Annotated in this window: 99 protein-coding genes, 2 pseudogenes and 1 other annotated feature (1 of these 102 running past the window's edge); of the genes and pseudogenes, 64 read left to right on the top strand and 37 right to left on the bottom strand. The window is 44.8% G+C overall.

Features of this window, described 5'->3' with window-relative positions:
- Positions 1–339, bottom strand: the 5' portion of a protein-coding gene (locus L5L91_RS11015; RefSeq protein WP_263236520.1) for a chloride channel protein. Its footprint begins 1386 nt before the window's first position; 339 of the gene's 1725 nt are visible here — the first part of the coding sequence; it begins with the start codon at positions 337–339; the stop codon falls past the left edge of the window.
- Positions 340–413: 74 nt separating this feature from the next.
- Between L5L91_RS11015 and L5L91_RS11010 the strand changes: the two genes are divergently transcribed.
- A complete protein-coding gene (locus L5L91_RS11010; RefSeq protein WP_263236518.1) occupies positions 414–1217 on the top strand; it encodes a DUF6776 family protein in 804 nt (267 codons plus the stop codon).
- Complete coding sequence (erpA, locus tag L5L91_RS11005) at positions 1210–1560, top strand: iron-sulfur cluster insertion protein ErpA (protein ID WP_006080742.1); 351 nt, start codon at positions 1210–1212, stop codon at positions 1558–1560. The genes L5L91_RS11010 and erpA overlap by 8 nt, the downstream gene beginning before the upstream one ends.
- Positions 1561–1675: 115 nt before the next feature.
- Here the strand turns inward: erpA and L5L91_RS11000 are convergent, their stop codons facing one another.
- The 5 genes from L5L91_RS11000 to L5L91_RS10980 all read right to left on the bottom strand — a co-directional run bounded on the left by L5L91_RS11000 (position 1676) and on the right by L5L91_RS10980 (position 6352).
- Positions 1676–2125, bottom strand: a complete 450-nt coding sequence (locus L5L91_RS11000; protein WP_263236510.1) for a hypothetical protein — start codon at positions 2123–2125, stop codon at positions 1676–1678.
- A gap of 25 nt (positions 2126–2150) precedes the next feature.
- The gene (locus L5L91_RS10995; RefSeq protein ID WP_028760853.1) at positions 2151–2531 is read right to left on the bottom strand and encodes a DUF2750 domain-containing protein; all 381 of its coding nucleotides are present in this window, start codon (positions 2529–2531) and stop codon (positions 2151–2153) included.
- Positions 2532–2695: 164 nt separating this feature from the next.
- Complete coding sequence (aqpZ, locus tag L5L91_RS10990; RefSeq protein ID WP_263140527.1) at positions 2696–3391, bottom strand: aquaporin Z; 696 nt, start codon at positions 3389–3391, stop codon at positions 2696–2698.
- Positions 3392–3815: 424 nt separating this feature from the next.
- Positions 3816–4925 carry an anhydro-N-acetylmuramic acid kinase gene (locus tag L5L91_RS10985; RefSeq protein ID WP_263236505.1) on the bottom strand — a complete coding sequence of 370 codons (1110 nt, stop codon included), beginning with the start codon at positions 4923–4925 and terminating at the stop codon, positions 3816–3818.
- 20 nt (positions 4926–4945) lie between these two features.
- The gene (locus L5L91_RS10980) at positions 4946–6352 is read right to left on the bottom strand and encodes a peptidoglycan DD-metalloendopeptidase family protein (protein WP_263160841.1); all 1407 of its coding nucleotides are present in this window, start codon (positions 6350–6352) and stop codon (positions 4946–4948) included.
- A 126-nt stretch (positions 6353–6478) separates the two neighbouring features.
- Between L5L91_RS10980 and tyrS the strand changes: the two genes are divergently transcribed.
- On the top strand, positions 6479–7672 hold the full coding sequence (tyrS, locus tag L5L91_RS10975) for a tyrosine--tRNA ligase (RefSeq protein WP_263236503.1): 1194 nt from the start codon (positions 6479–6481) through the stop codon (positions 7670–7672).
- 99 nt (positions 7673–7771) lie between these two features.
- On the opposite strand, the gene L5L91_RS10970 is transcribed toward tyrS, so the two are convergent.
- The 8 genes from L5L91_RS10970 to gltB form a co-directional block, all read right to left on the bottom strand.
- Entirely contained in the window at positions 7772–8200 is a 429-nt protein-coding gene (locus L5L91_RS10970; protein ID WP_028760848.1) for a hypothetical protein, read from the bottom strand.
- A gap of 126 nt (positions 8201–8326) precedes the next feature.
- Positions 8327–8818 carry a nuclear transport factor 2 family protein gene (locus L5L91_RS10965; RefSeq protein WP_028760847.1) on the bottom strand — a complete coding sequence of 164 codons (492 nt, stop codon included), beginning with the start codon at positions 8816–8818 and terminating at the stop codon, positions 8327–8329.
- Between the two features lies 1 nt (position 8819).
- The gene (locus L5L91_RS10960) at positions 8820–9446 is read right to left on the bottom strand and encodes a trimeric intracellular cation channel family protein (RefSeq protein ID WP_105249873.1); all 627 of its coding nucleotides are present in this window, start codon (positions 9444–9446) and stop codon (positions 8820–8822) included.
- The gene (locus L5L91_RS10955) at positions 9443–9820 is read right to left on the bottom strand and encodes a DUF2721 domain-containing protein (protein ID WP_012088590.1); all 378 of its coding nucleotides are present in this window, start codon (positions 9818–9820) and stop codon (positions 9443–9445) included. The genes L5L91_RS10960 and L5L91_RS10955 overlap by 4 nt, the downstream gene beginning before the upstream one ends.
- Before the next feature lie 56 nt (positions 9821–9876).
- Positions 9877–10866 (bottom strand): cobalamin biosynthesis protein, encoded by a 990-nt coding sequence (locus L5L91_RS10950; protein WP_263236501.1) that lies wholly within the window; start codon positions 10864–10866, stop codon positions 9877–9879.
- 22 nt (positions 10867–10888) lie between these two features.
- Entirely contained in the window at positions 10889–11599 is a 711-nt protein-coding gene (locus L5L91_RS10945) for a 5'-methylthioadenosine/adenosylhomocysteine nucleosidase (RefSeq protein WP_173246143.1), read from the bottom strand.
- Between the two features lie 215 nt (positions 11600–11814).
- Positions 11815–13221 carry an FAD-dependent oxidoreductase gene (locus tag L5L91_RS10940; RefSeq protein ID WP_263184808.1) on the bottom strand — a complete coding sequence of 469 codons (1407 nt, stop codon included), beginning with the start codon at positions 13219–13221 and terminating at the stop codon, positions 11815–11817.
- A gap of 6 nt (positions 13222–13227) precedes the next feature.
- The gene (gene gltB, locus L5L91_RS10935) at positions 13228–17676 is read right to left on the bottom strand and encodes a glutamate synthase large subunit (RefSeq protein WP_263236499.1); all 4449 of its coding nucleotides are present in this window, start codon (positions 17674–17676) and stop codon (positions 13228–13230) included.
- 588 nt (positions 17677–18264) lie between these two features.
- Here gltB and L5L91_RS10930 point away from each other — a divergent pair.
- From L5L91_RS10930 to oxyR, 3 genes are all read left to right on the top strand, one after another.
- Positions 18265–19194, top strand: coding sequence for a TIGR01212 family radical SAM protein (locus tag L5L91_RS10930; RefSeq protein WP_263184806.1), 930 nt, complete (start codon positions 18265–18267; stop codon positions 19192–19194).
- A 204-nt stretch (positions 19195–19398) separates the two neighbouring features.
- Positions 19399–19764, top strand: a complete 366-nt coding sequence (locus L5L91_RS10925) for an Hpt domain-containing protein (protein ID WP_028760840.1) — start codon at positions 19399–19401, stop codon at positions 19762–19764.
- A gap of 282 nt (positions 19765–20046) precedes the next feature.
- Positions 20047–20958, top strand: a complete 912-nt coding sequence (oxyR, locus tag L5L91_RS10920) for a hydrogen peroxide-inducible genes transcriptional activator OxyR (protein WP_105249867.1) — start codon at positions 20047–20049, stop codon at positions 20956–20958.
- 55 nt (positions 20959–21013) lie between these two features.
- On the opposite strand, the gene L5L91_RS10915 is transcribed toward oxyR, so the two are convergent.
- Together L5L91_RS10915 and mutH are read right to left on the bottom strand one after the other, a co-directional pair.
- Positions 21014–22081: an adenylate/guanylate cyclase domain-containing protein gene (locus tag L5L91_RS10915; RefSeq protein ID WP_105249866.1), complete on the bottom strand. Its 1068-nt coding sequence runs from the start codon at positions 22079–22081 to the stop codon at positions 21014–21016.
- Positions 22082–22203: 122 nt separating this feature from the next.
- Positions 22204–22875 (bottom strand): DNA mismatch repair endonuclease MutH, encoded by a 672-nt coding sequence (gene mutH, locus L5L91_RS10910; RefSeq protein WP_263184805.1) that lies wholly within the window; start codon positions 22873–22875, stop codon positions 22204–22206.
- A gap of 690 nt (positions 22876–23565) precedes the next feature.
- Here mutH and rppH point away from each other — a divergent pair.
- From rppH to L5L91_RS10860, 10 genes are all read left to right on the top strand, one after another.
- A complete protein-coding gene (gene rppH, locus L5L91_RS10905) occupies positions 23566–24090 on the top strand; it encodes an RNA pyrophosphohydrolase (RefSeq protein ID WP_006080762.1) in 525 nt (174 codons plus the stop codon).
- 22 nt (positions 24091–24112) lie between these two features.
- Complete coding sequence (gene ptsP / locus L5L91_RS10900) at positions 24113–26347, top strand: phosphoenolpyruvate--protein phosphotransferase (protein ID WP_263191507.1); 2235 nt, start codon at positions 24113–24115, stop codon at positions 26345–26347.
- A 59-nt stretch (positions 26348–26406) separates the two neighbouring features.
- Positions 26407–27207, top strand: coding sequence for a sulfite exporter TauE/SafE family protein (locus L5L91_RS10895; protein WP_028760835.1), 801 nt, complete (start codon positions 26407–26409; stop codon positions 27205–27207).
- Between the two features lie 42 nt (positions 27208–27249).
- Positions 27250–28059 carry a prolipoprotein diacylglyceryl transferase gene (gene lgt, locus L5L91_RS10890; protein ID WP_263191504.1) on the top strand — a complete coding sequence of 270 codons (810 nt, stop codon included), beginning with the start codon at positions 27250–27252 and terminating at the stop codon, positions 28057–28059.
- Positions 28056–28850, top strand: a complete 795-nt coding sequence (gene thyA, locus L5L91_RS10885; protein ID WP_105249861.1) for a thymidylate synthase — start codon at positions 28056–28058, stop codon at positions 28848–28850. The genes lgt and thyA overlap by 4 nt, the downstream gene beginning before the upstream one ends.
- 117 nt (positions 28851–28967) lie before the next feature.
- Complete coding sequence (nhaA, locus tag L5L91_RS10880; RefSeq protein ID WP_028760832.1) at positions 28968–30137, top strand: Na+/H+ antiporter NhaA; 1170 nt, start codon at positions 28968–28970, stop codon at positions 30135–30137.
- Between the two features lie 2 nt (positions 30138–30139).
- Entirely contained in the window at positions 30140–30526 is a 387-nt protein-coding gene (locus L5L91_RS10875; RefSeq protein WP_212599984.1) for a hypothetical protein, read from the top strand.
- Between the two features lie 115 nt (positions 30527–30641).
- A complete protein-coding gene (gene nhaR / locus L5L91_RS10870; protein WP_028760830.1) occupies positions 30642–31550 on the top strand; it encodes a transcriptional activator NhaR in 909 nt (302 codons plus the stop codon).
- Between the two features lie 85 nt (positions 31551–31635).
- On the top strand, positions 31636–31884 hold the full coding sequence (locus L5L91_RS10865) for a succinate dehydrogenase assembly factor 2 (RefSeq protein ID WP_173246130.1): 249 nt from the start codon (positions 31636–31638) through the stop codon (positions 31882–31884).
- Positions 31865–32305: a protein YgfX gene (locus L5L91_RS10860; protein WP_105249859.1), complete on the top strand. Its 441-nt coding sequence runs from the start codon at positions 31865–31867 to the stop codon at positions 32303–32305. The genes L5L91_RS10865 and L5L91_RS10860 overlap by 20 nt, the downstream gene beginning before the upstream one ends.
- A 28-nt stretch (positions 32306–32333) precedes the next feature.
- Here L5L91_RS10860 and nadB read toward each other — a convergent pair whose 3' ends face one another.
- Positions 32334–33947 (bottom strand): L-aspartate oxidase, encoded by a 1614-nt coding sequence (gene nadB / locus L5L91_RS10855; protein ID WP_263160823.1) that lies wholly within the window; start codon positions 33945–33947, stop codon positions 32334–32336.
- 190 nt (positions 33948–34137) lie between these two features.
- On the opposite strand from nadB, the gene rpoE reads away from it, so the two are divergent.
- From rpoE to L5L91_RS10795, 12 genes are all read left to right on the top strand, one after another.
- Entirely contained in the window at positions 34138–34716 is a 579-nt protein-coding gene (gene rpoE / locus L5L91_RS10850; RefSeq protein ID WP_028760826.1) for an RNA polymerase sigma factor RpoE, read from the top strand.
- 41 nt (positions 34717–34757) lie between these two features.
- A complete protein-coding gene (locus tag L5L91_RS10845) occupies positions 34758–35384 on the top strand; it encodes a sigma-E factor negative regulatory protein (RefSeq protein ID WP_263160821.1) in 627 nt (208 codons plus the stop codon).
- A gap of 12 nt (positions 35385–35396) precedes the next feature.
- Positions 35397–36329 carry a MucB/RseB C-terminal domain-containing protein gene (locus L5L91_RS10840; protein ID WP_028760824.1) on the top strand — a complete coding sequence of 311 codons (933 nt, stop codon included), beginning with the start codon at positions 35397–35399 and terminating at the stop codon, positions 36327–36329.
- 10 nt (positions 36330–36339) lie between these two features.
- Positions 36340–36813 (top strand): SoxR reducing system RseC family protein, encoded by a 474-nt coding sequence (locus tag L5L91_RS10835; RefSeq protein ID WP_105249858.1) that lies wholly within the window; start codon positions 36340–36342, stop codon positions 36811–36813.
- Between the two features lie 166 nt (positions 36814–36979).
- Complete coding sequence (gene lepA, locus L5L91_RS10830; RefSeq protein WP_028760822.1) at positions 36980–38770, top strand: translation elongation factor 4; 1791 nt, start codon at positions 36980–36982, stop codon at positions 38768–38770.
- 183 nt (positions 38771–38953) lie between these two features.
- Entirely contained in the window at positions 38954–39871 is a 918-nt protein-coding gene (gene lepB / locus L5L91_RS10825) for a signal peptidase I (RefSeq protein WP_028760821.1), read from the top strand.
- Between the two features lies 1 nt (position 39872).
- Entirely contained in the window at positions 39873–40553 is a 681-nt protein-coding gene (gene rnc / locus L5L91_RS10820; RefSeq protein WP_012088603.1) for a ribonuclease III, read from the top strand.
- On the top strand, positions 40550–41566 hold the full coding sequence (era, locus tag L5L91_RS10815) for a GTPase Era (protein ID WP_028760819.1): 1017 nt from the start codon (positions 40550–40552) through the stop codon (positions 41564–41566). The genes rnc and era overlap by 4 nt, the downstream gene beginning before the upstream one ends.
- A gap of 28 nt (positions 41567–41594) precedes the next feature.
- Positions 41595–42305, top strand: a complete 711-nt coding sequence (recO, locus tag L5L91_RS10810) for a DNA repair protein RecO (RefSeq protein WP_263236498.1) — start codon at positions 41595–41597, stop codon at positions 42303–42305.
- A 70-nt stretch (positions 42306–42375) separates the two neighbouring features.
- A complete protein-coding gene (pdxJ, locus tag L5L91_RS10805; RefSeq protein ID WP_113940663.1) occupies positions 42376–43113 on the top strand; it encodes a pyridoxine 5'-phosphate synthase in 738 nt (245 codons plus the stop codon).
- Complete coding sequence (acpS, locus tag L5L91_RS10800; RefSeq protein ID WP_028760816.1) at positions 43113–43496, top strand: holo-ACP synthase; 384 nt, start codon at positions 43113–43115, stop codon at positions 43494–43496. Before pdxJ ends, acpS begins: the two co-directional genes overlap by 1 nt.
- Positions 43497–43704: 208 nt before the next feature.
- The gene (locus L5L91_RS10795; protein WP_105249854.1) at positions 43705–44229 is read left to right on the top strand and encodes a DUF962 domain-containing protein; all 525 of its coding nucleotides are present in this window, start codon (positions 43705–43707) and stop codon (positions 44227–44229) included.
- A gap of 130 nt (positions 44230–44359) precedes the next feature.
- On the opposite strand, the gene L5L91_RS10790 is transcribed toward L5L91_RS10795, so the two are convergent.
- Both L5L91_RS10790 and L5L91_RS10785 read right to left on the bottom strand, forming a co-directional pair.
- A complete protein-coding gene (locus tag L5L91_RS10790) occupies positions 44360–45634 on the bottom strand; it encodes an HlyC/CorC family transporter (RefSeq protein ID WP_113940661.1) in 1275 nt (424 codons plus the stop codon).
- 98 nt (positions 45635–45732) lie between these two features.
- The gene (locus L5L91_RS10785) at positions 45733–46521 is read right to left on the bottom strand and encodes an inner membrane protein YpjD (RefSeq protein WP_028760813.1); all 789 of its coding nucleotides are present in this window, start codon (positions 46519–46521) and stop codon (positions 45733–45735) included.
- A gap of 289 nt (positions 46522–46810) precedes the next feature.
- Here L5L91_RS10785 and ffh point away from each other — a divergent pair, with 289 nt between their 5' ends.
- From ffh to L5L91_RS10730, 11 genes are all read left to right on the top strand, one after another.
- A complete protein-coding gene (gene ffh, locus L5L91_RS10780) occupies positions 46811–48184 on the top strand; it encodes a signal recognition particle protein (RefSeq protein WP_006080787.1) in 1374 nt (457 codons plus the stop codon).
- Between the two features lie 217 nt (positions 48185–48401).
- The gene (gene rpsP, locus L5L91_RS10775; protein WP_006080788.1) at positions 48402–48653 is read left to right on the top strand and encodes a 30S ribosomal protein S16; all 252 of its coding nucleotides are present in this window, start codon (positions 48402–48404) and stop codon (positions 48651–48653) included.
- A gap of 20 nt (positions 48654–48673) precedes the next feature.
- Complete coding sequence (rimM, locus tag L5L91_RS10770) at positions 48674–49204, top strand: ribosome maturation factor RimM (protein WP_006080789.1); 531 nt, start codon at positions 48674–48676, stop codon at positions 49202–49204.
- Between the two features lie 15 nt (positions 49205–49219).
- Positions 49220–49966, top strand: a complete 747-nt coding sequence (trmD, locus tag L5L91_RS10765) for a tRNA (guanosine(37)-N1)-methyltransferase TrmD (protein WP_028760810.1) — start codon at positions 49220–49222, stop codon at positions 49964–49966.
- Positions 49967–50000: 34 nt separating this feature from the next.
- Positions 50001–50354, top strand: a complete 354-nt coding sequence (gene rplS, locus L5L91_RS10760; protein WP_006080791.1) for a 50S ribosomal protein L19 — start codon at positions 50001–50003, stop codon at positions 50352–50354.
- Positions 50355–50614: 260 nt separating this feature from the next.
- Positions 50615–51706, top strand: a complete 1092-nt coding sequence (locus L5L91_RS10755; protein WP_263160815.1) for a 3-deoxy-7-phosphoheptulonate synthase — start codon at positions 50615–50617, stop codon at positions 51704–51706.
- Between the two features lie 27 nt (positions 51707–51733).
- Entirely contained in the window at positions 51734–52873 is a 1140-nt protein-coding gene (tyrA, locus tag L5L91_RS10750) for a bifunctional chorismate mutase/prephenate dehydrogenase (protein ID WP_263160814.1), read from the top strand.
- Positions 52874–53089: 216 nt separating this feature from the next.
- Positions 53090–54754 (top strand): hydroxylamine reductase, encoded by a 1665-nt coding sequence (gene hcp / locus L5L91_RS10745; RefSeq protein ID WP_263236497.1) that lies wholly within the window; start codon positions 53090–53092, stop codon positions 54752–54754.
- Positions 54755–54828: 74 nt separating this feature from the next.
- Positions 54829–56004 carry a hybrid-cluster NAD(P)-dependent oxidoreductase gene (locus L5L91_RS10740; RefSeq protein WP_263236495.1) on the top strand — a complete coding sequence of 392 codons (1176 nt, stop codon included), beginning with the start codon at positions 54829–54831 and terminating at the stop codon, positions 56002–56004.
- Between the two features lie 156 nt (positions 56005–56160).
- Positions 56161–56496 (top strand): hypothetical protein, encoded by a 336-nt coding sequence (locus L5L91_RS10735; protein ID WP_105249849.1) that lies wholly within the window; start codon positions 56161–56163, stop codon positions 56494–56496.
- 43 nt (positions 56497–56539) lie between these two features.
- Positions 56540–57835 carry a cation:proton antiporter gene (locus tag L5L91_RS10730; protein ID WP_263236492.1) on the top strand — a complete coding sequence of 432 codons (1296 nt, stop codon included), beginning with the start codon at positions 56540–56542 and terminating at the stop codon, positions 57833–57835.
- A gap of 174 nt (positions 57836–58009) precedes the next feature.
- Here L5L91_RS10730 and L5L91_RS10725 read toward each other — a convergent pair whose 3' ends face one another.
- Positions 58010–60004: a chorismate mutase gene (locus tag L5L91_RS10725; protein ID WP_263236491.1), complete on the bottom strand. Its 1995-nt coding sequence runs from the start codon at positions 60002–60004 to the stop codon at positions 58010–58012.
- Between the two features lie 41 nt (positions 60005–60045).
- Positions 60046–60162 (bottom strand) — a sequence feature (Phe leader region).
- A 1664-nt stretch (positions 60163–61826) separates the two neighbouring features.
- Positions 61827–62183: a ribosome hibernation-promoting factor, HPF/YfiA family gene (hpf, locus tag L5L91_RS10720; protein WP_105249847.1), complete on the bottom strand. Its 357-nt coding sequence runs from the start codon at positions 62181–62183 to the stop codon at positions 61827–61829.
- Between the two features lie 299 nt (positions 62184–62482).
- On the opposite strand from hpf (L5L91_RS10720), the gene L5L91_RS10715 reads away from it, so the two are divergent.
- Positions 62483–63175, top strand: a complete 693-nt coding sequence (locus L5L91_RS10715) for a cytochrome b/b6 domain-containing protein (protein ID WP_113940655.1) — start codon at positions 62483–62485, stop codon at positions 63173–63175.
- Between the two features lie 72 nt (positions 63176–63247).
- On the opposite strand, the gene L5L91_RS10710 is transcribed toward L5L91_RS10715, so the two are convergent.
- The gene (locus L5L91_RS10710; protein ID WP_028760800.1) at positions 63248–63697 is read right to left on the bottom strand and encodes a c-type cytochrome; all 450 of its coding nucleotides are present in this window, start codon (positions 63695–63697) and stop codon (positions 63248–63250) included.
- 190 nt (positions 63698–63887) lie between these two features.
- Here L5L91_RS10710 and trpR point away from each other — a divergent pair, with 190 nt between their 5' ends.
- A complete protein-coding gene (trpR, locus tag L5L91_RS10705) occupies positions 63888–64163 on the top strand; it encodes a trp operon repressor (protein WP_028760799.1) in 276 nt (91 codons plus the stop codon).
- 64 nt (positions 64164–64227) lie between these two features.
- Here the strand turns inward: trpR and L5L91_RS10700 are convergent, their stop codons facing one another.
- Together L5L91_RS10700 and slyD are read right to left on the bottom strand one after the other, a co-directional pair.
- A complete protein-coding gene (locus L5L91_RS10700; protein WP_028760798.1) occupies positions 64228–64599 on the bottom strand; it encodes a hypothetical protein in 372 nt (123 codons plus the stop codon).
- A 236-nt stretch (positions 64600–64835) separates the two neighbouring features.
- A complete protein-coding gene (gene slyD, locus L5L91_RS10695; protein ID WP_263236486.1) occupies positions 64836–65492 on the bottom strand; it encodes a peptidylprolyl isomerase in 657 nt (218 codons plus the stop codon).
- Between the two features lie 641 nt (positions 65493–66133).
- On the opposite strand from slyD, the gene thrA reads away from it, so the two are divergent.
- From thrA to L5L91_RS10670, 5 genes are all read left to right on the top strand, one after another.
- Positions 66134–68602, top strand: a complete 2469-nt coding sequence (gene thrA, locus L5L91_RS10690) for a bifunctional aspartate kinase/homoserine dehydrogenase I (protein ID WP_263236483.1) — start codon at positions 66134–66136, stop codon at positions 68600–68602.
- Entirely contained in the window at positions 68599–69561 is a 963-nt protein-coding gene (gene thrB, locus L5L91_RS10685; protein WP_263236481.1) for a homoserine kinase, read from the top strand. Before thrA ends, thrB begins: the two co-directional genes overlap by 4 nt.
- A 70-nt stretch (positions 69562–69631) precedes the next feature.
- On the top strand, positions 69632–70915 hold the full coding sequence (gene thrC / locus L5L91_RS10680; protein ID WP_263236478.1) for a threonine synthase: 1284 nt from the start codon (positions 69632–69634) through the stop codon (positions 70913–70915).
- A gap of 222 nt (positions 70916–71137) precedes the next feature.
- Entirely contained in the window at positions 71138–71992 is an 855-nt protein-coding gene (locus tag L5L91_RS10675) for a substrate-binding periplasmic protein (RefSeq protein ID WP_014611046.1), read from the top strand.
- Between the two features lie 275 nt (positions 71993–72267).
- Entirely contained in the window at positions 72268–75552 is a 3285-nt protein-coding gene (locus tag L5L91_RS10670) for a S41 family peptidase (protein WP_263236476.1), read from the top strand.
- A 106-nt stretch (positions 75553–75658) separates the two neighbouring features.
- Here L5L91_RS10670 and L5L91_RS10665 read toward each other — a convergent pair whose 3' ends face one another.
- The 5 genes and pseudogenes from L5L91_RS10665 to L5L91_RS10645 all read right to left on the bottom strand — a co-directional run bounded on the left by L5L91_RS10665 (position 75659) and on the right by L5L91_RS10645 (position 79240).
- On the bottom strand, positions 75659–76099 hold the full coding sequence (locus L5L91_RS10665; protein ID WP_263236474.1) for a hypothetical protein: 441 nt from the start codon (positions 76097–76099) through the stop codon (positions 75659–75661).
- A gap of 223 nt (positions 76100–76322) precedes the next feature.
- Positions 76323–76759: pseudogene (locus L5L91_RS10660) on the bottom strand (OsmC family protein).
- 87 nt (positions 76760–76846) lie between these two features.
- Positions 76847–77197: a DUF3325 domain-containing protein gene (locus L5L91_RS10655; RefSeq protein ID WP_113940646.1), complete on the bottom strand. Its 351-nt coding sequence runs from the start codon at positions 77195–77197 to the stop codon at positions 76847–76849.
- Positions 77194–78864, bottom strand: coding sequence for a PepSY-associated TM helix domain-containing protein (locus L5L91_RS10650; RefSeq protein ID WP_263236473.1), 1671 nt, complete (start codon positions 78862–78864; stop codon positions 77194–77196). Before L5L91_RS10650 ends, L5L91_RS10655 begins: the two co-directional genes overlap by 4 nt.
- Before the next feature lies 1 nt (position 78865).
- Positions 78866–79240: a DUF3649 domain-containing protein gene (locus L5L91_RS10645; protein ID WP_212600001.1), complete on the bottom strand. Its 375-nt coding sequence runs from the start codon at positions 79238–79240 to the stop codon at positions 78866–78868.
- A 428-nt stretch (positions 79241–79668) separates the two neighbouring features.
- Here L5L91_RS10645 and L5L91_RS10640 point away from each other — a divergent pair, with 428 nt between their 5' ends.
- The gene (locus L5L91_RS10640) at positions 79669–81237 is read left to right on the top strand and encodes a methyl-accepting chemotaxis protein (RefSeq protein WP_105249832.1); all 1569 of its coding nucleotides are present in this window, start codon (positions 79669–79671) and stop codon (positions 81235–81237) included.
- A gap of 248 nt (positions 81238–81485) precedes the next feature.
- A complete protein-coding gene (gene hpf / locus L5L91_RS10635; RefSeq protein WP_028760784.1) occupies positions 81486–81842 on the top strand; it encodes a ribosome hibernation-promoting factor, HPF/YfiA family in 357 nt (118 codons plus the stop codon).
- 92 nt (positions 81843–81934) lie between these two features.
- On the opposite strand, the gene L5L91_RS10630 is transcribed toward hpf (L5L91_RS10635), so the two are convergent.
- Positions 81935–82585 (bottom strand): response regulator, encoded by a 651-nt coding sequence (locus tag L5L91_RS10630; protein WP_263236472.1) that lies wholly within the window; start codon positions 82583–82585, stop codon positions 81935–81937.
- Positions 82586–82615: 30 nt separating this feature from the next.
- A complete protein-coding gene (locus L5L91_RS10625; RefSeq protein WP_263236470.1) occupies positions 82616–83854 on the bottom strand; it encodes a sensor histidine kinase in 1239 nt (412 codons plus the stop codon).
- A 183-nt stretch (positions 83855–84037) separates the two neighbouring features.
- Here L5L91_RS10625 and L5L91_RS10620 point away from each other — a divergent pair, with 183 nt between their 5' ends.
- Both L5L91_RS10620 and L5L91_RS10615 read left to right on the top strand, forming a co-directional pair.
- A complete protein-coding gene (locus L5L91_RS10620) occupies positions 84038–84547 on the top strand; it encodes a DUF2141 domain-containing protein (protein ID WP_263236469.1) in 510 nt (169 codons plus the stop codon).
- A gap of 15 nt (positions 84548–84562) precedes the next feature.
- Positions 84563–86239, top strand: a complete 1677-nt coding sequence (locus L5L91_RS10615; RefSeq protein WP_263236467.1) for a carotenoid oxygenase family protein — start codon at positions 84563–84565, stop codon at positions 86237–86239.
- 65 nt (positions 86240–86304) lie between these two features.
- On the opposite strand, the gene L5L91_RS10610 is transcribed toward L5L91_RS10615, so the two are convergent.
- Positions 86305–87027: a YebC/PmpR family DNA-binding transcriptional regulator gene (locus L5L91_RS10610; protein ID WP_028760779.1), complete on the bottom strand. Its 723-nt coding sequence runs from the start codon at positions 87025–87027 to the stop codon at positions 86305–86307.
- A gap of 435 nt (positions 87028–87462) precedes the next feature.
- Here L5L91_RS10610 and L5L91_RS10605 point away from each other — a divergent pair, with 435 nt between their 5' ends.
- Complete coding sequence (locus L5L91_RS10605; protein ID WP_263140424.1) at positions 87463–89031, top strand: methyl-accepting chemotaxis protein; 1569 nt, start codon at positions 87463–87465, stop codon at positions 89029–89031.
- A gap of 332 nt (positions 89032–89363) precedes the next feature.
- Complete coding sequence (locus tag L5L91_RS10600) at positions 89364–89588, top strand: TIGR02922 family protein (protein ID WP_028760777.1); 225 nt, start codon at positions 89364–89366, stop codon at positions 89586–89588.
- A 176-nt stretch (positions 89589–89764) separates the two neighbouring features.
- Here L5L91_RS10600 and L5L91_RS10595 read toward each other — a convergent pair whose 3' ends face one another.
- Positions 89765–90346 carry a TetR/AcrR family transcriptional regulator gene (locus L5L91_RS10595; RefSeq protein WP_173246058.1) on the bottom strand — a complete coding sequence of 194 codons (582 nt, stop codon included), beginning with the start codon at positions 90344–90346 and terminating at the stop codon, positions 89765–89767.
- Between the two features lie 133 nt (positions 90347–90479).
- Between L5L91_RS10595 and L5L91_RS10590 the strand changes: the two genes are divergently transcribed.
- Entirely contained in the window at positions 90480–91547 is a 1068-nt protein-coding gene (locus tag L5L91_RS10590) for an alkene reductase (protein WP_263236463.1), read from the top strand.
- A 70-nt stretch (positions 91548–91617) separates the two neighbouring features.
- Here L5L91_RS10590 and L5L91_RS10585 read toward each other — a convergent pair whose 3' ends face one another.
- Positions 91618–94035: a Lon protease family protein gene (locus L5L91_RS10585; RefSeq protein ID WP_263236461.1), complete on the bottom strand. Its 2418-nt coding sequence runs from the start codon at positions 94033–94035 to the stop codon at positions 91618–91620.
- A gap of 519 nt (positions 94036–94554) precedes the next feature.
- Here L5L91_RS10585 and L5L91_RS10580 point away from each other — a divergent pair.
- Both L5L91_RS10580 and L5L91_RS10575 read left to right on the top strand, forming a co-directional pair.
- A pseudogene (locus tag L5L91_RS10580) lies at positions 94555–97275 on the top strand (EAL domain-containing protein).
- A 99-nt stretch (positions 97276–97374) separates the two neighbouring features.
- On the top strand, positions 97375–98613 hold the full coding sequence (locus L5L91_RS10575) for a DEAD/DEAH box helicase (protein WP_263236460.1): 1239 nt from the start codon (positions 97375–97377) through the stop codon (positions 98611–98613).
- Between the two features lie 470 nt (positions 98614–99083).
- Here L5L91_RS10575 and L5L91_RS10570 read toward each other — a convergent pair whose 3' ends face one another.
- Positions 99084–99758: a hypothetical protein gene (locus L5L91_RS10570; RefSeq protein WP_263236459.1), complete on the bottom strand. Its 675-nt coding sequence runs from the start codon at positions 99756–99758 to the stop codon at positions 99084–99086.
- Positions 99759–99858: 100 nt separating this feature from the next.
- On the opposite strand from L5L91_RS10570, the gene L5L91_RS10565 reads away from it, so the two are divergent.
- From L5L91_RS10565 to L5L91_RS10525, 9 genes are all read left to right on the top strand, one after another.
- Positions 99859–101349: a hypothetical protein gene (locus L5L91_RS10565; protein ID WP_263236458.1), complete on the top strand. Its 1491-nt coding sequence runs from the start codon at positions 99859–99861 to the stop codon at positions 101347–101349.
- A 460-nt stretch (positions 101350–101809) separates the two neighbouring features.
- A complete protein-coding gene (locus L5L91_RS10560; protein ID WP_263236456.1) occupies positions 101810–102469 on the top strand; it encodes an inovirus Gp2 family protein in 660 nt (219 codons plus the stop codon).
- 428 nt (positions 102470–102897) lie between these two features.
- A complete protein-coding gene (locus L5L91_RS10555; protein WP_263236455.1) occupies positions 102898–110007 on the top strand; it encodes an FG-GAP-like repeat-containing protein in 7110 nt (2369 codons plus the stop codon).
- A gap of 11 nt (positions 110008–110018) precedes the next feature.
- Complete coding sequence (locus tag L5L91_RS10550; protein ID WP_263236453.1) at positions 110019–110726, top strand: hypothetical protein; 708 nt, start codon at positions 110019–110021, stop codon at positions 110724–110726.
- A 253-nt stretch (positions 110727–110979) separates the two neighbouring features.
- Positions 110980–111684 (top strand): hypothetical protein, encoded by a 705-nt coding sequence (locus L5L91_RS10545; protein WP_105249817.1) that lies wholly within the window; start codon positions 110980–110982, stop codon positions 111682–111684.
- 46 nt (positions 111685–111730) lie between these two features.
- Positions 111731–112063 carry a hypothetical protein gene (locus L5L91_RS10540; RefSeq protein WP_263236451.1) on the top strand — a complete coding sequence of 111 codons (333 nt, stop codon included), beginning with the start codon at positions 111731–111733 and terminating at the stop codon, positions 112061–112063.
- 32 nt (positions 112064–112095) lie between these two features.
- Complete coding sequence (locus L5L91_RS10535; protein WP_263236449.1) at positions 112096–112920, top strand: ankyrin repeat domain-containing protein; 825 nt, start codon at positions 112096–112098, stop codon at positions 112918–112920.
- A gap of 156 nt (positions 112921–113076) precedes the next feature.
- Complete coding sequence (locus L5L91_RS10530; protein WP_263236446.1) at positions 113077–113736, top strand: hypothetical protein; 660 nt, start codon at positions 113077–113079, stop codon at positions 113734–113736.
- A gap of 60 nt (positions 113737–113796) precedes the next feature.
- Positions 113797–114198: a hypothetical protein gene (locus L5L91_RS10525; RefSeq protein ID WP_071939159.1), complete on the top strand. Its 402-nt coding sequence runs from the start codon at positions 113797–113799 to the stop codon at positions 114196–114198.
- A 94-nt stretch (positions 114199–114292) separates the two neighbouring features.
- On the opposite strand, the gene L5L91_RS10520 is transcribed toward L5L91_RS10525, so the two are convergent.
- Both L5L91_RS10520 and L5L91_RS10510 read right to left on the bottom strand, forming a co-directional pair.
- A complete protein-coding gene (locus tag L5L91_RS10520; RefSeq protein WP_115336121.1) occupies positions 114293–114853 on the bottom strand; it encodes a tyrosine-type recombinase/integrase in 561 nt (186 codons plus the stop codon).
- A gap of 252 nt (positions 114854–115105) precedes the next feature.
- The coding region (locus L5L91_RS10510) for an integrase core domain-containing protein (protein WP_263236003.1) at positions 115106–115343 on the bottom strand (238 nt) is incomplete at its 5' end.

Raw genomic sequence — 115343 nt, 5'->3', positions numbered from 1 at the left:
TAACACATAGGCTATTCCCATACGTTTGTAGCGTTTGGAGCCCAATTTCGCCACTATCCAAATTAATATTGCACCTAAAAGGGGTAACAGGGCTCGCCAGTCGGCGACGTTCCCCGTAAAATCCAGCGCCTGTATTTGGGTGTAATGATTGGCCCAAACGAGTAAGAGTCGGAACAGCAAGATCACGCAGGAGGCAAAAATAGCAAATAGCAGTGCCAATATGCACAGCTGTGCACTGATGCGGGCTTGGGATAAATGGTCACGTAGCTCATGAGCTAAATACTTTTTGGCTGTGACTATGGCATCTTGAATAGCGGCTCTCTTTATCGTTAATTGCACTGCATTGGCCTGAGTTGTATGGTATCGAACTCGTTGTTGAGTTGATTGTATTTTATATAAGGGGCTGTTACCTAATGCCAAATTATCATCGTTGGCTAGATAGGCTGCAAGTCATGGATCGCAAGTATCGTCCATCTTCAGTGTATTTATCGCTTTTAGTGTTAGTTTCTATTCTTTTTGGGGCTTGGATAAGTTTTCTGCTATTAAGTAGCGATGAGCCTGTTGTTAAGCATATCAGCAGCAAGACTCAACGCTTGACCGCTGAGTTAGAGGCACAGACCCAATTACTTGCAACCCGAAATTTAGAGCTGTCCGTCGAGCGAGAGGCTAATACCCAAATGCAAGAAATGTTTGGCCAGCAAATGAAAAAGCAAAAAGAATTGGAACATGAGCTGGCGTTTTACCGCAGTATTATGACACCAGATGATAATGCTGAAGGTGTCGCTATTCACGGACTTGAAATGACGCCGGGCGCTTTGGCCGATGAATATCATCTCAAGTTGGTGTTGACTCAGTTGCAAAAGCGTAAGCAAGCTATTCAAGGCCGAACAGAATTGACGCTCATTGGTGTGCAAGATGGCAAATCTGTTAGCTTGAGTGTGAACAAACTCACGGGTTCTAAGTTGGAATTTGATTTTCGCTATTTTCAAGTCATAGATACCAAGGTCACTGTTCCTGCTGGCTTTAATTTACAACAAGTGAAAGTCAAAGTGCTGGTGCCTTCGAGCCGCTGGACTAAGAATTCGCAGACCGAACATGTCTATAGTGCCCCTGAGTTATTACAGGGTGAAAAAGAACCACGGGTAATACTTGAACAAAACAGTCAGGTAAAGGATAATTTGCCCCAGAAAACTGATGTAAGAGGTAGTAATGACTGATCAAGCTGATACAGCAATGCCAATCCAATTTACCGATGCGGCAGCCGCCAAGGTGAAAGGTTTGCTGGAAGAAGAGCAAAATCCTGCACTTAAGCTACGAGTCTATGTGACTGGTGGTGGTTGTTCTGGATTTCAGTACGGCTTTACCTTTGATGAAAAGGTCAATGACGGCGATTTTACGATAGAAAAACAAGGCGTTCTCTTGGTTGTCGATCCTATGAGCCTACAATATTTAGTCGGTGGTGAAGTGGATTACACTTCAGGACTGGAAGGTTCTCGCTTCTTCGTGAAAAACCCTAACGCAACCACAACCTGTGGCTGTGGTGCCAGTTTCTCTGTGTAAAAAGTTTTTCTGTTTAATGATGACTAACTTTGCATCTTTTTAGGCGTAGAGTGAGATCAAAAAAGCCGTCGTAATGACGGCTTTTTGTTGGGCTAAATTTATTTTCTACAAGAGCTTAGCTCATGATGTTCAGGTTAAGCTTAGGTTTAAACCATGCCTTTACCTTTTTATTAAAGGCTATCCAAACTTGCAGTAATGACAAGACGATTAAAGCGATAAAAATCACATAGTCAGGCAGTTTTCCCTGCCATTCACCTAAGTACACTGTCGTTGGACCTACCACTAAGTTGCCCGGATCGTACATGATCACTGGCAGCATGCTAATCAATCCAAGCTGCACGACTGTGTAGCCGCGCAGCATGATAAGCCCTGCTTTTTGCCGACCGATAATGGCAATCACCATCAGGAGGGTTAGCAGACAAAATAACACCCCTTGTTTAGCGATTAAGCCACTCACTGAGGCAACAACATACACTAGCAATAGGGCAATGAGTCGTTTCGGAAAGTGTTGACTCAGGGCTGTACTTGCCTCTGGTGTCGGTATCGCCGATTTTTGCTCGCTCATAGGCATTCTCGTTTAGCTATAGCGATTAGTGGCTTTGCTTAGGCGCTAATCTTTGATCTAACTCATAAGGCGGGATTACCACACCTAAATCATCTAATACTGGGAATACGGCGACAAAGAGGTCGTCATCTTCCATGCCTGGCACCCATCTTTCGTGAAATTCGTCGAGTGGAATCGCTAATGTTTGGCAATCACTCCATTCATCCACAGCCCAAGAATCAGCGGCTTCTTCGGTTGGCCACATTGGGATGCAATCTTCTTCTTCAGTGGTTAACATCACGCAACCGTCTTGGTCTTGTAATGTCCAAAGTATTTTGTGTTCTTTAACTTGTTCAACGAGGTAATCGTAACGGGCTTCTGGCGTCATTGCTGCTGTCTCAGCGAGGTTTTTAACAGTCTTGCTCATGAAAAATATCTCTTTTGCTTGGATAGGGCGAAGCCTGTTGTGTCTCTAATGTAAAAACCTAGGGCACAGCAAAATTCGCCAGTTGGCTAAATGGTAACATTAGAGCGGGATTAGAAAAAGAACAACAGCGCCAAGAGAGCGCTGTTGTGTTAGCTCTTCGGCTTTTATTCTACCGAGCGGAAGTAGCGATAGATAAAGCCTGCCAAAATGGCGCCGACAATCGGTGCTACCCAGAACAACCAGAGTTGTGATACCGCCCAGTCACCGACAAACAGTGCAGGGCCTGTGCTACGCGCTGGGTTTACTGAAGTATTGGACACAGGAATACTAATAAGGTGAATTAAGGTTAAACCTAACCCTATGGCAATTGGGGCAAATCCCTTAGGCGCTCGCTCATCGGTGGCGCCTAAAATAATAATCAAGAAGAACAGTGTCATAACTATTTCACAAATCATCACCGACAGCATGCTATAGCCACCTGGTGAGTGCTCACCAAAACCGTTAGAGGCAAATCCGCCAGCGAGTGAAAATCCCTCTTGTCCTGAAGCGATGAGATACAAGATGCCTGCGCCAACAATTCCGCCCGCGACTTGGGCTATGATATAGGGCAATAATTCTGCTGCCGGAAAACGTCCCCCAGCCCAAAGGCCGAATGACACTGCAGGGTTGAGATGACAACCTGAAATATGGCCAATCGCAAAGGCCATAGTCAGAACCGTTAAGCCAAATGCGAGCGCGACACCGAGTAAGCCTATGCCCACCTCGGGAAATGCAGCGGCAAGTACCGCACTGCCACAACCTCCAAGGACTAACCATAAGGTGCCAAGAAATTCTGCCGCCATTTTTTGTGACATGTTCATTGTTTGATTTCCTATTCTTTTAAAGACGCTTGTTTGTTAATCAGTGCGTCTTTATTCCTAATTTACCTGCCTATTAACGGATCTTGTCTGAGTGAGCAAAATCGCGCTGTAGACACGAGTTCCCTTAAAACCAGTTTCTTATTGGACGCCTATGAGGCTATTCCTAAGTGTTTGAGCAATATCCTGTATCCGTTTTTACTATAGTGAGACTTGATTAAGCTTCAGTGACGAAACTTTTTTACTCATGCTTCTGTCACTAAATGCTTCAGTAATTAAGAATAGATGGCTTTAAAATAGCTGCTGATTTTCTTGATAAATTTAGGTAGGAAGAGGGGGAAAAGATTAGTTTGTCTTTTAAAGACAACAAGAGCTTCATGTAGAAGCTCTTGTTTAGGTTATCGCTTGAGTATTTTGCGAAGGCCAATTACTTAGCGCTAAATCGTCCGCCGAGTACGGCTTCGCGGGAGGCGCCTGTTACTGCAGGGAGATTAGCGGGTAAACCTAAGTGATTGCGCATGGCGAGCCAGGCAAAGGCGATGCCTTCTGCCCACTTAGGATCTACGCCAAGGGCCGAGGTAGTATCCAGCTTATAACCTGGTAATAAGGCTGCAAGACGCTGCATCAGTTGACCATTAAATGCACCGCCGCCACAGACGAATAATTCCCCTTCATTGGATAGTTTAATAATGTCTTGGGCTATGCTGTGGCAGGTTAAATCCAATAAAGTTGATTGAATATCTTCTTCATCTAAATGATTAAAGGGCGATAATTGCTGCTCTAACCAAGCTTGGTTAAACAGTTCGCGACCAGTGCTTTTAGGGTAAGCAAGGGAAAAATACGGATGCGAAAGCAGCTGAGTTAATAAGCTTTGATCAGTTTTTCCGGATGCAGCCCATTCGCCATTTTTATCGAAGGGTTCACTTTTAACCTGTTGCATCCAGGCATCAATTAAGGTGTTGCCAGGCCCTGTATCAAAGCCTAAGACTTCTTCGCTATTGCCCGGCAGATAGGTGATATTGGCAATACCACCAATATTGAGGATGACACGTTTTTTACCGACTTGGGCAAAGGTTTGCTGGTGGAATGCGGGTACTAAGGGCGCGCCTTGGCCACCAAGGGCAATATCTTTGCGACGAAAATCGGCAATGACATCTATGCCTGTTTCGGTCGCAATAGTATTAGGATCGCCAATTTGTAAGGTAAAACCCACTTCGAGGTTTGGCATATGGCGCACAGTTTGACCATGGCTACCAATGGCGATGATATCTTCTTTCGCAATAGCACATTTAGCCATCAGATTATTGACTGCTAAGGCAAACAGCTGACCCACATTACGATCTAAACGGCCGAGGCGGTTAATTTCATCTGAGCTGGGTAAGCACAGGCGCTGTAGACCTTTGAGCAAATGGCTCGGAATAGCTTCGGTATGGCTGGCGATAAGTTGCGGCTGCGCGCCTGAAAAGTCGACCAATACCGCATCGACACCGTCCATGCTGGTGCCTGACATAAGTCCAATATAATAAGCGTTTTTCATTGGGAGGAATCCATCCGTCGTTATTGCATTGCCAATTGCGTTTGCTTGTTTTGCGAAAGTGTAGTCATCAATTGCTTGCTAAGTGCATCGAATTGATTTTTTTCTTTTCTCGCAATTGATTCGGATTTCGGTAGCGTAATCGTTCTCGGGTTGCGGTGTACGCCATTGACGATAAATTCGTAATGTAAATGAGCCCCTGTGACACGGCCTGTTTTACCTAAAGTACCAATAATTTGTCCTTGCTTAACGTTGGCGCCTTTGCTGACATTACGTTTTGTGAGGTGTAGATATTTGGTGGTATAGGTATCGTTATGTTTGATAAACACATAGTTACCGTTGAATTGATTATAACCAGACTCAATAACGCGTCCACTACCCGCCGCTTTAATGGGCGTGCCAATGGCTGCGACATAGTCTACACCGCGATGGGCTTTGACTTGGCCTGTCACTGGGTGCAAACGTCTTGGGTTAAAGTTGGAGCTGACATACTTAAAATCGACCGGTGAGCGCAGGAAGGCTTTACGCATGCTAGTGCCATTTTCGGAATAATAGTTACCGTCGGTATAGCGAATGGCAGTATAGCGCTCATCTTGGTTAACAAATTCTGCAGCTAAGATATTGCCATTACGCAAAAATTCACCATCGGCATATTCTTGCTCGTAAATAATGGCGAAGCTGTCGCCTTCGCGTAAGTCTAAGGCAAAGTCGATATCCCAGCCGAATACGGTCGATAATTGTAATATCTGGTTAGCAGACATGCCTGCATCCACGGCGGCATTCCAGAAATTGCTCTTAATTTTGGCACTGGTGAAATGGTTGCGGATTTCCACATCCTTTTCGGAGATTTTTTCGTTGTATTGCTCTTGGCTTTTAGTGATGACTAGGGTGGAAATAGCATCGACCCGATAACGCACTTCAGTCAAATTACCGTTTGCATCCTTTGAAATCACAATTTCTTCGCCCGGCATTATCTTAAGCAAGTTTTGCTTGGCTAAAGGCAACTGGGTGATTTCATAAACATCTTTGCTGGTTAAGCCAGCGCGATCAAATACCGCGGCTAAAGTATCACCATTTTTGACGTTAAAATGTTCGACATCTCTGTGAAGAGCGCTTTCGTGGGATCCTGCGGCTTGATTATTGGATCCACCTGCAGCGAGCGCATCGGGTGAGGATAACGGTTCAGCCGTTGTCGGAGCATTATCTGTTTGACCTTCTGGCAACTCAGGGCGTTCAGGCGAGCGAAAAGCTAAGGGCACATCATAACGGGTGTTGATTTGAGCTTGGTCATCAATGCTAGTGGTTTGTCTTGAAGCTTGCGCTTCTTCAGAAGGTAGAAGCATGGTTATCATTGTGATAACTGAAAGAATGCTAAGGAGAATTTGATGCTTTTTAGGCAACAATTTAAATAACGTTATAACCTTTCCCATTGACGCCGATACCAATAACCAGAGACTTAAATAATCCCGTTAGTGTACACACTTTCAATTGTGGTGGCTAACAAGTAACATAAGTCTCTTCATTTTATGATCATGGCCTTAGGAGTCCCTGCCGAGATGGCTGATTTAGACCAAGTATTAGCAGAAATTAGACGTGGTACCGATGAGATTTTACTCGAAGCGGATCTGCTGGAAAAACTCAAAGAAGGACGTCCACTCCGTATTAAGTTAGGCGCTGACCCTACCGCTCCGGATATCCATCTTGGACACACAGTAATCTTGAATAAATTAAGATTATTCCAAGAGTTAGGTCATGAAGTCATTTTTTTGATTGGTGACTTTACTGGTATGGTGGGGGACCCAAGTGGTAAAAATAGCACACGTCCGCCGCTCACCCGTGAACAAGTTTTAGCGAACGCAGAAACCTATAAAGAACAGGTTTACAAGATCCTCGATCCTGCTAAGACTCGTATCGAATTCAACTCAAGCTGGTTAGAGCCATTGGGCGCCGCTGGTATGATCCGTCTCGCGTCTAAGCAAACTGTGGCTCGTATGATGGAGCGCGATGACTTTAAGAAGCGTTATGCTTCGGGTCAGTCTATTGCGATTCATGAGTTTATGTATCCTTTACTTCAGGGCTATGACTCAGTTGCGCTACAGGCCGATGTTGAGCTGGGTGGTACAGATCAAAAGTTCAACCTGTTAATGGGCCGTGAACTGCAAAAAGCCGAAGGTCAAAAACCACAAGCTGTGATCATGATGCCGCTGCTCGAAGGTTTAGATGGCGTGAAGAAAATGTCTAAATCGGCGCATAACTATATTGGCGTGAGCGAACCTGCCAATGAAATGTTTGGCAAGCTGATGTCAATTTCAGACGACTTGATGTGGCGCTACTTTGAGCTGTTATCATTCCGCCCATTGGCTGAAATTGAGCAGTTTAAGCAAGACGTGGCGAATGGGTCTAATCCACGTGACACTAAAATTGTCTTAGCAAAGGAAATTATCACACGTTTTCATGATGCGGCGTCTGCCGAAAGTGCGCATCAAGCCTTTGTCGATCGTTCTAAGGGCATGATCCCCGATGATATCGAAGAAATTGAGTTAGCTACGGGTGAAGGTATTGCGATTGCCAATCTGTTGAAAGACGCTGACTTAGTGTCATCGACTTCAGAAGCGATGCGGATGATTAAGCAAGGCGCGGTGAAGATGGACGGCGAAAAGCTAGAAGATAGCCGTATGACTTTGTTCGCGGGTACTGTTGCTGTATTCCAAGTCGGTAAACGTAAATTTGCCAAAGTGACTTTGGTATAGTGACGTTGGTTTAGTTAGGTTTACGCTACAGTAAGTTTAAACGAACAAAAAGAGCGCCTTAGGGCGCTCTTTGTTTTTGAATCTTTTCATAAAACAAGATTAAGGCGCTGTGTTGGCCTCATGCTCGGCGATATTACATCTGTCGGTGCCAAAGTGTTGCCCGCCGCTGCATTTCCATGCCAATTGGGCCGAACTTACCTGCCAAAGTTTAGCGTTTTGTTTCAGTGAGATAATCAACAGCATCTGTGGATGCTGCTTGGAAAGCTCGCTCACTTGATAGGTCAAAATGCCATCTTTATTGGTTTGAGTTCGCACTAAAGTAAATTTGTTGCCTGCATATTGGCTGCTGATTTTATTGGGATCTTCCGACCAAGGCTGATGTTGCGCCTGAGCAGTACGTAGTTGTTGATTAAAATGGCTTACTGGCTGAACGGCGTAGGAAACGATAATGGGCTGTAAGGCCTGTGCTTTGGGGGCCAGTATTAAGCCATTAAGGGCGAGTAGGGCTATCAATCCAAAAAACTTCATACAAACCTCATTGAAACGAAACGGCTCAGTCAATTTTTCAAAGGTGAAATACGCAGTGGTATTGACTCATTGTTAGTTTCGACTCGTTTTTAGGGATCAAGTTTCAAAGGCGGATAAATTTTGTGACTACTGCATCGCTAATTGGTCTGACATGGTCTGGTAATCGATTAGGTCGACATGTTCTGTTACTCTGCGATTGAGCATGTCGATCTTAAGGCTTGTCACACCAGGTATCGCAACATCGATGATTTTCCCCGGTTTGCCAAATTGTTCACCTGGACCCTTGAAATGGTAGTTACCTATCATCACTACTAAAGAGCCTGCGTTATACATATGTTCTATGTTGAAGTTGTATTCGAGCACGCCCTCGTGGGCACGCTCAAGGAAGTCGATGATGAAGCGGCCGCCAGTGTATTTACGGTTGGCGGTTTTGTCGAAGAAGACGCTTTCGCGGTTATAGAATTTTCGCAGTGTCTTATAGTCGTGTTCAGTTAGCGCATTCATATATTTTACGGCTAACTGCTGTTCTTGTGGCATTTCACCTGAGTTGGCTTGCGCCGCTGCAGGATTGAGGGCTGGAACAAAAATGAGGCACAAAATAAAACACAATATTCGCAAACTATTCCCTCTTGGTCTTGAGATCAAAGGCCGGTAATGAAAGATGCCACTTGATGGCACTTAAGCGGATTAATAGGGCACTGGCCATCGCCAGAAACAGCGCCATTTTTTCGCCCATACCGTAGGCTAAGCTCACGGTATAGCCGATACCACCTATGATTGAAGCTGTGGCATAGACTTCTGTGCGTAAGACCATAGGAACTTGTCTACACAGTAAGTCTCGAATAATGCCTCCTCCCACGCCTGTGATCAAGCCCATTACGACGGCAATCATCCCACTCAAGCCCATATTGAGGGCCTTTTCAGCACCTATCACGGTAAAGAGGGCCAATCCAAAGGCATCTGCGACAGGTAAAATATACTCGGGTACTTTACGAGGGCGACGGACTAATAGCAAACAGACGAGCACGGTCGCGAGGATCACTATGATGTAATTCGGGTCGCGGATCCAGAACACTGGCGTTGCACCAATTAAGGCATCACGAATACTGCCACCACCGACAGCGGTAACCGAGGCGAGCACGATAACGCCAAAGGGGTCCATTCTATGGCGTCCAGCGGCAAGTGCGCCGGATAATGCAAATACAGCGGTACCCCATAAATCAAAAAAGTAGATCCACTGGCTCATTTACTCATCTCTTTGATATGGATATTTAATGCGTCAACAGAGATGCGGATTTCAATCACAGATAAAATCAGTGAATAGAGCAAGAGCAGTAGGCTAGCGCCAAAAATCACTGAGCCGGTTTTATTAAAGCCTATATAGATAAAAATCATACACAGTACGCATAGGGCAAAGCTTGACACGCCTGCTTCCTGCATTCGACGAATGATGGTAATACGCTGGCTCAGGTTTTTAATTTGATCTTTATGTACGGGTTTTTCACCATTGCTTAAATTTCGGATTAATGCGGCTAAGGCAAAAAAACGATTGGTATAAGCTAATAGTAACAATGAGATAGCAGGAAATAACAACGCAGGTGTTGTTAATGAAACATGCATGTTTTCGAGCAAGATGGTCAGCCTTTAACTTCACGTTGAGATAATGCGGCATCATATCACAGGCTTTGTAACCAACGTAAACTTGCCCATAACAAGGGCAGTATAATGATAAAGCTAAACCAGATAGCACAGGCACGTGAGGTCAGCTTAATTGCAGGCGTGATGTCATCACAGGTTGGCTGCGGACCGTAGCACAATTTATCCACATTGATACGCACGCCAGCAAACTTCTGTGGTCCACCGAGCTCGATTCTCAAAATACTGGCCACGAGATTCACACTGAGAACATAACCTCGAATAGCGTGATGATTTTTAGGGGCTCTAAAAAGTTTTGCAAACGCCTTAGGCCCGCCTTGAATGGCGAGCGACAGGCTCCACAACCAAGCCGGAATCGCCAGCAAGATAATCGATACACCATTCACAGTACTGCAGAAATGTTGATACTTTGGTTGAATGGGCGGCCAGCTCAATTCGAGTTGTTTGAGCATGCGCACTGCTAGCACTAGCGGTGCTCCAGCAATAGCGAAAAAGAAAATGGTCGATGCTGTGCCGTAAATAGGCGCTGTGGCGAGTTTTTCTATGGTGGCTTTGGCTAGGCCTATTTCCGACAAACTATCGGTATCGCGCACCACCCAAGGCTGTAAAAGCTTTTTTGCGCTGGTATTGTCTCCACGTTTTAAGGCTTTAGCGATTTCATCGGCGACTTGGCTAAACCCTGCATCGGTTAAACACAGATAAAGCACCAAAAATTCGAAAAACCATGGAAAGGCAGCCAGTTCGAGCAAAAAGGTGATAATGGCCCAAAATGGAAACAGCAATAGCAACATAGCTAAAAAGCCTGCTGTGGCTTGTTGGCTTGGAGAGCGTTCTGGGCGATTTACCTTGGCGGCGAGTTGCTTAGCTAAATGGCCAAACCAAATAAGCGGCTGCATTTCCCGTGGTAATGGCGCTAACCGCGCCAATAACAAAGCAAAAAAAAGTACCAAAAAGCCTTCAAACAAAGCGCCATCTATCTCGACAAGTTGTTGATAAAAAGAGGTGTGCATTCGGTACTTTCCACTTAAGTGATTATTTTATTGCGCTAGGATTCAGTTGCTCAAGCAGCAACATCACCATCAGAGCCGAGTGATAACCCGCTTTGACAATATAAGAGTCGAAATCCACTGGCGAGTCATTGTTGGCGTTATCCGATAAAGAGCGGATCACCACAAATGGCACTCCAAACTGATGACAAACTTGAGCGATTGCCGCGCCTTCCATCTCACAGGCAGCCATAGTAGGAAAGTTTTTGAGCATGGCTTGGGTGCGAACAGGATCGCAAATAAAGCTATCGCCAGTACAAATCAAACCTTCAATCGCTTTGACTTCACCCAGTTGAGCAATCGCTTTGTTGGCGGCTTCAACTAAATGTGCGGCAGGAATAAACGCAGCTGGTTGCTGCGCCATTTGGCCAATTTCATACCCAAAGGCGGTGACATCCACATCATGGTGACGCACTTCAGAAGAAATCACGATATCGCCAATGGCCAGCGAATCCACAAAACCACCGGCAGAACCAGTATTGATCACCGCATCCGGCGCATATTTTTCGATGAGTAGCGTGGTCGCAATACTTGCGGCGACTTTACCTATGCCTGAGCGAGTCACGACTACGTCTTTACCTGCGAGTGTACCAGCAATAAATTCAATACCAGCAATGGTTTGCGATGTCGCATTTGTCATGGCGGCGATCAGGTGAGCGACTTCTGGCTCCATTGCGCCAATAATTCCAATTTTCATGGGAGACCTTTTTGATTCAACACTTAAAGAGTGGGACACGGGAATGCTGGCTAATATACCACACAGTTTTATGCAGTCGTTATGGCGAGATTGGGATTGCTTGATAATGGCTGAACTCGTTTGCACGAGTCCAGCCATTGGAGTGCTTGTTAAATGACAAGGGTAAAATGTTTTTTACCTGTAAAACAAACACGTTGGCGCTTAATCTATAGCACTTAGTCTAAGTAATTAAGAATACCTTGGGCGGCATCGCGACCTTCGGCAATGGCTGTCACGACTAAGTCAGAACCACGCACCATATCACCACCGGCAAACACTTTCGGGTTTGTGGTTTGGAATGGGTTTTCGTCTAACTTGCTCGCTTTGACTCGGCCCCATTGATCGAGCTCGATACCGTGTTCGGCAAACCAAGGGGCAGGGCTAGGCTGGAAACCAAAGGCGATAATAATCGCATCGGCTTCGAGCAACTGTTCGCTACCTGCAATCGCTTCGGCCCGTTGACGACCGCTGGCATCGGCTTTGCCCATGGCTGTTTCGACGCATTCAATGCCAACTACTTTGCCATCTTGGGTTTTAATCGCCACAGGTTGACGGTTAAACAGGAAGTTAACCCCTTCCTCCCGCGCATTTTGTACTTCGCGGCGTGAACCCGGCATGTTGGCCTCGTCTCGGCGGTAAGCACAGACTACGCTGCTGGCACCTTGCCTGACGGCTGTGCGTACGCAATCCATCGCAGTATCACCACCGCCTAATACCACAACACGTTTACCTTCAAGGTTCAGGTAGGGCGTTTGCGCATCTTGCGTGCCCATTAAATGATGGGTGTTACCAATCAAATAGGGCAGGGCTTGGTATACGCCTTGGGCATCTTCACCCTCAAGGCCTGCTTTCATCGCGGTATAGGTGCCCATACCGAGGAAGACGGCATCGTATTCTTCGAGCAGTTTAGTAAATGGGATGTCCTTACCTACAGTGACACCGAGTTTGAACTCAATGCCCATGCCTTCTAATACACTGCGACGGGTCGCCATAACGGCTTTGTCGAGTTTAAAAGACGGAATACCGTAGGTGAGTAGACCACCAATTTGTGGATATTTATCAAAGACCACAGCTTTAACACCGTTGCGAGACAGAATATCCGCGCAGCCTAAACCTGCAGGACCCGCACCGACAATCGCCACTCGTTCAGGGCGTGGCGTGACCTTGCTCATATCGGGGCGCCAGCCTTGGGCGATCGCTGTGTCGGTAATGTATTTTTCGACATTACCGATAGTGACAGCGCCAAAGTCGTCGTTCAGAGTACAAGCACCTTCACAGAGTCTGTCCTGTGGACAAACACGGCCGCAGATTTCGGGTAGCGTGTTGGTCTCATGCACTAAATCTGCCGCTTCCATGATGCGGCCTTGTTCCGCTAGCTTGAGCCAGTTAGGAATATAATTGTGTAGCGGGCACTTCCACTCACAATAAGGATTGCCGCAATCTAAACAGCGGTCCGCTTGCTCAGCCACTTGAGGCTGGGCAAAGGGCTGATAAATCTCAATAAACTGAGTCGCACGTTTAGCTGCAGGGTGTTTAGCGGGGTCTTTACGACCCACTTCAATAAATTGAAAATCGTTACTCATGCGCCATTACCCCGCTTTTACAACTAATTCTGGGCTCGATTTCTCTAATTTGAGCAGATCGGCCACGGCAATATTTTTAGGTTTTACTAATACGAAGCAATCTAACCAGTTACCAAAATCACTTAAGATCATCTTGGCATGTTCGCTGCCCGTTTCGGCCACGTGGGCTTCAATCAGACCTTTTAAATGTTGTTGATGGATCGGTGATTCGAGTTTTTGAGTATCGACAAGCTCAGTATTCACACGGCGATTGAAGCGGCCGAATTGATCGAACACATAGGCAAAACCGCCTGTCATCCCAGCGCCGAAGTTCACCCCTGTTTTACCAAGGACAACCACAATGCCGCTGGTCATGTATTCGCAGCCGTTATCGCCAAGCCCTTCAACCACAGCAATCGCCCCAGAGTTACGGACTGCAAAACGCTCGCCTGCTTGACCTGCGGCGAAGAACTTGCCGCCCGTCGCGCCGTAAAGACACGTGTTACCGACAATGGCGCTGCGCTCACTTTGGAACGGGCTGCCAATAGGCGGGTATATGACAATCTGGCCGCCAGACATGCCTTTACCCACATAGTCGTTGGCATCGCCGCAGAGTTTTAACTCAAGGCCTGGGCTGTTCCACACGCCAAAGCTTTGGCCGGCACTGCCGTTAAAGCTCAGTTTGACCGGCGCTTTGGTGCCTTTGACGCCGAGTGTGCTCGCGATATAGCCTGACAACGTCGCGCCAACGGAACGGTCTGTGTTGTTGATGCTGTAAGCTGCATCGAAACTCTCGCCCTTATCGACGGCGCTTTGGCATTCGTTTAATAAATGCTGGTTAAGCAGCCCTAAATCCGCCGGTGGATTGGTTTCTTGCCAAGTGCGTGACGAGGTTGCTGGCACCTTGGGTTGATACAAAATCGGCGATAAGTCGAGCCCTTGTTGCTTCGCGGTTTGACCTTCGAGGGCATATAACCATTCGCTGTGGCCAACGAGGTCTTCAAACTTACTCACCCCTAAGGTCGCCATCCATTCACGAACTTCCTGTGCAACAAACTCAAAGTAAGTCATCACTCGCTCTGGCAGACCATGGTAATGGTTGTCGCGCAGGTTTTTATCTTGCGTTGCTACGCCAGTCGCACAGTTGTTCAAGTGGCAAATACGCAGGTATTTACAACCTAGGGCGATCATAGGCACAGTACCAAAACCAAAGCTTTCGGCGCCCCATAACGCGGCTTTAATCACATCGGTACCGGTTTTTAAGCCGCCATCGACCTGCAGGCGAATTTTATGGCGTAGACCATTTTCCACTAGCGATTGATGCACTTCGGCTAACCCTAGCTCCCATGGACTGCCCGCATATTTCACTGAGGTAATTGGGCTAGCACCTGTGCCGCCGTCATACCCTGAAATCGTGATCATGTCCGCATAGGCTTTGGCCACACCAGTGGCGATCGTGCCGACACCGGGTTCTGATACGAGTTTCACTGAAATCAGTGCTTTAGTGTTGATTTGCTTCAAATCGAAAATCAGCTGGGCTAAATCTTCGATAGAGTAAATATCGTGGTGCGGCGGCGGTGAAATCAAGGTCACACCAGGACGTGCATGACGCAGTCCGGCGATTTCAACACTGACTTTATGGCCGGGTAACTGGCCACCTTCACCGGGTTTTGCCCCTTGGGCGACTTTAATCTGCAACACATCGGCATTAACTAAATAATGCGCCGTGACGCCAAAGCGTGCCGAGGCAATCTGTTTAATTGCAGAGTTGCGTTCAGTATTAAAGCGGCGAGCATCCTCACCACCTTCACCTGAGTTCGAGCGGCCGCCTAAGCGGTTCATTGCAATAGCCAGCGCTTCATGGGCTTCGGGGCTCAAAGCACCGATACTCATGGCTGCGCTGTCAAAGCGTTGATACAAGCCCGCTGCGCCTTCGACGTTAGCGATATCAATCGATGTTTGTGCGCCCTTAATACCGATTAAGTCACGCAGTGTGGCCACGGGACGATTGTCGACGAGTTCGGCGAATTTTTTATAGCTCGCGAAGTCTTTGTCAATCAATGACGCTTGCAAGGTGTTGACCACATCAGGGTTGAAGCAGTGATACTCGCCGCCCTCAACGTATTTCAGCAGGCCACCTTGCGGTAATGGCACATGGGCACGGTAGGCGGCTTTGTGCAGAATCGCTTGGTCTTGGGCGATTTCAGCAAAGCCTGCGCCCTCAATGCGGCTAATTACGCCTTTAAAGCACAGTTCGATCACTTCGCTGGCAATGCCTATGGCTTCAAATTGTTGGCTGCAACGATAGGAGCCGACAGTGCTGATGCCCATTTTGGACATGATCTTACGCAAGCCTTTTTCGATGCCGTAGCGGAAGTTCAACATCAATGCCGTGGTATCGGTTAAGTCATGGCGTTTCGCCAGTTCGGAAATTGACTCATACACTAAATATGGATAAATCGCCGTGGCACCAAAGCCAAGTAATACGGCAAAGTGGTGCGGATCTCGCGCCGATGCGGTTTCAACTATGATATTGGTGTCGCAGCGCAGGCTCTTATTCACCAGCATTTGCTGCACAGAACCGACCGCCATGGCCGCGGGGATCACTTGCGCCGTTTTACCTATGGCTCTATCCGAAAGGATCAACAAAGTCGTGCCGCTGCGGGCCAAACGCTCGGCTTCGGCTGTGATGCGGCGAATGGCGCTTTCTAAGCCTTCCTGTGGTTCGTAATTTAAATCGACAATATTGGCGCGATAGTAAGTGCTATCTAATCCCAGTAACTGGTTAAAATCACTGAATAATAAAATAGGTGAATTGAACATCACCCGGTAAGCATGCCCAGTCGTTTCATTGAAGAGGTTCTGTTCACGGCCAATACAAGTGGTCAATGACATGACGTGCTTTTCACGTAATGGATCTATGGGGGGATTCGTTACTTGAGCAAATTTCTGCCTAAAATAGTCATACAGGGAACGTGACTTTTTCGACAAGACCGCCATAGGTGTGTCGTCGCCCATAGAACCTGTGGCTTCTTCACCTTGCTTCGCCAATACCCAAATAACTTGTTCTAATTCCTCACGGGTATAGCCAAATTGTTTTTGGTATTGCAACAATAGTTCAGGGCTTAACTCGCTGGCACCGTGCTGCTCAGAGGCTAAATCTTCCGCTGGCGTTAAAGTACGGCTGTTTTTCGCCATCCACTCTTTGTAAGGGTGGCGGCGTTTAAGATCGTTATCAATTTCAAAGGATTGGTACAGGCGGCCGTTCAAGGTATCTAATACCAGCAATTCGCCAGGCCCAACACGGCCTTTTTCAATCACTTCATCGGCGGCGTAATCCCAAATTCCGACTTCGGAAGCTAAGGTCAAAATACGATCTTTTGTGATCACATAACGTGATGGACGCAGACCATTACGGTCAACAGCGCAGGCGGCATGGCGACCGTTGGTCATCACAATACCTGCCGGACCATCCCAAGGCTCCATGTGCATAGAGTTAAAGTCGTAGAAGGCTTTTAATTCGTCATCCATTTCCGGATTACTTTGCCAAGCAGGCGGGATCAATAGACGCATGGCACGGTATAAGTCCATGCCACCAGATAACAGCATTTCCAGCATGTTATCTAAAGATGAAGAGTCTGAGCCTGTTTCATTCACAAAGGGAGCGGCCTGCTGCAAATCTGGCAGTAGCGGTGAATTAAACTTATAGGCACGGGCGCGGGCCCATTGACGGTTACCCGTAATCGTATTGATTTCGCCGTTATGGGCTAAATATCTAAACGGCTGAGCTAATGGCCATTTAGGAGAAGTATTCGTTGAGAAACGTTGATGGAATAGGCATATAGAGCTTTTTAAGCGAATGTCCGCGAGATCGGGATAAAACGCGGGCAAGTCTACAGGCATCATCAGACCTTTATAGACGATAACTTGGCCTGACAAACTCGCGACATAGAAGTCTTTGTCGTCGGTGATCTGCTGCTCTAGGCGGCGACGCGCCATATAAAGGCGACGTTCCAAGTCTTTTTCACGCCAGCCAATGGGGGCGTTGATCAGCACTTGATAGATTTGTGGCAGGCTAGCCTTGCCAATTTCACCTAACACATCGGGATTGACAGGCACCTTGCGCCAGCCTGCAATACTTAAGGTTTCACGCTCGAGTTCGCGCTCAAGAATAAACTTGGCTTGGTCAGCCAGTTCATCATCTTGACTTAAAAACAGCATACCTACGGCAAATTTTCTGCTCAAATGCCAATCATTTTCCGCGGCAATCGCTTCAAAAAATTGCACGGGTAATTGCATTAATAAACCACAGCCGTCGCCAGTGCGACCGTCGGAGGCAATGCCCCCTCGGTGCTTCATGCGATCTAGACCATGGATTGCCGTGCGCACTATACGGTGGCTGGCTTCGCCATCCATCTGTGCTATCAACCCAAAACCACAATTGTCCCGCTCAAAACTGGGATGATATAAGCTCATACAAAAACCTCCCTAGACCTCAACTGATTACTACTCGGGGAGAAAATGTAAAGACTTTCTATAGATATGCACCCGAACCACCCAAATTAGCCTGAGATTCAATAAAGGTCAAACCAAAAATTTGCATAAAACATGGGTATTAATTCATGTTTCATACACAAATCACAATTGCCTTACGTTAACGTCAACAGTAAAATGTGCCGTATAACATTATGAATAAAAAGAATTTTAAAAACTATCAAACTCAAAATTTACCAAGGTGTAACATGCTGATGGGATTGTTTTTGATTTAGAAATAGTGATTTTTATTGCAAACACAGTAAATAGATAAAAAATTAAAATTGTTGAATTGTTATTCATTTTTGATGTGAGCAAGATCTCAGCGGTAAGCTGGCTAATTTGAGGATGCGCACATTTATGATAATAACGGTATGAGTCAGGCGGGAATTTGATGTAGCGCCAAGAAAACTCTCGCTACCTTATTTACACTAAGCTTTTTCTTCTATTTGTTCACGTATTTTCTTTTCTATTTGTGATTTTATCTTGGTTATTCTCAATGAAGCGATATGAAATTTGGTGGGTGCTCTGATGGGGCTTGATGCATATGTGAACACCTTTGGTGCCGTTTGTAAGGCGCGATATGGCACCCGACTGCGAAAACTTACTATAGATGCCAAGTTTACTTGCCCTAACCGTGACGGCACTTTAGGGCGTGGAGGTTGTACTTTCTGTAATGTGGCGTCATTTAGCCATCAAACCGCCGATGTATTGAGTATTACTGAGCAACTCGAACAGGGTAAGAGCCGCTATCGTGAGGCGAAGCCTCAGGCACAAGCCGATAAATTTATTGCTTATTTTCAAGCCTACACTAGCACTTACGATGAATATCAAGTGTTAATGGCTAAGTACGATGAAGCGGTTAAAGATGGCGAGATAGTCGGTTTATGTGTTGGAACTCGCCCCGATTGTGTGCCGAATAATGTACTGGATTTACTGGCGCGCTATCAGGAAAATGGTGTCGATGTGTGGTTAGAGCTCGGGTTGCAAACAGCCAAAGATGAAACACTGCGTAGAATTAACCGTGGCCATGATTTCGCTTGTTATTGTGACACTGTGTCGAGGGCGAGAGCTCGCGGTCTTAAGGTGTGCACTCATCTCATTCTTGGCTTACCCGATGAAACCCATAGCGATTATATGGCGACTTTAGCTGCTGTATTGCAGCAGGGCGTTGATGGCTTGAAGCTACATCCTTTGCATATCGTCGAAGGTAGCACTATGGCTAAGTCGTGGCGAAGTGGGCGCTTACCTTTATTGAGTCTTGAGGATTATGCTCACAGTGTCGGCGAGATGATCCGCCATACTCCCGCGGAAGTGATTTTTCACCGTGTCACCGCTTATGCGAAAAAACCTATGCTATTAGCACCCGATTGGTGTGCCTATCGTTGGGATGGATTGGTGGCGATTGTGGATAATTTGCAGCTTTATGGTGGACAAGGGCACGCATTAGCGCAACGATAGAGGCAAGTTAGTGGGATAAATTTACTCCCTAAATGTTATGTCGTCGCTATTATTTCGTAAGCGTTTATTTACGACTATTAGTTTGTTTTTTGTTAATTTTAATCTGAATTAGACCATGAATATCGCTATAAGTTGCACTGACAATTTTAGTGGGTATCATGTGATAAATTCGTTTTAAGCATTGAACTACTTAAGGGAGGCCTTATGGCCACAGTTGAATTAGAAGCAATCCTAGATCTCAATACTCTCGAACAGTACTGCAGCGCCATTGGTGCCGGTACCTTACTCAAGAGTGTGGTGTTATTTGAGCAGCTAATGCCTGAATATGTTGGAAATCTAGTGAAGGCTAACGACGCAGCAGACAAAGATACCTTATGTTCAGAAGCACATAAATTTAAAGGTGCTGCAGGTTCTGTGGGGTTAAAACGTATTCAGCAAATCGCCCAATTATTACAGCATGGCGAAGAAGCAAGATGGGATGCTGAACATGGCTCTTGGGTTGCTGACATCGTTGAACACGCGAGTGCAGATTTACAACAGTTAAAGTTATTCCTCCAAGCCAAAGCATAAAATATTATTTGCTAAGGTACGTTAAGGCGCAGCAATAATGTCTATTGTTGCGCTCAATTGAGTGAATCTTGCATTGGTTTTACGATTAAGTTTGTTGTTTTCGACATTTTCTTGTTAGTGCTTTTCCCATCTTATTTTGTTACTCCCACTTAAGTTTTACGGCGAACCGATTGAATATCGATTCGGGTCACAATCCTGATATCTTATGCCGCGTTATTGCTCATCACTTATGCTAAAGTAGATTTAATTTCTTAATTCATAACCTTAATGGCAATCGAGAAAATGAAAAGTTTACCTAGCTTAAAAAACTTATTCTATTTGGTGAATCTCCATCAAGAGCAGAATTTTAACCGCGCCGCTAAGGTGTGTTTTGTCAGTCAATCAACGCTTTCAAGTGGGATCCAAAACCTAGAAGAGCAGTTAGGACATCAGTTGATTGAGCGAGACCATAAGTCATTTATGTTTACCGCCATTGGTGAAGAAGTGGTGCAGCGCGCCCGTAAAATTCTCACTGATGTGGATGATTTGGTGGAATTAGTGAAAAATCAAGGTGAGCCGATGACGGGGGATATTCGCTTAGGCTGTATTCCAACCATAGCGCCTTTCCTATTGAGTCGTGTGATCCGCCAGTGTCAGCAATCTTATCCGGCGATGAGTTTATTATTGAAGGAAGATACCACTGAGCGTTTGCTAGATGCTTTGGGTAAAGGAGAGCTGGACTTATTGATCCTAGCGCTACCCGTTGATACTAGCGGTTACCACAGCATGAAAGTGGGCATAGATCCTTTCAAAATGGTTGCCCACAAAGATTTAGCGGGTGGCATACATCAACCTATTGATTATCAAACTCTGCCGGACGAGAGCATTTTTCTTCTGCAAAGTGAGCATTGCATCACAGGCCATGCTATTACTGCATGTCAGCTAGGTGATAGTGCGAAAGTCAATCCGTTTGCCGCCACCAGTTTGCATACTTTAGTGCAGATGGTGAACAGTAAACTGGGCACCACGTTTCTTCCGCAAATGGCGATTGATGCGGGTATTTTGAATGACACAGATTTAGTGGTGATGACGCCACCGGGTGAGGCACCTTACCGTGATATCGGCCTGGTCTGGCGTCAAACCACCAGTCGGATCTTAACTTTCCGCACTTTAGGTTTAATGATCCAAAAATTATTAACTAAGGACGAGGAATAAACTGACTGTAACTGCAAAGCATTAATTCAAGCTAAAGCTTAAAGTCGATTACAAATCAGAGCGGGGAAACGCCAAACACTTCAATTGAGTGTTGTTTCCCTTTGAGTTTGACTGGGCCTAGATTTGATAGGTGATACTGAGTGTTGGGGTTATCTAAACGTCCCGCGAGTGCACCCGAAATCAACATGCGCTGTCCTAGTGGATTACATTGGTCTTGCAGTCTTGCTAAGGTATTGAGCACGTCACTAAAGAAACTAATTTCTTGTTTCTGTACACCAACAACTGCAGCGACGACTTGGCCACAATGGGCCGCCGCTTTAAATTTCGGCACAAAGCCATAATGCTCTTCAAAGTAGCGGCGTTGCCAGTTCAGTTGTTGGCTAAATTCAAAATAGATATTCATGCAGCGGTCGTGAACTATCCCTTCTTCTAATGGCCAGTGAAGCAGCACTGCATCTCCCATATAGCGGTAGATTTCAGCTTCGTTATTGGACACAGTATCTGAAAGTAAACTAAAGCTGTCTTGGATCAATCGACTAAAGCGGTAATCGCCAAGTGATTCGGCATGTGTGGTTGAGGCGACCATGTCTAAATAGAGGAATAAGCGCTGCTCATATCTTGGCTTATGGTATTTACCAAGGCCTATGTTGAGTAAAATACGCGGCCCGACTAATAATGCCATTTGTTCGACAAAAGCTAAGCTGACTCGTACGACGACCAAATATACGATCAATGCTTGGAATGAAGGACTATAGAGAATGTGCGCCGTCAGCATTTGTCTGAGGGTCGACATGTGATTTTCGATGGCCCACATATTTAAAAACTGAGTCATATAAGCTAACGTCGTAGCACCCAGTAATAAAAACAAGCCCTTAAAGATGACTGAAAACACATAGGGGAGACGATTGATTGCACTGAAATCGGCAATGACGTTCGACATCCAATGTAAGCTGCCGAAAATAATCCCCATGTAGATAGCAAGTGTTGCGAGATCAGCCGAACTTACCGCCCATTGGGGCAGCTCTGGTGATTGGGCATATCGAAAAAACACGAATGCAGCCATGGCAATCGCCCAAGCTAAAATCGCAAAAAGGAGTTTTTTCGCTTGTCTACGTGCTCTCACTGCTTGATTGGTATCCGAATACGGCTGTGATTTCAGGATGCCGTAGTTTATAGAAAAGAGTCACCTTAGTGCCAGTGAAATTTGTGATCTGGATCAATCCAAGTCCATATCGTTACTAAAAATTAACCAAATACCTTATTAAGTATTATAGCAGTGAAACTGGTCTTTAAATAAAAGCCCCTAGGGTTGGTCATTTTGAGGCTACCATCTTCGGCAATGCTTTGTGTTAACGCCTTACTATTCGCGGCCTTAGGTCGCAATTGCAGCACTTCTCCGTGGCGCGCTGTAAGCCTCTCTACTTTTCCGAGGGCGATAAGCTCCATGATCTCTTCCCAATCCTGTTGCAGTAATTGCAACTCGTGCGGATCCGGTTCCCACAATATTGGCGTACCTATACGGCGCTCACCCACAGGAATATGCCTCTCTCCTTCAACGGGTACCCAAAGTACTCGCTGTAACTTATGGCAGACTAAGCTGTTTTGCCAGGTTAATCCTTGGATATTCGATAGCGGCGCCACGCAGACATAAGTGGTCTCCAGCGGTCGCCCCTGTGTATCAATGGGGATAGTTTTAAGCTCGACCCCTAAATGCAGAAAATCTTGCTCAGGTTTAGAACCCGCCGTTGCGCCTAATTCCATTTCGATTAATTGACCGACCCAACCTTTATTGCGTTTAAGATCCTTGGGGACACGAATGCTTCTTTGGCTTGCTATCTGCGCCAAACTCACGCCCGCCATCATGTTGGCACGTTCGAGTAGTTCAGATAGATTCTCGGGGGGGATAATTCGATTCATGGCTGGATTTTACTTAAAAATAACTGCTTAGCAATGGTGGTTAAAAAATGAGCCCTACAGGGTGGATTAACTTGTACCGAATGTTTTTATTCTAAGTGACTGATTTTAAATTTTATATCCGTGTTAACCCCCGTTTTGCAAAAAAGTGTTCAAAGTTACTCTCTGCTTTCCCTTGCGTTCCCCACATACTTATCCACAGATATTATGGATAACTCAGTAAAGTGAGCCTCTTAACCTAATAAAAACCCTAAGTCAATGCGAATAAAGTGCATTTATTCTGGCTTTTGTGGACAGTTGTGGACACTATTTGTGTATAAAGTTGAGTTATATCGCGAGAATGATAGAAATACTTCTTGCTGGTCAAATAATGAGCTTTATTGGTTTTTCAGTCTAAAATAAATCGTGATAAAAATGCAAGGCTATGAATTTATTTGTTATTAAGTTTTAACTCTAATTTTTTAAAATGATGGTAAATAGATGTTTTTTGAACGTTATAACAAGTTCACCTGAGTTTCAAACAGAGATATCCACAGAAAATGTGGATATCCCCGGATTTCATCCCCTAGCGTTGTTGATAAATGTCTTTTAAGTCAGATGTTATCCAAAGCTTAGGATAAAATAGAGGTTTGCTGAGAGACTAGCTTTATGAAACAATCAGTTTATTAAAATTTAATGTGATTTGGAGTCCATGTGATTGATAGCGACGGCTTTCGCGCAAATGTGGGCATTATAATTTGTAATAGATATGGCCAAGTCATGTGGGCTAGACGTTTCGGTCAACACTCATGGCAATTTCCTCAAGGTGGCGTCGATGATGGCGAGACAGCAGAAGAGGCTATGTACCGTGAGTTGTATGAAGAAGTGGGCCTAAGACCTGAACACGTGCATATATTAACCTCGACACGTTCTTGGTTGCGCTATCGTTTGCCAAAGCGTTTAGTGAGGCAAGACAGTAAACCTGTGTGTATCGGGCAAAAACAAAAGTGGTTTCTGTTACAACTGAAAAGCCAAGATAGTGCGATTAATTTGAGTTCTTCTGGGCATCCTGAATTTGACGATTGGCGCTGGGTAAGTTATTGGTATCCTGTGCGGCAAGTCGTGTCATTTAAGCGTGATGTTTATCGTAAGGTGATGAAAGAGTTTGCGGTAACGGCATTGTCATTCCAAACCCTAGAAATACCTAGGAAACGGGGAAGACAAAAAACAACGGGCTGATTTCAAAAGAGGATTGAAAACAGTGTTAAATACGCTTAGGGATATTACTCAGGCTGTGGCATCTGCCCACAGTTTGGAAACCGCATTAGAAATCTTAGTTTCATCGACTAAAGCGGCGATGGAAACCCAATGTTGCTCCATCTATATCCTAGAAGAGCAAGAACTCGTGTTATCTGCAACCGATGGTCTTGAAAAAAGCGCCGTTGGTCGAGTACGTATGCCGCTGACTGAAGGTTTAGTTGGACTTGCTGCCCAGCGAGAAGAGGCCGTTAATTTAGCGGATGCTCGGCTTCATCCAAGGTTTAAGCTTTTTCCTGAAGTCGCCGAAGAAGAATACCGCGCTTTTTTAGCTGTACCTATTATCTACCAGAAGGCTGTGGTAGGGGTGATAGTGGTACAGCAGGCGAGTGCTCGCCAATTTAGTGAGGGCGAAGAAGCCTTCCTGATGACGCTCGCCGCCCAATTAGCGATGGCGGTGCGTGGCTTAAAACAAAAAGCACAAGTCAGCTCCCATCACCAACAAATTCTGTTTCAAGGTACTTCAGCATCAAACGGTATCGCCATTGCGTATGCCTTCGTGCTTGGTGGGGAAATTCCCCTTGAACAGCCTGAGATGCGTTCTGACGATATTGCCTATGAATCGAGTCGCTTAACCACGGCTATGGTGCGTTGTAAAGAAGCAATAGGTGCCTTATCTCAACGGTTTGATCGCGAGCAAGATGACGAAGTTGTCTCCATTTTCAATGCATTACAGTTACTGCTCGATGATGCTAGTTTAGGCGGCGAATATACCCGTGAAGTGCAATTAGGCTGGGCTGCTGAGTCGGCGGTGAGCCGAGTGTCTCTACGCTATATTCAACAGTTTTTAGCAATGGAAGACCCTTACCTTAAGGAGCGGGCTAGCGATATTCGCGACTTAGGTCAAAAAGTATTGCGCCAACTTATTGAGCCAGAACGTCTAGAGCTTGAGCCCGATAAACCTGTAATCCTCATTACCCGTGAAGCCGATGCGACTATGTTGGCTGAGTTCCCAAGGCAAAAGCTTGCGGGTATTGTCACTGAGCTTGGTGGCGTAAACTCCCATGCCGCCATTTTAGCCCGTGCCTTAGGTGTGCCTGCTATTACAGGTGTAGAGCAACTGTTATCCGCCAATATTGACCAAAAACTTTTAGTCGTAAACGCAAGCCGTGGTCAGTTATTGGTGTCGCCATCACCTGCGATTGTCGGTGAGTATCGTAGCCTGATTTCGGCACAAAAAGCCTTGCAACGCCAGTATGCCCAAGAATTAGCGCTGCCTTCTGTAACCTTAGATGGTTCACGTATTCGCTTGTATCTCAATGCGGGATTACTCAGTGGTGTGGCCTCTGAAATTGCAGAGGGCGCCGACGGTATTGGGCTTTATCGCACTGAAATTCCTTTTATGTTACAACAGCGCTTCCCGAGTGAATCTGAGCAAGTCAAAGTCTATCAACAGGTCTTATCGGCAGCGTCCGGTCGACCTGTGGTGATGCGTACTTTAGATGTGGGAGGCGATAAACCTTTACCGTATTTCCCGATTAAAGAAGACAATCCTTTCCTTGGATGGCGCGGTATTCGCTTGTCTCTGGATCATCCTGAGCTTTTTTTGGTGCAGTTACGGGCCATGCTACAGGCTGGGGGAGACGGTAAACAGTTAAGTATTTTGCTGCCTATGGTCAGCAACTTAGATGAAATCGATCAATCCTTAGAATATTTGCAACAAGCCTATGTCGAATTAAAAAACGATGTTAACAGCGACATAGTGATGCCACGAATAGGCATTATGCTCGAAGTGCCTGCCATGTTATATCAGTTGGATGATGTGGCAAAACGAGTGGATTTTGTCTCTGTTGGTAGTAATGATTTAACCCAATATTTGCTGGCTGTTGACCGTAATAACCCGCGGGTGAGCTCGTTATTTGACAGTTATCATCCTGGAATATTGCGGGCTTTGCATCAGGCGCACCTCGATTGTCGATACCATAAACTCGATATTAGTATCTGTGGAGAGTTAGCGGGCGAACCTATGGGGGCCATTTTGCTGGTGGCTATGGGATACGATCAGTTGAGTATGAATCAGGGCAGTTTAGCGCGGATCAATTATCTATTGCGACGTGTTGCGCGGGCCGATTTAGATCAATTACTTGCTAAAGCGCTGAGCCTATCAAACGGCTTCCAAGTGCGTGAGCTGGTTAAAGAATATTTGACCCAGCAGGGTCTCGCAACAATTCTTAATTAACTAATGCTGTGTTTTGCTTTAAGCTAAGGCCCTCAATTTATCACGCTGTAGGTACTCGTGTGGATAGTTTGTTGTTGGTGTTCTTTATTTGCTTGGCTTTAGGCGCATTTGTCGGCTTTATGGCAGGGTTATTAGGTATCGGTGGCGGCTTGATTGTAGTGCCGGCACTGCTTTATATTTTGCCATCGGTCGGTATTAGCTCTACTCAGCTCCCCCATATTGCAATTGCCACTTCGCTAGCAGCCATTATTCTCACCTCTATTTCGTCGGCACGTGCCCACCATAAGCGTGGCAATGTGCCTTGGGATTTATTCAAATCAATGTTACCGGGCCTGATTATAGGCGCGCTGGCTTCAGGTTTTATTGCTGAGCGTATTCCCGCTGATAAGTTACAACAAGGTTTTGCCATCTTTGTGATTTTAATGACAATTCAAATGGCTTATCCCGTTAAGGCCGAATCAAATCGTCAATTACCTAATTCAGTAGTGCTTTTTGTTGTATCGGCTTTTGTTGCGGTTTTGGCAGGTTTGACCGGGATAGGTGGCGGTATACTGATAGTGCCATTTTTGACTTTTTATGGTTTACAGATGCGTCAAGCCGTGGGCTTTTCTGCGGCGATGGGCTTCTTAATCTCTCTTTCTGGCAGTTTCGGCTATATTATTGCAGGAATGAATGCCCCTGAGTTGCCCTATGGTACCTTAGGCTATATCTATTTACCTGCATTGTTTGGTTTAGTGATCACTTCTGTCTTGATGGCGCCTGTGGGGGTAAAAGCGGCGAGCACTTGGCCAACACCTGTACTTAAAAAGATATTTGCACTGTTACTTCTATGTGTCGGCCTTAAGTTAATTCTGACCTAGTTTTTATGTTTATCTCAGTTTGAGGCTGCTAATGGATGTGTTATGGCGTTGAGTTTCCCCAATATCGATCCCGTGATCGTTTCATTTGGACCGTTTAATCTTTTTGGACAAACCTTTGAACCGGCACTGCGTTGGTATGGTTTTACCTATTTAGTCGGATTTGTTGCGGCTATGTGGTTGTTGAACCGCCAAGCCGACCGTTCAAAGGGGATATGGACGCGGGAGCAAGTTTCAGATTTACTCTTTTATGGTTTTCTTGGGGTGATTTTAGGTGGCCGTATCGGTTACGTGCTTTTTTATCATTTCGATTATTTCCTCGCCAGTCCCCTCTATTTATTTAAAATCTCTGAAGGTGGCATGTCCTTCCACGGCGGTTTGATGGGCGTGATTACGGCGATGCTTTATATCGCGTGGAAACAAAAACGTACTTTTTTTGCTGTCGCCGATATGGTGGCACCTGTTGTGCCTATTGGTTTAGGCGTTGGTCGTATTGGTAACTTTATTAACGGCGAGCTTTGGGGACGAACCACTGATGTGCCTTGGGCTATGGTGTTTCCAACCGGTGGGCCTGACCCACGTCATCCATCCCAGTTGTATCAGTTCGCCCTTGAAGGCGTAGCATTATTCCTATTACTTTACTGGTTTAGCAAACGTACCGATAAAGTCGGTGCGGTCTCTGGTATGTTCTTAGTCGGTTACGGTATGTTCCGTATTATGGTTGAAACTGTGAGGCAACCCGACACACAGTTGGGACTCTACTGGGGATTTATGACTATGGGGCAGATACTCTCTGTGCCTATGGTGTTAATCGGTTTGTACTTGATTTTTCGTAAGCAAGGTAAGCAGCAATGAAACAGTATTTAGACTTAATGAAGCACATATTAGCCGAAGGCGTGGATAAATCGGATCGCACAGGTACTGGGACTCGCTCGGTATTTGGCTATCAAATGCGCTTCGATTTGAGCAAAGGTTTTCCTTTGGTGAGCACCAAAAAATGCCATATGCGCTCTATCATCCATGAATTGCTGTGGTTTCTGAAGGGTGAAACTAACGTCGCCTATTTACGCGAAAATAAGGTCAGCATTTGGGATGAATGGGCCGATGACAATGGTGATTTGGGCCCAGTTTATGGTGCCCAGTGGCGCAGCTGGCCAACCCAGAGTGGTGATGCTATCGACCAGATTTCGCAAGTTATCGCCCAGATAAAATCTCAGCCAGATTCTCGCCGTCTTATCGTTTCTGCTTGGAACGTGGGCGAACTGGATAAAATGGCTTTGGCACCGTGCCACGCATTTTTTCAGTTCTATGTAGCCGATGGTAAATTATCTTGTCAGCTGTATCAGCGTAGTTGTGATGTGTTTCTTGGTTTGCCATTTAATATTGCCAGCTATGCTTTGTTAACTATGATGGTCGCCCAGCAATGTGACTTGGCCTTAGGTGATTTTGTGTGGACGGGTGGCGATACCCATTTATATTCTAATCATATGGAACAGACGGCACTGCAGTTAAGTCGTGATCCAAAACCGTTGCCGACCATGACTATTGTACGCAGACCTGAGTCGATTTTTGACTATCAATTCGATGATTTTGAATTAACAAACTACGCTCCACACCCTCATATCAAAGCCCCTGTTGCTGTGTGATGTATGTTTTTTAGTCTAACACTTCGGGATAGCCGAGGTGTTAGGGAGAAACTTACGATTATATTTGTTATTACAATTCGTCTACACTCAATTCATTATGATTTTTAGGAGTGCAAGATGGAAAAAGCAATTAGAAATTTTCTGAGCCAAGAGTCGGCTGGCGGTATCCTGTTATTGGTTGCTGTTGCCTTAGCCATGCTGATGGCCAATTCCCCCTTATCTGGACTTTATCAAGGCTTTTTAGGCACTGACGTTCAAGTCAAAATTGGCGAGCTCAATATACACAAGCCACTCATCCTGTGGATAAACGATGGCTTGATGGCCATATTCTTTTTGCTGATTGGTTTAGAAGTGAAACGTGAGTTACTTGAAGGCGCCTTATCGAGTGTCGCTCAAGCTTCCCTGCCTACCTTTGCAGCCATTGGCGGCATGTTAGTCCCTGCTGGTGTGTACTTACTGTTTAACTACGGTGATCCTGTCACACAAGCGGGCTGGGCGATTCCTGCCGCGACCGATATTGCCTTTGCCTTAGGTATTATGGCGCTGCTCGGAAGCCGCGTTCCTGTTTCACTGAAAGTCTTCTTACTTGCTTTAGCTATCATCGATGACTTAGGCGTCATAGTGATTATCGCGCTGTTTTACAGTACTGACTTATCAACCATCAGTTTAGTGATTGCCAGTTTAGCGATTGCGGGCCTGGTCGGGTTAAACCGCAAAGGGGTTACTTCACTTTTACCCTATGGCATCTTAGGGTTAATTCTTTGGGTTGCCGTACTTAAGTCTGGAGTGCATGCGACTCTGGCTGGCGTCATCATTGCTTTTTGTATTCCATTGCGGGCAAAGGATGGCAGTTCACCCTCAGAAGGCTTAGAGCATAGTTTGCATCCTTGGAGTACTTTCCTCATTTTGCCAGTGTTTGCTTTTGCCAATGCGGGCGTTTATGTCGGCAATATGAATTTGGAGACGTTAATTTCTCCTGTTCCTGTTGGTATTGCATTGGGCCTGATGTTAGGTAAGCCAATCGGTGTAATGTTATTTAGCTTTATTGCGGTGAAACTAAAATTAGCTCAATTGCCCGATGGCGTAGGTTGGAAGCAAATTGCCCCCGTCGCGGCCATGTGCGGTATTGGTTTTACTATGTCTATGTTTATTGCGTCGTTAGCCTTTGAACATGCAGACCCTATGTACGGTGACTTAGCACGCCTAGGGACCTTAATCGGTTCGATTATGGCAGCGTTAGTCGGGTATTTCTGGTTATCAAAAGTGTTACCTAATAAAGGAGTATAACTATGATAAAGTTGAAATTAATGGGAATAGCAACGCTCTTATGTTTATCGACATCCGCGACGGCATCGCAAATTTCGGCCTGTAATCAGGATGCAAACTCGCAGACTTGCCAAAGCTATCTTGAAGGGATAGTGGATGGCGCTTTGATGTTTAAATCTGATTCCTTAGGGGCGAGATTAGAAACTAATGGTTATGAATCGAGGGCACTTAAGTATCGCGGTGGTAAACGTTTCCAAGAAGCGAATCGAACCTATTGCGCCGAACGTATTCCAGAACGTAACGTTTTAGTTTCAGGAGTCACTGAAGCGGTAAGTCTGGGGAATGCTGCCGATTTGGAGCAGTTACAAGGCATAGTTACTAACTTACTCGACTGCCAGCGTTTAAAGTAACTTGACTGGGAATCATCAGGTTTTTAATCATCTGATTTTAAACTAATCGAGTTTAAAATAACACAGTAACCCCTCAGCGCTTTGGCGTTTGAGGGAGCATTAACAGCGGGTTAGCATGCTGCACTTGAATTATAACCACTTGTATTATTTTTGGATGATTAAGAAAAAGGGCTCAGTCGCGAAGGCGGCCGAAGCCCTATGTTTGACGCCGCAAACGATAACGGGGCAAATTCGTGCCTTAGAAGATAGGTTAAACGGCAGTCTGTTCAAGCGAGTCGGGCGGACATTGGAGGCGACAGAATTAGGTGAATTGGTTTTTCGCTACGCCGATAAGATGTTTAGCCTTAGCTATGAAATGCTCGATTTACTTAACTATCAAAAAGCGGATGCCATGTTATTCGAGGTGGGTATTGCCGATGCCTTATCTAAAGCTTTAGTCAGCCGAGTTTTATTATCCGTAGTGCCTAATGACAATTCTATGCACTTAGCCTGCTATGAGGCGACTCACGAGAGCCTAATGGCGCGTTTACGTGAGCATAAACTGGATATGATCCTTTCGGATTGTGCAGGTGAGTCACTGAAATACCCTGAAATTTTATCTAAAAAATTAGGCGAGTGTGGCGTGAGTTTTTTCTCCGCTGAGACTTATAGCGCTGATTTTCCTGCCTGTTTAGAACAAGGCCAGCTATTAATCCCCGGCCGTAGAACTTCACTCGGACAACAGCTATATCGCTGGTTTGACGAGCAAAATCTTAAAGTCAGTATTTTGGGCGAGTTCGATGATGCGGCCATGATGAAAGCCTTTGGTTACCTTAAACGAGGTATTTTTGTCACTCCGTCGATTTATCGCCAAGAAGTGATTTCCCATGGTATGAATTTGCTCGGTGAAACCACCGATGTGAAAGAGGAATACCATGTGATGTTTGCCGAACGTATGATCCAACATCCTGCGGTAAAGCGATTATTGGATACAGATTTTAGCGATCTCTTTGAGGGGCTCGATACGCAAGTACAACAATGCTAATTTTGTAAGTCAATATGAAGGGTTAATCGACACTTTAGTCAGTGAACTGATAGACTAATGCCAAATCTGTGTTGGGAGAAATACCTTGGAATTAATGAACATCGCAAGGGTTCGCTGGGCATGTCGCCGTGGGATGCTGGAATTAGACGTCTTGCTTCAACCTTTTGTTGAAAACTTCTATCAAGAAATGTCCGATGAAGATAAAACCGTGTTTATCCGTTTGTTGGAATGTGAAGATCCAGAATTGTTTGCTTGGTTTATGGGCCATGAAGTGTGCCCTGATATTGAACTGGCTCGTATGATAGTGAAAGTCCGTGGAAGACCGGCACCATAGTTTCAGTGTAAAAGCCTCTTTCGACCAACGACTCTCGTTGGTCGTTTTTATTGGTGTCTGTTCTAGCTCATTTCTGCTTTGGCCCCAAAGCGACATTATCGCCTTATCTCTGCTTAAATATTTGTTTATCGTACTTGTTAGTATTTTTTTGCTGTCGCAGTTGTGGCGACTGCAGCATTGGCGTTTAGATTTTGTGCTGAGTGATAAAGGCGAGGGACGTTTGTCAACGGGGGAGCACTTTCAGGTACTAAAACGCACTTGGGTCACGCCCTTTGTTTGCTTGATTTATATCGAAGTGGATACTCAGCTGCGGCTCTTGCTGGTTTGGGCTGATATGTTAAATGATACTGACTATCGACATTTATGTCGGCTGTTGCTGCGGGCTAAAATGCAACAGACTAAACCTCATTCTGAGATTTAGTCTGTTTATGATGAAGTCACCTATGCGGTTACTTTTCTGGTAGTAAAATAGTCGGGCGAGGCGCGTCTAATTTCTCTGGATGATCGATATTAAAATGCAGCCCACGGCTTTCTTTACGCTCCATGGCACAGCGAATAATTAATTCGGCCACTTGCACTAAGTTACGTAATTCGAGCAAGTTATTGCTAACCCTGAAGTTACTGTAATATTCCTGAATTTCTTGCTGTAACATCAGGCAGCGGCGCAGTGCTCGCTCCAGACGTTTATCAGAGCGTACAATTCCAACGTAGTCCCACATGAATAACCGCAGCTCGTGCCAGTTATGGGCGATGACCACTTCCTCATCTGAGTTCGATACTTTACTTTCATCCCATGCTGGAATTTGTCCCGGGATTTGAATTTTATGCAGTTGGCTTTCTATGTCCTGTGACGCCGCACGGGCAAACACTAAACATTCGAGTAGTGAGTTACTCGCCAGGCGATTGGCGCCATGTAAGCCCGTATAGGCGACTTCACCAATAGCATAGAGACCATTGAGATCCGTCTGACCGTGCATATCTGTCATTACACCACCGCAGGTATAGTGTGCGGCGGGTACCACAGGAATCGCATCTTTAGTGATATCGATTCCTAGATCTAAGCAACGGCTATAGATGGTCGGGAAATGCTTCATCACAAAGTCAGCATCTTTATGGCTGATATCGAGATAGACGCAATCGGCACCCAGACGTTTCATCTCGTAGTCGATGGCGCGGGCAACGATGTCACGGGGAGCGAGCTCAGCGCGTTCATCAAAGTCCGGCATAAAGCGGCTGCCATCTGGACGACGCAGATAAGCCCCTTCACCACGCAGGGCTTCGGTGAGTAAGAAGTTGCGCGCATCTGCGTGGTACAAACACGTTGGATGGAATTGGTTGAACTCCATATTCGCCACGCGGCAACCTGCACGCCATGCCATGGCAATACCATCACCACTAGCGACATCGGGGTTTGAGGTATATTGATAAACCTTAGAGCTACCGCCTGTTGCTAACGCAACAAACTTAGCCTTAACGGTTTCGACGTGTTCTTCATTACGATTCCACACATAAGCGCCTAACACACGATTACCTGGGCGATTTAACTTACGGGTGGTGATGAGGTCGATGGCGTTATAGCGTTCTAAAACTTGAATATTGGGGTGGTCGAGTGCGCGCTCTTGGAGTGTCGTTTGCACTTCTTTGCCTGTGGCATCGGCAGCGTGCAGAATACGTCTGTGGCTATGGCCGCCTTCACGGGTTAAATGGTAAGGTGCATCTTTTGCGTTGCCGTCTGTGGTTTCTTCTTTATCGAAGGCGACACCACATTCGATAAGCCATTGCATCGCACTCTTGGCATTTTCAGCCGTGAAAGTGACAACGTCTTTGTCACATAAACCCGCCCCAGCGATTAAGGTGTCTGCAACATGGGATTCGATAGTGTCACTTTCGTCGAAGACGGAGGCGATACCGCCTTGGGCGTAGTAAGTCGACCCTTCCGAGAGTGGGCCTTTTGAAAGCAGAATTACTTTTGCTTTTTCAGCAAGATGCAAAGCTAGTGTCAGACCTGCGGCACCGCTACCTATGACTAATATGTCAGATTGGTGTTCAACTACTTGTTTCATCGGGTATCATGATGTGACTGAAGAGTGCCAACTATGGTAAACCAACTCACCGATTATGGGTACTTTCCTTTTTACCTTACTTTTTTTGTATAATTTTTAGAACTTTTTCAAAGCCCGCGAGTCTACATAAGTGAATATGATTCGAGCGACTGAGAAATCAGCATTTTAGATTTAGGAGAAGTCGGCTCGGATGAGTGGACAATTAAGTGATCAACAATTAGTTGAGCGCGTACAACAAGGTGATAAAAACGCTTTTAACCTGTTAGTGCTTAAATATCAAAGTAAAGTCATTAGCTTGATATCCCGTTATGTACGGAACCAAGCGGACGTTGCTGATGTCGCACAGGAAGCGTTTATCAAAGCTTACAGAGCTTTGCCAAACTTTCGCGGTGAAAGTGCATTTTATACTTGGTTGTACCGCATCGCAGTAAACACTGCGAAGAATTATCTCGTATCACAGGGGCGTAGAACGCCTGCGAATGATGTTGATGCAGAAGATGCCGAATATTACGAAGGCAGTGACGCGCTGAAGGAGTTTGCCTCCCCAGAACGGCTAATGTTATCGGATGAAATCAAAAAAGTGATTTTCGATACATTAGAGACCTTACCTGAAGAATTACGAATGGCCATCTCATTGCGTGAACTCGATGGTATGAGTTACGAAGATATTGCCATAGTCATGGATTGTCCTGTCGGGACCGTAAGATCGCGTATCTTCCGAGCTCGAGAGGCAATCGATAAAAAGCTCCAGCCTTTGCTGGAAGCCTAAATTCTTATTTTAAGAAACCCTTATATTTAGACAGGTGAAAAATGGATAAATTAGGTCAAGAATGGGTATCTGCCGCAGTCGATGGAGAGACTGATGCGCAGACCATGGCAGAGTTATCTGCTGATACACATTCACATGATAAATGGCATAACTATCATATGATAGGCGATGCCATGCGTGGCGAGTTGCCGCAGAATATTGTGTTAGATCTCTCTGCTAGCATTGCCGCCGCCATTGAGCTTGAGCCAGCGATAGTTGCGCCTAAGCATCATGCGTCTAACGTTGCTGCACCTGTAACGCCACAAATTGCCGCCAATTCGGAGCAAAGCCGCGTCGTACCTTTATTTAAGCAATTTGGTCAATATGCCATTGCTGCGACGGTTGCTATGTTTGCGATTGTGGGTGTGCAGAATTACAATCAAACCGCCGATGATGCCGCGTCACCATCGCCCGTGTTAATTACAAGGCCGCTTATTGGTAGCGCATCACCTGTGAGCCTACAAACCGGTCCTGTACAACAGAATCAAGGCTATACCAATGATCAGGTGAATGAGCAACGTCGCCGAATTAATACTTATATCCAAGATCATATGTTGCAACAACGATTGAATACTGGTGCTGTTGTAGAGGACAATACCGAGGTCGTACCCGTTCCGGTCAATCAATAACGAGGAGTTAGCTTGCGTCTAATCCTGTTGGCTTTATTAGCCTTGGTCTTTCCTGCAACCGCGCAGGAAGACATGCCTGCCAAAGCTTGGCTCGAGAAAATGAGTCAGGCTTTACGAGAGAAAGAGTTTAAAGCATCGATTATTCAACTTCAGGCCGATCATATTCGGCCTTTGGTTTACCTGCACGGTAAGGTGAATAATCAAGAAGTTGCCTTTCTAGAATACCTTAACGGTCCACCCAAAAATGCAGTGCGTGTCGGTAATCGTGTGACCTTTATTGAGCACGATGAGCCTGCGTATAGTATCGTTTCTAATCATATTCAAGGTGTCTGGCCTGCTGCTTTCTCTGCCAATATGGCGGACTTAGAAGTGGGTTATCAGTTTGTACTCGGTGGCCGTACCCGTATCGCTGGGCGTCCGGGGCAGATGATCCGCCTGTTGCCTAATGATGAATTCCGTTATGGCTTTCAAATTTGGCTTGATATGGAAACCTATCTGCCGCTGAGATACGACATGCTGACTCAAGATAAGCAATTACTTGAGCAGATCATGGTGATTGAACTCATTGAATTCAGCGAGCCGCCAGCCATTTTGCAAGAGGCTTATAAGCAAGAGTGGCCGGCAGTTATCGATCAAGCCGAGCGCCAAGACGGTCAAAACTGGCAATTTGCTTGGTTACCCGCAGGTTTTACTGTGGTAGTGCGTGATCACCATAGATTGATTGGCAGCCATGAGGCGGTGGAATACATAGCACTGACCGATGGACTGGCAAATATTTCTGTTTATGTGGCGCGTGCGGGCACGAGTCCATTGCCTGAAGAATTAATTACCCGTAATGGCTTGTCGTTAGTCTCAGAAAAAGTCGGTAATGCCGAAGTGGTTGCTGTGGGTAAAGTGCCGACAGAAACCTTAACGCGCATTGCTAAAAGTCTGACGCTAGAATAGGACGCCGATTATGATGGAAGAAATTGCCAGAGTCGTCTCCAGTGATAGTCAAGGCTGGTTGACGGTTGAAGTGGAACTTAAGAGTACCTGCAAGAGCTGCAGTAACAGTGAGTCTTGCGGGACCTCTGCTGTCGCTCAGGCTTTTTCCTCGAAAACCCAGCAATTTTCTATTCAGAGTGACCGCCGCTGTGAGGCTGGTGAATTACTCAAATTAGGCCTTCCCGAGAGCGTGATCCTCAAAGCCGCGGCATTAATCTATTTAATGCCGCTGTTTGGCCTGTTTGTCGGCGCGGCGTTAGGACAATTTTTAGGCCAGTTGCTTGAGTTTAATCCTAACCTAGGTGCCATGGGCTTTGCGGCCGTTGGTGCCTTGATTGCGTGGTCTTTTGGTAAGCAACAGGCTAAACGTTTAGAAGTTGATGCTCAGCCTGTGATTTTGGCCTATTTAGGTAGGAGCATCAATTTGAACGAATTAGCCCAATAATTTCAATGTGTTATTTTTTATCAAATAACAGCTAACTGCGGTTTTGGACGTTGTTTTATCGGCCTGTCTTAAGTAGGAGTGAATGTGATTGGTATTGAAACCGCAATCAGGTACAATTTCGCTCCTTTGAACCGTATCCATTTTCAGTATTAGTCATTGCAGCATAATGAAACAAATTAGAAACTTCTCAATTATTGCCCATATCGACCATGGTAAATCGACGCTATCAGATCGTCTTATTCAGGTTTGTGGCGGTTTAACCGACCGTGAAATGGATTCTCAAGTTTTAGATTCTATGGATCTAGAACGTGAGCGTGGTATTACGATTAAGGCACAAAGTGTCACTTTGGATTATAAAGCCAAAGATGGCCTTGTCTATCAACTCAACTTTATTGATACCCCTGGTCACGTTGACTTCTCCTACGAGGTCTCGCGCTCATTAGCTGCCTGTGAAGGTGCTTTGCTGGTGGTTGATGCGGGTCAGGGCGTTGAAGCTCAGACACTGGCAAACTGTTATACCGCGCTGGATATGAATCTAGATGTGGTACCCATTTTAAACAAGATTGACTTACCACAAGCCGATCCAGAACGTGTTGCTGCCGAGATTGAAGATATCGTCGGTATTGATGCGATGGATGCTGTGCGTTGTTCGGCTAAAACCGGTGTCGGTGTCGATGAGGTTTTAGAAGTCATTGTTGCCAAAATTCCACCGCCAGAAGGCGATCCTGACGCACCATTGCAAGCCTTGATTATCGATTCTTGGTTTGATAACTACTTAGGCGTAGTGTCGTTAGTGCGAATTAAACACGGTAGCCTGAAAAAAGGTGACAAGTTTAAGGTAATGTCTACAGGGCAAAACCACACAGCGGATCGCGTGGGTATTTTCACGCCAAAACAAACTGACAAAACCGAACTTAAAACCGGTGAAGTCGGCTTTGTGATTGCGGGTCTGAAGGAAATTCACGGCGCGCCCGTGGGCGATACGTTAACTTTAGCCAAAAATGGTGCTGAAAAGCCGTTACCTGGTTTTAAGAAAGTGAAGCCACAGGTATACGCTGGCGTATTCCCAATTTCGACCGACGAATATGAAAACTTCCGTGATGCGCTGAACAAACTCAGCCTGAACGATGCGTCATTATTCTTTGAACCTGAAAGTTCTTCGGCACTCGGTTTTGGTTTCCGCATTGGCTATTTAGGCCTGCTCCACATGGAAATCGTACAAGAGCGTTTAGAGCGTGAATACAACCTAGAGTTGATCACCACTGCGCCAACCGTAGTGTACGAAGTTGTCATGACCAGCGGTGAAACGATTTACGTTGATAACCCGTCTGATCTGCCTGCGATTAACAACATTGAAGAAATGCGTGAGCCGATTGTTGAGGCCAACATTTTAGTGCCAAAAGAATACTTAGGTAACGTGATTACCCTGTGTATTGAAAAACGTGGCACCCAAGTGAACATGGTTTACCACGGTAACCAAGTGGCTGTAACTTACCATCTGCCAATGGCGGAAGTGGTCATGGACTTCTTCGACCGTTTGAAATCCACTAGCCGTGGCTATGCATCCCTCGAATATAACTTTATTCGTTTCGATCCTGCAGACATGGTGCGTTTAGATATTCTCATCAACGGTGACCGAGTCGACGCCTTGGCTATGGTTATCCATAGATCAAACATTCGTCACCGCGGTTTAGCTTTAGTGGATAAGATGAAAGAACTTATTCCACGTCAGATGTTTGATATTGCGATTCAAGCGGCGGTGGGCAGTCAAATTATTGCCCGTTCAACCGTGAAAGCCCTGCGTAAAGACGTAACGGCTAAGTGTTATGGCGGCGACGTTTCTCGTAAGAAAAAACTCTTAAATAAACAAAAAGAGGGTAAGAAACGGATGAAGCAAGTAGGTAACGTTGAGGTGCCACAAGAAGCATTCTTAGCGGTACTTAAGCTAAACGAGTAATCGTTAGCATAAGAAGTGACAATTTAGTTGACTATTGCGCCGCTGTTTGCGGCGCTTTAGTTAGGTTATCGCATTGGTTTATCACTTTGGTTTACCAAGGTCGAATACGGTAAGTTAACTAAAGTATGATATTCGCTGAGTTAGGCACCTTTAATTATTTTTAAGGCAGGAGTTCAATAAGCAATGGCAGCGTATTTTTCCATTATTCTAGTGCTAATCACCCTGATCTCAGGACTTATTTGGTTAGTCGATGTGCTCGTTTTCGCCCCAAAGCGTCGTGAGAGTTTAGCGTTAGCAAAGGCATCACAAGCGAATTTAACTGAAGAAGCTGAGTACCAAATCATTCGTGAGTCAACCATCGTCGAAACTGCGCACTCTATCTTCCCTGTGATTGCCTTTGTGTTGATCCTACGTTCATTCATTTATGAGCCATTTCAAATCCCATCGGGTTCTATGATGCCAACCCTCTTAGTGGGCGACTTCATTCTGGTGGAAAAATTTAGTTATGGGCTTAAAGATCCCGTATGGCGAACCAAGCTGGTTGAAACTGGCGAGCCCAAACGCGGTGATGTGGTGGTATTTAAATATCCTGAAAACCCCGCCATTGACTACATTAAACGTGTAGTCGGTTTGCCGGGTGATAGAATTATTTACCGTAATAAACAGTTGATGATCCAAAAGGCCTGTGGCGTTGAGCAAACAGCTTGTCCAGAACCGCAAGTTATCGCCCGCACAGAGATCAGTCGTGGTGATTACAGCCAAGATGGTGTGCCATTACTGCGTTATAAAGAGGAATTGGGCGATGTTGCCCACGATATTTTGATCAACCCAAGTCGTCCTGACATGCTGGGGTATTTTAAGCGTGAAGGTAATTTACCCGCGGGTGAGTTTTTAGTGCCTGAAGGCCATTACTTTGCCATGGGTGATAACCGCGATAACAGTACCGACAGTCGTTTCTGGGGCTTTGTGCCAGAAGAGAACCTTGTTGGTAAAGCGGTAGCGATTTGGATTAGTTTTGAATTTGACCGTTCAAAAGCCGACTTCCTCCCAACTTGGGTGCCAAGTGGTGTACGTTTTGAGCGTGTAGGTGGAATTAAATAGCATGGAACCGATTAAAAATTTGCCACGTTTGTGTCGTACTTTAGGTTATGAGTTCAAGAATATTGAGCTTTTGACTCAAGCGCTGACCCACAGAAGTGCGGCAAATAAACACAATGAACGCTTAGAGTTTTTAGGTGATTCAATTTTATCTATTGTGATTTCTGATGCTTTGTATCATCAGTTTCCGAAGGCAACCGAAGGCGATTTAAGCCGGATGCGTGCCACTTTAGTTCGCGGTGATACCTTAACTATCATCGCCCAAGAGTTTAAGCTCGGCGATTATTTATATCTCGGTCCTGGCGAGTTGAAAAGTGGCGGATTTAGACGCGAGTCGATTCTTGCCGATGCGGTTGAAGCCATTATTGGCGCCGTTTACCTTGATTCCGATCTCGAAGTTTGCCGTGCATTACTGTTGAAATGGTATGCCGAGCGTTTGGCCGAAATCCAACCCGGGATCAGCCAGAAAGACGCTAAGACATTACTGCAAGAACATTTACAAGGGTTTAAAAAGCCGCTGCCTGATTACCAAGTAATCAACATAGAAGGCGATGCCCACGATCAGACATTTACTGTTGAATGTCGTATTGAAGACTTGAGCCAAAGCGTCATTGGTGTGGCGAGTTCACGCCGTAAAGCCGAGCAAATCGCGGCCGCTCAAGTATTGGAGTTACTAAAGAAATGACCAAAAAAACAGACTTGTCAGGTATTGATGCTGCAAAAGCGGCAACTGAGCCGAGTTTAGATGAATTACTGGCAAGGATGAATGCAGCCGCGCCAACGCCGTCGGCCCAATACGATGTCACTTATTGCGGCATGGTAGCGATCATTGGTCGCCCTAACGTCGGTAAATCAACGTTAATCAACCGTTTACTTGGTCAGAAGGTAAGTATTACTTCTAAAAAGCCACAAACAACGCGCCACCGTATCATGGGTATTCATACCGATGGTCCTAAGCAAATCGTGTTCATCGATACACCAGGTTTACACATAGAAGAGCAGCGGGCGATTAACCGCCTGATGAACCGCGCAGCAGCCAGTTCGCTTGCCGATGTAGCTATGGTTATTTTCGTGGTTGATGGCATGACGTGGACCGCCGATGATGAGATGGTGTTGAGTAAATTACGCCGTGGCGGTGAAGAGCGTCAGACAATTCTGGCGATTAATAAAGTCGACAATATCAAAGACAAAGAATCATTATTCCCATATTTGGAAGAAGTCGCCAAAAAATATCCTTTCGATGAAATTTTGCCGATTTCAGCCAGTAAAGGTACCAACGTTAAGCGCATTTTAGAGCTAGCGGCGGCGTCGATTCCTGAAGGACCTTTCTTCTTCCCTGAAGACTATGTTACCGACCGTTCGCAACGTTTTATGGCGTCGGAAATTGTGCGTGAAAAACTGATGCGCTTCTTAGGTGATGAATTACCCTATGATGCGACAGTTGAGATTGAACAGTTCAAGATGATGGAAAATGGCGTTTATCAAATCAATGCCTTGATCCTTGTTGAGCGTGAAGGCCAGAAACGTATGGTGATCGGTAGCAAGGGCGAACGTATTCGCACTATTGCGACTCAAGCCCGCTTAGACATGGAAACCTTGTTTGATAATAAAGTCTTCCTTGAAGTGTGGGTGAAAGTGAAATCTGGTTGGGCCGATGATGAACGCGCCTTGCGTAGCTTAGGTTACGGCGACGATTAAGCATTAATTTCAGCGAGCGCGCTTACCGATGAAACGTGGTTACGTTTTACATCATCGCCCATATCGAGAGTCCAGTGTCTTAGTTAACCTCTTAGTTGACGGCGTTGGACGGGTTGATGTGGTTGCCCGAACCGGCAGCGGTAAGCGCTCTATCAAGAGTATTCTCCAGCCCTTTCAACCGCTGATCTTCGAATTTAGCGGTAAGTCTGAATTAAAAACCTTAACTCAAGTCGAAGCCGCTGCGCCTGCTGTGCCTCTTTCTGGTCAAAGCTTGTTTGCTGGCATGTATATCAATGAATTATTGGTTCGCACTTTGTCTGTACAGCACAATGCCGAAGAGTTGTTCCTCATTTATCATCAAGCCTTAGTCGGCCTTGCCGCGAAGTTTTGCCAATCCCAACTGCGTTATATTGAGCTTGCCTTGCTGCGGGAATTAGGTTTTATGCCTTCTCTTAGCCGCGATACTCAAGGTGAACCACTCGTGCCTGACGATTATTACCAGCTCGTGCCTGAGTTAGGTTTTCAATTTGTGCTCAACTCCCGTGCTCGCAATACCTATCAAGGGGCAATGTTGACGGCGCTTAACGATAACCAGCTCACCGACGCACATTTTTTGAGCGCTAAGTTGTTGATGCGCTCCCTGTTAACGCCATTACTCGGGACTAAACCTTTGTTGAGTCGACAATTATTCGTCAGCACTGCCGTACCAACTAAGATTGATGGGAATAATTCGCCCTAGCTCCTGTTTTTTAGCGTGAGCCTAAGTACAATAGGCCGCAATATCAGCGTTAAACATTAAGGAGTTCCCGATGAGCCGTATCTTATTGGGCGTGAATATCGACCATATTGCTACTCTGCGCCAAGCCCGTGGCACCAGTTATCCTGATCCTGTGCATGCTGCTGCCGTTGCTGAACATGCTGGCGCCGATGGCATCACTATCCATTTGCGTGAAGACAGACGCCATATCATAGACCGCGATGTATATCTGTTGGCAAAAACCTTGAAAACCCGCATGAATTTTGAATGTGCTGTGACCGAAGAAATGCTTAACATCGCCTGTGAAATTAAGCCGACCTATGTCTGTTTAGTGCCAGAAAAACGTCAAGAAGTCACCACTGAAGGCGGTTTAGATGTAGCGGGGCAGTTAGATAAAATCACTGCTGCAGTGACTCGTTTAGCCGCTGAGGGGATTCAAGTCTCCTTATTTATCGATGCCGATAAAACCCAAATTGATGCCGCTGTTGCTTCTGGCGCACCGCTTATTGAAATTCATACAGGCTGTTATGCCGATGCAAAAACGGAAGCAGAAGAAGCTATTGAGTTAGCGCGTATTAGCGAAATGGCAAAATACGCCCATGGCAAAGGTTTAGTGGTTAACGCGGGTCATGGTTTGCATTATCACAACGTGAAACCCATCGCGGCGATTCCTGAGTTATATGAACTCAATATCGGCCATGCGATTGTCGCACGTGCCGCCATTGACGGTTTAGCGACAGCAGTGAAAGACATGAAAGTGTTAATGCTTGAAGGTCGTCGAGGCGAATAATGGCGATTGTCGGCCTAGGCACAGATATCGTCGAGATTGAGCGTATTCAGGTCCATGTGGCACGCGCAGGTGACAAGCTGGCGAAACGTGTGCTGACCGAGTCTGAGTTAGCCATTTATACTGCCCATAGTCAGCCAAGTCGTTATCTTGCTAAGCGTTTTGCGGCAAAAGAAGCCGCAGCCAAAGCCCTCGGTACGGGTATTGGCCGCGGCGTGTCGTTTCAGCATATTCACATTGGCAACAATGAGGATGGTGCACCGACGATTCACTTTACCGAGGGGGCGTTAACGCGCTTACAGCAGCTTAAAGCGACGGTTGGGCATATCTCTATTGCCGATGAAAAATCCTATGCGATTGCGACGGTAATCATAGAGTCTCAATAAACCCGAGTTTGCGTCTGTTGGTGGTAAAAAAGGAACCTTAGGGTTCCTTTTTTCATTTCTGGATGGGTATCTAAATAAATGCAAAATCAGTGAATGCAACAATTTATTTACTTTTACTGTTCAGTTTAATTGTTTTACGTTAGTTTATGGCTTGCGCGTCGCTCAATTTGGCGCAGGTAAAGCAGGGGCAAATGAAGAGGAACCCAACATGAAATCCGCCGCAGAGCAGTTATCGACCTACAAAAGTGTGCATTTAAATCAGCGTAATATTCAGACCCATTTTATTGGCATCCCACTGATTATTTGGTCTGCTTTCCTGTTGCTGGCCACAGTGCGTATTCCGCTGGGGAGTATGGGGGAGACAAGTTTAGCAGTGATAGTCGGTATATTCGTGTTGGCCTATTATGTCCGTTTACACTTAAGGCTTTCAATGGGGCTCATCTTATTTATGGTACCTGTGCTGCTCACGACTGAGTGGGCGGCGCATATCGCCGGTGCCACTTGGCTTGCCCTAGGGGTATTTGTGGTGGGCTGGGTGTTCCAGCTAATCGGCCATCAATATGAAAAAGCCAAGCCAGCCTTTGTGGATGACTTAAATCAGCTATTAATTGGGCCATTTTTCTTAATGGCGGAAGTGTATTTTATGTTGGGCTTAGAAAAGGCGCTGAATGCCCAGATAACGCCAATGGCGCTTGAGAAGCGTCGTATACTTGAGGCGAAAAAGTCTGCATAGCTTGGCTAGATAGTGAATTAGAGTAGATAGATTTATAGCTTGGGGGAGCATCATCGTTTGAAGGAAATCGTCGGCCGGACCACATCTTAACTCGTGTGGTTCGGCCAATTTTTATGCTCAAAATTGAGGATTAAACTCTGGGTGGGTGATAATACAGCGGGATAATTCTCACTGTATTAATCATATTCTCTGACACATCAATTATCTCTAATGGATAACCTGCTAAACGTAAACTGGTATTCGCAGAAGGAATTTCCTCCAGATACTCCAGAATCAGACCATTGAGGGTTTTAGGGCCATCGGTGGGAAAGTTCCACTTCATTTCTTTATTCAAATCGCGGATCGTAATGCCCGCATCGACTAAGTAGCTGCCATCTTGCTGCACCTTAATGTCTTCACTCGGGGTGGTCAACATCGAAGTGGTAAAGTCACCGACAATCTCTTCGAGAATATCTTCGAGTGTTACTAGACCTTGAATATCACCATATTCATCAACGACTAAGCCGATGCGCTCTTTATTTTGTTGGAAGTTAGCTAGCTGCACATTGAGTGGTGTACCTTCTGGCACAAAGTAGAGTTCTTTCACTGCACGTAGCAAAGATGACTTGCTAAATTGCTCTTTAGATTGGAGGCGCAGGGCATCGCGTAGATGAATAAAGCCCACTGCATCGTCTATGGTGTCGCGATACACTAACACTCGGGTATGTGGACTTTGGATCACCTGACGATTGATAACCTTAAATTCGTCATTGACGTTAATTCCGTAGATATCTGAGCGTGGCACCATAATATCTTCAACGGTGACTTTCTCTAAATCCAAGATAGATAACAGCATTTCTTGGTGGCGTCGGGGGATGAGTGCCCCTGCCTCATGTACCACAGTACGCAGCTCTTCTTGGCTTAGCGCATCGCTACTATTAACGGTTTTTATCCCCATCAAACGTAAGATACCTGTGGTTATTAAATTAACGCTTGAGACAACATAGGCAAAGGTCGAGGAAAGTATAAGTAGCAGTATGCTAGAGGGAAAAGCAATACGCTCAGGATTTAGCGCGGCGATGGTTTTTGGCGTGACTTCAGCAAAAACGAGCACGACTAATGTAAGCACGCCAGTTGCAACAGCGACCCCTAAGTCGCCCCAAAGACGCATACCAATGATAGTCGCAATAGCCGATGCGGAAATATTGACTAAGTTATTGCCAATTAAGATCAATCCAATCAAACGGTCAGGACGCTCAAGTAACTTCAAGGCTCTAATCGCCCCTTTATGGCCATTGTTGGCTAAGTGGCGTAGACGGTAACGGTTGAGAGTCATCATTGCGGTTTCTGAGCCTGAAAAATAGGCAGAGAATAGGATAAGCACTAGTAAAACGATCAGGAGTGCGCTTGTCGATATAGCGTCCAAAAAAGGCTCCAATGTGGCCAGTAAACTTAAGTAAATACCGACATTTAAAAAAGTGTCAAGTCGGCCGCAGCAATAACTGCCCCAGCCGACTTAAATGTTTAGTTGAGGATTAATTCTTTGACAATGCGCGCGCCAAAATATGCGAGCGAAAGTAAGGATGCGCCAGTCAGAGTGTAAATGACTGCGGTACGAATTTTACAACCGACCCAATACTGTTGCCACAGCATAGTAATGTATACAAACCAAGCCATTATCGACAGAATTGCCTTATGACCTTTACCATCGGCGAACATATCTTCAAGGAAGATAAAACCAGTCGCGAGCGACAAACTGAGCAAGATAACGCCGATAATCACCAGGTGATAAAGTTGTTTTTCAACTGTCATCAGCGGCGGAATGCCAGGGCTCAGCATAAATTGTTTTTTCTTCAGTTTATTTTGGATCATCGCCAGTTGTATTGCATATAGGGCGGCAATCATCAGGGCGCTGTAGGCCATGAGTGACAATACGACGTGGGCTAATACTTCAGGATAAAGCTCAAAATGCGTGATGAATTTAGGCGGCAATAACCAGAGTAGGGCAACCGAAAGCACTGAGCAGGCGTAAACCACGGGCACGACGACGATGACTTTCAGCCTGAACATCAATATCGTAAAAGTAAAAGCGATAATCCAGTTCACTAAGGAAATCACATTCGTCAGGCTAAAGTTTTGGCCATCTGTGGTGAAAATCACTTGTGATAATGCTGCAGCATGCAAAATAACCGCAATAGCGGCAAAGCCTGCGACAGCACGGCGATTCGGACCGTCTGGGTGAAACAATCTACTCGTCACTAGTACCAATGCAATGCAATAAAAAAACATGGCTGAGGCAGAAAAGATGACCATGGGTAATTAACCTATTTGTGTAGTTAAAGGTGCCTTAAAAACGGGGCATACAGATCAATATTTTCCCTAGAATAACATGAGCTGTCGGCAAATGGGCAGTGACATGAGTTGCAAAATTTAGCAGATTCTTATTGTTAGGGTTAAATAGTGTGTCGACGACAATAAAACATGACTCAGCGCAAGTAAAACACTTAACCACAATCAAGATGGGTGCAGCAGTAGCATAATGCGCATGCATCGTTATAATACAGCCCATCAATCGAGATTCTTAAAGGTATAGAACAGGACGATGTTTGAGAACCTAACCGACAGACTGTCACGCACACTGAAAAATATCAGTGGCCGTGGTCGCTTAACTGAAGAAAACGTTAAGGAAACCCTGCGCGAAGTGCGTATGGCACTGCTGGAGGCCGATGTTGCCCTGCCTGTGGTGCGCGAATTCGTTAATAATGTAAAAGAACGTGCCGTTGGCCAAGAAGTCTCTAAAAGCTTAAGCCCAGGTCAAGCCTTTATTAAGATAGTTCAAAGTGAACTTGAAAAATCCATGGGTGAGGCGAATGAAGCCCTAGATTTAGCCACTCAGCCGCCAGCTGTGATTATGATGGCGGGTTTACAAGGTGCAGGTAAAACCACCAGTGTGGCCAAACTGGGTAAATTTTTACGCGAACGCCATAAAAAATCGGTATTAGTCGTCAGTGCTGACGTTTATCGCCCCGCGGCGATTAAACAGCTTGAGACGTTAGCGCAAGAAGTGGCGGTGGAGTTTTTCCCATCGGACGTTAGCCAAAAGCCAATCGACATTGCGAAAGCGGCGATTGCCCACGCTAAGTTAAAGTTTATCGATGTGGTGATCCTCGATACAGCGGGTCGTCTGCATGTCGACGAAGCCATGATGGACGAGATCAAAGGCTTACATGCAGCGGTCAAGCCTATCGAAACCTTGTTCGTTGTTGATGCTATGACAGGTCAAGATGCGGCAAACACCGCTAAGGCCTTTAATGAAGCTTTACCACTGACTGGGGTTATCTTAACTAAAGTCGATGGTGATGCGCGCGGTGGTGCGGCGTTATCGATTCGCCACATTACGGGCAAGCCGATTAAATTCCTCGGAGTGGGTGAAAAGACCGACGCGTTAGAGCCATTCCATCCAGACCGTATTGCTTCACGCATTTTGGGCATGGGCGATGTGTTATCGCTTATCGAAGAAGTTGAGCGTGGCGTCGATAAAGAAAAGGCTATGAAGCTGGCTTCGAAAGTGAAGCAAGGTGGCAGTTTCGATTTAGAAGATTTCCGTGAGCAGTTACAGCAAATGAAAAATATGGGCGGCATGATGAATATGCTGGAAAAACTGCCCGGTGTCGGTCAATTGCCCCCAGAAGCCCTAGCGCAAATCCAAGACGGCAAGATGACAGGTCAAATGGAAGCCATCATTAATTCGATGACTTCCAAGGAGCGTAAGAACCCTGATTTAATCAAGGGCTCACGCAAACGTCGCATCGCAGCTGGTTCTGGCACGCAAATTCAAGATGTAAACCGTTTATTGAAACAGTTTACTCAAATGCAAAAGATGATGAAAAAAATGTCTGCTAAGGGCGGCATGCAAAAAATGATGCGCGGAATGCGCGGCATGATGCCGCCAGGAATGAAATTTCCGGGACGTTAATCGGGCATTTTTAGTTAAACTTAGCACTTTATCAGTCGGTTGACTCTGGCAACAATGAACCGCTTACTGAGGGCGCAGGCGTAATAATCGCCATCTTTGGTTGCATTCGTTGGAAAGTCAGGTAAAATCTTCCGGCTTTCTATCTGGGACTCTTCGCGAACACGGGGTTCCAGTTTTTATTTTTGCTTCAAGCAAATCATTAGAGGATTGAAAACGCATGGTTACCATTCGTTTAGCTCGTGGCGGCGCAAAAAAGCGTCCATTTTACAACATCGTTGTTGCTGATAGCCGTAACGCTCGTGACGGTCGTTTCATCGAGCGTGTTGGTTTCTTCAACCCATTGGCCCGTGGCCAAGAAGAAACTTTACGTTTAGACCTAGCTCGCGTTGAGCACTGGGTTTCTAACGGTGCAGCTGCTACAGAACGTGTAGCAAAACTGATCAAAGACGCTCGTAAAGCAACAGCTTAATAGCGTTAAGGTATAGATTGATGAGCAGTAACCAACAGCCAGTCGTACTGGGGAAATTAGGCTCCTGTCATGGCATTAAAGGTTGGCTGAAAATCACCGCCTATACCGATTCTGTTGAAGGTATCTTTGACTATTCACCTTGGCTTATTAAAGAAAATGGTGAGTGGCGTGAAATAAAGGTCACCCAGTGGCGTTATCAAGGCAAGGCCGTTGTTGCCTTACTTGATGGCGTAGAAACACGGGAGCAAGCGCAAATGCTCACAAATTGTGAGATTGCGATTTTGCCGGAACAGATGAACGATTTGCCAGCAGATGAATTCTATTGGCGTGATCTCATCGGTTGCGAAGTGGTCAATACAACAGGCTATAACATGGGGATTGTCGATCAGATCGTGGAAACAGGATCGAACGACGTATTACTCGTTAAAGCCAACGCTAAAGATAGTTTCGGCAAAGTGGAACGTATGATCCCCTTTGTCCCTGAGCAGTTCATCAAAACGGTGGATCTGCAAGGTAAACAGATTTTAGTGGATTGGGATCCTGACTTCTAAGTCGAGGTACAACAGATGTGGTTAGGGGTAATAACCCTGTTCCCAGAGATGTTCCGTGCCGTGACAGACTTTGGAGTTACGGGTCGAGCCGTGAAAAACGGCCTGCTCGAGTTGCACACGTGGAATCCCCGTGATTTCACCCATGATAGACACAATACGGTAGATGACAGGCCTTACGGCGGTGGTCCCGGAATGTTGATGATGGTGCAACCCTTGCGCGATGCCATCCATGCAGCGAAAGCCGCAGCGGGTGAAGGTGCGAAGGTGATTTACTTGTCACCTCAAGGACGCAAGCTGGATCAGCAAGGCGTCACTGAGTTGGCTCAATCATCACGTTTGATTTTGGTCTGTGGTCGATACGAAGGTATTGATGAACGCATCATTCAAACGGAAGTGGATGAAGAGTGGTCGATAGGGGATTACGTGCTTTCGGGCGGCGAATTACCGGCGATGACTCTGATAGATTCAGTATCGAGATTGGTTCCTGGCGTGCTAGGAAAACAAGCTTCGGCGGAGCAAGATTCTTTCTCCGACGGTTTACTGGATTGTCCACATTACACTCGCCCTGAAAGCTTGGATGGTCTTGACGTACCGGCAGTGCTGCTAAGTGGCAACCACGAACAAATTAGACTCTGGCGTTTACAGCAAAGCCTTGGTAGGACTTTACTTAGACGGCCAGAATTATTGCAAAATCTAGCTCTGACTGACGAACAAACGACTCTATTAGCGCAGTTCGTTGAAGCAATGAACAAGCATGCTTAGTCGTAGCTCAGTTAATTCTAGAACGGAGTAAGTTATGAACAACATCATTAAAATGCTCAACGATGAGCAAATGAAACAAGACGTACCTGCGTTTGGTGCTGGTGATACAGTAGTCGTTCAGGTTCGTGTTAAAGAAGGCGATAAAGAGCGTTTACAGGCTTTTGAAGGCGTTGTAATTGCTAAGCGTAACCGTGGTCTGCACTCTGCATTCACAGTACGTAAAATCTCTAATGGCGAAGGTGTTGAGCGTGCTTTCCAAACGCACAGCCCACTGATCGCTAGCATTGAAGTTAAGCGTCGTGGTCGCGTTCGTCGCGCCAAACTGTACTATCTGCGTGATCGTTCAGGTAAATCTGCACGTATCCGTGAGAAGCTGGCAACTAAGTAATAGTTACCGCTACAGAAAACAAGACGTAGTGTTCGCACAGAAAACCGCCCTAGTGGCGGTTTTTTGTTGCTGTTTTTTGAGTATTTATACTTGATCTAAAGAGAATGAACAGGCATAGTGGTCGCCTGATTGTAATGATGTAGCATTACAAAAGTACATTGCGATGGATTTACGCTATTTTATATCCGAAATGAATGCCCAAGCTGACTTGAAGTCCTGCTTCGATAACTGGGTTAAACACTAAGTCTTAGGTGGTAAGCATGCAACAAGATACGATTAACAACGTACACATTAGTTCAGAGAAAGTTTTAATCACGCCGCAAGAGCTTAAAAATGCCTTGCCACTCTCTGAGCATGCTTATCGTTATATTCTTAATGCTCGCAAAACCGTGGCTGATATCGTCCACAAGCGCGACAATCGAGTATTGATCGTCACTGGCCCTTGCTCTATCCACGATATCACCGCGGCTAAGGAATATGCCTTAAAGCTTAAAAAGTTGCACGATGAACTCAGTGATGAGTTTTACATCTTAATGCGAGTCTACTTCGAAAAGCCGCGTACCACGGTAGGTTGGAAGGGCATGATCAACGACCCCGATATGGATGAATCCTTCGATGTCGAAAAAGGCCTGAAAATGGCCCGTGAGCTAATGATTTGGTTGGCCGAGTTAGGACTGCCTGTTGCCACCGAAGCACTCGATCCTATCAGTCCTCAGTACATTTCTGAGCTTGTCACTTGGTCTGCCATTGGCGCTCGCACCACTGAATCGCAAACCCATAGGGAAATGGCATCGGGTCTTTCTATGCCGGTGGGCTTTAAAAATGGCACCGATGGTAAGCTCGATGTAGCGATTAATGCGCTAAAATCGGCGGCCAGTAGCCACAGATTTATGGGCATAAACCAACAGGGCCAAGTCGCATTATTGCAAACTGCAGGTAATCCCGATGGCCATGTGATTTTACGCGGTGGTGCAACGCCCAACTATGATGCGGCGAGTGTGGCAGAGTGTGAAACGCAGCTCCATAAAGCCAAACTCAATGCACGTTTGATCATCGATTGCAGCCATGGTAATTCATCCAAAGACTACAGCCGCCAAAAGCCTGTCTGTGAAGATGTGTTCGAGCAGATTTTTAACGGCAATAAGTCGATTATTGGCGTCATGCTAGAAAGTCATTTAAATGAAGGCAATCAAAGTTGTGATAGGCCATTAAGCGAGCTTGCTTACGGTGTTTCTGTAACAGATTCTTGTATTAATTGGGAAAAAACAGAAACCATTTTACGGGAAGGCGCAGCGAAGTTATCTTCAATACTTCCAACGCGTTTCGATATGCTTAAAGTAGCTAACGCTTAAATTGGTTACAGCTTAATGGACTCAGGTATGAATGAAAAAACAACGGCCGAATTAGAACACCTTCGCGGCCTGATTGATGGTGTTGATCAGCAATTACTGCACTTACTGCGTAAGCGCTTGGATCTCGTTGCGCAAGTGGGCACGGTGAAACACGGCGCCGGTTTACCTATTTATGCTCCTCAGCGTGAAGCCGCCATGCTGGCTAAACGCCGTGAAGAAGCAAAAACTATGGGGATCGAGCCGCAGTTGATCGAAGATATTTTGCGTCGCTTGATGCGTGAGTCTTACCTCAATGAAAAAGATGTTGGTTTTAAGCAAGTTAAAAAAGATCTTGGTTCAGTGGTGATTGTCGGCGGTAAAGGGCAACTCGGTGGACTATTTTCACAAATGCTGACCTTATCCGGCTACCAAGTGAATTTGCTCGATAAAGACGATTGGCGGCAAGCGGATAGCTTATTTGCCGATGCGGGGATGGTGTTAGTGACAGTGCCTATTGCGATTACCTGTGAGCTTATTCGTGAAAAACTGACTCAGTTACCAGCAGATTGCATTCTGGCAGATTTGACCTCCATCAAGACTGAGCCGGTTAAAGCCATGCTTGAGGCGCATTCTGGTCCCGTCGTTGGTTTTCATCCTATGTTTGGTCCTGATGTGGGCAGTCTGGCGAAGCAAGTCGTGGTGGTGTGTCATGGTCGCTCGCCGGAAAAATACCAGTGGTTGCTTGAGCAGATCGCCATTTGGGGGGCGCGGATTGTCGAAGCAGAACCAGAGCGTCACGACAATGCGATGCAGCTAGTGCAGGCAATGCGTCACTTCTCGACCTTTGTGTATGGTTTGAATCTGTGTAAGGAAGAGGCAGATATCGATACTTTACTGCAATTTAGCTCGCCGATTTACCGATTAGAATTAGCTATGGTAGGGCGCTTATTCGCCCAAAGCCCAGAGCTTTACGCCGATATTATTTTTGCACAGCAAGATAGCCAGCATGCTATTGGTGATTATTTAGATAACTACCGTGAAGCGTTAGAGCTACTAAAACGGGGTGACAGGAACGAGTTTATTAAGCAGTTCCAAAGTGTCGCCAAATGGTTTGGGGATTTTGCCCCTCAATTCCAACGCGAAAGCCGTATTATGCTGCAATCGGTAAATGATATGAAAACCAATTAATAAATAAACAGTTACTCTTTAAAACGCCCATCATTGATGGGCGTTTTTTTATGGATTTTTAACAGGTCACATTGTATTTATTAGTAATTGCTTAAGGTGATCTTTCTCTAACATTTAGCATCTCACTTTAGAAATGACTGTCGCTTATGGCACGTTTAGGTAGACTAGTTTTAAACATGCAAAAATAAAGCATGAATTTAAATTAGGAGTCTATCCATGTTCTGTATTCAGTGTGAGCAAACCATTCGTACACCCGCTGGCAATGGTTGTAGTTATTCCCAAGGTATGTGTGGCAAGTTGGCGGCAACGTCCGATCTGCAAGACTTGCTGATTTACATGCTGCAAGGCGTGTCTGTTTATGCGGTTAAAGCTCGCGAGCTGGGCATTATCGATGCTGAAATTGATAGTTTTGTGCCTAAAGCCTTTTTCGCGACCCTCACCAACGTCAACTTCGATGATGAGCGCATTATGGCCTATACCCAGCAGGCGGCTAAGTATCGTGCTCAGTTAAAAGCTTCTTACGAAGCGGCTTGTGAACAAGCCGGTATTGCTGCTGAGCAAGTGCCGCAAGTCGCTCAGTTAGTGCTGGGGACCAGTAAGATTGAAATGCTAGCGCAGGCACCGATTGCACTGCTGAATAAAGATAAGCATGAAGTTCATGAAGACATCATGGGATTGAGGTTATTGTGTTTATATGGTCTTAAGGGCGCGGCTGCTTATATGGAGCATGCTCGCGTGTTGGGGCAGACTGATGCTGATGTGGCAGGGCGCTTCCATGAAATCATGTCTTTCTTAGGTGAGCCGAGTGTAGATGGCGATAAGCTGTTTACTACGGCTATGGACATAGGTCAGTTGAACTACCGCATAATGGCAATGCTGGATGCGGGTGAAACTCAGGCCTTTGGTCATCCTGAGCCAACTGTGGTCAACACTAAGTCAGTTAAGGGCAAAGCCATACTAGTCTCTGGCCATGACATGAAGGATTTAGAGCTTATTCTCGAGCAGACGGTAGGCAAGGGTATCAATGTGTTTACCCACGGTGAAATGCTTCCTGCACTGGCGTATCCAGCCTTTAAAAAATATGCACATCTTGTAGGAAATTACGGCAGTGCTTGGCAAAATCAACAGCAAGAATTTGCCAATTTCCCTGGCGCTGTAGTGATGACATCTAACTGTATTATCGATCCAAATGTGGGTAGTTATAGTGATCGTATCTTTACTCGCAGCATAGTGGGCTGGCCTAGTGTGGTGCATATCGAAGGAGATGATTTCTCGGCTGTCATTGATAAAGCGTTAGCCTTAGAAGGCTTTATCTATGATGAAATCCCACACACTATCACTATTGGTTTTGCCCGCAATGCCTTGATGGCCGCAGCGCCCGCCGTGGTTGAAAATGTGAAGAGTGGTGCGATTAAGCATTTCTTCCTTGTTGGCGGTTGCGATGGCGACAAAGCCGACAGAAGCTACTTCACTGAACTTGCTAAATCCACACCTAAGGATTCAATAATCCTGACGCTAGGCTGTGGTAAGTACAAATTCAATAAGCTCGAATTTGGTGACATTAACGGTATTCCACGTTTGCTCGATGTGGGCCAATGTAACGATGCCTATTCAGCGATTCAGTTAGCGATTGCATTAGCTGAAGTGTTTGAATGTGATATCAATGAATTACCTCTGAGCTTAGTGCTTTCTTGGTTTGAGCAAAAAGCCATTGTAGTACTGCTGACGCTGTTGTCACTTGGCGTTAAAAATATTCGAACAGGCCCGACGCCACCTGCGTTCCTGACGGCCAATTTAGCCAAAATTTTGGAAGATAAGTTTGGCTTGCGTAATACCACGACAGTCGAAGCCGATTTAAAAAATATGTTAAACGTGGCTTAAATCAACCAAGAATTGTTGCTGAACTGCGGTTTTGGCTTGTTTACTGAGGCCGCAGTGTTTTGTGGGTAAATGCTATGAACATGAGTGTGATAGCGGGAGCGCGGGCATTATCGGTTTCGCCCCATAAACCCGGAAGTGTTAATCAAATAGTGTGCGTCGAACGCTGGAATGAAACCTCGGATGTCGTGAGTTTTCGTTTTCAAGCGGGCGAGCCGATGAAGTTTGACTATAAACCCGGTCAGTTTATGACCTTTGTGCTTGAGATTAATGGCGAGCAAGTGTGCCGCAGTTATACCTTGTCATCATCGCCATCTAGGCCCTATTCCTTGATGGTGACGATTAAGCGTGTTGTGGGTGGACTCGTATCTAATTATCTTATCGACAATCTATTACTCGGCCAGAGTGTACGAGTGCTGCCGCCCGCGGGGCAATTTAATCTGTTTGATATTGCTCGGCTAAGCCATAAACAGCCAGAGACTGAAAAGTTAGATGCTAATCTGTTAGCTATAACGGCGCAGAAATACCTTTTTTTGAGTGCTGGTTGCGGTATTACCCCCATGTACTCTATGTCGCGTTATCTGACTGATACGCAAATTGATGCTGATATTGCCTTTGTGCACAGTGCGCGATCAGAGAATGATATTATTTTTAAGTCATCATTGGCGACTATGGCCAACCGTTTTAATGCATTTAAGCTCAGATACGTACTTGAGACTGTCACTGAAACACTGGGGTGTTCACCAAAGATAGCATTCGATTTCGGGCGGTTAAGTGCACAGATGCTACCAACCTTAGTACCTGATTTTGCAGAGCGTACTATCTACCTTTGTGGGCCAGAACCTTATATGCAAGCGGTGAAAACCTTATTGGTCGAACTCAATTTTGATATGAGTCGGTTATACCATGAGAGTTTTGCCACGGCCGAGAAAGTTGCCCGCAGTCAGCTTATGCAAGCAAACTCGTCAGATGGAACGAGTGAAAACCCACCAGAAGGGGCTTTTACCTTGTCTATTGGCGATCGAAGCACGACGCTAAATCAAGGACAAAGTCTGCTGGAGGGAATTGAGGCCGAAGGGTTGCCGATTATTGCGGCCTGTCGTTCGGGCGTTTGCGGCGCGTGTAAGTGTCAAGTCTTGGAGGGAGAAACGGTATCGACAAGCGTGATGACACTGACTGCTGCAGAAATTGAAGCCGGTTTTGTACTCGCTTGCTCCACAAAATTAGCATCCGACGTGACACTTAAACTTTAACGTGCTGCTAATTAGCGTCATTTACTTGTGACTTATTTTTAAATGGATGGAAATATTTTTAATCCTTAGTTGCGCTTATCTCAGTGAGAACGTAAGGTTAATGACAAGGGCGTATGATGTTTGCGCCCAGTCTATTAGTCTGGCTGGAGTCTCTCAATGACAATGACAACCACTTATGCCGCAAAAATTGAAGACCGTACTCTGGGACATTTGTTGTACGCCTTGATGTCGGGTTTTCCCTTATTATTACTTCCTGTGCTGCTAAGTTTGTTCATTAATGTTTCCCAACGCCAATTCCATGGTAATCCATTATTGGCGTCGCATTTACGTTGGCAACGGCATTCTAATCTCGCCTTTCTTGGCTTACTAGTGCTCGGCTATTGCGTTCCACTGACTTGGCTCAGTCTTTCGATTTATCTCTTTGGGATCATTTGGTTTTGCCACAGGATCATTAAAGGGTGGTTAAGTCTATTGGATGGTTTAGAAATCTAAACTTGTGCTAGAGTCTCTAAATTGATGATTTTTAGAGGCTCTTATGTCCAGCTACCAAATTCTGTGTGTCCTCTGCGCGTTGGCGCTAGTGACTTCGGTTATCTCCTCTCGCGTCCATAAACTGCAGGAAACTGTGGCCATTACTGCTATTGCCCTAGGAATGAGTTTGTTGTTGCTCCTAGGGGGAAAGGCTTTAGGTGGGGACGTTTATGTGTATTTTGTCTCTGGCTTAGAGAAACTCGATTTTCAAGCTTTACTGCTCAATGGCATGCTCGGTTTTTTACTCTTTGCCGGCGCATTACAAATCCACTTAAAAATACTGAGGCATCAAAAGTGGGAGATCCTAATCCTTGCTTTTATAAGCACCTTATTGTCGACATTTATTATAGGTGGGCTATTATTTTGGTTTGCGCCTATGCTAGGTCTCCCGTTACAATTCAGCCACTGCTTACTGTTCGGCGCCTTGATTTCGCCCACAGATCCTATCGCTGTTTTGGCTATTTTAAAGAAAATGGGTGCGCCGGAAGATATTGCGATTCAAGTAGAAGGAGAATCTTTATTTAACGATGGCATAGGGTTAGTGATTTTTGTGGCAATATCGCAATTGGCTTTCTCCACCGAGCCACTGACGTTTATCCATATCTCTGAGTTATTTATTCGTGAGGCGGTAGGTGGGGTTATTTACGGTGGCGTGCTTGGTTTTCTGCTGCATCATTTTTTCCGCTATTGCGAGGAAGAAACGCAATTAATGCTAGTTACCCTGCTGATCCCAACCGCGGGATATGTCATGGCGGATGTGCTTGGTGTTTCTGGTCCTTTAGCTATGGTGAGTGCGGGGATCATCATAGGAAATTTCAGTGTGCCTAAGTTTTTTGCTCGCAACGAGCGAGTGAAACTATTTACTTTTTGGTCGCTGATTGAATCCTTCTTTAATGCCTTACTCTTCCTATTGCTTGGTTTATTACTTTTGTTAGTCACTTTCAAAGCGCCATTATGGTGGTTTATGTTTGTGGCTATACCAATAGTCTTGTTGGCGCGTGCAATGAGTGTGTTATTACCTTATTTAGGCTTTCGATTGTTTAAGTCATACAACCCCTATGCAGAGACGATTTTGATTTGGGGTGGCTTAAGGGGAGGATTAGCCCTCGCTATGGCGATGAGTTTGCCAGAGGGTATCGTCATAGATGCTATTGGTGGTGTGGAGCTGCGGGAGTTGCTGTTAGTGATGACCTATGCCGTCGTCGTATTTTCGATTCTAGTGCAGGGCTCTACTATGACAGGGCTTATCCGTAGGAGTAATGCCGTTACTGAACCATCGAGTGCTGTTGGCTCTTCTTAAAATGCATAAAGGCTCACTGCGCTGCAATACTAAACAATATTAAGCCTGCTAGTCATTACACTCGCTAGCAAGCTTGTCTGAGTCAATTAGGGATAAAAGAAGCCTCATTTATCCCTTAACACACTTCGAACTAACCACATTTCACTTTAAATTAAATCACTCAAGATCAAAGCTTTAATTTGCCCGATATAATTCCCGTACCACAGCGCTTATTAAGTTAAGCGACTCATGGTCATCACTGCTAGCTAGTGGACAATTGAGTATCAATCCATCCACTTTAAGCTGTTTAATTCCCTGTGTTTGAACCAATAGGGCATCATCTGATACGGCATAACTTGGGTTGATTAAAATCGGCAAATGGCTCGTGGCTTTAATCTGGATCAGACTCGCTAAATCGAGTGAAGGTAGATTGGCATTATTTAAGGTTCTAATGCCAGAGTCACACAGAACCAGTTGCTGATTGCCTTGGCTTAAAATGACTTCTGTTGCCGTGAGTAATTCTTCAAAACTTGCCATATCGTTACGCTCAAGTATTAATGGTATCGGTAGGGTTCCAGCTTGAGTCAGTAAAGTTTGGTTAAACATCTGCTTGCCTGCGAGGAATAACATATCGGCGTGCTGGACTGCTAATGGCATATCGGTTTCTTGCGCTATGGCAATAATGCACACTAGGCCATATTGATGCAGGATTTGGCGTAGTTTAGCGAGAGTAACTTCTGCCATAGTCAGTTGATTAACAGCGCTGAGCAAAACGGCTTGGAATCCCGCTTCTTTAAGCTGCTTCACTTGCTGCTCGAAAGCCGATAACGCTAAGTGTGAAATGTCATTGTTCAGTGTGATTTGGGCTATGGCACAGACATGCCCTGCACCGATTGTCATTGCGCCACAGTTGATTTCACTGGCTTGCTCTTTATAGACTTTGCTATATCGAACTGGACTGGCATTAGAACCATTTTCGCTGATGACTTGATCCTTAGAGGTGCTGGGCTCAATCAGTAGCTGGCTGTTGCTCAGCTGTGTGGGCTTGACTGTTTCACAAGGATAACAGCCTAATACTTTGATAAAACGGGTGATTCGCTCGAGTTGCTTTAAACCCGCCTGCATGGATTCACTGGAGATATTCGCGTCGATATCCAAATAGAACATCTCTTCCCAAGGTGTTCCTGGAATCGGGCGTGACTCTAATTTGCTCATGTTTAACTGATGCGCTTTTAGAACCAGTAAGGCTTCCACTAAAGCACCGGCTTTTTGGCCTGTTGCCATGATCAATGTAGTCTTAGCGGGTAACTGCTCTGGTACGGCAACGGCTTTGCGAGCAACAACGATAAAGCGACTTTGGTTGATCTTCTGATTAGCTAAACCTGCTTCTATGGACTCAAGTTGATAGAGTGCACCACCTTCGGCGCTGCCAATCGCTGCTGCACTGTTATCTGGACTTTGGTTTACCTTTTCCATTGCTTCTGCGCTGCTTGAGCAGTATTCCAGTCTCAAGTCTTTGTGTTGAGTTAAATATCTGCTGCATTGGCTAATAGGCTGAGGGTGGGCATAGACAGTTTTGATCTCAGCTAATTTACTGCCAGCTTTTCCTAGTAGGCAATGGCTGACTTCAATCGTCGTTTCGCCAACAATCGACAGACTGGTGTGCTGTAGCACGTCGTAGACTTCGTTGATTGAACCTGAAGATGTGTTCTCAATCGGCAGGAAACCATAATCAGCATGTCCAGACTCAACGGCTTGCACTATTTCATCGAAACTTTGGCAACCTAAGTCCAGCATTTCAACTTGGCGACGTTGGCAATAGCGTGTAGCTGCGAGATAAGAGTATGAACCTCTAGCACCGAGGTAAGCGATACAATACTGTTGTTTTTGTGTCTCTGGATTGGCGCGGCCGTGAAGGTAAGCTTGTTGATTCAATACTGAATCTTCAATGATGCTCTGGTAAAGGGAGATAACATAGTGGGCATCTAATCCTTTCTCTCTGCCTTCTTTCACGAGTCGAGCGAGCAGTTCTTTTTCCCTTTGAGTATCTCTGATGGGTCTGACATCTACTTCTTTGCTACGGGCTACTTCTAAACTTAAGCGACGGCGCTCAGCGAGTAATGCCAGCAGTTCATTATCCAGATGGGTGATCTGCTCTCGGGTTTGATTTAAAGGCTGTGGTGTATGCATTCTGACCTCAATTGCCGCCATGTATTTTATCAATCGTTTAAGACAAAAAAGCCTCCCAGTTGGGAGGCTTTGGATTTTTACTTTCGTTTTTACACAGTAAATCCGCCTCCTAGAGTGGGGGTGTAAAAAAGAAAGTAAAAAAAGCTGCTGTTATCATTTTCATGGTCTTAAAACTAAAGGGCTAGGGCTTAGCTGTCAATCAAAACTTTCTTAAAGGTAATCTAAAAAAAGCGCACCCGAGGGTGCGCTGGTTTGGTTCAAGTATGTATATATGGTCAAGCGAGTTTATCCTCCTTATGGTCAGTGTGGGACAAGGTAACACATTCGTTTATCTTACATTTACGTGTAACAGTAAAACGTTGACAACTCACTAGATAACGACTTGCATTTACAATGAACATTAACAAGTACTTTATGCGGCATAGCGTATAACCTTGAAACTATGCAGTTTGCAGTACCAGCGAACTTACGTTGACATGTCTTGCACTTATATTTTAACAATTAACACTTGCATGGAGCTATAACATTAAAAACTAACACTAACAAAACGAACATTTAAAAATAAACGATTTACGGCTCATTGGTTGTACTAGGTACATTTTGCTGTAAGAACAGCTTAGCCTTGTCACGCGTTTAGGTCTTGCTACTTACATTATTACCATTATTACCATTATTACTTTTTAATTTAAAACCTAACATGTTAATACATGGAGCGTATAAAAAGCTCTCATTTACTGTTATTACAATTTTCGTCAAGTCTAGATTTCCTCCTTTTTAGTTGATAAGTAAACATTATTTAAGGTGTCTGTAAATATCAAAACTCAACTAATGGTAAACGTTAACACATTACATAAATAAACATTTATACGATTTACAGTTTTTACTATACAAATAACACTAAGTAAACTAATGACTTTTAATCAAACCAACGTATTGCACTTACATTAAACACTTACATTAAATCACACGCTAAAAACGCTAACTAACATATCAGTATAAATATGACTCTCTTCATATAACTAATCTACATCTCTTCATATAACTAATCTACATCTCTACATCTAACTAAACGTGACAGTTGTTACCTCATTTATCTCAGTGTTTAGCAATCATTGGTGCCGGCCCATTTTACAATAAACGCTTTTATTCATGTAGCTTTTGTAAATGTGATTTTTGTTTATGTTTACCTGAGCCTCCATTGTGGATATAAAAAATTTGATAGTTAAAGATTTTGCTAATGTACTCGTTGTACTGTACTCGGCTCCTTATGTTAACTCTGGTATTCAGCAATGCCGCCTGTTTCTGGTGGTCATCCTGATATTGGGTCAAAATTGAGTACTGCTTTTAGTGAATGCCAACATACTTGATTGTTTCTAAAATCAAATTGTTCGCTCTTGTGTTGCCTCCTTTCCAAACTTGCTATTGAAAGTGGAACCTAGTTGAAAATAAAAATTGAACTTTTAAACGTAGAAATTATAAGTAAAATTAATCATTAACAGTAAACCTTAGTACTTAAAACTATATAGCTTAGATTAGTAGTGCTCCTTAGTTATATCCAGTAACGTTACTTAGAACTTAAGATCTGTTAATCAATATTTGTAAATCAAAATTTAAAGTAAATCAACATTTGAAACGATTTAAATCCGCACCACTTCGATTCTTGCTGTTACTTTGTAAAGTGTAGTAGGTATTTAGTCAAAAGAACTGTTTTTTTCATCATTAAAATGATTGCACTAAGCTTTTGTAAAAACTGTGATCTGATTAAATATTTCTACTTTATTGCTCTCAAAGTGATGCGTTTCTCGCACTCACCAGATTTAAATTATGCCGCATCTTCCTCCTCGTACTCGTCGTCAATTTCAACAACATTATTAGTCGGTGTTAGTGATGTGGAGCGTTGAGCTTCAGGTTTGTGTGTTATGCGATTGAGCTGCTTCTCTAATTTTTGGCCCATAGCGTTAATCGCAGTATATAAATTTTCATGTTTTGCTTGAGCGAAGAGTTCTCCATTTGGGATGCCAACCGATGCTTCAATTTTGAAACCAGGTTTCTCCTCCGTAATGATTACATGGGGATTTATCATTTGCACATCATGCCTTGAAAGTTTTTCAAAACGGCTTTCAATGCGTTCGCGAATAGGAGATGTGACTTCAAGTTGCTTGCTAGTAATCTTTAGCATATTTCGAACCTTCTGTTGTTTCCTTGGATTTCAGATTACCAAGGTTCGCACTATAAAACGAGATGTAGATCACGTTTTTGTGCCCATTAGATACTGTTCGTTGGATATTTGATCACTTAGACAAATATCAATAATTCTTGGCCCAAAAGCCTTGTATTGCCAGCTAAATGGGGTCATATTCGATGGGATAACTCCGCAGTCTTTGCCCTTATTTACTTATATTTACTTTAAGTTTCATCCCGAATCCCGATAAAATACCTCTACTTATTCCATTCGGTCACTTTGAGTTTGCCCATTTTATGAATACTGAACACGTTAAAATTAAGGTCTGGGATTTACCCACGCGAATTTTCCATTGGGGCATGGTGTGTCTGTTGGCACTTTTATGGTGGAGTGCCGATGCGGGCGAAATGCAGTGGCATCAAATTTTTGCTTATAGTTTGCTGATCCTTATTGGATTTAGGATCCTCTGGGGGCTCATTGGTAGCGATACGGCAAGGTTTAGCCACTTTGTTCATCACCCCAAAGTTGTACTCGATTACTTGAGATCGATTCGAACTAAAGGGATGTCTGTGGTACTTGGACACAATCCTATCGGTGGCTATATGGTCATCGCGTTGATTGGGATTATTAGCCTTCAATTAGTTACAGGCCTTTTTGCGACCGATGATATTTTTACCGAAGGTCCGCTATATAGCTATGTCAGTTCAGATACCAGTGGATTTTTGACTTGGTTACACAAAACGAACTTTAACCTTATTCTCTTGCTGAGTGCCATTCATGTACTGGCTGTGATTATTCATGCCATGAAAGGGGATAAGTTAGTTGGTGCTATGATCAGTGGTTACAAGAAAGTCTCGAAGGTTGCTTTTTCATCAAGTGCGAAGAGCGAGCTTCGATTCAAGTCTGAGTGGCTTGCTTTAGTGCTGTTCACAGTATGCGCTGCTGTGGTCTTTGGCTATTTAATGTGGCCAATAGTGCAAGTTCTGTAGATTGATACTTAGTTTGGGAACATCAAAAAGCCTGCTATTTAGCAGGCTTTTTGATGGGAAAACAACGTCAAACTAATCTTTCTTATAAATGTCGTGACAACTTTTACAGCTTTTTCCTGTGTCCATAAAGGCTTGTTTGATTTCAGCTTGATTACCTTTTTGAGCTACAGTAGCCAGAATGGCAGCATTCTCTTGGAAGGTTTTCATTTTTGCATCAAAATCAGCTCTGTCTTGCCAAACTTTGGCTAGGGCTTCGGTATCACCTTTGTCTGAGCCATCAATAAAACCTTCGAAAGGAATTTTGGATAATGCAGCAACATTCGTTGCGCGCATTGCGAAGGTTTCTGCTTCGAAAGGTTTTTTACCTTTCATCATGGCAGCCATATCGCCGAAGTTATAAGCAATAAGACCAAATGCAGATTGGCGGTATTCAATTGCATCTTTAGAGTCTTCGAAATTGTGTGCTTGTGCAGTTGAAGCCAATAAGGTACTGGCAACGAGAGTAAGTAGTAATTTTTTCATCGTATTCTCACAAATTAGCGTCGAAGTGTGACATTGCACGCCTATTGTACACAAATTAACTTGATGTACTAGAAGCAATTTTGTCAGTTTTTGTCTGGATCAGACTGCTAAACGTAACAATTTATTTGTAAGTAGGCGAAATCTGTTAGACTGCTAATGTAATGCTTGAACAGTACTTATGAGGGTGATTATGCGAGCTAACTGGGATCTAGTATTAGAAAAAATTTTGAGCCACAGCAATTATGAAGATCTTTCTGTGTTGTTTCATTTACTGTTAACCGAAGAAGAACGTAGTGCCGTTGCCGGACGTTTGAAGGTCTTTCAATTGCTGCTAGACGGGGAAATGAGTCAAAGGCATATCGCTGCGGAATATGAAGTCAGTATTGCAACGATTACACGTTGTTCTAATTATTTGAAGAATATGTCTTCTGAGCATAGGGCGAAAGTTCAAAAATTAATTGGTTAGTGTTCATGTGGATACAACTCTTGTGAATATCATCTGCTCCTACTGTGGCGAATAGAACTAAGCCTTAAGGCGTGATGGGAAGCTTATGACGACGATAGAGGGAACGACGAACCAGAATGTATAAGCCGTAGCTGAGTAAACAGATAGCCAGAATTGGGTAAAGATCCTTGGGAAGGAATTTAAAGATAGCCAGCGCCGCTAAGAGATAGATAAAAGGTAGAAAGTTATAAATTATCTCGGGAAGATAACCCGATTTACGCCGCTTAGCCGAGTCTGTTCGACGGTTTTGAGAACGCATAACGTAGATCCTCGCACCTAATACAAATACCACAGTTGCCGCTATCAAGGCATAGTTGATGTCGAGTGCAATAAAACTCGAACTACCGAGCGCCATATAGCCAAAAGGCAAAATTTCGTAAAGTGGTTTGGTTAACATAAGCACTCCGTCGCTTAACTTAGGTTGATATCAATATCTAATTGAAAATATTCATATAAAATTTGAATACTTCAATTTACCAGTCAGTTATTTATCTATTACGAATATTATAAACGCTTGTGTATAAAAAATGCACGACCTTAAATTAAGGGCGTGCATCTTCAAAGGTTAAACTATGGCGGTTCAATCGCTTAGGGATGAGCTATTTCTAGCTCACCTTGGGCAACAATCTGTATTTAACCGCGGCAACCACAGCCGCCATTGCCGTCACAACCTGTTTTAGGTGTGTCACAGGCTTCGTGCTCTTCATGGTGATGTCCATGATCGTGGTCTGAACCACCACAACAGCCGCCAGCTTCTTCTTTGCCTGAACCGCCACAGCATCCACCACCGTGGTCGTGATCATGTCCATGGCTTCCACAACCGCCTTGGGCATGAATGTGGCCATGAGCGATTTCTTCGGCTGAGGCTTCACGAACGTCAACGATTTCGACGCTGAAATTGAGTGATTGGCCCGCTAAAGGATGGTTGCCATCGACGATAACCACATCGTCTTTCACTTCCATGACTTGAACTGGGCGCTGACCCATTTCAGTTTCAGCGATGAAGCGCATACCAGGGACGATATCTTCGATATCACCAAAGGCTTCTAATGGCACGGCTTGACGTAGGCCATCGTGATAAGGGCCATAGGCTTCTTCGGCACTAATAGTGACATCGAGTTTTTCGCCTTTGCTTTTACCGTCTAATGCGGCTTCTAAACCTGGGATCAGGTTTTCAGTGCCGTGTAGATATAGCATAGGTTCAGAGTCGAAAGAGTCTTCTAATAGTCTGCCTTCTTGATCTGATAAACGGTAATGAATGGTTACCGCGCTGTGTTGAGTGATCTTCATATCGCCTCCAATTCGTAATGTGCGCGCATAATAACGTGCTTTTTTAGTGCTGGCGATAATTTGAAGTGGCTTATGTTAGATATCGCACAGGTTTTTTTTAGGAAAATTTGTCGGTGCTTTACGGTAGAAAGGATGAGTAATGTGATTTTTGCTCGTTAGGTGGTCAATTTAGCCTGAGTGATGAGGTAGAACAAATAACGCATTATTTTAAAGTGCACTATAAATAATTAGATGTAAAACAAATGATTATCTAATGTTTTTTGTGCGGCATTACGTTAACGTCAACAGTTATCTATTGAGTAAATCGCATTTTTACCCCTAGAAAACTTCATATTAACGAATCTTGATGCAGTATTTTATCGAGCGTTAATATTTGCCTATAAATAATCCATTTTAGGGGTTGACAAGCGCGGGTAAAAAAAGCAATTCTGTTTATCAAGAAATTAACATGGATTAGCCAAAACACATGCATAGCCTAGGTTTCGTAGTAACTACCATTATTACAACCACCACTACAACAACAGTGGGGGCGGGCTGATACACCCTAAAGAATTTTAACGATGAGCCCGCTTCCCACAAAGAAGCGGGCTTTTTTGTTTCTAGCTCTTATTTCTAAGTCGGGCGCGGTACAGGAGAACAAGATGAAAGTAATGAAATTTGGTGGTACCTCGCTTGCAAATTGGCAGCGATTCTCGATGGCGGCGGATATCGTTGCCAAGTCATCTAAGCTTGAGCCAATAGCCACAGTGCTATCTGCCCCGGCGACTGTGACAAATGCGTTACTAGAAATGGTTGATGTAGCCGTTAAAGGTGAAGATTATTCGTCTGTGCTGCAGCATGTTGAGCGGGTATTTACCTCGCTATACCAAGATGCCGTTACTTCAATGTTGTCGAGTGAGCAGAGTGAACAGCTCTTTTCTGGACTTAATGCGCAGCTGGTGATTTGGCAGGATAGATTACGTGGCATTAGCTTACTGCAAGAGTGTCCCGATGGCATACGTGCTGAAATCGTGGTGGCAGGTGAGCGTTTATCTGCAGCCTTGATGGAACAAGTGATGCTATCTAAGGGGATCACGTCGGCTCAACTCGATCCGCGCGCCTTGTTTCTAGGTCGTGGTCGGCCGTTAGAATCCGTGGTCGATATCGCTGTGAGTAAGCCAAGGTTTCGTGCGTTGGCATTAGGTGAAAAACGCGTATGGGTAATGCCGGGTTTCACCGCCGCCGATGAACAGGGCAAAGTGGTGACATTAGGCCGTAATGGTTCGGACTATTCTGCTGCCGTGCTGGCCGCTTGTTTAGATGCGTCAAGTTGTGAGATCTGGACTGATGTTGACGGCGTTTATAATACTGATCCCCGTGTGGTTGCCGACGCTAAGCTGTTGTCACAACTCAGCTATCAAGAGGCGATGGAACTCTCCTATTTTGGCGCTAAAGTGCTGCATCCTAAGACGATTGCGCCCATCGCTCAGTTCCATATTCCCTGTTATATCAAAAATAGTTTTAACCCCGATGCGCTCGGCACTCTGGTATCAAACCAAGCCGATGAAACTGGCTTGCAGGTTAAAGCTATCTCCAATTTAGATAACCAGACCATGTTCGATATATCAGGCCCAGGCATGAAAGGCATGGTTGGCATGGCGAGCCGTACTCTCGCGGCGATTTCCCGCAGCGGCGTGTCAGTCTCTTTAATCACCCAAAGCTCCTCTGAATACAGTATTAGCTTCTGTGTGGCGACGTCTGACTCGGCCAAAGTGAAATGGGCCTTAGAGCAAGAGTTTGAATTAGAAATAAAAAGTGACTTGCTTGAACCTATCGCTATGCGTCATGAGCTCGCCATCGTTTCTTTGATTGGTGATGGCATGCGCACTCACAAAGGGGTGGCAGCGCGTTTCTTCCAAGCATTAGCACAGGCAAGCGTGAACATTATCGCCATCGCCCAAGGTTCGTCCGAGCGGTCGATTTCGACTGTGATCGAGCAGCGTAAGACTAAGCATGCGGTGGCGGCTTGTCATCAAGGCTTTTTCGATGTACAGCAATATTTAGATGTGTTTTTAGTGGGTTGCGGCAATGTGGGCGCAGGTCTGCTCGAGCAGATAAAACAACAGTCCGCCATGCTCAAAGAGCAACACATCAGTATCCGTGTTTGCGGCATAGTAAATTCTAACAAGATGTTACTCGACAGTGCGGGTATCGACTTAAGCAATTGGTCTAGCTTGCTTGCCGATAGCCAGCAAGCTTGCGATATCCCAGCATTACTCGCATGGGCGAAAGAGCAACAATTACTGAATCCTGTGCTGGTGGATTGCACCTCCAGCGAGCAAGTGTCGAACCTATATTTGGATGTGATGAACGCGGGTTTACATGTGGTCACGCCCAATAAAAAGTCCAATACTCGCGATTATGCTTATTATCAAGCACTGCGCCAAACGGCATTAAAACAGCGTCGCCAATTCTTATACGAAACCACAGTCGGTGCGGGTTTACCTGTGATCGATAACCTGAAAAAACTGTTATTTGCGGGTGACAAACTGCATAAATTTAACGGTATTTTATCGGGCTCTTTATCCTTTATCTTCGGCATGCTGGATGAAGGCATGACACTTTCTGAAGCAACCGGTCTTGCGCGGGAAAAATGTTTTACTGAGCCCGATCCTCGTGATGATTTGAGTGGTATGGATGTGGCGCGTAAAGTGCTCATTCTTGCCCGTGAAGTGGGACTAAAGTTAGAGCTCAGTGATGTGCAGGTTGAATCGGTATTGCCAGCCGAGTTTGATGATTCAGGTGATGTTGAAAGCTTTATGGCACGATTACCGCAAGTTGATGCCGCAATTGCCGCAAAAGTGGCGCAGGCCAAAGCCCAAGGTAAAGTGCTGCGTTATGTTGGGCAAATTGAGGATGGTGTGTGCCGTGTGCGTATCGCCGAAGTCGATGCACAGGATCCGCTTTATAGCGTAAAAGGCGGCGAAAATGCCTTGGCGTTCTACAGCCGCTATTATCAGCCCATTCCCTTTGTGCTACGCGGCTATGGCGCAGGAACGGAAGTGACCGCTGCCGGTGCCTTTGCCGATGTATTAAGAACCTTGAATTGGACTCGTGAGGTGAGTGTATGAGTTTGACCGTTTACGCTCCAGCCTCTATGGGTAACGTGGGCGTCGGATTTGATTTACTCGGTGCAGCATTGGCGCCGATTGATGGCAGTTTACTGGGCGATAGAGTGACTATCGCCGCGGCAGCGTCGGGTGTGAGTCTTATGCAAACCGGCGCTTGGGCCCATAAACTGCCTGGCAATCCAAATGACAATATAGTGTACCAATGTGCCGAGTTCTTCTTAACCGCCTTGAGTAAGGAGTATTTAGAAGCACTGGGTAAAGCAGATGAAGGCGTGGCACTCACACTGGAAAAGAACCTGCCCGTCGGTAGTGGGTTAGGGTCGAGTGCAAGCTCTGTCGTGGCAGCGTTATATGCCCTGAATGAACATTTTGATAGACCCTATAACGAGCAAGCACTGCTGGAACTGATGGGCGAGTTTGAAGGGAAGATCAGCGGCAGTGTGCACTATGACAACGTCGCCCCTTGTTACTTAGGCGGCATGCAATTGATGCTTAATGTGCCGGGTACAGTTTGCGAAGCAATACCCAGCTTTAAAGAATGGTATTGGGTTGTGGCCTATCCAGGGATTTCACTCTCAACGGCAATGATGCGCAAACTCATGCCAGATCAATATGATAAAAGTGTCACTATCGATTTTGGCCGTTATTTAAGCGCCTTTGTTCATGCGTCTTACCAGCAGAATGCCAAGCTTGCGATTAGCGTATTAAAGGATGTGTTAGCCGAGCCCTATCGCGCCGCCGCGATCCCGGGTTACGACAAGGCCAGAGCCGCTTTAGCCGCTTTAGGCATGTTGACTACGGGGATTTCCGGCAGTGGCCCAACGCTGTTTTCGATTACCGATGATTTAGCCACGGCAAATGCGGCTAAAGCCTGGTTAGAACAGCATTATTTAACCGAGGTTGGGGGCTTTGCCCACGTGTGTCGCCTCGATGAGCAAGGCACGCGTAGAGTCGATTAATAGTTAATTTAGCTAAGACTAAGTACCCCAAATTAGCATTTAAGGTTTAGCATCAAAAGGTTGAGTGAGCATGGAACTATATAATTTAAAACACCCTTCGCAGAAAGTGAGCTTTAAAGAAGCGGTACAACTGGGATTAGGTAAAGACAGAGGTTTGTTCTTTCCTAGTCAAATACCCGTACTAGACGATATTGAAGGGCTGCTGGCGTTGCCATTCGTTGAGCGCAGTAAAAAAGTACTCGGCGCATGGCTTGCCTCTGAGTTAGGCCAAGATGCGGTCGATGAATTAGTTGAGCGTGCCTTTAACTTTGATTTACCTTTGGTTGCCGTCGATGAGCAGCGCGCTTGCCTCGAATTATTCCACGGTCCAACACTGGCGTTTAAAGATTTTGGGGCGCGTTTTATGGCGCAATGTGTCAATGCCTTTGTGGGCGACATGCGCTTAACTATTTTGACTGCGACCTCGGGCGACACTGGCGCAGCGGTTGCCGATGCCTTCTATGGGCTTGAGAAAGTCAATGTGGTGGTGCTCTATCCTAAGGGTAAGATCAGTGAACTACAGGAAAAGATGTTCACGACGTTGGGCAAGAATATCCATACAGTCGCCGTCTCGTCCGATTTCGATGCCTGCCAAGATCTGGTTAAGCGCGCCTTTGATGATCCTGAAGTACGCGATGGTTTGAGCTTAAACTCGGCAAATTCTATCAACATCAGCCGCTTACTCGCGCAAATTTGTTATTACTTTGAAGCCGTTGCCCAATCTAAACAACGGCATGAAGCCGATCCTGTGATTTCGGTGCCAAGTGGTAACTTTGGTAACTTGACCGCAGGTTTATTCGCTAAAGCCATGGGATTACCGGTTAAACGCTTTATCGCCGCAACCAATGCCAACGATACTGTGCCGCGTTATTTAGACAATGGCCAATGGCAGCCCAATTCGACTCAAGCGACTATGTCCAATGCCATGGATGTGAGTGAACCCAGTAACTGGCCGCGTGTGGAAGCCATTTGTGAGAAATTAGGCTGGCCACTGAGTAGCTTAGTGGGTATTCGATTATCGGAGGAACAAACGTCACAGGCGCTGGCCGAGTTACACGCTCAAGGTTATGTGTCTGAGCCCCATGCGGCGATTGCGGCTAAGGCCTTATCTTTAACTTTAGTGCCCGATGAAGTGGGCATATTTTTGGGGACGGCGCATCCCGCTAAGTTTAAGGATGTTGTGGATAGGGAGTTAACGCTTAACTTACCCTTGCCGCCCGAGCTTGAAGCTGTTGCGAGTAAGCCTATCTTATCGGCGGAATTAGCACCTGATTTTATCAAATTAAAAGCACATCTATTTAAAGTATTGGTTTAATGTTTTATTGCTTTTAGTCAAGCGGTCATATTTTAAATTGTAAAAGGGAGCTGGGCTCCCTTTTACATGTCTCGAATTTGAAGATGACGTAATGAATCTCATTGGGAACAATGGCGCCCATCTTAGGTGCCAACTATGCTTACTAAGCTATAAGCCAGTCTTTAAGTTGTCACGCTTCTTCCTTCACCCGTTGCCGCACATAACTTGAGAGGTCTTTAGCTTATGCTTTGGTTTAAAAGTGTCTCTTACTTGTTTATGTTTATCTTGCTAACCCATGGGGTATCGCAAGCCGAGAAACTTTTGCCTTGCACTAACACTATCCGAGTTGGTTACAACAACTGGCCTCCGTATGCCTGGCAAGATCCTAAGGGACAAGCCCATGGACTCGATGTTGATCTTATGCGGGCATTTGCACTTTACCTTGGGTGTGAAGTGAGTTTTATCAATGTGCCAGCCAAACGATCCCATCAGATGCTAAAAACTGGGGAGTTAGATGTGATGATGGGAGCAACGATGACAGATGCACGGCAAGCATATGCATTGTTCACTGTGGATTATCGAGATGAAGAAGTACGTTTTTTTGTACTTGATGAACAAAAAGATCTGATTAATGTTGAGAGTTGGGCGGATATTTTTACTCGAAAATTACGATTGCTTGTTCCTTCTAGTGGTTGGTATGGCGCTGATTACCATAGACTCCAATACCAACTAGAACGGGAGTATTTGCTCGTTTTAAGTCCTGATGCAAGTAAATCAGTGCAAATGCTTACCTATGGTAGAGGCGATATAATTTTGGGCGATGCGATGGCGGTTCCCTACATTGCTAGCCAGTATCAGAATATTAAGTTAGTTCCATTAACATTAGTGTTAGACAAAAGTCATATCCATCTAATGCTAAGTAAAATGAGCATGACACCTTTACAGCTTGCTCAGTTCAATATTGCGATTAATGCGTTGAAGGACAACGGAGAAATTACCAAGGTTATTCATAAGTGGCAGTTACTCTCTATTGCGAAGCAATCAAACATGAGTCAGCAAAATTATCCTACCAACATTCTATATGTTTCTGATTTTTAATATTTTAAGTTTTTTTAATTATATGCCGTCATTTTCATCTAAGGCGGTTTAATTCAATGGCCTTTCATCAGTTTTAGTCGCTAGTTTCAATTGTATTCATTGGTCCTTTCGGTATCGCCTTGGCGACACATTTGCTAAAACTTCTCTCTATTGACGTTACTGAACTTCCTATCAAATTCTGCTAGTTTGTGGGAATCATTATCAGATTTAAAGTTTGCTTCAAGCGCATTATTAAAAGCCCATCGCTGAACATAATAATAGGATAGAGACAATACATGAAACTTCGCCATTCCGTTGCCTGCTGCATGCTTGCCCTAGGCACATTAACAGCGTTCCAAACCATCGCTGCCGATGCGGTGAGCAATCAAGGGTATTACCGCGCGCCAGCGTTGCACAATCAAACCTTAGTCTTTACTGCAGAAGGGGATTTATGGACTCAGACCTTAGGTCAAAAAGCGGCTACTCGCTTAACGAGTTTACCCGCAGAAGAGCTAGGGGCGACTATTTCGGCCGACGGTAAGTGGGTTGCTTATGTTGCCAACTATGAAGGCGCGAGCGAAGTGTATGTGATCCCCATTACGGGCGGTGTGGCTAAACGGGTGAGTTTTGAGAATAGCCGTGTACGAGTTCAGGGTTGGACTGCCAAAGGTGATATTTTATATTCCACCGACACGGGCTTTGGTCCTGCTAATAATTGGATGCTGCGCAGCGTCGATCCTCAAACCCTCACCACCACAGATTTACCCTTAGCCGATGCCGTTGAAGGTGTGATTGATGATCGCAACGAATACGTGTACTTCACCCGCTTTGGTCTGCAAGTGACTGGCGATAATGCCAAAGTGTACCGTGGCGGTGCAAAAGGTGAATTATGGCGCTTTAAACTCGGCAGCAAAACCGAAGCACAGTTGCTCAGCGGCCAACACGACGGCTCAGTGCGCCAACCTATGCTATGGCAGGACAGACTCTATTTTATTAGCGACAGCGATGGCAACGACAACCTCTGGTCGAGTGCGCTCGATGGTTCAGATGCAAAACAGTTAACCCAATTTAAAGATTGGCAAGTCCGCGGTGCCCGGATGGACCAAGGCAAAGTGGTATTCCAGTTAGGTGCGGATATCCATGTGTTTGATATTGCGGCCGCTAAAGACTCGTTACTCAATATTGAACTCACTTCCGATTTTGCCGAGCGCCGTGAGCATTGGGTGACAGATCCTATGGATTACGCTTCTTCAACTAATTTGGCCCCCGCTGGCGATAAAGTGGTGATCACCGCCCGCAGCCACGTGGCAATCGCGGGTATTGATGGTTCGCGTTTAGTTCAAGTTGCACTGCCGGGTACTTATCGCGTTAGGGAAGCGGTGTTGAGCCAAGATGGCAAGTCGGTTTATGCGATTAGCGACATGACAGGTCAGCAGGAAATTTGGCAATTCCCTGCTGATGGCAGCAGTGGCGCTAAACAGTTAACCAAAGACGGCCATACTTTAAGAATGAGTCTTAATTTGTCCAGTGACGGTCGATTTATCGCCCATGACGATAACGATGGTAACGTGTGGCTGCTCGACTTAAAGAAAAATACCAATCAAAAAATCATCACTAACGGTGAGGGACTTGGGCCTTACGCCGATATCCGCTGGTCCAGTGACAGCCGTTTTATTGCATTAACTAAGTCGGAAATCGGTAAACAACGTCCGCAAATCGTCCTGTATTCTGTTGATGAAAATAAGGCCGAGACGCTCACAAGCGACAAATACGAGTCCTATTCGCCAAGCTTTAGCAGTGACGGCCAGTGGCTATATTTCCTATCGAATCGCCAATTCAGCGCAACACCAAGTTCACCTTGGGGCGATAGAAATATGGGCCCAGTGTTTGATAAACGCAGCCAAATTTTTGCCATTGCACTGGTCAAAAATGCCAAATTCCCCTTTAGTAAACCCAATGAACTCGAATCGAATCAAGTTGAAAAAACCGATGCTAAGGATAAACCGAGTCCAGTGAAAATCGATTGGGCGGGGATCTCTCAGCGTTTATGGCAAGTGCCTGTCGATTCAGGCAATTACAGTAAGCTGCGCGTTGTCGATGATAGACTTTATTTGCTTGATCAAGCCATTGATGACGATGTTGCACCTAATTTAATGACTATTAAATTTGACCGATTAAGCCCCAAAGCCGAGGTTTTTGCCGAGGATATTGGTCAATATGAGGTTTCTGCCGATGGTAAGAAGCTGATGCTACGCAAGCACTGTAATGATAAATCACTCCTGATTGTGGACGGCGGCGATAAATTAGGTGATACGGATAATGCCAAAGTGCAAACGGAACAATGGCAGTTAGCGATTTCTCCCCAGCTTGAATGGCAGCAAATGTTTGAAGACGCTTGGTTAATGCACCGAGAATCTTTCTTCGACAAGAAAATGCGCGGCCTCGATTGGCAAGCCACTAAGGCTAAGTATCAGCCTTTGCTCGACCGCCTGACCGATCGTAACGAACTGAATGACATCTTCATGCAAATGATGGGCGAGTTAGATTCTTTGCACTCACAGGTGCGCGGTGGTGATTTGCCTAAAGATCCCGATGCGGCTAAAGCGGCAAGCCTTGGCGCGCGTCTACAACAAACGGCAGATGGCGTTAAAATTGCGCACATTTACAGTAACGATCCTGAGTTACCGGCTAATGCTTCACCGTTAAATCGTATCGAAGTCGATGCTAAAGAAGGCGATATGCTGCTGGCTATCAATGGCACGCCAGTGGCGAATGTGGCTGACGTCACGCGTCTTTTACGCAATCAACAGGATAAGCAAGTATTACTACAGCTTAAGCGTGGTAGCCAAACCCATAAAACTATCGTCATGCCCGTTAGCGCTGTGGTGGACAGTCAATTACGTTACTTAGATTGGGTGAGCCATAATGCGGCAGTGGTCGAGGATACAAGTCAGGGCAAGATGGGTTATTTGCACTTATATGCCATGGGCGGCGGCGATATTGAAAGTTTCGCCCGTGAGTTTTATGCCAACTACGATAAAGAGGGTTTGATTATCGATGTTCGCCGTAACCGCGGTGGCAATATTGACAGTTGGATTATCGAGAAGTTATTGCGCCGCGCTTGGGCGTTTTGGCAACCCACCCACGGCACGCCAAACACCAATATGCAGCAAACCTTCCGCGGTCATTTAGTGGTGTTAACCGATGAACTGACCTATTCCGACGGCGAAACCTTCTCCGCTGGGATTAAAGCGCTCGGTATTGCGCCCTTAATTGGTAAGCAAACGGCAGGGGCGGGGGTGTGGTTATCTGGGCGAAATGCGTTGACCGATAAAGGGATGGTGCGGGTGGCCGAGTATCCACAGTATGCAATGGATGGCCGCTGGGTGCTTGAAGGCCATGGCGTGACGCCGGATATTGAAGTCGATAACTTACCTTTCGCTACCTTTAATGGCAAAGATGCGCAGCTTGAGGCTGCAATAAGTTATTTAAAGGATGAGTTGGTTAAACAGCCAATCCCAGCCTTAAAAGTGCAACCTTTGCCTGTAAAAGGTATGGCACAGGATATTAAAGCTAAGTAATTGATATTTAAATTCAGTATTTAACCGAAATTTAAGGTATCTCGGCTAGCATGTCCGCGTACAAAGTTAGGGTGTTGTCTCTTGGTTCCCGAGACAACACCCATTTTTATGCCCATTCATTAATACTTCTATTCCCATTTTTACTTGTTTCCGCATAGGTTTGCATAGTGTTCACTTGCTGTTGTTGGGCAAGGTGATTAACTGTCATTGCTCTCGCGTCTTCGTTATGGCTTAGATAATAGGCCGTTGGCGCTGAAATCCCTTGGCTCGTTCCTGTCGCTAAATTGGTCATGTCGGCGATCACTTGATACTTCATCTTCGCGTGTTTCAATTCGACTAAGGTTTCTATGTTATCCCTCAGAGCTGGCATTTCTGCTGGTTTTTGCGCATTCGCCGCCAATTGTTTTGCATCGCTAGAAAGCGTTACTGTATCAGTTGACGCGGGTGCGCTGGTTTGAACTGGATTGTTAACTTGTGCAAATTCAGCAGTGGAGACATTTTTTTGTGGGCTGACAGACGGGGAATTTCGCAGTGGTTGAATGTGCATCTTTTAACTCCAACAGATGATACCAAGCTAAGATTGGCTTATATCGTACTGTTTAAAAGCTGGACCTGAGCTGAATAATGGTGAAAAATTAGACTCTGTGGATGGTTAGGTGGTGCGGATAATTCGATGATAGCAATGATTCAGACAGGTATTGAGTTACGGTGTGGCAATAAAAAGCCCGCTTAGGAAAACCATCAGCGGGCCATAAAGATCTGCTCAAATCCTAAAACTTGATTTGAATATCTGTTGCTAAACTATTAGCGATAAAGCAATTTGCATGTGCTTTCTCGTGAATTTTCTCAAGGGTTTCTTGGCTGACTTCGACCCCTTCAGCGAAAATGACCTTAGGATTGAGCACCATCTTTGTCACGGCCAACTTGCCGCCTCGTTTTTACCCAGCTCTGCAGTGGCATTATCCACATAGGAGGTTACAGGTAAGCGCTTAAGATGCGCAATTGCTAGAAAGGTCAACATATGGCATGAGGATAATGCAGCCAACAGGCTTTCCTCTGGATTGACATTTTGCCCATTGCCTTTGTATTCCGGTGCCGACGAGGCTTGAATCGTCTGGCCGCTGCCAAAGGTAATACTGTGGTCTCGACAAAATTCGCCTTCTTCGGCGGGCGAGGTTTGCCAGTTAACCGTTAAGTTAAAGCCCATTATTTTCTCCTATCTGAAGGACATCAGGGCACTATAGCCTAGCGGTGCTCACTTAGCCATGATCGCCATGCCAGTGTTAGCTGGACATTAGATCCCAGCACTCAGTAATAGAGTGCCAGTGAGCACGCTGCCAGTGACGATTCCTATCGGTAAATGGCGCGGGCTGTAGCTTAACGTTAGGATGACCAGCATTGCCGCGAGGGAAATTATTCCCATAAACAAAATGCTCCCGTAGGCCCAGCCTTGATCGCTCGCGCAGGCACTTAAGCTAAATGCTAGTAGTAACCAAGCAAACAAGGTTAGTAAACGACTTTGCCATTGTGCTGGTGGACGATTGAACACATCCTTGAAGTGACCAAATTTAGCTAAGGCAAACAGGGCGAGGGAAAGATAACTCAAACCTAAGATCCCAAGTAGGGGAATAAATTCTGGCATCATGATTTGGCTTCCTCCAATGAAGGTGACGAACTAAGGTCGCTGGCAAGGGATGTTTGGGATTCGCTTCTACGTGCATTTTTTGTTTTTGCTGGGCGTTTAGTGGGGGCCTTAGCAATCAAAGTCACTCTTTTACTGGCAAATAGCATAGCGCCACCAAGTAGCACTGCGAGCACGTCAAATCCGACTAAAGCCCATTGATGGGATTGGATATTGTCGATGATATTGCTTGGTGATGTGAAGGCATTGAGCACGGGCAGCGCACAGCACAAGGTCCCTGTGAGTCGTAATGCGGTTTGCCACTGGCGACGTGAACGACCCAAGAAAGCCCAAACTCCCATTGCCGCTAACGCGATAAAGAAACTGTGAACTTCCCATTCAGAGCGGCTTGCAAAACTTGTCGGTAAGAGACGATTGGCGTAAAAGAAGGCTACAGTGCCTAAGGGTAGTCCTAAGATAAACATGAAGTTTAACCCTTCAACTAAACGTAATCCAAAGCTTGGTTTCTCGCCTTTATCGATCAATTTTTGCTGTTTTTGACGTAGACGAATGGCCCACATCAAAGTGCCTGTCGCGATCATAGCGCAGCCTAATAAACCGCAGAAAAAGAATAAAAATCTTAGCAGCGGGGCGGCAAAACGTGCCGTGTGCAGCGACATCATAGTATCGTAAGTCGCGGAGGCTCCTGAGGCTTCGTGCGGGCTGGCATATTTAAGCTCACCATTTACCCCGTTGAATATCAAAATATTGGCTTCATCGGTCACATCTTTACCTGTGTTTTGGTAAAAGGTCACTTGGCTATTTTGATCTTTAGGGTATGACACTATCACTTGCTTAATTGGCGCATCGCCCCATGCGGCTTTCACTTGAGGTAGTAATTGGCTCAGTTGCACCTGTGGCGCACTAATCCCCGCGGCTTTCTCGGTTTGTCTGGCGGGATTAAGTTCTTTTAAAAAAGCTTGGTTATCACCCGAATAGGCGGTATTAACCGTCCATGGGATATAGATAAGCATTAGGGTAATAAGCCCTGTATAAGTGATCATCAAATGGTAGGGCAGGGCGATGACAGAGCTCACATTGTGCGCGTCTAGCCAAGAGCGAGCGCCTTTATCCCGTCTAAAACTGAACAAATCTTTGAAGATCCGTTTGTGGATCACTATGCCACTGATAAGGGCGATCAGCATAAACATAGTGCAAATGCCGACGATATAACGCGCTGTAATAGCGGACATATAGTGCAAGTCAAAGTGCAGACGATAGAAGAAATCACCGCCGCGACTCTCACGCACTTCTGAGATCATGCCGCTGCCATCTGCTAAGGCTACATGTTCTTCAGTCTTGCCACGACGCTGACCTTTTTCTGGTGGCAGTTGCCAGCTAACGCTTTGAAAGGGGGTTCGTTCAGTTGGAAAACCTATCATCCAGCGCTGCGCTGTTGCCGGCGAATGCGCTTCTATGTAACTTTGCCCTTTATCTAATTGGTTTTCGAGTGTATCGGCTCGGTAGTCTTGATAAACCCCTTTGTGTAATTCGGGTTCATTCCAAAGGCTGATCTCATGGCGAAAATAACTCAAGCTACCCGCAAAAAAGATCAACAATAATACCCAACATACCAGCAAGCCTGCCCAGGTATGTAGCCAAGATAAAGTTCTAAAAAATGTCTCTTTCATCTTATTGCCCACATACCTTGATCAATCCAAAACATAACAAACTCACTAAGCCTAAATCTCGCCACGCATGCCAGGTTTTACGCACACAAAAGGCATAAATAATAGCGATGGCATAAAACAGGAAAGCTAACATATTGGCCGTTATCGTGCTTTCAAAGCGCGGCATAGGTAGCACTAATGTCAGCAGGCAAGCCAAGGTTGCTGCCGCAACATAACCCGCCACTAGAGCGGCACTCGCACGGGCAAAGACTTTGAAGGCAAACTGCGATTGCTCTTGCTTAAACCATTGCACAATTCCCCGCGAAATCAGCGAGAACGAGCGCATTTGAGTTGTAGAAGATTGCGTTGAGGTTTCAAACGCGGGTGTATTAGACATAAGTGCCACTTCTCATTTCGAGCCAATATGGGTCTGTTATGGCTATCCGTTACTGTTGATTCTGCAAAGTGTGCTTGAGCTTTTTGGCTTAACAACGAATGCATTTCTATAGCAGTAGATAGCTAACCGCGAGAAGTATAACTTAGTTAATTCAAATGATAAACGATATCATTTAGATTCGAATGTGAATCTGTGATCTTAAGCTGATCTGCTTTAGCGAGTGTAGGGTGGCGAGTTTAACGTATGTAGCGTAACGAGCGCTCTGTCACAATTGTTTGTTTTTATTTGTTGATATGTGTTTAGCGGTTACTGCTTGTTTAGCATTAGGTTAATTTTTATGCTGCCAATGTGAGCTTTATCAATTTTGATAGGCGACGGTTTTGGCAGAATGCGTTATCTTTTTTACCGAGACCTAGCCTGATAACCCTATGCATAAAAATTCTACAAATGGTGAAACACACCTGTCAGATAATGCGATTTTACTATCAACGACGGATCTGAAGGGAAACATTAAATATGTGAATCAGACCTTTTCGCAGATCAGTGGGTTTAGTGTTGCTGAGTTGCAAGGGAATCCACATAATATAGTGCGCCATCAAGATATGCCTGCGGCTGCATTTAAGATCCTCTGGGAGCGAATTAAGCAGGGCAAACCTTGGATGGGGATAGTTAAAAATCGCACCAAAACGGGCGGCTATTATTGGGTGAATGCCTACGTCGCGCCAGTGTATGAAGATGGTAAAGTTCATGAGTATCAATCTGTTCGTCGCCAAGCCACCCCTGAGCAGATTAAAGCCGCTGAGAGTATTTACAGTGATATTAATCAAGGCAAGCAACCTAAAGTATTGCGTAAAGATAGGTTAGGTTTCAGTGGTAAAATACTGCTGGCCATGTTGGTTTCGATTACGGCTACGGCGATGATTGCCAGTTATTCCCCCATAGTTGCCGCGATGGTGGGAATGAGTCTTGCGTGCCTAGCATGGTATTACCTGATGCAGCCGCTGCAAAAGCTTGTGTCTATGGCAACCAACATTATTGACGATCCCGTCGCTACGGGCGTGTACACCGGCCGCCAAGATGAGATCGGTAAATTAGACCTCGCCCTACGTTTTTTGATCACTGAAATTGGTGGCGTTGTTGGCCGTATGGCTGATTCTGCCAGTGAGATCCAAGCACAAAGTGTCAGCCTTAAACAAACCATTACAAACACTTGGGAGCATGCCGATAGTCAGAGTGAACAAACCACGCAAGCTGCGACCGCGATGGAGCAGATGAGTGCCAGTTTTGCTGAAGTAACGGGAAACATTCATCGCACTGCCTCGGAAATGGTGTCGAGCCATGAGGCGGCTCAACGCGGTCATTCACGTTTAGAAACGGTTATTGATGCGATACACCAGTTAAGTGTGCAAGTGAGCCACTTTTCCGATGTTGTACAAGCTATTGAACAAGATAGCAGTGCGATTCACCAAGTGCTCGAAGTCATACGTGCCATTGCCGACCAAACTAACTTATTAGCCTTAAATGCGGCAATTGAAGCGGCACGGGCAGGGGAGAGTGGTCGTGGTTTTGCCGTGGTGGCCGATGAGGTCAGACAATTATCGAGCCGTACTAGCCAATCAACCTCACAAATTGAGTTAATTGTTAGTCGTTTTAGGGAAAGCACTCAAAGGGCAACCTCGACCATGATGGCAGGGCAGGAACAGGTAAAACGTTCGGTAAGCTTAGCGCAAGATGCGAGTGTGGCTTTTGGCGAGTTGCTTTCATCTATTTCGCGAATTAATTCTTTGAGTGATGATAATGCGGCGGCGATGACGCAGCAGACTTCGGTGGCCGCAGAAATTAGCCGAGCTATCCATGTGATCAGCGATTTGGCTCAGCAGAGTTTAGAGCAGACGCTCGATGCGGCGGCGCGGGGTGATCAAGTGTCGCGTTTATCGACCAAGACGCATCATTTGTCCCAACAGTTTTGGCAGCAGAGTGTGCAACGTAAATATTAAGCGTATTTACCTTATGTCGTATTGCATTTTGTGATTGATTTATTATTAATGCCTGTTTATAAATCAATCACTTAATCATGTTTTTCTCGCTGTTTTATTTTTAACTTCTTGATGGCGGTCACATTTAGGAGATGCTAATACCTGAGTTGGCCGAAATATTTGCCAATAACCCTTGTGTTTTATTCTGCATGCCCCAAGCTCTATTAGTGAAGCAAAAATAAAAGTAATGACACTAAAAGGGACAACCTATGAAAATAAATATTTCTGGTCACCACGTCGATGTTACTGATTCTATTAGAGAAGATGTTAACGAAAAATTTGCAAAAATCGCCACCCATTTCCCCTCTCTGATCGCACTGGACATTATTATTGCGAAAGAGCATGGCGAGTATCAGGTTGAGCTTCGTACGAATTATGAAGGAAGCCGTATTTCTGCTTCAGGTACCGATGAGGTTATGTACCCAGCAATCAAAGCCGCATCGAAAAAATTAGATGCAGCACTTAAGCACCGTAAAGGTCAGCTAAAAGCGGATTTGCATGAAACCCCGAGCTGTACAACGCCAGCTATTGCCCATGAAATTATCCAAGAGATGGATCTTCGTTAGGTTTTAGTCATAACTCATCGCTTTAGATGAGCACAAAAGGGCCTTAAATGGCCCTTTTTGTTGGCAATTGTCTTTTGCAGAATGCTATTAGGTTAGATCAATGCCAGTTGCAATCCCTTGAGCACAGCTTGGGTACGGTCTCGGCAATCGAGTTTAGTGAGTATGTTAGAGACATGATTCTTTACTGTACCCTCGGCTAAAAATACCGCATTGGCGATTTCCTTATTGGAGAAGCCACCCGCCATAAAACTGAGAATTTCCCGCTCCCGTTCCGACAATAATTCATTTCTAGTTACCACAATGTTAGGTGTGGGCTTAGGCTCACTCATCTGTTTGAGCACCGAAGGCTCAATCAAGTAGCCGCCTTTAGCGACGGTTTCTATAGCGCATAGTAACTTGTCGAGTGACACATCCTTGAGCAAAAAGCCATTGGCGCCCGCCTGCAAACTATTGAGGAATAACTCACTGTCATCGAAGGTGGTTAACATGATGATAGGTAAACTATTGGCACTCTGGCGTATCTGTTTGAGCATGGCGATACCATCAAGATTTGGCATACGGATATCACTGAGCAGTACATCGACGGGATTGCTGGCAAGCATTTTGAGTGCATCTTGGCCGTCTTCGGCTTGCCATAACACGCGAATGTTGTCGGAAATAGCGAGCAGGCTAGCGATCCCTTGGCGAACCAATTGCTGATCTTCCACTAAACCGACACTGATGATGTTGTTTTGCGTATCCATAGCGATTCCAAAGATTTTTTTAATAAAAAGTTAAGCGAGTACTGGGAGTGTGAGGGTGAGTTGGCAACCGGATGCCGAGTCATTTGCCCTTAACTCCAAGGTGCCATTAAAGGGTTGTAGCCTTTCCTGCATGCCGCCGAGCCCAGTACCGAACTGCCCAGTACCGAACTGCCTAGTACCGAACTGCCTAGTACCGAACTGCCTAGTACCGAACTGTCCTGTACCGTTTAGCCCTGTGCCGTTTTTAGCTGATACGTTTCGTGCGGTTCCCCGTGTAAGCCCCATGCCGTTGTCGCTCAGTTGCAATACCAATGCGTTTTGGGAGTCTTCCATGCTCAGTTGCAGTTGATTCGCCTTGCCGTGACGTACGGCGTTGCTGATGCCTTCCTGCAGCACTAATAGTAGTGCCTGAGTCAGTTCGGCTGATTGCAGTGGCTTCATCCCTTTGCAGTTAAGAGTCACGCCGGATAAGCGGGTCATCAACGCCTCAAGAGGGGGGACTAAATCCAATCCGACTTGCACTCTTTGCGCCCTGACGACGGCGCGAATACTTTCAAGTAGCTCTTTAGCTAAGGATTTACTTTGGTTAACTTGAGGTTTGAGCTCCTCGGGCGCTGTATGGCTCAGTACTTCTAATTGCAGAGAGAGTGCTGTGAGTTGGTGGCCGAGAATGTCGTGCAAATCGCGTGATATCCTTAATCTTTCTTGCTGTTCGCTGGCTTGGCTCAGTAGGGCGCGAGTGGCAATAAGCTGTTGGTTTAGCTGTTCTTGTATCAAACGTGATTTACGTTCAGAAAGCCTTGCTTGGCTACTGCTGTAGGCAAAGAATTGAAAACCAAGATAAATTAAAATATTGAACACATTGCTTTGTTCATGCAGTTGCCATTGCTGCAGTAGGTAATAAACAACATTGACCAACACTAGCTGTGAAATGGCTTGGCGACGACTAAAAAACTCAGGCAACAGTGACGCCCAAATGACGAAGAGGATAGGCAGTAATGCGTTGTTTGCTGTGAGTAATAAGCTCAGTACGATCAAGGGCATTGCTAGCGTGGTTATGCGGCGAAGTCGAATATTATTATGCGCAACTTTATCGGTAGCTATCAGTATAAATTGCACTAAATACAGCCCATAAAGCGTTGCATTGAGTATGCCTTGCCATGTATGTAATGCGGCTTGGTTTATCCCAACCCAAGCGACTAATGCCCAAGTTAGCACTCCTGCAGCAATCAACATGTTTTCTTCTTTCGCTAATCGATTTTCTAGCACGAATGACTATTCCTTAATCCAATTCTGCCGACCATTCTAAGGTATCACCGCCAGATGTCACTATGCCAAAAGTCATGTTGTTATCATTTTGTTTCATGACTTTTGGCACCTGTTTTTCGTCCTGTGATTTTTTAAGCTAACTCCATCGCAGTTACTTATGAGCGCAAATAACAGGAGTAAGACATGAAACACGTGAACTCGGCTATGACAAAAACACAGTTTTCCCAAGCTAATAAGACGAAAAGGACGTTATCAGCGATTTGGGGCGCAGGTTTAGCTTGCTTACTCTTGTCTGCAGGAAGTATGTCGGCAGGCTACATGTCCACAGGCAGCCAGACACATACCTTGACTGTGGATATCGATAATATTCAAGTACAAACCGGCGCCTTGATGGTGGAGCTTTATGCCAATGCCGAGGATTACGCCGCAGGCCACAATCCCTGCGCATCTATGATAAAGCCCGTTACTAAAACAGATCACAGGCTGGTATTTAGCGATCTCGCCGATGGCCAATATGCGGTCAAGGTCTTTCACGATGAAAACGGTAATGACAGCTTAGATACCAATATGTTAGGTGTGCCGAGTGAAGGCTATGGCTTTAGCAATAACGCCGGCAGTTTTGGGCCTGCGAGCTTTAAAGACGCCAGCTTTAGTTTGCAGGCCGATACTCAAATCACCATACATATTCGCTAAGAGGGGGGCTGCACCATGGATAGACGTCAATTTCTAGCAGGCTCAGCCGTCCTAATGACGACCGCTGTTTGGGCCAGTTCAGTGGATAAGTTATTGGCGCTGGATAGCGCACAAACGGTCGCACGTGAGCCTTGGGCGATTGGATTTAGTGGTGCTGAAGGCGACTATCCGCCACTCACTATGCAGGTTTCGGGTGAGTGGCCAGCGCAGTTGAGTGGGAATCTATATCGTAATGGGCCAGCGAAAATGTCTCGGGCAGGTAAGGCATATCAGCATTGGTTCGATGGCGATGGCATGGTGCAACAGTTTAGTGTGAGCAATAGGCAAATTCAGCATCAGGCTAAGTTTATCCAAACAAAGAAGTTTAAAGTGGAAGAGGCCGCTGGCGCGTTTAAGTACACGACTGCAGGCACAGTGATCCCCAATGCTTTACCTATTCGAAATAACGACGATTTGAATGTGGCCAATACTAGTTTATTGCCGCGCCACGGCGAGTTGCTCGCTTTATGGGAGGCGGGTTCACCCTATCGACTTGATGCTCAGACCTTAACCACGCTTGGCGTGAAAAGCTTTGGTGACAAATTTAAGGGCTTGCCCTTTTCTGCTCACCCACTCGATGACGGACAAGGTGGACTATGGAATTTTGGCGTCTGGTATGTCGGTGGTGATAAGCAATTACTTGTGTATCAAGTGGCAGCCGATGACAGCATTGCCAGAATGGAAGTGATTGAATTACCTCAAGCTAGCTATTTACATGCCTTCGCGCAGAGTGAGAATAAGCTGGTGTTTTACATTTCATCCTGCGTGTATGAAGAGGGCGAAACCTATGTTGATGCCTTTAAATGGCGCCCCGAATTGCCATCGCAATTACTGGTTATCGACAAAGCCGATTTTAGCGTGCGCCAGTTACACCAACTGCCTGCAGGATTTGTGTTTCACTTTGGTCAAGCCATTGAGAAGAATGACGAACTTTCTGTGCAGCTTTGCCTCTATCCCAATTCAGCTATTTTAACCCAAGGGATGAAGGGGTTACTGACGGGGGAGCGTAAAACAAAAACACCCCACGCCGAGTTAGTGACAATTACAGTACCGCTCACAGCACCACTTACAGCAGCATTTACACTAGCTAGCAAAACGCAGTTTGCGGAGACCTTGTCTTCCTCTGCACGTATTAAGCGCAGCGGCGTGATGATGGAGTTTCCCCAGTTTTCGCAGCACATTATGGGTAAAAAACAAACTAGCGGTGAAAAAACGTTTGCAGAGAAAACAGGCGGGGCTTCGGCGTTTGCTCCGTTATTTGGCGTTGGAGCAAGATCAGATTCAGCTGTTAACTCTGGCTCCAGCTCTAACTTTAAATATGAAGCAGAAGCCGAATCTGAATCAGGGCTAAGTAACACTCTGTATTGTATTCATAATGCAAAAGACAGCAGCAAGCACAGTGCGGATACACTTGGCGACGCGAGCTATAGCGAGTTTTATCTTGGCAAAGGCAAAATTGCCGAAGAGCCGCTCTATATCCCCGCCACTGAGCAGCACGAAGCCTATTTACTGATGACTTGGCTCGATTACCATAATGCACAGTCTGGTTTGTCTTTGTTTCGTGCCAGTGATATCAGTGCGGGCCCCATCGCTTCGGCTCAAATGAACAGGGTATTGCCACTAGGGTTTCATGGCTGCTTTATTGAAGCTTAATATTTTGATCTATAAATAAAAAACGCAGCTATTAGCTGCGTTTTTGTTTCAGGCGAAAGAAACGTCTAGTCATCAATTTCCGCATTGTGATAGACGTTTTGTACGTCGTCACAATCTTCAAGTGCGGCAATAAACTTTTCAAACATAACGACATCTTCACCTTCAACTTTAGTCATGTCCTGCGGTACGAAGGTGATATTGTCAAATTCAAAGTTAACCTCTGGCATCGCTTCGGTCAGCGCAGTTTTGACTTTAAAGTATTCAGTGTGTGGCGCGTATACTGTGATTAAGCCATCTTCAAGCTCAACATCGCTTACATCAACGTCAGCCATCATCAGCAGTTCTAAAATCGCATCTTCGTCATCACCCGCAAACACGAACACGGCTTGATGATCAAACATGTGGCCAACTGTACCTGGGCCGCCGAGTTTGGCATCGTTTTTCACGAAGGCTTGACGCACTTCGGTGAAGGTACGTTTTACGTTATCGGTTAAGCAGTCAACAATGACCATGCAGTTGCCAGGACCAAAACCTTCGTAACGGGCGGTATCGTAATCTTCACCACCGCCGCCTTTGGCTTTTTCAATTGCGCGTTCAATAACATGCGCGGGCACTTGGTCTTTCTTAGCGCGTTCAATTAAGCGACGCAGTGATAAGTTTCCATCGGGCTCAACGCCGCCTTGCTTAGCGACAACGTAAATCTCTTTACCGTAGCGTGAATAAATGCGGGTTTTTTGACCGGCTGTTTTCGCCATGGATTCTTTCTTGTTTTGATATGCTCTGCCCATCTTGATCTCGTTAGCTCAAAAAAATTGCGCCGATATTAGCAGTTTTCTTGGTATAAGTGCAGTCGTCCCTATGTGATTTATTACCTAGAAGGCGACGGGGCACGCATTTCAGGGCAAAGTTGGTTTTCTCAAGGAAGATCAGCTTTTAGATAGGCTAGGACTATATCGCGATAGATTAATACTAATGTCTAATGCCATACGCTCGTGAGACTGTTGATGATAGCTAACTTCTACTTTGTTTATTTAGCGAGATAAATTATCTAGCTTATTCAGATAAATAGACTAAAACTATAAATCTTGAGCGCTATCATAGTTAGCCCTCCCTCGTCAGTTGTAAGCAATAGCCGCTGTAATTGATAGCAGCTGAACGAAGGCTAATGATTCGACTCTTAGCATTTCCCTTTCATTTTTACCTTGCGCAGTTACGGGAAGTATATGGAAATACAGCACAAAATTTTAATTTTCATCAGTTTCACGCTGGTCACTCTGGGGAGTTTATTACTTGAGGGACTGCATCTTCCTAGTATTGTGCAGGCGTTGATCTTGGGCGTTCTTGCCTGTGGCTTAGTGGTGTGGGTGTGTTTGCGCGCATCTAAGGCTAAGCTCGACACCGATGAGGCAAACATTAAGGCATTACAAGAGCAAAGCATTCCCGCCCACGACATTAGTGTGCAAACCAGCAAAATGGCTATCGGTTCGGCTGAGGTGTCGCATTTTATTGATTTATTGAATAAATCAATTGAATCAAATGGCGAGCATGCCAGCGCCATTGCGGTTGCTGCAGGGCAATTGAGTCACACTACGGCCCAACTTGGCGATAATGCCGCCGATATTTTAGGCCAAGCTCAAGAGGCTGAGCGCGTTAGCGTGCAGGGACGAAGTCAAGCTCAGAAAGGTGTTGCGGCCATTCGTTCACTGAGTACGGATATTGATACTGCCGCTGAGCAAGTGCAGGCGCTTAAATCAAGAGCCGAAGAAATCCAAAAAATTACCGAAGTGATTAACTCCGTTGCCGAGCAAACGAATCTGTTGGCCTTAAATGCGGCTATCGAAGCGGCCCGTGCGGGAGAGCAGGGTCGAGGTTTTGCGGTAGTGGCTGACGAAGTACGCAGCCTTGCGGGTAAAACGGCGGGTGCAACCCAAGATATTGGCAAAATGCTATTAGAAATCCGCAGTGAAACGGATAAAACTTCTGGGCTGATGGAACGAGTCGTGACGCAAACAGCCGATGTGGTCGCCGCCATGGGCGAGTTAGACGCGCACTTCACTGAGATTTCGGCTTCTGTGACCCAATCGGCCCATGCCTTAGGTGATATGGAAGATTCACTCAAACAATATAACAGCACTACTAACGACATTAGCCGCTCGGTGACTCAAATTCGTGACTCGTTAAATTCGACGGGTAAACAGAGTCATAGCGTATCCGAGCAGGCCTTTACTTTATCCTTGACCACTGAGGGTATTTTTAAAGCGCTGTCTAAATGGGATACACAAACCTTCGATCAGCAGGTTCTGCAATTGGCGAATGTTGCCGCTAAAGCGTGCGGTGACAAGTTAGCACAAGGTTTAGCCAGTGGCAGTTTTAGCGAGGCTGATTTGTTTAATCCTAAATACCAACCTATTACCAATACTCAGCCGCAGAAATACAGCACGGCTTTCGATCGTTATACCGATCAGCATTTTCCAACGATTCAAGAGCCCATTCTGGCAAAACACAGCGAAATTATTTATGCGGGAGCCGTTGATAGGAAAGGTTATTTTCCGACCCATAATAAACGCTTTAGCCAAGCACTGACAGGCAAAGTTGAGGTTGATATGGTGCACAATCGAACCAAACGCTTGTTTAATGATCCGACAGGGATCCGTTGCGGCGCCCATACTGAACCTGTGCTATTGCAAACTTATAAACGCGATACGGGCGAAGTGATGCACGACTTGTCGGTGCCCATTTTTGTAAACGGTAAACATTGGGGCGGATTTCGAGTGGGATTTAAAGCTAAGTAGATTACTGATAACTCAAATTTAGGTTATTTACTCTAAAAAATGCATAAAAACGCATCTTTATTTGTGTCTTATATGTGATCGATAGTGGGTAATTGATTAACATAATAGAAATAGATTGGCATCTTTTTGCCGAAGTGCTTAAATAGCCCAAGGTGTACAGTATAAGACAGTATTGTATCCAATAAAAAATCATAAAATTTGAATAAGACCTTAAGTAATTGATTTAAAATGTTTAAAGTATCTTCCTGGATATTTTAAAATGTTGAGGACAGGGAGCTCTCTTGCGACGTAAATATAACGCAGTAGATGCTGCTTAATGTGAGTTAAATGTGATGCAAGCAAATCAAGCGACTGTAACTGTTTTATATTATGATGCGCCCGTAGGGTTAATTATGCACAACGCCGTATTAGGTAATTTGCCAGTGAGTGAAGCTGGGCGTGTGATGATACCTGCAAGTTTCCGCAAGGGAAAATCTATCATTGCTGTACTTGAAGGTGAGTGTAAGATATTGAATTCATTAGGCGAGCGAGTGTTTGCTCAAGCTAATATAGGTTAACATTTTAAACTAATCGTCATTCTTGGGACGAATAATTCACTTTGCTAAATTATCGTCCCGACATTTTCTGCAAAAACTCTATTCAATCCATCTATTTCTATTAATGTTAGCGCTTGTTCGCTTAATCATATTCGGTTAGTCATTCAGATATTTACTGTCCCACAAATTAACGCACTTTAATGGCAGACTTCTACCAGCAATTGGTCTGCAAGGTACTGTAAGGTTTCGGCATTAGGATGGGTGTGGGCGAAGGTTCTTAAACCATAAATTCCCATCATTAAATATTGGGCTCTTTGCTCGCTGCTGCGATCGCCTTGGAGGAGTCCTTGTAACGTTGCGGTGGCAAATTGTAGTGTGAGTGCTTGCTGCCAAGATTGTAGATATTGATTGATGATGTCTCGGATCTCAACATCTTGCTCTGCAATTTCATTTAACGCTTTTGTCAGTAAGCAAGCTTGGGCGCTATCGCAACTCAGACATTCAATAACGAGATGATCTAAGTAGGTTTTCAAATTAGTCAGCACATTCTCGCCATTGCCGAATAGATTGTTGAATTGCTCGTTTCTGTCGAGTTGATATTGCTCTATGGCCGCGATTAATAACCCGCGTTTATTGGTGAAGGCACAGTAAATCGACCCCGGATGTAATCCCGTGGCTTGAGTAAGATCTTGCATGCTCGTTTTGGTATAACCTTTGTGCATGAAGGCGGCCATAGCGCCGCGAAGTACCTGTTCTCGGTCGAACTCTGCATTACGCATCGAATTTAATTCACTTGTATAGAAACGCTTAGGCCAGATTCTACCTAAATTTGAACAAACATTCAAAAATGAACTTGAATGATCGTTCAAATAATAATATCTTGAATGCATATTCAAGAATGGAACTGAGAAAATGACCACACAAACCACGCCAAATTCATTGGTAAATCTGTTCGATACCTACTCACTTAATGACACTATTACCTTAAATAATCGTATCTTAATGGCACCTTTAACCCGTTGTATGGCGGATGCCGATTTAGTGCCGAACGATGATATGGTTGCCTATTATGCACGCCGCGCCGAAGCGGGTTTGATCATCACAGAGGCGACGATTATTCGTCCCGATGCTCAAGGTTATCCCAATACCCCTGGTATTTTTACTCAAGCGCAAATTGCTGGCTGGCGTAAAGTGACCGATGCTGTACATGCCAATGGCGGTAAGATTTTTGTGCAGTTATGGCATACGGGCCGTGTTGCTCATCCACACTTTTTCGGTGGTGGTGATGTGCTTGCGGCATCAGCGCAGAAGATTGAAGGCAGCGTGCCAAGAATGCGCGAACTGACTTATGTCACGCCAAAACCCGCCACACTTGAGGATATTCAAGGCCTAGTGCGTGATTACGCCAAAGCGGCGGAAAATGCCATTGAAGCTGGCTTTGATGGTGTTGAGATCCACGGTGCAAATGGTTATTTGATTGACACTTTCTTACACCATGACAGCAATCGCCGCACCGATGAATACGGTGGAACACCTGCCAATATGTCCCGTTTTGCGCTTGAGGTTGTCGATGCTGTTGTGGCTCGTATCGGCAAAGACAGAACCGGTTTACGGATTTCTCCAGGGGCTTATTTCAATATGGCGGCAGATAGTCGTGACCGCGAAGTGTTCGATTACTTCTTGCCTGAGCTGGAATCCCGCGATATCGCTTTTGTGCATATTGGGATTTTCGATGACAGCATGGAATTCGATTATCTTGGTGGCAGAGCTTCAAGCTATGTGCGCGCACACTATGGCAAAACCTTAGTGGGAGTTGGAAGCTACAGCGCTGAAACCGCCAGTGAAGCGATTGCGGCGAATAAGTTTGATTTGATTGCTATTGGTCGCCCATTCATTGCCAATCCTGACTATGTTGCTCGCGTGCGTGATGGCGTTGAACTTGTTCCTTACCGCGATGAAATGCTTACAAGCTTAGTGTAATTTCGCTTAATAGCTTTATAAAGAAAGGGTTAGCATGTGCTAACCCTTTTCGTTTGTCTCTCGTTTTTATTTAATCCGCTTTAACTAAGGATCTGAGTGCGGTGAGTTTTTGCTGAGCGATGCCGAAAATGCTCTCGGGAGAATATTGCCCTTGGCTAGGTGCGGCCGTTTGCGGCAAACTTCCTGCGGTTTTACCGAGCAGTAATTCCATTGCTTGAGTCACATGGGTAATAGCCCAAATATGGAATTCCCCCTGTGCCACTGCATCGACAATGTCTTTGCGCAGCATAAGGTTGGCCATGTTCGAGGCCGGAATAATCACCCCTTGCTCCGGTGTACGGCCTTTTATTTTACAAACATCGAAGAAGCCTTCAATTTTTTCATTCACGCCGCCAATGGGTTGAGCCTCACCAAATTGGTTCATCGAACCTGTGATGGCAATATCTTGCCTTAGTGCTTGCTCGCTAATGGCCGAGATAATCGCGCAACATTCGGCCATTGAGGCGCTGTCACCGTCCACACCGCTGTATGATTGTTCGAAGGTGAGGTAAGTGGTGAGCGGGATTTGCGCCGTCTTACCTAAAACTGAGGCTAAATAAGCGGTTAAGATCAACACGCCCTTAGAATGGATCCGGCCTCCAAGTTTGACTCTGTGCTCGATATCCATCACTTCACCCTTACCAAACGCTGTGGTTGCTGTGATGCGATTGGGCATACCAAACTGATGATCTGAGGTCGAGATTACGGATAAGGCATTGATTTGCCCAACCACTTTGCCCTGAGTGCTAATCAAGGTCGTGCCGTTGGTAAAGCTTTGCATTATGTTGTCGTGCAGACGCGAGACTCTTTGCTCTTGATTTCGCAGTGCTTGCTCAACGTGCGGCACTAAAATTTGCTGGCTACCCGAAGATTTAGCGCAGTAGTTTGATTCCCGCAGCAGGTTGGCAATATTGGCTGAGTGTAGCGACAGTTTTTGTTGATCTTCGGCCTCACGCGAGCTGTATTCGATGATGCGTGCTATAGCCGCACGGTCGCAATGTAGCATGTTGTTGTCGTGAACTATGCTCGAAATAAAGCGGGCATAGTGCGCCTCAGAAGTTGAGGTTCTGTCCATCACATCTTCAAAATCGGCGGTAACGCGGAATAACTCACTGAAGTCAGGATCATAGTGCTGTAACAGCTGATAAGTTTCGTGATCGCCAAACAGAATAATTTTCACATCTAAGGGGATAGGCTCAGGCGCCAATGAAATCGTGCCCGACAGTGACACTTCCCGCTCCAGCGAACTTAAATCGAGTTTGCGTGAACGCAGGGCGCGTTTTAACCCGTCCCACACGTAAGGGCGTTCTAACACTTTTACCGCATCCATCAATAACACGCCGCCGTTAGCTTTGTGCAGACTGCCAGAGCGGATAAGTGAGAAGTCGGTGAACACTGTCCCCCTGAAGGTAGCGTTTTCCACATAACCAAATAGGCTGTGATAACTTGGGCTTTCTTCTACGACAATAGGGAATTTTTGAGTCCCTTGAGCGACCAAAACGTTAACTTGGTAGCGGCGGGGCATTTTCTTTTCAAGGGAAGCGTAGGCTAGGCCCAGTTGTTCTTCACTTTCTTCTAAAAAGATATCTAAATTGTCTAAGATATCCGCCTGCATACCGGTTAAGAAAGTCCGCGCTTCTGGCTGATGCTTGAACTTATCTTTGAGTGGCTTAATAAAATGAATTAATACTTCTTTGGCGACTTGTTCGTCATGCTCTTGCTGCTTATCGCTGAATTCTTCTTCCCATTCAGTGATTTGGCGAATAATACCCCGTAGTTTAACCTCTAGGCCATTGATATTACTTTCAAATTGACTACGTTCAGTCTCTGTCAATGCTTCGAATGAAGCTTCGTCATGGGGTTCTTCACCATTGAGCGCTACCATTTGATAGTCGCCCTGCATGGTTAAACTGAGGCTGATGCCTTTTTGTTTCGCTTCTTCGGTTAATTCAGTGAGTGCGACTTCTTGTTTCTGTGATAATTGGCTTTTGAGTTTTTCGGTGCGGGCATAATACATTTCATTATCAAAGGCTAAAGGCATAGCTTTGACAAGTTTAAGCATCAACTTTTCGACGGCTTTTTTAAATTCAAGCCCAGTCCCTGCGCTCAGTTTCAGTACTTTAGGGCAACGGGTATCATCGAAATTAACCACATAGCACCAATCGTACAGGGTATGGTCGTTTGGCTCGTGACGGCTTAGGTAACGCAGCATCATGGTCCGTTTGCCGAGGCCGTTCTGACCTATGGCGTAGATGTTGTAACCCTTTTCTTTAATTCCCATTGCAAACTCTACCGCTTGCTGGGCGCGTTCTTGGCCGACAATATCATTGAGAGGTGTGAGTTCTGCTGTCGATTGGCAATCTGTGCTTAATTGGTCGAGTTCGCAAATGCGATATAATTGTTTACTGTTGAGCAGGGTAGCTTGGCTTGATACGACGTCAGTGGGCATAAATATCCTTGGTTTTTCAGCCTTATTATTTCCATTGTAGACAATAAGATAGCATTTTTGTCAATCAAAACTCTGTTATTGCTGATATATGTCTTTAGGGATGGTTTTCTCTCGCTAAGAAAGTGCTGAATTATCGGGGGAAGACTTAATTGATTAAGTCTAACTAATTGTTACTCAATAAACTTATCGCGATACTGACACTAAAATTTTGTGCTAAAGTAGCAAATGCAATGTTAGTTGGATTTACCCGTGCAAGCAGTCTGCTGAGTGTGAGTAAGTTAGTGTGAATTTTGATGGTTTGACCTCTACCACCCTAAAAGGTGGATATGATGGAGTAAGTTTTAGATCTAACCTTAGTGCCAATTGAGATGTATTGATTTGATGTTAAACGTAAAATTTTATGAGATTTTACTGCTTGGTTAACGTTTTCCCTCTGTAGCAATATTGGGCATGTGTTTAAGGTCTTACGGTATTCTCGCTGTAGGCCGATTGAGCAGTAACGAGATCTGAGTTGGCAAGATGATGATAGATGTACCTATTACGCAGCAACAGCTGGATAACTGGTTGAGTGACTTAAATTTAGTCGCTGAGATATCAAGCAGTAAAGCAATGTTATTAGCATGGAATGCTGCGGGTGAACTTAGCAGCATGTTAAGTTCAGACTCTGCGGCTGAAAGTGAAATACAGGCAATACTCAGCCACCTAAGTGGCAATCATTTGGCTAACCCCCAGCCTGCGATAAGCCAGTCCGTTGTGATGCCATCAATGCTCACACCATCAGAAGTTGTTCCAAATCCATTTGATATTATTGATAAATCTACTATTTCCCCTCTAAGCAATGCTAAGTTGTCCAGCCTGAGTGAGCCGATTTCAGCATTGCCCCGATTAGGCAGTCATCAAATCACGGCTGCATTATCTGTATCACAGCTAACTGAGCAGGTACGTGAGCCTCTGTTAATTATGGATACTCGGCAGCACTCAGATTGGCACACTTGTAGCGCAATCGGCAGCGTGATTTGTTTATCTCTCGCTTGGCCATCTGGGGCAAATTTTGGCTTTTTATGTTTTTATCACAACGAGGCGCTCGGCGTAGATTCGAAAACGCTGCAGCTGGCAAAGCTTATCAGCGATAGCATTCAACGCCAGTTAGGCGAGATATTGAGCCAGCACAGTGCGGCCGAAGCATTAAGCCGAGGTGCGCCAACGTGTGTCGATACGGTCGATTTACAAACCTTTATTGATAGTTTTGAAGAACATATTTGGATGAAAAATGCCGCTGGCATTTACACACTCTGTAATCGCAGCGTCGAGAAAGCATGGGAAATGCCCCGAAGTGAGATTGTCGGTAAATCCGATGTCGAACTCTTTGGTGCTGAAATTGCGAATATTTTTCTAGAGGGTGATAGGCTCGCTATCGAGTCTGGCATGCCTATTATTGTCGCTGAGTGTTTAGACGGCAATGAAGCTAAAAATCATCTTTGGTTAGAAACGCTAAAACTCCCAACACTCAATGCCCTGGGTGAGCTCGTGGGCGTTATCGGTATGACTCGCAACATCTCCAAGCATAAAGCAGTTGAAGAACAACTGACACTGGCGACCAATGTGTTTAAAAACTCGGTTGAAGGTGTGGTTGTGACCGACCGGCATGGCAATATTACCGACGTTAACGGTGCATTTTTTGAGATCACAGGTTATGTGAGGGAAGAGTTACTCGGCCAGAATCCTCGGATTTTTAGTTCGGGTCGGCATGATAAAGATTTTTTCGATAAACTCTGGAATGCCTTGCTTACTCAAGGTAAATGGAATGGCGAAATTTGGAATCGGCGTAAAAATGGCACGATTTTTCCGCAAAATATCACCATAAGCACTATTTATGATGACGTTGGAGATGTGCGTTATTTTGTCGCTGTATTTGCCGATATTTCAGCCCAGAAAGAGAATGAAGCGCAACTCACGCACTTAGCGTATTTTGACCCGCTAACGCATTTGCCCAATCGCATGAAGTTTATGATGCAGCTTAAGCAAGAAGTGCGACAAGCTAAGCGGCTGAATTTGCAATTAGCGACTGTGATGATTGATGTCGATCTGTTCAAGCATATCAACGACAGTTTTGGCCACAGTATAGGCGATGAAATGTTGGTCGAGCTTGCCAAGCGTTTACGCAGCCAAGTAGGCGATCAGGATGTGTTATCACGGATTGGTGGCGATGAGTTTGTGGCATTGATTTCAGGGATCGACAATAGTGCCGATGCCGCAGTTGCCATAAATCAATTGCGCCAAGTGTTTGAGCAACCTTTTATTGTGAGCACGGGCGACCACTTACGTTTAACGGCGAGTATGGGCGTTTCTTTGTATCCGAATGATGGAACCGATGCGGACACTTTACTGCGTAACGCCGATGCGGCCATGTATCGTGCCAAAAATGATGGCCGCAATAATTATGCTTTTTATACAGAGTCCTTAACTCAACAGTCTTTTGAACATCTTAAGCTGCAAAGTGCCCTCTATGGCGCGATTGAGCAAAATGCCTTGTACTTAATGTACCAGCCAAAACTTGATTTAGTGACTTGACAAACCGTGGGATTTGAAGCGCTACTGCGTTGGTACGATCCTCAACTGGGTTTGATTTCGCCCGCGGTATTTATACCTGTGGCAGAAAAAATTGGTCTTATCCATGAGATAGGTTTATGGGTGTTAGAAACCGCTTGCCTTCAGGGAATGCGTTGGCTTAGTGAAGGCAAACATTTTGGCCGTATTGCCGTGAACGTGGCAGGACAACAGTTACAGCGTAGTTCCTTTGTGGATGATGTGAAACGTGTCTTAGCTGAAACGGGTTTGCCCGCCAAGCATTTAGAGCTTGAAGTGACCGAAAGTGTGATGATGCAGAATCCAGATCTTGCTATCCGTGACTTAAAGCGACTTGGCGATCTGGGTATCGAATTATCGGTTGATGATTTTGGTACTGGCTATTCATCGCTCAACTATTTGAAAAAACTGCCTATTCATAAATTGAAAATTGATCAATCTTTTGTGCGGGACATTCCCTTCGATACCAACAATACCGCTATCGCTAAGGCTGTGATTGCGCTTGGACATGCGTTGAAGCTCGACATTATCGCTGAAGGGGTTGAAACTAAAGAGCAAGCTGATTTTCTGCAACAAAACCAGTGCGATCAAGCCCAAGGTTATCTCTTTAGTCGTCCGCAGCTAGCTGAAGATCTCGACGCATTTCTATCGTAAAACAAGTTTGCATATAACAATAGGACTAGCGCTATGCCGCTAGTCGCTTAGGGTTGTGTCTGCTAAAATTCTAGCCATTATTTTCAGTGGTTAACCGCAATGTCTTTTAGTGCCTTATCCTTAAACTCCACGTTAGTGAATACCTTAGCGGTTCTTGGCTATGAATCGCCAACGCCAATCCAGTTAGAAGCGATCCCTGCCATCTTAGCTAAACGGGATGTGATGGCTGGCGCCCAAACGGGTACAGGCAAAACCGCTGCGTTCGCCTTGCCTATCTTGCATCATTTGATGACACTCAGCCCTGCGCAAGAGTTAACGGCTGTGAGACCCGTACGCGGATTAGTCTTAGTGCCGACACGTGAGCTGGCGGTGCAGGTACAGCAGAGTTTTGTTAAGTACGCAAAAGGGACTGATATTCGTATCGGCATCGCCTACGGCGGCGTGAGTATCGATGCGCAGGTCGCCGTGTTTAATGCAGGGATTGATGTGTTAATCGCAACTCCGGGCCGCTTACTCGATCACCTTAGGCAAGGTGCATTAAATCTTAAGCAATTGAGTGTGCTTGTTTTCGATGAAGCTGACCGTATGCTCGACATGGGCTTTATGGATGAAATTCAAGCCGTGCTCAAGCAAGTACCGAGTGACAGACAAACCCTGTTATTTTCTGCCACTTTAGATGCCGCTATCTTCAGCTTAAGTAAAACCTTACTGCGCGATCCCAAGTTGATTGAAGTTGCCAAGCGCAACACGACCGCTGCCGAAATTGAACAAGTGGTTTATGCCGTCGACGCCGACCGTAAAACCGAACTCGTCAGTCATCTGGTGCGCAGTAAAAACTGGCATCAAGTGCTGATTTTTAGCCGCACCAAGCAAGGTGTCGATAAACTGGTTCAGCAACTCAATAAAGCCGATATTATCACTCAGGCGTTTCACGGTGACTTGTCTCAAGGCGCGCGCGAGAAAGTTTTGCAGGAATTTAAACAAGGCAAAATTCAAGTGCTAGTGGCAACGGATGTCGCCGCCAGAGGCCTAGATATCGTCGAGCTTAAATATGTGATCAACTTTGAGCTACCCTTTATTGCTGAAGATTATATTCATCGTATTGGTCGCACAGGTCGAGCGGGTAGTGCAGGGCTTGCTATCACCCTCTTTAGTCAAGAGGACGCCCTATTATTGGAAGAAGTTGAAGTTGTGCTCGACAAGCGTCTACCACAACAATGGTTACTTGGCTTTGAACCCGACTTTAATAAGATGGATACCGAACCTAGACGTAACGGCAAAGCGGCGCAAAAACAACGTGCTAAAAAGCGCGCTTTGGGTGGAAAGGGAAAAAGGTAGTTTTTTAGGTGCGGCGTCTGAATGGCTGAATCTAATAGAGATTAGATCAAGTGACATGATTCATTTATCGACGCCAGTTCAGTTCCCGCCGCCGCATTTGAATTGATAGCTCGAAATGAGTAATAGCCTGAAAGTTCAAACAAAAAGGGCTTAACCTTGCGGTTAAGCCCTTCTAGTAAAATTGGTGGGGCGGCGTCATCTGAATTGATTGATTATACATTTGAAATTTAATGTTTTGTTTTGGTTCAATCTTTCTTGATGTTACATCTAGTGTTACTAAAATCAATCGCTAGCGTGTATTGTTTTGTAGTCATTCGCATTCATACTCGCCGTTTATACCTTTAAACTTCTTGCTATATTCTGCGGTTATTTTCTGATTAATCTGTACTTGTATGTTAAATGCAGGAAGCATTAGGAGTTTGAAATGGCTAAAGTTGGTGATCAAACTTGATTGGTTCGGTCGTGGTTAGTTATTTAGCAAACGCTCCATAGTAGATTTTTGTTGCTTTAAGTAAGAGCTGTTCATCGATTTTACTGCCCTGTTCATGAGCCGCAAATATGAGGTCAAACAGACTGGCTATACCGTTCCTAAGCTCTTCTGTCTGTGCAGGTTCATTATCTGATGGTGAAGTAGGCTGCTGAGCACTGATTGCTAACTTGTTTTCCATTTTTTCGAATTTAGCACTCACCTGCTTAGCTTTTAGAATTATCTTTTCTTCTGCCAGCTTGGCTTTTAGCTCATTCTTTTGTGTTAAAAACTCTTCATAGTTTCCTGTTACTAGTTGCGTAACAACTTCTGCTTGGGTTTGCTCACTGCACATTTGGGCTAACTTAGCTGCAATTGTTTTGTCGAGACTAATCGAAAGCGAAACCATACCTTTACTTTGGCGATGTTTTCTCACCCGCCATGCATTTCTCATTTCGGCAGCAGTTAACTTGATTTTAGCCTCAACTGTCTGATTAGCTACAAAAAATCCATATAAGTGTTGCTTTAAGCTATCTGTTGAAAGGAATACGTCAGGAGTAGGAATTCCCTTCTTGCTTATGTAATTCGTCATCCAAATGCGCTCAGTTTCAGTTTCTGAAATAAGAAAATCAAATAATTTAAAAAAATCTGGGGGAGTAATTGTTCCATTTTTAGACATAGCATCAACCTCTGCATTTATCATTACATGTAATGTAACATGTTTTATTGATCTTTGTGAACACCGTGATAATGGGCATTTTCTATGGTAAAAGTAGGGGATGAACCAAGTTGATAATTGGATTGATATGTTTCTTTTACATTCGTTGGCTGGTGCGACACCTGAGACTAGGTTGGTGCTGCTTGCCTGGGCTGCACGTTTTGGGACTAATTTTCAATCGGGGAAAAAGGATGTATTTGCAGCCGAGTTAGGCGTTTCTAATCGACACTTAAGAGTGGCGCTTGAATTTCTTGTGCGTGAGGGATACATCTGGGAGATTAAACGTTTTATTAAGCGCCCTTTGGAAAGTAAGTCAGATGTACGTTTTGATTATGGGCTAACTACCAGAACTTGGCTGATGTGGAATGACTTTCTCGTAACTTGTTCATGGGCTGAAGAGCTGACTTTTGCTCTTTTTGATTCTGGTTTGCAAGAAGTGTTACCCCCAGGCAAATCAATTGTTATTACTGAAACTATGCGCCTAGTAAGAGCAGCTTTGCTGATGAAGTCTAATAACGCTGGATATGTCATTGGGTGCGATGACCATGCATTGAGCAAGATGTTGGGTATAACAGAGGTGAAACTTCGTCAGACAATTCGTACACTGGCAAAGACGAATTCAATTGCAATTGTCGCCCATGGAGTGGCCCGTTCAAAGCTACTAAATCGCTTATTACCAATCTATCAAATTCGTCCTAAGCTACCTAGTATGTGTACTATCAAGCTTGGAGTGAGTCTATCTAGTTTGAATCTGCTTCCGCTACAATTTACTGAAAATTTGGATTTGTTTTACCGCCGCACACTCAAGGCCAAGCGTGCTTTAACAAAGGGATATCCTAGGCAGAATTCATTACTGTCAGATAAGGACTATTTTGAATTATCCAAAATTTTCAATAACAAGAAGCTCACCATCTCGATTCATCATCTGTGTTTATCTATTATTCTCTCTCTGATACCTGATTATGTATCTAATTGCATGATAGCTGATACGGCAGCTAGTTTATCTAAAAAGGAGTTAGCTGATTCCTTAAGGGGGAGTGTTCAGCTAAAGCTGGCTGAAGGATTAGCATATAATCTGCTGACATTTCCTGAAGTTGTTAATGACAAGCAGAAAGCATCGCGAGTTAATGATATTGCGATCTTAAAGGACTATACCTTCCATGGGTTAACTGGTGAACTCGTTAAGCGGATAGAAGAAATTGCAAAACCATGGAGGCTTTTTGTGGATATTTACCATGGTAAAGCAAACATTATTGGTTACCTTCGACATCATCATATGCTTGCAGGCCCCATAGAAATGTCTAAGGTTGCAGCCGAGACACAGTGTGAAGCACCTGAAGGTGAGCAAGATAAACGAAGCGTGACATTCTCGCAGGTTTCTTGTGTTTTTGAGGTGCATGTGCCCAAAGATCATAAACGCGAGGATTGTATGATTTTGGCTGATGAGTTACTGACGGTTAATCACAGAGTTGTTAATCAACGAATTCGCATTGTAGAAAAATTAATTTGCGGTAAAGAAGATGAAATAATTAAACAACAATACGCCAGGTAAGTATGAAGATACAAAGAGCTTAAACTCGTCCGTTGTATTGGGTGGCATGAGACCATCGATACCTTGAATTGCAGTTTGAATGATTAGAAAATATGGCTAAAGTGAGGTGATAAAACCATTCGAATGGTCATCTATTTGGATTTGACAACATCACGGGTAAGGCTTTTACTGTGATTTAATCTTCGAGTGAAATGGAACTAGAAAACACTGAGATAGACTAGGGTCATGTATTAATTCTTCCTATAGTTCACATGCCCTCAAGGGAGATGGTTTGTCTGTTTGTTATTACTATCTTCCATTATTGGTTGCATTTAGAACACCTAGTTGACTCTACACATTGCTATCCATCAAACACTGAGAAGATATCTCCTCAGGTGATTAACGTTGAATTTGTGACTTTAAAGTTAAAGTTTACACGGACCATTTAGGTTATGAACAATAACCAATATGGAATCGCAACATGTCAACTTCTAACACTGATCTTGCCGTTATCAGCAATGGCCAGTATCAAGGCTTAAAGGTTAACTCTAGACCTTTAAGTGCTGTGTACTTAGACATAATATTGAAGACGATGCAGGCTGCTATTATTGACCATCCAAGAACCTTTATGGTGCGGTTTGATTTACATTTACCACAGCTTAATTTTCGTGATTCACCTGTAGTTTATGATTCAACGGTGATAACCAAGTTCTTTAAGTCTCTTACTGCAAAAATACGACATGATAGGCTTATCAAGGGACGCAAAGGTAAGCGTGTTCATCCTTGCACTCTGCGCTATATATGGGCAAAGGAGCGAGCTTGTGCAGACACAGATCACTACCATGTAGTGATTTTCCTTAATAATGATGCCTATAGCCATTTAGGCGATTTTAATCGGTTTGGTCAAAACCTGAGTACTAAGATTGTTGAGGCCTGGGCCAGTGCTTTAGGGCTCGATGATTACAGTACTCGGCATTTAGTGCATTTCCCTGATGATACGCCAGTTTATTACATCAATTGTAATGCTGAAAAGTATCCTCAGACCTTCGGTAAGGCCTTCTATCGTTTGAGTTATTTTGCCAAGTTAGAGACTAAGCATTATGGCGATAGAAGACGCTCATTTGGCTATAGTCGAGTGTAGGATTCGCATTAAGTCAGGCTGCTGGTGGGATTAAATATTGAGTTCTTATACTGCTTGCTCTCTCAGGTTTAAACGCTTCATGTATTTCATTAGGCGTTTTTATTGTCATATTGTTGATTATTAAAGTTTTAGTATAAAGGCTGCCTGATGGGCAGAGGTCTTCACCGCTAGCTAAGTTTTTTTCAGAGGGGCGTTGATATCGTTCGTTGGAGCGGATTGTAAGCTATCGTGCTGTGGTTATATTTGTGTTTTTATTTGGTTTCGCAATTGTTTTATTATGTAACTCTTTGTTTGTGTATTTATTGCTCACCCTGCATTTTGCAAGGGTTTCATTTGTTATTAGATTTAGCTTAATTGTTAATTGATGTTGATTTGATTTTTGTTAACGGTTATAGCTCGTTTGTTGCTATTTCAAACGGAGCTTGATGATGTATACCAACCCCCTAAAAACCCTATTAGTATTTTTCCTCACTTTCAGCACGTCTTTCTCTGTTTTCGCAGATACCGAAACAGTGGCATTAACAGGCGGTTTCCGTGTCAATGAGATGGGAGCTGCAACCTATTCTTTGCCTATAGAGGCTTCTGCTGGGCGAGGTGGAATGAAGCCCTCCGTGGCGATTTCTTATTCATCCTCTGGCGGGGACGGTTACTTAGGCTTAGGTTGGGGAGTACAAGCGTCATCTGCGATAACTCGCTGCCCTAAAACCATTGAGCAAGATGGATTCCTTCAGGGCGTGCAATTAAAAGACACTGATAGTTTCTGTTTAGATGGACAGCGTTTAATGCTCGTGAGTGGCCAAAATGGCATCGATGGCGCTCAGTACCGAAAAGAAATTGATGATGCTTCTGTTATTACCGTAGTAGGTCAGGCCAATGGCGGTGGTCCTGGTGCGTTCAAAGTGGAGACTAAAGCAGGTGAAACGTTTTATTTTGGCGATGCGTATACGCAAGCTGGCAAAAACTTCGTTACGACTTCTAATACAAACAACCATGATGATTCATATCAAGTTGCGCTAAGTAATGGCTATGAGGTCATTCATTCTTGGAGCTTGAAAGCCATTGAAGACGTAGTTGGCAATTACATCAGCTTCCATTATGTTAAAAACAATGAAGAACAGTATTTATCCAGCATCGATTACTCGGGGCATGCTAACGGTGCATTACCCTATAAAAAGGTCAGCTTTGAATATACCGATCGCCCTTTTCCTAAAAAGGGTATCGTTTACGGCTCAGCCGTATCACAGACAAAGTTACTCAATAAAGTCTTTCTATCAACAGATAATCAAATTGAGCAAACGTATTACCTAACCTATAAACTAGCGACGTCATTGGCTGAGTTTAACTATCTCGATAGCATTCAAGCTTGTGTTGGAACGAATAAAGCGGATTGCACAAGTGTTATTCAGTTTGATTGGGAGCGGAGCAGTGCACCACAATCGCCGACCTATAGGCCTTACACAGGCATTCTTCCTGCAAAAAATCTAAACATTCCTTCTGGTGAGAATTTAACCGCCAATATTTTTGATATGGATGGTGACGGGCTGGCAGATATTGTTTATGTCAGAAGTGGTACTTGGTACAAGCGCTCTATTGCGTCAGGTGTTGAGACGCAAATGACAAGCATAGGTGCATCTCAACATGCTTATGCTCAAACTATCGATTTTGACGGCGACGGGCAACGCGACTTACTTGTCGCTGCAAGCAACTCCTCTCCTTGGCAAGTACTCTCTTTCAAGCCGTCAGAAGAAAAGACCAGAGATTGTGAGCCTGATGGTCGTGGTGGGCAGCTTTGCATTGATAGCACACGTACTGTGCAATACACCCAAACATCTTTAGGGCGAACAGCGATTGGTTTGAACGGCAGTGCGATGGTCGCCGATGTGAATGGTGATGCCTTAGAGGATATCGTGTTTCTCGATGCAGGCCAGATTAAGTGGTACAAAAACTTGATCGGCGGGAGTTTTGCTGCTGCGGAGAGTTTGTTTACGTTCCCAACAGGGAGTGATGCAAGTCCAGGTATACCGCGTATAAATCATACGGCAAAAGGCTTTGAATCAAGTGCACTGTTAGATGTCAACGGTGATGGTTTGACTGACCTCATTCTTAAAGTAAAGAAGACCGTTAGCTACTGCTCTACTGGGATGGGGCTTATTTATGATATTTCACAGTCCGAGTGTGTTGCAGATTTTAATGGTCGCTGGGGACAAAATATCACGGATAACTGGATACTTTATGTATCAACAGGTAGCGGGTATAAAGAACAGCAAATTATTACCATCACATCGGGGATGGATACCTTACGGGCAGCTGATTTTAATGGCGATGGGCTAACTGATATTGCCTATGTCAGTGGTAATCAGTGGTATATCCAATTATCGGATGGCACTGCGTTTCTACCATCAATCAATACAGGGATAACGACTGACGCAGATAAGAAGTTGAACACCTATTTTATTGATATTATGGGTAATGGTCGTGCTGATATTCTTGCTAAATCAGAGTCGCTCAAATCGACACTCTACATGTCTGAGCCAAGTTCAATCAGAGGTGTCTCATCTTGGAAAGCATCCGGGATAATAGACCATGTCATTAATGAACGTTTGTTCTTTGCAGATATTGATGGTGCAGGCAAATTGGACATTGTCGCTAACGCCGGCGGTTGGTTTCGCTACGCTCCCGTCTCACCCAAATACAACAATACTATCAAAGCCATTACGGATGGCTTTGGGGTGACGACTAACATCAGTTATGCCTATTTAACTGAGCAGTTTAATGGTCAAAGCCGGGTATACAAAACCCAAACCTCCAGTAATGTTGATCATTCAAAAAACTTCTCTATCATCGCGCCACTGCAAGTCGTTGCTGAAGTAAGCACACAGGCAAGTAGTACCGGTAGTGTCAGTGTTACTTACGAATATGGTGGATTACTCGTTAACCGTTTAGGGCGAGGTGGTGCAGGTTTTGAATTACTGAGAACCATTGACAACCAATCTAAGGTTGTTACTGAAACCATGTATGACCAGATATTTCCACGTATTGGGTTACCTATTGCCTCCAAGCAAAGTTACCAATCGCAAGCATTATCAGAGGCAAGAACCAGTGTTGATTTTGTGCGCGATAGCTATGGAGTATATCGGCAAACCAGCATGAACAGTACTGACATTACTCGTCAATACGGAACGGATAATGTGGTTCGTGAACTTACGCAAGTTGATACTCAAAATAGTTATGATGATGCCGGGAATATTCTCAGCAGTGAGGTGGTTACTCGTGACTTACAAACCAACACTGTCGTCTCTACTGTTTCTATCATCAACGAATACAACGGTGCGGGAGGTGGCGTCAGTAAGGGGCGGCTGAGTCATTCTGTCGTGACAAAGTATCGAGCAGGTCAACGAGATAATGTCCCTGATATCACCAATGAGAGTAGTTTTACGTATTATGAAAATGGCTTAATTAAAGATTCCATTATTTCGCCTAATGACAATCGTTATAAAGTCACTACCTCTATCACCTATGATGTTTATGGCAATAAAACTTCAGAATCGATCACTGCAGGCACTAAGGCTGATGGTTCTGATCCCCAAACACGTAGCAATTACAGTACCTATGATGCGAGAGGACGCTATTTAAAAACCTCTACCAATCCCCTTGGTGATACGGCAACCTATGGTTATAACGGCACAACGGCCGATAGTGTTACTGGGTTGATTACTAAAGTCACGCTAACGGATGCAAATGGCCAAAGTTTGACTAAGACCTCTGATAAATGGGGACGGCCTGTCGGTGAGTTAACGCCAGATGGCGTATTAACCCAAATCAGCTACCAATCTTGTAGCAGCGGTGGATGTTCTTTGTTTGCTAATGGTTATCTTTTGACGACCACATCAAAAGCCGGAACGCCGAGTGCAAGTGTAATTACCGACAAATTTGGGCGCACGGTCGGTAATTTGCTGGTGGGATTTGATGGTAAGACGATTGCCACTGCAAAAGAATATGATGGATGGGGTCGTCCAATTAAAGACTATGAGCCTCGGTACGATGCCGTATCCACGTATTTTACTGAGCTTAGGTATGACGGTTTTGGCCGAGTCATTGCGCAAGTCAATCCTGATGGTGGTGAAACATTAAATGACGTGCAAGGTTTTGAATCTCTGACCATTGACCCGTTAGGAAATCAAACATCCGTGGTCGTGGATGCCCTTGGGCTTCAGTCTGTTGTAACTGATGCCTTAAATAACCAGTTGCATTTTGTCTATGATGCATCGGGAAATTTACTCAAGTCTTATGTGTCGGGTAATGGTACCGAGATTGTCAGGACGCAGCTGATTTATGACGATTATGGTCGTAAAACCACCTCAATTGATGTTGATAAGGGAACGTGGCGATATACCTATAATGCATTTGGGGAACTGCTTTCTCAGACGAATGCCAATAGCCAGTCTACTTTCTTCTACTATGACACACTCGGGCGGCAAATGCGTCGAACTGAGCCAGAAGGCACCTCTTGCTGGGTATATGGTACTAAAGCGGCTAAAAATGCGGGCTTATTGGTTGCTGAAAAACGTTATGACACCATTGTAAGCGATTGCAGCGCGGCAGGTGCTGTACATCAAAAGACCACGAACTATGATGAATTGGGGAGGTTAAAATCCACAACCACCACGATAGGTGCATCGAGTTATACCTCAAGTGTCAACTACGATACCCTTGGGCGAGTCGCTGAACAAAGCTATCCTGAAAATCTGCTTACCGTTGTTAACCATTACAATGAGTCTGGCTATTTGTATAAACGTACCGACAAGGCGACGGGTATAGCCTATCAAACCATCGATAAAATGAATGCTAAAGGTGGTGTTGAAAAGGTTATCTATGGCAATGGTACAGAGGAATTAACCGCTTATGATGAAAAGTTGGGGTGGGTGAAAAGCATTCAGTTAACAAGCCCCGGCGAAATGCTTCACGATTTAGAATACGTCTTTGATGGTGTTGGTAATCTTACTCAACGCAAACACAAATTGTCTTCAGCATCAACGACATTTGCAGAAACTTATAGTTATGATGATCTTCATCGTCTATATAGGCGAACGAAAAGTGTTGACTTAGACAACATTATTTTACCAAGTGAAGTAAGTACTCTTCAATATGACGATTTTGGGAATCTCACTTCAAAAACAGGGGTAGGTACTTATCGTTATGATGCGACTAATCCTTATCGCTTATTAGATATTTGTGGTGAAGGAGGCTGCGGCACACCTGAAACAACACCCGCAAGTAAATCCTGCCCAACGGGTTATGCACTCAATGCGGCTGGTACAACCTGCCAAAAGAATGAATCGCAATCCGCATCGCTAAGTTACAACTATAGTTGCCCAAGCGGCTACAGCCTTTCGGGAACGACATGTTCGAAAACTGAAACGAAAGTGGCACAGGTTAAAACCGAACAAAGTTGCTCTCGAGGGGGAACCTTAAATACCGCTACGGGCAAGTGTTCTCGACGTTTTAGTTTTACAGGGTTAACTAAGCCATCTGGAGCAGGAGTTGTTTGTGATAACGGTGAACCTATGGGCGGTGGACGACGCCTTTGGGATTGCACCGAAACTTATCAATCAACCGCTAAGCAAGTATATAGTTGTGAAGCGGGTTGGACTGTCAGTGCTACTAACTGCACTCGTACCTTGTCTCAGGCCGCTACTCAAATACCAGTCTATTCCTGTCCCGCAGGTTGGTCTGTTTCAGGGAGTGCTTGCAATCGTACACTCACCGCGTCTATCACCTACAGCTGCCCTGCGGGTTGGACGCAAAATGGCGCCCAGTGCAGTCGTGCGCGTCAAGCCAGCTACGCGATGGTCTATGATAAGAACGGCAATATCACCAATGATGGCACCAGAACGCTTACTTATAGTTCCTACGATTTGGTCACCAATATTGCTAAAGGTAACGAATCCAGTCGGTTTAAATATGACGCCGCAAGACAGCGTTATGAACGCTATGATGTCAAATTGGAAGACGGGGTTTTAGCCTACTACACCACCTATTATGTCGATGGTGCTTATGAAAAAGTAGTGCGTACCGGCGGTGGTAAAGCTGCGCTCACCGAGCAAAAACTGTATGTGGGTAATTTGGTCATTACTAAACGCAGTAACAATAGCACGGATAGTTTCTTGTATTTGCATAAAGACCATCAAGGTTCTACTACGACCATTACGGATGCGGCAGGCAACAGTGTTCAGCAGTTTGTTTATGACCCTTGGGGTAAACAAACCGCAGTATTTGATACTGGGTTATTGGCCAACTATACCACTCCAGCCACCACTAAAGGTTATACCGGTCATGAGCATATTAGTCATTTGGATTTAATCCATATGAATGGTCGTATCTATGACGCGACTATCGGGCGCTTTATGCAAGCAGACCCGTTCATTCAAGCGCCAAGCGATACGCAAAGTTATAACCGTTATAGCTACGTGAAAAATAACCCCATGAGCTATACCGACCCCAGTGGCTTTTTCTTTAAGCGTCTTTATAAAGCGTTGATGGATATTGGAGGGGTGACTTTTATTCATCGACAGATTGCCAAAGTGGAAGGGCTTGGTTCGGCAATTCAAATTGGCCTAAATTATATTCCATTTTTTGGACAATTAGCGTCAGCCCATTTTGCCTTTGATGCTTCATTTGTTGCTACGGGGAGTTTGAGTTCAGCATTTAAATCTGGTGCAATATCTTTCGCTGCTTCAAATATGGCACTGAATGGACTAAACGGTGTGGAGGGATTTGTCATTAGTGGAGTTGCTGGTGGTATTTTTAATGTTGTACAAGGAGGTGAGTTCGGTCATGGATTTATCGCTGCTGGTGTTGGGATGCTTGGAGCTCAAGGAGCTGGAATGTTAGGTATTTCAGGGTTTATGGGACAAACATTGGCATCAGCAATTATTGGGGGAACGGCCTCACAGTTAAGTGGCGGTAAATTTGCTAATGGGGCGATGACTGCGGCATTTGCCTACGCGATGGGGGCCGCAGCATCTAAAATCAAATCAAATTACAAACCAAACATTACTGGTAGTGATAAAGTTGCCTTTGTAGGTGGAGCTGCGGATAACACTTTTGGTGCTCATGTAGTTAAAGGTCAATACGAAGACTATATTTCACTTTATGGTAGTGATAGTGCTAGTTATTTCGAATGGACGGATGCCGATGCACTTTCAACATATGTCGCTGATAATAAGGGAAGAGTCACTATTGTTGCACATAGCTATGGTGCTGATGAGGTTGGACATTTGGTTGCTGGTGGTATGCAAGTTTATAAGCTCGTGACGGTCGATCCTGTTGGTTGGACTCGGCCTAATATGCACGCTATAGCTAGTAATTCCGTGATCTGGAATAACTACGATTCAACTGGCAGCATGGGGAGTTCTTGGAACAATGTTGTTTCTACTTTTGGCGGTGCTTGGAACTCGTTGCCATCTGGCTATGCAACAAACCACTATACAAGCAGCCTCGACCACGTGACTATTTGTTCAGTATATTGCCGACCTTAAAGGATCGAATAATGAAAAGTTTTTTTTTAAAATTGACAGCGACGATTTTTTTGTTGGCATTATCTGGTTGTGCTACTAGCTCACCAGAAGATTTCCATGTTGAAAAACTTAGTTTAGTTAAAGTCTCAACGGATACAAAAAAAGAGATTGATTATGGCCGCTATGTAGACGTTGATGGTAGTTTTTATCGCCTAAGATTGGAATTGACCTCTAGTACCGATTTGGTGGATTTGGCTGGAGATTATTCCTTAAGGTATACATCTTATTTGTGTGACCGACCCGATTATAAAGTACTTATAGGCAGCAACGCACTGTATTCGGATGGTGAAAATGTGCAAGGCTTGGGCTTATCAAAGAGATATGGTAGTACTGAGATTCCTGAAAGGATCTTTTTAAAAGAACCTAAGTACAAGATTATACAATCGGCTTATAAAGTCGAAAAAAGACAAAGTATTGAGAAGTCTCTTAATTCTGACGGTACGGATAAGCGCCATGCCTATACTATGTATTTAGGTCTTTATTCTCCTGCGGTTGCAAGCTGGAGAAAGAATTCAGAAGGTAGCTACCAAAATGAATTTGAAGCGTATGATCTAAAGATTCAGCCAGAAGATGTGTGTATTGTCATTGAAGGCCATGCAAAGCTCGGTGGTGGTTTCAAATCAAACGTAGTCAAGGTTGACCGACAATTGTTCAAAGATGTGCTAAACGGAGTTGAATGATTTATCCCTAATATGGATTAGCAGCTTTATTAGCTGCTAATCAACTAATACTGCTCGAATCTCTTTCCAGAAATAATCTTTTGAACTGGAGGGCAGTGGGTTAACAACTGACGTATAGTGTTAACCATTAAGAACGATGGCGTTGAGGTTTCATTTTGGCAGGCACTATTGCGCCAGCAATGGCGGGACAATATTACGCATTAGGCGTGGGTAACTACCACTATTATTTGACCAATTTTGAGAGGAAACGCTAATGCGAAATGCCTATATAGTGTTATTGGTGTTGCTGATAACAAGCCTAGTGCAAGGATGTGCCTACTATAGTTACAGTACTCGCACTGCTTACGGTGTGCAAAAAGTGGATATCGAAGAGTATTTAGGGCCAATTGATATAGGATATGATTCTCCCATCTTAAGCCCTGTCATCACTTTTGATAATGGTGTGCAAGTCAAGTTTTATATTTCTGGAGCGTATAATTATCCACCCAAAAAAACTGATTCAGAATATTTTAATAACGCAAGAATTGAGATGTTTATCACTTCATTAAAAGAAGGGATACAGCTGAATACAAAGCGTATCATTCTAGACCAATACCGTATTGGTAAAAAAATACCCGTTAAGTTTATAGAAAAAAAACGTTATCCAAGTTTGGCGAGAAACCAGCATGGACTATTGGTTTGTACATATCCAGAATTGAGCCAGAAGGCTTTTTATGATTTTTATAAAAAGGAGAGTATTGAGGTACCTTACATGACTAATCTCAAGTTAGAGTTAATAAAGGGTAGCGGTTTGATATCAAATTCCAATATTCTCTGTGGTGAATTAGTCGCGATGGATACTAGCTTTGCTGGCGAGCAAGGATATTTTACCATTACACTGCCCTTTATCGAGGCGGGAAATACCAAAGAATACACAGTGCATTTCTATCCAGTAGGGACTCGTTACACTATTAAGTAACTCGCCCCTAGTTATGATTAGATCAATTCTCCCAAAAGGAATGATTATGAATAGGAACTGGGGATGGGGATTAACTCTAATGTTACTCAGTTGTACAAGCATCGAAAATGGTTTTTCTGAATTAAACAGTAGCCACCCGTTCAAAAAATGGTTGATTACATTGAATAGTGACTATGGTAAAGGGCGGTATTATATGTTTTCCGCTGTCGATTTTACTGAAACGGGTATTAGGCACCCAAGTTTAGAACGGCTAAAAAAACTGATTCGCTTACATGCGAACATCCCTGAAGATTGTAAAAAAAATATGGAAATCATCGATAGCACAAGGAATTTATATGAGGGTGGTGGAGAAAGCATAATCATCAAGTGTAGTGAATGATAGGATAAAATCACAGTTACATGAGCAGGCCTATGTTGAAACGAGTTATCAGTTATTTGATGTTTGCATGTTTACTCAGTGCCTGCGCTTCAGATCCACGTTTTCGGGCTTTGGAAGACGCCGAAAAAGCACATAATCAGAAACAGCGAGAAACTTCGTTAGTGCTAATGGATTTGGATGAGATATTCCCTGATCCTCAAGTTCGCGGATTGGCGAAAGCGGCAGGAAAAGGCGATATCAAAAAAATCCGTGAGTTAGTGGCAAATGGAGTCGATGTCAATGCTCAGGGTAGATCTACAGGCACGCCCCTGTTTTGGGCAATTTATAAGGGTAACCTTGAGGGCTTTGAAGAATTACTAAAACAAGGCGCCACACCCAATGTCAAACTTGAGGGCTCTAGTACAGTGATGCATTGGGCGACCAGAAATAAAGATAGTCGCTTTTTACAGTTGGCATTAGCCTATGGTGGCGATCCAAATCTTAAAGGAGGAATGTTTGATGCCCCACCTATTGAGGAAACCGTTGAGTTAGGCGGAAAAACGATACCCAGGAATTATTATCTGCTCATTGAAGCTGGCACAGATCTTAATATAAAAACAAACACTACCCTATTAACTCAAGCAGCTGGTAGACGTCGATACGATATTGTTTTAGATTTATTAAATCGTGGCGCCGAGTTCCAAATGGTTAACCGGAGAGGCATCATTGTTTTATTTGATTGGTTAGCCGAGCATGAGCGGGTGATGGATAAAAATGAAGACGCCTATAAACAGAAGAAAAAAGTTGAACAGTGGTTACAAGACAGAAATATTGACTTCAGCATAATCACTCCAGGCTCAAAGGGGAATTCTGGCTAATAGTGTCCGAGGATTTTTTGAGTGCTAAAGCCAAGGCGTTAACCGTGTATTTTTATCTACTCAGTAAAGCCCATTAAGTCGCTTGGTGTTGATTCGGTTGATGTATTGGCTAAATTAGTTTTGAGATGATATGGGTAAGAGTGGAAGGAATGAGTGATGAAGTATTTGTTACTGCTTATCAGTCTTTGCTTGTGTAGCTGCACTTCCACCATTTTGGAGGTCGCCAGTGTGCCTTCAGTTAGCCCTTGGGAGCCAGTTCCTGATACAAAGGAATACACGTATAACAAAAACCTTGATGATATTATTGAGTTTCCCGACGTTAATCTTTCGTTATCGCTGACAAATTATGAAACCAAGTACCGAGGGAATGCGATATTGGGTATAGAGATGAACCGGTGGCCCGATAGTCAGTTTAATAAAAATGAAATCATACTCGCATTGGGTGTAAAACCCTTAAAAAGTGATGTTGAGTTAGTTGCAAACAATATCGTGCTAATCATGAAGGTTGATGGTGTTGAGCAGCATTTCAAGCCATTTATAGCAATGAAATTTAAAGATTATGATACTCAATTTTGTGGTTTTGATAACTCTTTGGGGGGATGGGGTACTCGCAGTGTCGATATTGCCGATAACAAAGAGAGTTTACGGCTCGGCAGTGAATTTGTAGATAACTGTTATAACCTGTACTTTAAATTCCCTGAAAAGGTCAAAGATGTGGATTTTGCTCTCGATTTTTCCGGCTCCCTGCTACCTCTGGATAATCATCAAGTCATCTATTTTCATAAGAAACTGATTAAGTGGATGTCATCTAACTAAAACGGACTAAATTTTCGATTTTACGAAAGACGTAAGTACATCTTGGGAGTTAGCCCCTCATTGAGTGCAGGTTTTATGAGAATTTTACATGTGTTACCTAAAACGGTTGCCATTGTACTTGCTGGCTTAAATTTAGCGGGCTGTCCCACTCAATTTAATGTTGAGGTTTTGAATGATAGCAGTAGTACCATCCACATTCTGTCTGGCTATTCAGATCTAGAGTTATCTCGGATTGAACCAGGTGAAGCAACCCAAGTTGCATATAACCTTGATTGTTTTAGGGTTAGGGCTGGAGAGCTGATTTATGAGTACAAACCTGTGATGCCACCAGCTCAGTATGTTCAAAATGGATTGTTTAGCTCGCTATTTAAAGCTGTATTCACAGGTGCTCAGGAGTTAAAAATTTATGTGGATGGTGAAAAGCAAAATGAATCGCTCTATCTCGTAAAAGGTTGTAAGTAATGTAAACACATTAAGCCGTAACTCTTTTGCGTTGCTATTTAAAAATAAAGTCGTTTTTGACAAAAAATAAGGAGGGTGAGCACCCTCCTTATTTTTAGATTTCCAGCTCGACAAAGTCCTTATCGATATCGTCTTGCTCAATACCGATATAACGCAGGGTAGTTTCTTCAGCGCTATGCCTGAGCATCTTCATTACTCGGCCAATATCTTTTGTTTGTTGATACAGCAGATAGCCTCGCGTCTTACGCATTGAGTGGGTGCCTAAGGCGATTTTGAGCTCTTCCCCAATCATCGCCAGTGCGCGGCAAATATAGCGTCGTGACAACGGCGCGGGTTTAATGTGCTTAGCTCTTTGATTACGGTAGGACTGAAACAGATAGATATGGTTAGGATGCTCGCGCGCAATACGCTGTATCCGTTCCAGCGTCTTTTGGTTGAGTTTTATATTGGCGATTTTACCGGTTTTGGATTCCTTAATGATAAGTCTATCGCCGTGGATATCACTGAACTTAATCGAGAGTAAGTCAGAAATCCTCAGGGCGAGATTAAGGCCGATATTCCACACATCGGCCAGTTGCTGACTAAACTGTCTTTCGAGCAGATAGCTGATAAGCTTAACGGTGTCTTGGTCTTTAACTGCGTGAACCTCAGGCATGGTCATGTTCCTCTTTTTTGCTATAGCGTGTTTTTGGGCACTTGCATTGCGCAGAGCCTTATTGGGCAAGGGGTTGAGTGTTCCCGTTTTAGGATTCTGGGAACTTGATTTGGCTAAGTCGTTTAATCCAAACTGACCTTCACCTTGTAAACGCCCATATCGAAATAAGTGGCAAAGTTTTGGGTAAATAAATCGATTAATGCTCTGCATTCCCGCTCCCCAATCCAGCCACTAAATAGGCTATTGTAGTGGTCAAGTAAAATTGGCCACGGTTTTAGAGTCATTCCAATATAAACGTTCTGACTCATTTGGCGTTAACCCACCATTATATTGATGGGGTCTGGTCTCACTGTAATATCCAGTGATGTAATTTGTGATCTCTTTATTTGCTTCTGTAAAATTCCCATAACCACTGGCGGGTATCCACTCAGATTTCAAACTTCTAAAGAAACGCTCCATTGGTGCGTTATCCCAACAATTCCCGCGGCGA

Source organism: Shewanella sp. SM55, assembly GCF_025654025.1.
GTDB classification, from domain to species: Bacteria; Pseudomonadota; Gammaproteobacteria; order Enterobacterales; family Shewanellaceae; genus Shewanella; species Shewanella oncorhynchi.
The sequence above is the reverse complement of the archived record's forward strand: the minus strand, read 5'-3'. Positions and strand labels throughout refer to the sequence as shown.

Excerpts from the sequence above, each read along its gene's own strand:
- era (WP_028760819.1), top strand. The coding sequence starts at position 40,550 with ATGACCAAAAAAACAGACTTGTCAGGTATTGATGCTGCAAAAGCGGCA.
- lgt (WP_263191504.1), top strand. The coding sequence starts at position 27,250 with ATGGCGTTGAGTTTCCCCAATATCGATCCCGTGATCGTTTCATTTGGA.
- acpS (WP_028760816.1), top strand. The coding sequence starts at position 43,113 with ATGGCGATTGTCGGCCTAGGCACAGATATCGTCGAGATTGAGCGTATT.
- L5L91_RS10560 (WP_263236456.1), top strand. The coding sequence starts at position 101,810 with ATGTCAACTTCTAACACTGATCTTGCCGTTATCAGCAATGGCCAGTAT.
- L5L91_RS10575 (WP_263236460.1), top strand. The coding sequence starts at position 97,375 with ATGTCTTTTAGTGCCTTATCCTTAAACTCCACGTTAGTGAATACCTTA.
- thrA (WP_263236483.1), top strand. The coding sequence starts at position 66,134 with ATGAAAGTAATGAAATTTGGTGGTACCTCGCTTGCAAATTGGCAGCGA.
- gltB (WP_263236499.1), bottom strand. The coding sequence starts at position 17,676 with ATGAGCTTATATCATCCCAGTTTTGAGCGGGACAATTGTGGTTTTGGG.
- L5L91_RS10590 (WP_263236463.1), top strand. The coding sequence starts at position 90,480 with ATGACCACACAAACCACGCCAAATTCATTGGTAAATCTGTTCGATACC.
- L5L91_RS10950 (WP_263236501.1), bottom strand. The coding sequence starts at position 10,866 with ATGCACACCTCTTTTTATCAACAACTTGTCGAGATAGATGGCGCTTTG.
- L5L91_RS10655 (WP_113940646.1), bottom strand. The coding sequence starts at position 77,197 with ATGATGCCAGAATTTATTCCCCTACTTGGGATCTTAGGTTTGAGTTAT.
- L5L91_RS10650 (WP_263236473.1), bottom strand. The coding sequence starts at position 78,864 with ATGAAAGAGACATTTTTTAGAACTTTATCTTGGCTACATACCTGGGCA.
- L5L91_RS10605 (WP_263140424.1), top strand. The coding sequence starts at position 87,463 with ATGGAAATACAGCACAAAATTTTAATTTTCATCAGTTTCACGCTGGTC.
- L5L91_RS10735 (WP_105249849.1), top strand. The coding sequence starts at position 56,161 with ATGACAATGACAACCACTTATGCCGCAAAAATTGAAGACCGTACTCTG.
- L5L91_RS10985 (WP_263236505.1), bottom strand. The coding sequence starts at position 4,925 with ATGAAAAACGCTTATTATATTGGACTTATGTCAGGCACCAGCATGGAC.
- slyD (WP_263236486.1), bottom strand. The coding sequence starts at position 65,492 with ATGAAGATCACTCAACACAGCGCGGTAACCATTCATTACCGTTTATCA.
- L5L91_RS10795 (WP_105249854.1), top strand. The coding sequence starts at position 43,705 with ATGAAATCCGCCGCAGAGCAGTTATCGACCTACAAAAGTGTGCATTTA.
- L5L91_RS10925 (WP_028760840.1), top strand. The coding sequence starts at position 19,399 with ATGGCCACAGTTGAATTAGAAGCAATCCTAGATCTCAATACTCTCGAA.
- nhaA (WP_028760832.1), top strand. The coding sequence starts at position 28,968 with ATGGAAAAAGCAATTAGAAATTTTCTGAGCCAAGAGTCGGCTGGCGGT.
- rpoE (WP_028760826.1), top strand. The coding sequence starts at position 34,138 with ATGAGTGGACAATTAAGTGATCAACAATTAGTTGAGCGCGTACAACAA.
- L5L91_RS10665 (WP_263236474.1), bottom strand. The coding sequence starts at position 76,099 with ATGCACATTCAACCACTGCGAAATTCCCCGTCTGTCAGCCCACAAAAA.
- thyA (WP_105249861.1), top strand. The coding sequence starts at position 28,056 with ATGAAACAGTATTTAGACTTAATGAAGCACATATTAGCCGAAGGCGTG.
- L5L91_RS10980 (WP_263160841.1), bottom strand. The coding sequence starts at position 6,352 with ATGGGAAAGGTTATAACGTTATTTAAATTGTTGCCTAAAAAGCATCAA.
- L5L91_RS10595 (WP_173246058.1), bottom strand. The coding sequence starts at position 90,346 with ATGCGTAATGCAGAGTTCGACCGAGAACAGGTACTTCGCGGCGCTATG.
- nhaR (WP_028760830.1), top strand. The coding sequence starts at position 30,642 with ATGCTGCACTTGAATTATAACCACTTGTATTATTTTTGGATGATTAAG.
- L5L91_RS10785 (WP_028760813.1), bottom strand. The coding sequence starts at position 46,521 with ATGGTCATCTTTTCTGCCTCAGCCATGTTTTTTTATTGCATTGCATTG.
- L5L91_RS10530 (WP_263236446.1), top strand. The coding sequence starts at position 113,077 with ATGAAGTATTTGTTACTGCTTATCAGTCTTTGCTTGTGTAGCTGCACT.
- rimM (WP_006080789.1), top strand. The coding sequence starts at position 48,674 with ATGAGCAGTAACCAACAGCCAGTCGTACTGGGGAAATTAGGCTCCTGT.
- L5L91_RS10930 (WP_263184806.1), top strand. The coding sequence starts at position 18,265 with ATGGGGCTTGATGCATATGTGAACACCTTTGGTGCCGTTTGTAAGGCG.
- L5L91_RS10740 (WP_263236495.1), top strand. The coding sequence starts at position 54,829 with ATGAACATGAGTGTGATAGCGGGAGCGCGGGCATTATCGGTTTCGCCC.
- pdxJ (WP_113940663.1), top strand. The coding sequence starts at position 42,376 with ATGAGCCGTATCTTATTGGGCGTGAATATCGACCATATTGCTACTCTG.
- L5L91_RS10545 (WP_105249817.1), top strand. The coding sequence starts at position 110,980 with ATGCGAAATGCCTATATAGTGTTATTGGTGTTGCTGATAACAAGCCTA.
- L5L91_RS10520 (WP_115336121.1), bottom strand. The coding sequence starts at position 114,853 with ATGCCTGAGGTTCACGCAGTTAAAGACCAAGACACCGTTAAGCTTATC.
- thrB (WP_263236481.1), top strand. The coding sequence starts at position 68,599 with ATGAGTTTGACCGTTTACGCTCCAGCCTCTATGGGTAACGTGGGCGTC.
- L5L91_RS10670 (WP_263236476.1), top strand. The coding sequence starts at position 72,268 with ATGAAACTTCGCCATTCCGTTGCCTGCTGCATGCTTGCCCTAGGCACA.
- L5L91_RS10615 (WP_263236467.1), top strand. The coding sequence starts at position 84,563 with ATGGATAGACGTCAATTTCTAGCAGGCTCAGCCGTCCTAATGACGACC.
- hpf (WP_028760784.1), top strand. The coding sequence starts at position 81,486 with ATGAAAATAAATATTTCTGGTCACCACGTCGATGTTACTGATTCTATT.
- L5L91_RS10700 (WP_028760798.1), bottom strand. The coding sequence starts at position 64,599 with ATGTTAACCAAACCACTTTACGAAATTTTGCCTTTTGGCTATATGGCG.
- L5L91_RS10565 (WP_263236458.1), top strand. The coding sequence starts at position 99,859 with ATGAACCAAGTTGATAATTGGATTGATATGTTTCTTTTACATTCGTTG.
- oxyR (WP_105249867.1), top strand. The coding sequence starts at position 20,047 with ATGAAAAGTTTACCTAGCTTAAAAAACTTATTCTATTTGGTGAATCTC.
- rnc (WP_012088603.1), top strand. The coding sequence starts at position 39,873 with ATGGAACCGATTAAAAATTTGCCACGTTTGTGTCGTACTTTAGGTTAT.
- L5L91_RS10555 (WP_263236455.1), top strand. The coding sequence starts at position 102,898 with ATGTATACCAACCCCCTAAAAACCCTATTAGTATTTTTCCTCACTTTC.
- L5L91_RS10960 (WP_105249873.1), bottom strand. The coding sequence starts at position 9,446 with ATGAGCCAGTGGATCTACTTTTTTGATTTATGGGGTACCGCTGTATTT.
- L5L91_RS11000 (WP_263236510.1), bottom strand. The coding sequence starts at position 2,125 with ATGAGCGAGCAAAAATCGGCGATACCGACACCAGAGGCAAGTACAGCC.
- L5L91_RS10585 (WP_263236461.1), bottom strand. The coding sequence starts at position 94,035 with ATGCCCACTGACGTCGTATCAAGCCAAGCTACCCTGCTCAACAGTAAA.
- L5L91_RS10945 (WP_173246143.1), bottom strand. The coding sequence starts at position 11,599 with ATGAAAATTGGAATTATTGGCGCAATGGAGCCAGAAGTCGCTCACCTG.
- L5L91_RS10570 (WP_263236459.1), bottom strand. The coding sequence starts at position 99,758 with ATGTCTAAAAATGGAACAATTACTCCCCCAGATTTTTTTAAATTATTT.
- L5L91_RS10620 (WP_263236469.1), top strand. The coding sequence starts at position 84,038 with ATGAAACACGTGAACTCGGCTATGACAAAAACACAGTTTTCCCAAGCT.
- L5L91_RS10875 (WP_212599984.1), top strand. The coding sequence starts at position 30,140 with ATGATAAAGTTGAAATTAATGGGAATAGCAACGCTCTTATGTTTATCG.
- ffh (WP_006080787.1), top strand. The coding sequence starts at position 46,811 with ATGTTTGAGAACCTAACCGACAGACTGTCACGCACACTGAAAAATATC.
- aqpZ (WP_263140527.1), bottom strand. The coding sequence starts at position 3,391 with ATGAACATGTCACAAAAAATGGCGGCAGAATTTCTTGGCACCTTATGG.
- thrC (WP_263236478.1), top strand. The coding sequence starts at position 69,632 with ATGGAACTATATAATTTAAAACACCCTTCGCAGAAAGTGAGCTTTAAA.
- L5L91_RS11010 (WP_263236518.1), top strand. The coding sequence starts at position 414 with ATGCCAAATTATCATCGTTGGCTAGATAGGCTGCAAGTCATGGATCGC.
- tyrA (WP_263160814.1), top strand. The coding sequence starts at position 51,734 with ATGAATGAAAAAACAACGGCCGAATTAGAACACCTTCGCGGCCTGATT.
- L5L91_RS10610 (WP_028760779.1), bottom strand. The coding sequence starts at position 87,027 with ATGGGCAGAGCATATCAAAACAAGAAAGAATCCATGGCGAAAACAGCC.
- lepB (WP_028760821.1), top strand. The coding sequence starts at position 38,954 with ATGGCAGCGTATTTTTCCATTATTCTAGTGCTAATCACCCTGATCTCA.
- L5L91_RS10645 (WP_212600001.1), bottom strand. The coding sequence starts at position 79,240 with ATGTCTAATACACCCGCGTTTGAAACCTCAACGCAATCTTCTACAACT.
- L5L91_RS10725 (WP_263236491.1), bottom strand. The coding sequence starts at position 60,004 with ATGCATACACCACAGCCTTTAAATCAAACCCGAGAGCAGATCACCCAT.
- L5L91_RS10535 (WP_263236449.1), top strand. The coding sequence starts at position 112,096 with ATGTTGAAACGAGTTATCAGTTATTTGATGTTTGCATGTTTACTCAGT.
- trpR (WP_028760799.1), top strand. The coding sequence starts at position 63,888 with ATGCGAGCTAACTGGGATCTAGTATTAGAAAAAATTTTGAGCCACAGC.
- L5L91_RS10600 (WP_028760777.1), top strand. The coding sequence starts at position 89,364 with ATGCAAGCAAATCAAGCGACTGTAACTGTTTTATATTATGATGCGCCC.
- L5L91_RS10845 (WP_263160821.1), top strand. The coding sequence starts at position 34,758 with ATGGATAAATTAGGTCAAGAATGGGTATCTGCCGCAGTCGATGGAGAG.
- recO (WP_263236498.1), top strand. The coding sequence starts at position 41,595 with ATGAAACGTGGTTACGTTTTACATCATCGCCCATATCGAGAGTCCAGT.
- erpA (WP_006080742.1), top strand. The coding sequence starts at position 1,210 with ATGACTGATCAAGCTGATACAGCAATGCCAATCCAATTTACCGATGCG.
- L5L91_RS10630 (WP_263236472.1), bottom strand. The coding sequence starts at position 82,585 with ATGGATACGCAAAACAACATCATCAGTGTCGGTTTAGTGGAAGATCAG.
- rpsP (WP_006080788.1), top strand. The coding sequence starts at position 48,402 with ATGGTTACCATTCGTTTAGCTCGTGGCGGCGCAAAAAAGCGTCCATTT.
- L5L91_RS10940 (WP_263184808.1), bottom strand. The coding sequence starts at position 13,221 with ATGAGTAACGATTTTCAATTTATTGAAGTGGGTCGTAAAGACCCCGCT.
- rplS (WP_006080791.1), top strand. The coding sequence starts at position 50,001 with ATGAACAACATCATTAAAATGCTCAACGATGAGCAAATGAAACAAGAC.
- L5L91_RS10715 (WP_113940655.1), top strand. The coding sequence starts at position 62,483 with ATGAATACTGAACACGTTAAAATTAAGGTCTGGGATTTACCCACGCGA.
- mutH (WP_263184805.1), bottom strand. The coding sequence starts at position 22,875 with ATGAATCGAATTATCCCCCCCGAGAATCTATCTGAACTACTCGAACGT.
- L5L91_RS10955 (WP_012088590.1), bottom strand. The coding sequence starts at position 9,820 with ATGCATGTTTCATTAACAACACCTGCGTTGTTATTTCCTGCTATCTCA.
- tyrS (WP_263236503.1), top strand. The coding sequence starts at position 6,479 with ATGGCTGATTTAGACCAAGTATTAGCAGAAATTAGACGTGGTACCGAT.
- L5L91_RS10675 (WP_014611046.1), top strand. The coding sequence starts at position 71,138 with ATGCTTTGGTTTAAAAGTGTCTCTTACTTGTTTATGTTTATCTTGCTA.
- L5L91_RS10730 (WP_263236492.1), top strand. The coding sequence starts at position 56,540 with ATGTCCAGCTACCAAATTCTGTGTGTCCTCTGCGCGTTGGCGCTAGTG.
- L5L91_RS10640 (WP_105249832.1), top strand. The coding sequence starts at position 79,669 with ATGCATAAAAATTCTACAAATGGTGAAACACACCTGTCAGATAATGCG.
- hpf (WP_105249847.1), bottom strand. The coding sequence starts at position 62,183 with ATGCTAAAGATTACTAGCAAGCAACTTGAAGTCACATCTCCTATTCGC.
- L5L91_RS10835 (WP_105249858.1), top strand. The coding sequence starts at position 36,340 with ATGATGGAAGAAATTGCCAGAGTCGTCTCCAGTGATAGTCAAGGCTGG.
- L5L91_RS10755 (WP_263160815.1), top strand. The coding sequence starts at position 50,615 with ATGCAACAAGATACGATTAACAACGTACACATTAGTTCAGAGAAAGTT.
- L5L91_RS10540 (WP_263236451.1), top strand. The coding sequence starts at position 111,731 with ATGAATAGGAACTGGGGATGGGGATTAACTCTAATGTTACTCAGTTGT.
- L5L91_RS10710 (WP_028760800.1), bottom strand. The coding sequence starts at position 63,697 with ATGAAAAAATTACTACTTACTCTCGTTGCCAGTACCTTATTGGCTTCA.
- trmD (WP_028760810.1), top strand. The coding sequence starts at position 49,220 with ATGTGGTTAGGGGTAATAACCCTGTTCCCAGAGATGTTCCGTGCCGTG.
- hcp (WP_263236497.1), top strand. The coding sequence starts at position 53,090 with ATGTTCTGTATTCAGTGTGAGCAAACCATTCGTACACCCGCTGGCAAT.
- nadB (WP_263160823.1), bottom strand. The coding sequence starts at position 33,947 with ATGAAACAAGTAGTTGAACACCAATCTGACATATTAGTCATAGGTAGC.
- L5L91_RS10970 (WP_028760848.1), bottom strand. The coding sequence starts at position 8,200 with ATGAAGTTTTTTGGATTGATAGCCCTACTCGCCCTTAATGGCTTAATA.
- lepA (WP_028760822.1), top strand. The coding sequence starts at position 36,980 with ATGAAACAAATTAGAAACTTCTCAATTATTGCCCATATCGACCATGGT.
- L5L91_RS10995 (WP_028760853.1), bottom strand. The coding sequence starts at position 2,531 with ATGAGCAAGACTGTTAAAAACCTCGCTGAGACAGCAGCAATGACGCCA.
- L5L91_RS10550 (WP_263236453.1), top strand. The coding sequence starts at position 110,019 with ATGAAAAGTTTTTTTTTAAAATTGACAGCGACGATTTTTTTGTTGGCA.